Annotated in this window: 90 protein-coding genes and 1 riboswitch (1 of these 91 running past the window's edge); of the genes, 35 read left to right on the top strand and 55 right to left on the bottom strand. The window is 71.0% G+C overall.

All coding sequences use genetic code 11. The features are described from left to right. The 6 genes from K311_RS0109750 to K311_RS0109725 form a co-directional block, all read right to left on the bottom strand. On the bottom strand, positions 1-178 hold the start of the coding sequence (locus K311_RS0109750; RefSeq protein WP_043797236.1) for a hotdog fold thioesterase. 251 nt of this gene lie to the left of the window's left edge; the window shows 178 of its 429 coding nt (coding positions 1-178); the start codon lies at positions 176-178; its stop codon lies off the left edge, out of view. Between the two features lie 47 nt (positions 179-225). Then, on the bottom strand, positions 226-834 hold the full coding sequence (locus K311_RS16340; RefSeq protein WP_051239895.1) for a YkvA family protein: 609 nt from the start codon (positions 832-834) through the stop codon (positions 226-228). Between the two features lie 76 nt (positions 835-910). Then, positions 911-2,938, bottom strand: a complete 2,028-nt coding sequence (locus K311_RS0109740) for a phospholipase D family protein (RefSeq protein WP_026817155.1) — start codon at positions 2,936-2,938, stop codon at positions 911-913. Next, positions 2,935-3,540: a YceI family protein gene (locus tag K311_RS17730; protein ID WP_051239892.1), complete on the bottom strand. Its 606-nt coding sequence runs from the start codon at positions 3,538-3,540 to the stop codon at positions 2,935-2,937. Before K311_RS17730 ends, K311_RS0109740 begins: the two co-directional genes overlap by 4 nt. 48 nt (positions 3,541-3,588) lie before the next feature. Then, positions 3,589-4,065, bottom strand: coding sequence for a SixA phosphatase family protein (locus K311_RS0109730; RefSeq protein WP_026817154.1), 477 nt, complete (start codon positions 4,063-4,065; stop codon positions 3,589-3,591). Positions 4,066-4,104: 39 nt separating this feature from the next. Further along, entirely contained in the window at positions 4,105-4,737 is a 633-nt protein-coding gene (locus K311_RS0109725; RefSeq protein ID WP_026817153.1) for a ParA family protein, read from the bottom strand. Between the two features lie 150 nt (positions 4,738-4,887). Between K311_RS0109725 and gltB the strand changes: the two genes are divergently transcribed. From gltB to K311_RS0109710, 3 genes are all read left to right on the top strand, one after another. Beyond that, entirely contained in the window at positions 4,888-9,348 is a 4,461-nt protein-coding gene (gene gltB, locus K311_RS0109720) for a glutamate synthase large subunit (protein ID WP_026817152.1), read from the top strand. A gap of 19 nt (positions 9,349-9,367) precedes the next feature. Further along, on the top strand, positions 9,368-10,795 hold the full coding sequence (locus K311_RS0109715) for a glutamate synthase subunit beta (protein WP_026817151.1): 1,428 nt from the start codon (positions 9,368-9,370) through the stop codon (positions 10,793-10,795). Between the two features lie 73 nt (positions 10,796-10,868). Beyond that, positions 10,869-12,359 (top strand): AAA family ATPase, encoded by a 1,491-nt coding sequence (locus K311_RS0109710; protein ID WP_026817150.1) that lies wholly within the window; start codon positions 10,869-10,871, stop codon positions 12,357-12,359. 110 nt (positions 12,360-12,469) lie between these two features. On the opposite strand, the gene K311_RS0109705 is transcribed toward K311_RS0109710, so the two are convergent. Continuing rightward, complete coding sequence (locus K311_RS0109705) at positions 12,470-13,381, bottom strand: AEC family transporter (protein ID WP_043797239.1); 912 nt, start codon at positions 13,379-13,381, stop codon at positions 12,470-12,472. A gap of 34 nt (positions 13,382-13,415) precedes the next feature. Continuing rightward, positions 13,416-15,254, bottom strand: coding sequence for a DUF885 domain-containing protein (locus K311_RS0109700; RefSeq protein WP_026817148.1), 1,839 nt, complete (start codon positions 15,252-15,254; stop codon positions 13,416-13,418). Positions 15,255-15,315: 61 nt separating this feature from the next. Here K311_RS0109700 and ggt point away from each other — a divergent pair, with 61 nt between their 5' ends. Then, positions 15,316-17,061: a gamma-glutamyltransferase gene (gene ggt, locus K311_RS0109695; RefSeq protein ID WP_026817147.1), complete on the top strand. Its 1,746-nt coding sequence runs from the start codon at positions 15,316-15,318 to the stop codon at positions 17,059-17,061. Positions 17,062-17,093: 32 nt separating this feature from the next. Here ggt and K311_RS18410 read toward each other — a convergent pair whose 3' ends face one another. From K311_RS18410 to K311_RS0109680, 3 genes are all read right to left on the bottom strand, one after another. Further along, entirely contained in the window at positions 17,094-18,287 is a 1,194-nt protein-coding gene (locus tag K311_RS18410) for a hypothetical protein (RefSeq protein WP_026817146.1), read from the bottom strand. A 107-nt stretch (positions 18,288-18,394) separates the two neighbouring features. Beyond that, complete coding sequence (locus tag K311_RS17725; protein WP_051239890.1) at positions 18,395-21,247, bottom strand: ATP-binding protein; 2,853 nt, start codon at positions 21,245-21,247, stop codon at positions 18,395-18,397. A 10-nt stretch (positions 21,248-21,257) separates the two neighbouring features. Continuing rightward, a complete protein-coding gene (locus tag K311_RS0109680; protein WP_026817145.1) occupies positions 21,258-22,454 on the bottom strand; it encodes an EAL domain-containing response regulator in 1,197 nt (398 codons plus the stop codon). A gap of 144 nt (positions 22,455-22,598) precedes the next feature. Between K311_RS0109680 and K311_RS0109675 the strand changes: the two genes are divergently transcribed. After that, positions 22,599-26,147, top strand: a complete 3,549-nt coding sequence (locus K311_RS0109675) for an indolepyruvate ferredoxin oxidoreductase family protein (RefSeq protein ID WP_026817144.1) — start codon at positions 22,599-22,601, stop codon at positions 26,145-26,147. A 95-nt stretch (positions 26,148-26,242) separates the two neighbouring features. Beyond that, positions 26,243-31,831, top strand: coding sequence for an alpha-2-macroglobulin family protein (locus tag K311_RS0109670; protein WP_026817143.1), 5,589 nt, complete (start codon positions 26,243-26,245; stop codon positions 31,829-31,831). Between the two features lie 68 nt (positions 31,832-31,899). On the opposite strand, the gene K311_RS0109665 is transcribed toward K311_RS0109670, so the two are convergent. The 7 genes from K311_RS0109665 to K311_RS0109635 all read right to left on the bottom strand — a co-directional run bounded on the left by K311_RS0109665 (position 31,900) and on the right by K311_RS0109635 (position 39,496). Further along, positions 31,900-34,269 (bottom strand): M56 family metallopeptidase, encoded by a 2,370-nt coding sequence (locus K311_RS0109665; RefSeq protein ID WP_026817142.1) that lies wholly within the window; start codon positions 34,267-34,269, stop codon positions 31,900-31,902. Continuing rightward, complete coding sequence (locus tag K311_RS0109660; protein WP_026817141.1) at positions 34,266-34,667, bottom strand: BlaI/MecI/CopY family transcriptional regulator; 402 nt, start codon at positions 34,665-34,667, stop codon at positions 34,266-34,268. Before K311_RS0109660 ends, K311_RS0109665 begins: the two co-directional genes overlap by 4 nt. A gap of 78 nt (positions 34,668-34,745) precedes the next feature. Next, positions 34,746-35,342 carry a hypothetical protein gene (locus tag K311_RS0109655; protein WP_026817140.1) on the bottom strand — a complete coding sequence of 199 codons (597 nt, stop codon included), beginning with the start codon at positions 35,340-35,342 and terminating at the stop codon, positions 34,746-34,748. Between the two features lie 61 nt (positions 35,343-35,403). After that, a complete protein-coding gene (locus K311_RS18910; RefSeq protein WP_026817139.1) occupies positions 35,404-36,132 on the bottom strand; it encodes a YiaD family glycine zipper/OmpA-like lipoprotein in 729 nt (242 codons plus the stop codon). Between the two features lie 181 nt (positions 36,133-36,313). Continuing rightward, positions 36,314-36,898, bottom strand: coding sequence for a GTP cyclohydrolase I FolE (folE, locus tag K311_RS0109645; protein ID WP_026817138.1), 585 nt, complete (start codon positions 36,896-36,898; stop codon positions 36,314-36,316). Between the two features lie 35 nt (positions 36,899-36,933). Continuing rightward, complete coding sequence (locus tag K311_RS0109640) at positions 36,934-38,136, bottom strand: TCR/Tet family MFS transporter (protein WP_051239888.1); 1,203 nt, start codon at positions 38,134-38,136, stop codon at positions 36,934-36,936. 187 nt (positions 38,137-38,323) lie between these two features. After that, entirely contained in the window at positions 38,324-39,496 is a 1,173-nt protein-coding gene (locus K311_RS0109635; protein ID WP_026817136.1) for a class I SAM-dependent rRNA methyltransferase, read from the bottom strand. Between the two features lie 264 nt (positions 39,497-39,760). Between K311_RS0109635 and K311_RS0109630 the strand changes: the two genes are divergently transcribed. From K311_RS0109630 to K311_RS0109620, 3 genes are all read left to right on the top strand, one after another. Beyond that, a complete protein-coding gene (locus tag K311_RS0109630) occupies positions 39,761-40,744 on the top strand; it encodes a TerC family protein (RefSeq protein ID WP_026817135.1) in 984 nt (327 codons plus the stop codon). A 79-nt stretch (positions 40,745-40,823) separates the two neighbouring features. Then, positions 40,824-41,651 (top strand): rhomboid family intramembrane serine protease, encoded by an 828-nt coding sequence (locus tag K311_RS0109625; RefSeq protein ID WP_081683392.1) that lies wholly within the window; start codon positions 40,824-40,826, stop codon positions 41,649-41,651. Between the two features lie 83 nt (positions 41,652-41,734). Continuing rightward, positions 41,735-42,919 carry a GGDEF domain-containing protein gene (locus tag K311_RS0109620; protein ID WP_026817133.1) on the top strand — a complete coding sequence of 395 codons (1,185 nt, stop codon included), beginning with the start codon at positions 41,735-41,737 and terminating at the stop codon, positions 42,917-42,919. A gap of 114 nt (positions 42,920-43,033) precedes the next feature. On the opposite strand, the gene K311_RS0109615 is transcribed toward K311_RS0109620, so the two are convergent. Then, positions 43,034-43,663, bottom strand: a complete 630-nt coding sequence (locus tag K311_RS0109615) for a DUF2238 domain-containing protein (protein ID WP_051239886.1) — start codon at positions 43,661-43,663, stop codon at positions 43,034-43,036. 104 nt (positions 43,664-43,767) lie between these two features. Between K311_RS0109615 and phhA the strand changes: the two genes are divergently transcribed. Further along, complete coding sequence (gene phhA, locus K311_RS0109610) at positions 43,768-44,655, top strand: phenylalanine 4-monooxygenase (protein ID WP_026817131.1); 888 nt, start codon at positions 43,768-43,770, stop codon at positions 44,653-44,655. A gap of 9 nt (positions 44,656-44,664) precedes the next feature. On the opposite strand, the gene K311_RS0109605 is transcribed toward phhA, so the two are convergent. Continuing rightward, on the bottom strand, positions 44,665-45,345 hold the full coding sequence (locus K311_RS0109605; protein WP_026817130.1) for a hypothetical protein: 681 nt from the start codon (positions 45,343-45,345) through the stop codon (positions 44,665-44,667). A 143-nt stretch (positions 45,346-45,488) separates the two neighbouring features. Between K311_RS0109605 and K311_RS0109595 the strand changes: the two genes are divergently transcribed. Both K311_RS0109595 and K311_RS0109590 read left to right on the top strand, forming a co-directional pair. Beyond that, positions 45,489-46,637 (top strand): sensor histidine kinase, encoded by a 1,149-nt coding sequence (locus K311_RS0109595; RefSeq protein ID WP_026817129.1) that lies wholly within the window; start codon positions 45,489-45,491, stop codon positions 46,635-46,637. A gap of 12 nt (positions 46,638-46,649) precedes the next feature. Further along, entirely contained in the window at positions 46,650-47,309 is a 660-nt protein-coding gene (locus K311_RS0109590) for a response regulator (RefSeq protein ID WP_026817128.1), read from the top strand. 15 nt (positions 47,310-47,324) lie between these two features. On the opposite strand, the gene K311_RS0109585 is transcribed toward K311_RS0109590, so the two are convergent. Beyond that, positions 47,325-48,569 carry an MgtC/SapB family protein gene (locus K311_RS0109585; RefSeq protein WP_026817127.1) on the bottom strand — a complete coding sequence of 415 codons (1,245 nt, stop codon included), beginning with the start codon at positions 48,567-48,569 and terminating at the stop codon, positions 47,325-47,327. 93 nt (positions 48,570-48,662) lie between these two features. Between K311_RS0109585 and K311_RS0109580 the strand changes: the two genes are divergently transcribed. From K311_RS0109580 to K311_RS0109570, 3 genes are read left to right on the top strand one after another with little or no spacing between them, the layout of a single operon-like run. Next, positions 48,663-49,697, top strand: coding sequence for a class 1 fructose-bisphosphatase (locus K311_RS0109580; protein WP_026817126.1), 1,035 nt, complete (start codon positions 48,663-48,665; stop codon positions 49,695-49,697). Positions 49,698-49,699: 2 nt separating this feature from the next. Continuing rightward, on the top strand, positions 49,700-49,984 hold the full coding sequence (locus K311_RS0109575) for a hypothetical protein (RefSeq protein ID WP_026817125.1): 285 nt from the start codon (positions 49,700-49,702) through the stop codon (positions 49,982-49,984). Then, a complete protein-coding gene (locus K311_RS0109570; RefSeq protein ID WP_026817124.1) occupies positions 49,981-50,685 on the top strand; it encodes a 2OG-Fe(II) oxygenase in 705 nt (234 codons plus the stop codon). Before K311_RS0109575 ends, K311_RS0109570 begins: the two co-directional genes overlap by 4 nt. A gap of 85 nt (positions 50,686-50,770) precedes the next feature. Here K311_RS0109570 and eda read toward each other — a convergent pair whose 3' ends face one another. Continuing rightward, positions 50,771-51,433 (bottom strand): bifunctional 4-hydroxy-2-oxoglutarate aldolase/2-dehydro-3-deoxy-phosphogluconate aldolase, encoded by a 663-nt coding sequence (gene eda / locus K311_RS0109565; RefSeq protein ID WP_026817123.1) that lies wholly within the window; start codon positions 51,431-51,433, stop codon positions 50,771-50,773. 101 nt (positions 51,434-51,534) lie between these two features. Further along, complete coding sequence (locus tag K311_RS0109560) at positions 51,535-53,541, bottom strand: GGDEF domain-containing protein (RefSeq protein ID WP_154659517.1); 2,007 nt, start codon at positions 53,539-53,541, stop codon at positions 51,535-51,537. A gap of 104 nt (positions 53,542-53,645) precedes the next feature. On the opposite strand from K311_RS0109560, the gene K311_RS0109555 reads away from it, so the two are divergent. From K311_RS0109555 to K311_RS0109535, 5 genes are all read left to right on the top strand, one after another. After that, entirely contained in the window at positions 53,646-55,523 is a 1,878-nt protein-coding gene (locus tag K311_RS0109555; RefSeq protein WP_245570647.1) for an SLC13 family permease, read from the top strand. Between the two features lie 152 nt (positions 55,524-55,675). After that, entirely contained in the window at positions 55,676-56,761 is a 1,086-nt protein-coding gene (locus K311_RS0109550; RefSeq protein ID WP_026817120.1) for a PA0069 family radical SAM protein, read from the top strand. Positions 56,762-56,864: 103 nt separating this feature from the next. Next, on the top strand, positions 56,865-58,274 hold the full coding sequence (gene cls / locus K311_RS0109545) for a cardiolipin synthase (protein ID WP_026817119.1): 1,410 nt from the start codon (positions 56,865-56,867) through the stop codon (positions 58,272-58,274). A gap of 70 nt (positions 58,275-58,344) precedes the next feature. After that, on the top strand, positions 58,345-58,623 hold the full coding sequence (locus tag K311_RS0109540; RefSeq protein ID WP_026817118.1) for a hypothetical protein: 279 nt from the start codon (positions 58,345-58,347) through the stop codon (positions 58,621-58,623). A gap of 10 nt (positions 58,624-58,633) precedes the next feature. Beyond that, positions 58,634-58,885, top strand: a complete 252-nt coding sequence (locus K311_RS0109535; protein ID WP_026817117.1) for a GlsB/YeaQ/YmgE family stress response membrane protein — start codon at positions 58,634-58,636, stop codon at positions 58,883-58,885. A gap of 105 nt (positions 58,886-58,990) precedes the next feature. Here K311_RS0109535 and K311_RS0109530 read toward each other — a convergent pair whose 3' ends face one another. Next, entirely contained in the window at positions 58,991-61,891 is a 2,901-nt protein-coding gene (locus K311_RS0109530) for a ligand-binding sensor domain-containing diguanylate cyclase (protein ID WP_026817116.1), read from the bottom strand. Positions 61,892-61,970: 79 nt separating this feature from the next. Here K311_RS0109530 and K311_RS0109525 point away from each other — a divergent pair, with 79 nt between their 5' ends. Then, entirely contained in the window at positions 61,971-62,750 is a 780-nt protein-coding gene (locus K311_RS0109525) for a pyridoxine 5'-phosphate synthase (RefSeq protein WP_026817115.1), read from the top strand. Between the two features lie 15 nt (positions 62,751-62,765). Here K311_RS0109525 and K311_RS0109520 read toward each other — a convergent pair whose 3' ends face one another. From K311_RS0109520 to dnaA, 13 genes are all read right to left on the bottom strand, one after another. Continuing rightward, positions 62,766-63,161 (bottom strand): ExbD/TolR family protein, encoded by a 396-nt coding sequence (locus K311_RS0109520; protein ID WP_026817114.1) that lies wholly within the window; start codon positions 63,159-63,161, stop codon positions 62,766-62,768. A 155-nt stretch (positions 63,162-63,316) separates the two neighbouring features. Next, the gene (locus tag K311_RS0109515) at positions 63,317-63,733 is read right to left on the bottom strand and encodes an ExbD/TolR family protein (RefSeq protein ID WP_026817113.1); all 417 of its coding nucleotides are present in this window, start codon (positions 63,731-63,733) and stop codon (positions 63,317-63,319) included. A gap of 12 nt (positions 63,734-63,745) precedes the next feature. Then, positions 63,746-64,159 (bottom strand): ExbD/TolR family protein, encoded by a 414-nt coding sequence (locus K311_RS0109510; RefSeq protein ID WP_026817112.1) that lies wholly within the window; start codon positions 64,157-64,159, stop codon positions 63,746-63,748. Positions 64,160-64,185: 26 nt separating this feature from the next. Beyond that, positions 64,186-64,965, bottom strand: coding sequence for a MotA/TolQ/ExbB proton channel family protein (locus K311_RS0109505; protein WP_026817111.1), 780 nt, complete (start codon positions 64,963-64,965; stop codon positions 64,186-64,188). 47 nt (positions 64,966-65,012) lie between these two features. Then, positions 65,013-65,669, bottom strand: a complete 657-nt coding sequence (locus K311_RS0109500; RefSeq protein WP_026817110.1) for an energy transducer TonB — start codon at positions 65,667-65,669, stop codon at positions 65,013-65,015. Between the two features lie 105 nt (positions 65,670-65,774). Then, positions 65,775-67,073 (bottom strand): tetratricopeptide repeat protein, encoded by a 1,299-nt coding sequence (locus tag K311_RS16325; RefSeq protein WP_051239882.1) that lies wholly within the window; start codon positions 67,071-67,073, stop codon positions 65,775-65,777. 185 nt (positions 67,074-67,258) lie between these two features. Then, positions 67,259-68,230 (bottom strand): alpha-L-glutamate ligase-like protein, encoded by a 972-nt coding sequence (locus K311_RS0109490; RefSeq protein ID WP_026817109.1) that lies wholly within the window; start codon positions 68,228-68,230, stop codon positions 67,259-67,261. Position 68,231: 1 nt separating this feature from the next. Then, the gene (locus K311_RS16320) at positions 68,232-69,866 is read right to left on the bottom strand and encodes a UUP1 family membrane protein (RefSeq protein WP_051239881.1); all 1,635 of its coding nucleotides are present in this window, start codon (positions 69,864-69,866) and stop codon (positions 68,232-68,234) included. Between the two features lie 72 nt (positions 69,867-69,938). Next, complete coding sequence (locus K311_RS17720) at positions 69,939-70,733, bottom strand: CPBP family intramembrane glutamic endopeptidase (protein ID WP_081683391.1); 795 nt, start codon at positions 70,731-70,733, stop codon at positions 69,939-69,941. Beyond that, positions 70,726-73,164, bottom strand: coding sequence for a DNA topoisomerase (ATP-hydrolyzing) subunit B (gyrB, locus tag K311_RS0109475; RefSeq protein ID WP_026817107.1), 2,439 nt, complete (start codon positions 73,162-73,164; stop codon positions 70,726-70,728). The genes K311_RS17720 and gyrB overlap by 8 nt, the downstream gene beginning before the upstream one ends. A gap of 175 nt (positions 73,165-73,339) precedes the next feature. Beyond that, positions 73,340-74,419, bottom strand: a complete 1,080-nt coding sequence (gene recF, locus K311_RS0109470) for a DNA replication/repair protein RecF (protein WP_026817106.1) — start codon at positions 74,417-74,419, stop codon at positions 73,340-73,342. Between the two features lie 73 nt (positions 74,420-74,492). Continuing rightward, complete coding sequence (gene dnaN / locus K311_RS0109465; RefSeq protein WP_026817105.1) at positions 74,493-75,593, bottom strand: DNA polymerase III subunit beta; 1,101 nt, start codon at positions 75,591-75,593, stop codon at positions 74,493-74,495. Positions 75,594-75,806: 213 nt separating this feature from the next. After that, the gene (gene dnaA, locus K311_RS0109460) at positions 75,807-77,126 is read right to left on the bottom strand and encodes a chromosomal replication initiator protein DnaA (protein WP_026817104.1); all 1,320 of its coding nucleotides are present in this window, start codon (positions 77,124-77,126) and stop codon (positions 75,807-75,809) included. Positions 77,127-77,298: 172 nt separating this feature from the next. Between dnaA and rpmH the strand changes: the two genes are divergently transcribed. From rpmH to K311_RS0109435, 5 genes are all read left to right on the top strand, one after another. Continuing rightward, a complete protein-coding gene (gene rpmH, locus K311_RS0109455) occupies positions 77,299-77,439 on the top strand; it encodes a 50S ribosomal protein L34 (RefSeq protein ID WP_026817103.1) in 141 nt (46 codons plus the stop codon). A gap of 39 nt (positions 77,440-77,478) precedes the next feature. After that, positions 77,479-77,913, top strand: a complete 435-nt coding sequence (rnpA, locus tag K311_RS0109450) for a ribonuclease P protein component (protein WP_026817102.1) — start codon at positions 77,479-77,481, stop codon at positions 77,911-77,913. Between the two features lie 49 nt (positions 77,914-77,962). Then, positions 77,963-79,669: a membrane protein insertase YidC gene (yidC, locus tag K311_RS0109445; RefSeq protein WP_026817101.1), complete on the top strand. Its 1,707-nt coding sequence runs from the start codon at positions 77,963-77,965 to the stop codon at positions 79,667-79,669. Positions 79,670-79,685: 16 nt separating this feature from the next. Then, positions 79,686-81,026 (top strand): tRNA uridine-5-carboxymethylaminomethyl(34) synthesis GTPase MnmE, encoded by a 1,341-nt coding sequence (gene mnmE, locus K311_RS0109440; RefSeq protein ID WP_026817100.1) that lies wholly within the window; start codon positions 79,686-79,688, stop codon positions 81,024-81,026. A 96-nt stretch (positions 81,027-81,122) separates the two neighbouring features. Continuing rightward, the gene (locus K311_RS0109435; RefSeq protein ID WP_026817099.1) at positions 81,123-82,139 is read left to right on the top strand and encodes an energy transducer TonB; all 1,017 of its coding nucleotides are present in this window, start codon (positions 81,123-81,125) and stop codon (positions 82,137-82,139) included. A gap of 203 nt (positions 82,140-82,342) precedes the next feature. Here the strand turns inward: K311_RS0109435 and K311_RS0109430 are convergent, their stop codons facing one another. The 4 genes from K311_RS0109430 to K311_RS0109415 all read right to left on the bottom strand — a co-directional run bounded on the left by K311_RS0109430 (position 82,343) and on the right by K311_RS0109415 (position 86,547). Next, on the bottom strand, positions 82,343-83,518 hold the full coding sequence (locus tag K311_RS0109430; RefSeq protein WP_026817098.1) for an ABC transporter permease: 1,176 nt from the start codon (positions 83,516-83,518) through the stop codon (positions 82,343-82,345). After that, positions 83,515-84,249, bottom strand: coding sequence for an ABC transporter ATP-binding protein (locus K311_RS0109425; RefSeq protein WP_026817097.1), 735 nt, complete (start codon positions 84,247-84,249; stop codon positions 83,515-83,517). The genes K311_RS0109430 and K311_RS0109425 overlap by 4 nt, the downstream gene beginning before the upstream one ends. Continuing rightward, entirely contained in the window at positions 84,246-85,703 is a 1,458-nt protein-coding gene (locus K311_RS0109420) for an alpha/beta hydrolase (protein ID WP_026817096.1), read from the bottom strand. Before K311_RS0109420 ends, K311_RS0109425 begins: the two co-directional genes overlap by 4 nt. Before the next feature lie 79 nt (positions 85,704-85,782). After that, positions 85,783-86,547 (bottom strand): ferredoxin--NADP reductase, encoded by a 765-nt coding sequence (locus tag K311_RS0109415; protein ID WP_281168217.1) that lies wholly within the window; start codon positions 86,545-86,547, stop codon positions 85,783-85,785. Between the two features lie 150 nt (positions 86,548-86,697). Between K311_RS0109415 and K311_RS0109410 the strand changes: the two genes are divergently transcribed. Further along, on the top strand, positions 86,698-87,651 hold the full coding sequence (locus tag K311_RS0109410) for an ABC transporter ATP-binding protein (protein ID WP_026817094.1): 954 nt from the start codon (positions 86,698-86,700) through the stop codon (positions 87,649-87,651). After that, entirely contained in the window at positions 87,648-88,421 is a 774-nt protein-coding gene (locus K311_RS0109405; protein WP_026817093.1) for an ABC transporter permease, read from the top strand. The genes K311_RS0109410 and K311_RS0109405 overlap by 4 nt, the downstream gene beginning before the upstream one ends. Before the next feature lie 127 nt (positions 88,422-88,548). Here K311_RS0109405 and K311_RS0109400 read toward each other — a convergent pair whose 3' ends face one another. After that, positions 88,549-89,370 (bottom strand): TatD family hydrolase, encoded by an 822-nt coding sequence (locus tag K311_RS0109400; protein WP_026817092.1) that lies wholly within the window; start codon positions 89,368-89,370, stop codon positions 88,549-88,551. 95 nt (positions 89,371-89,465) lie between these two features. Between K311_RS0109400 and hrpB the strand changes: the two genes are divergently transcribed. Next, positions 89,466-91,973 carry an ATP-dependent helicase HrpB gene (gene hrpB, locus K311_RS0109395; RefSeq protein ID WP_026817091.1) on the top strand — a complete coding sequence of 836 codons (2,508 nt, stop codon included), beginning with the start codon at positions 89,466-89,468 and terminating at the stop codon, positions 91,971-91,973. 110 nt (positions 91,974-92,083) lie between these two features. After that, positions 92,084-92,494, top strand: a complete 411-nt coding sequence (locus K311_RS16310; RefSeq protein ID WP_051239879.1) for a hypothetical protein — start codon at positions 92,084-92,086, stop codon at positions 92,492-92,494. 84 nt (positions 92,495-92,578) lie between these two features. Here the strand turns inward: K311_RS16310 and K311_RS0109385 are convergent, their stop codons facing one another. After that, positions 92,579-93,322 carry a class I SAM-dependent methyltransferase gene (locus K311_RS0109385; protein WP_026817090.1) on the bottom strand — a complete coding sequence of 248 codons (744 nt, stop codon included), beginning with the start codon at positions 93,320-93,322 and terminating at the stop codon, positions 92,579-92,581. A 16-nt stretch (positions 93,323-93,338) separates the two neighbouring features. Beyond that, complete coding sequence (locus K311_RS0109380; RefSeq protein WP_026817089.1) at positions 93,339-93,884, bottom strand: pseudouridine synthase; 546 nt, start codon at positions 93,882-93,884, stop codon at positions 93,339-93,341. A gap of 97 nt (positions 93,885-93,981) precedes the next feature. Here K311_RS0109380 and K311_RS0109375 point away from each other — a divergent pair, with 97 nt between their 5' ends. Further along, a complete protein-coding gene (locus K311_RS0109375) occupies positions 93,982-95,769 on the top strand; it encodes an ABC transporter ATP-binding protein (RefSeq protein ID WP_026817088.1) in 1,788 nt (595 codons plus the stop codon). Between the two features lie 20 nt (positions 95,770-95,789). Here K311_RS0109375 and K311_RS16305 read toward each other — a convergent pair whose 3' ends face one another. Both K311_RS16305 and K311_RS0109365 read right to left on the bottom strand, forming a co-directional pair. Then, on the bottom strand, positions 95,790-96,179 hold the full coding sequence (locus K311_RS16305; protein ID WP_043797246.1) for a hypothetical protein: 390 nt from the start codon (positions 96,177-96,179) through the stop codon (positions 95,790-95,792). Positions 96,180-96,310: 131 nt separating this feature from the next. Beyond that, positions 96,311-97,249, bottom strand: coding sequence for a class I SAM-dependent methyltransferase (locus K311_RS0109365; RefSeq protein WP_211223651.1), 939 nt, complete (start codon positions 97,247-97,249; stop codon positions 96,311-96,313). A gap of 221 nt (positions 97,250-97,470) precedes the next feature. Between K311_RS0109365 and katG the strand changes: the two genes are divergently transcribed. Further along, positions 97,471-99,681: a catalase/peroxidase HPI gene (gene katG, locus K311_RS0109360; RefSeq protein WP_026817086.1), complete on the top strand. Its 2,211-nt coding sequence runs from the start codon at positions 97,471-97,473 to the stop codon at positions 99,679-99,681. Between the two features lie 24 nt (positions 99,682-99,705). On the opposite strand, the gene K311_RS0109355 is transcribed toward katG, so the two are convergent. After that, positions 99,706-101,469 carry an acyl-CoA dehydrogenase family protein gene (locus K311_RS0109355; RefSeq protein WP_026817085.1) on the bottom strand — a complete coding sequence of 588 codons (1,764 nt, stop codon included), beginning with the start codon at positions 101,467-101,469 and terminating at the stop codon, positions 99,706-99,708. A 141-nt stretch (positions 101,470-101,610) separates the two neighbouring features. On the opposite strand from K311_RS0109355, the gene K311_RS0109350 reads away from it, so the two are divergent. Together K311_RS0109350 and K311_RS0109345 are read left to right on the top strand one after the other, a co-directional pair. Beyond that, positions 101,611-103,110 carry a DUF7125 family protein gene (locus tag K311_RS0109350; RefSeq protein WP_026817084.1) on the top strand — a complete coding sequence of 500 codons (1,500 nt, stop codon included), beginning with the start codon at positions 101,611-101,613 and terminating at the stop codon, positions 103,108-103,110. A 28-nt stretch (positions 103,111-103,138) separates the two neighbouring features. Then, positions 103,139-104,698 (top strand): ATP-binding response regulator, encoded by a 1,560-nt coding sequence (locus K311_RS0109345; protein ID WP_026817083.1) that lies wholly within the window; start codon positions 103,139-103,141, stop codon positions 104,696-104,698. Positions 104,699-104,772: 74 nt separating this feature from the next. On the opposite strand, the gene K311_RS0109340 is transcribed toward K311_RS0109345, so the two are convergent. The 7 genes from K311_RS0109340 to K311_RS0109310 all read right to left on the bottom strand — a co-directional run bounded on the left by K311_RS0109340 (position 104,773) and on the right by K311_RS0109310 (position 113,388). Then, complete coding sequence (locus K311_RS0109340) at positions 104,773-106,998, bottom strand: NADP-dependent isocitrate dehydrogenase (protein WP_026817082.1); 2,226 nt, start codon at positions 106,996-106,998, stop codon at positions 104,773-104,775. A 122-nt stretch (positions 106,999-107,120) separates the two neighbouring features. Continuing rightward, the gene (locus tag K311_RS0109335) at positions 107,121-107,483 is read right to left on the bottom strand and encodes a YkgJ family cysteine cluster protein (protein ID WP_026817081.1); all 363 of its coding nucleotides are present in this window, start codon (positions 107,481-107,483) and stop codon (positions 107,121-107,123) included. Positions 107,484-107,534: 51 nt separating this feature from the next. Beyond that, positions 107,535-108,041, bottom strand: a complete 507-nt coding sequence (locus tag K311_RS0109330; protein ID WP_026817080.1) for a hypothetical protein — start codon at positions 108,039-108,041, stop codon at positions 107,535-107,537. 123 nt (positions 108,042-108,164) lie between these two features. Continuing rightward, the gene (queF, locus tag K311_RS0109325; RefSeq protein ID WP_026817079.1) at positions 108,165-108,992 is read right to left on the bottom strand and encodes an NADPH-dependent 7-cyano-7-deazaguanine reductase QueF; all 828 of its coding nucleotides are present in this window, start codon (positions 108,990-108,992) and stop codon (positions 108,165-108,167) included. Between the two features lie 37 nt (positions 108,993-109,029). After that, positions 109,030-110,007: an aspartyl/asparaginyl beta-hydroxylase domain-containing protein gene (locus K311_RS0109320; RefSeq protein WP_026817078.1), complete on the bottom strand. Its 978-nt coding sequence runs from the start codon at positions 110,005-110,007 to the stop codon at positions 109,030-109,032. Positions 110,008-110,016: 9 nt separating this feature from the next. Then, complete coding sequence (locus tag K311_RS16300; protein ID WP_051239877.1) at positions 110,017-111,069, bottom strand: ribonucleotide-diphosphate reductase subunit beta; 1,053 nt, start codon at positions 111,067-111,069, stop codon at positions 110,017-110,019. A 15-nt stretch (positions 111,070-111,084) separates the two neighbouring features. Beyond that, positions 111,085-113,388, bottom strand: coding sequence for a ribonucleoside-diphosphate reductase subunit alpha (locus tag K311_RS0109310; RefSeq protein ID WP_026817077.1), 2,304 nt, complete (start codon positions 113,386-113,388; stop codon positions 111,085-111,087). A gap of 331 nt (positions 113,389-113,719) precedes the next feature. Then, positions 113,720-113,937: riboswitch (cobalamin riboswitch) on the bottom strand. A 700-nt stretch (positions 113,938-114,637) separates the two neighbouring features. On the opposite strand from K311_RS0109310, the gene K311_RS16295 reads away from it, so the two are divergent. Then, positions 114,638-115,054, top strand: coding sequence for a hypothetical protein (locus tag K311_RS16295; protein ID WP_154659516.1), 417 nt, complete (start codon positions 114,638-114,640; stop codon positions 115,052-115,054). 52 nt (positions 115,055-115,106) lie between these two features. Here the strand turns inward: K311_RS16295 and K311_RS18780 are convergent. After that, positions 115,107-115,343, bottom strand: a 237-nt coding sequence (locus tag K311_RS18780) for a hypothetical protein (protein WP_211223650.1), incomplete at its 5' end; no start/stop codon positions are given.

Genomic DNA, 115,343 nt, shown 5'->3' with positions numbered 1-115,343 from the left:
AAGCGCCGCCGTGCAGCAGGCCGAAGGGCTGCTTCGTGCGCTCGTCGACCGGCATCGTCGCGCGCAGGAAATCGGCGCCGTGCTCGGTGATCGTGATGCCGAGGCTGGCGCCGGCGGTGCCGGGCATGAAACGGTTCAGCACCTCGATGCCGGGGCGCTGGCGGAAGGGATCGCTCATCGTCGGGTCCGTACGGCCGCCGCGGGACGCGGCGGCGCTGGCGCGGCTCAGCGGACGCGCATCATGCCGGGGCGGAAGCCGGAGGTGTAGCTGCGGCGCTGGTAGCCGCTGCTGTCGCCGTAGCCGGAACCGGTCTCGCGGTTGCGGCGGCGGTGCATGCGGTCGATCAGCTCGTCGCGGCGGGCCTCCAGCCAGTCGGCGCGGCCGACGCCGGCCGGATCCATGCCGCGGCGGTCGGCCTCGTTCTGGCGGAACTCGCAGAACTCGTCGTAGGCGTCGAGCTCGTGCTTGAGGTCCTTGACGCACATCTCGATCGCGATCGCATCGTCCAGGTAGCCCAGCACCGGGATGTGGTCCGGGATCACGTCGCTCGGGTCGGCGAAGTAGGCCAGCGCCGACAGCACCCGGCTGCGGTCCTCTTCCGGCAGGTGCCAGCCGTCGTCGCGCACCATCGCGATCAGTGCGTCCAGGCGCTCGAGGCGCTGGGCGATGAAGTCCGGCACCTCGACCTTGTCGGCGCCGCCGAGCAGGCGCGCGGCCGCGGCGATGATGTCCTCGGCCGACTTCTGCCCGGCCGCCTGGCGTGCCGACTCGATGGCCTTCTGGAAGTGCTCCAGGTCGCGGTCGGAGAGTTCGAAGGTCAGCGTCAGGGACATGGCGGAATCCGGTGGCGGGTTCAGGGAGAACGGCAGACTAGGCGGGGCCGCCAACCCCGTCAATGCGACACGTGGCTCAGAGGATCGGAATCAGGCCGGCGCCGAAGGCAGTGAGGATGCGGGTGTAGACGGTCTTCAGCGGCAGGTCGACCTCGGGGAAGGCGCCGACGTTCTCGTAGCACTCGGCGAAGCGCGGGTCGTCGGGCGGCAGCGGCTCGCAGCCCGGGCGCAGCTCCCAGCTGGTCGCGTAGGGGAAGGGCCAGATGTCGAACACCGGCAACGCCTCCGACACCTTGCCGAGGCTGTAGACCAGGCCCGACAGCACCGGCGGCTTCTCGTCGCGGGCGATCAGCCAGGCGTTCTCCGGCGACATGTCGCGGACGATGCTGGCGCGCAGCGCGGTCGCGAAATCGGCGTCGTGCACGACGACCATGCTTTCGGTGTTGAGGTTGTCCGAGCGCGGGTCGAAGTTGTGGGTGCCGACGACGCCGATGCGGTCGTCGACCACCATCGACTTCGCGTGCAGGCCGACGCGCACGCCGGCACCGCGCAGCGGCACCGGTCCCGCCGAGCCGCGCGAGCCCGAGCCGAACAGCGGCTGCCGGGTGTCGGCGCGGGCGGCGCGTTCGGCTTCCGCCGCCGCGGCCGCCGCCAGCGCACGTTCGCGCGCGGCGATCGCTTCCTCGCGCGCCTTGATGCGCGGATCCACGCCACCCGACAGCGCCAGCCGCTCGGCGCGCGCGGCGGCGGCCGCCTCGCCGGCGGTCTTCGGCGCGCGCGGCACCAGATCGGCGCGCGGGATGCGCACGTCCGGCACCACCTCGAGCGCGCCGGTCGCGGCGAGGTCGATCGGCGAATCGGCCGGATAGGGCTTGTACTCGTGGATGCGGAAGCCGAGTTCGCGCAGGTACAGGCGCTTGTACTTGTGGCTCATCGCATAGACCGGGAAGGCGTCGGTGGCGGCGAGCGAATTCGTCGAGATCCACACCTGCGGCGGCGTGCCGCGCGCCTGCAGCTCGGTGAACAGGTCGCGCGCCTGCCGCGACAGCACCAGATAGGGCGTCTGCAGCACGATGTCGGATTCGGCGCCGGCGATCAGGTCGCGCATCTCGCGCGACGCGTCCTCGTGCGCCGGGGCCGCGTCGTCGTGCTTCTCGGGCAGGTCGGCGTGGAACTCGACCCGGCCGACCGGCAACGCGAACGGTTCCAGACGTTCCCACACCGCGGCGCCGTCGGCCGCCAGCGCCGCCATCGCCCGCACCCGCGCGGCCCGCACCGCGTCGTCGGCGAGCAGCGGATGCACCGGCACCGCGCCGGCGCCGAGCAGGCGCTCGCCGACGTCGCCCAGCCGCTCCGACGGCACCGAGCGCTCGTAATCCCAGAAAGCGTCGAAGTTCACGCCCATCGCCGCCGCGACCGGCCCGGCGACCAGCAGGTCGCGGTCGCGGTAGTTGTATTCCTTCGCCCAGTCGAAATAGCGGTCCTGGATGTTGCGCCCGCCGGTGATGCCGACGACATCGTCGAACAGCATCAGCTTGCTGTGCATGCGCTGGTTGAAGCGGCGGAAGCTGAAGAGCACGCCGGCGGCGTATTCGAGCTGCTGGGTCTTCGCCTCGTCGAAGGTCGGGTTGTACAGGCGCAGCTCGAAGTTCACGTGGGCGCCGGCCAGGGTCGCCTGCAGGTTCGGGTCGGCCAGGCCGTAGAGCTGGTCGAGCAGCACGCGCACCTTCACCCCGCGCCGCGCCGCCGCCAGCAGTTCGTCGAGCACCAGCTGGCCGCTGTCGTCGGCGTCGAAGATGAACATCTGCACGTCGATCGACTCGCGCGCGGCGCGGATCAGGTGCACGCGCGCCAGCAGCGAATCCTGGCCGCCGTCGAGCAGGACGACGTGGTGGCGCGGCGCCCCGGGCGCGGACGCGGCGACCGCGGCATGGCCGAGTGCCAGCAGCGGCGAGTCGATGTGGCAGCCCGACGGGCATTCGACCACCTGGCTGCGGCCTGCGATGGCGATCTCTTCGGCCCGGGCGCGCTGCTCCGGCGACAGCGTGGCGCAGCCGGCGAGCAGCAGCACCAGCAGGGCGATACCTAGGCGGAACGGGCTCATGGCGTAGGGGGAGTTCCGGCGGGGGCGTCGGGGGGTCGCAGTCGCACGTGGAATTCGAAGCCGACTGTATCGCGCAGCAGCAGTCGTTGCGCCGTCATCCCGAAGGCCCGGCGGTCGACGTCGCCGCGTACCCGGATCTCGCAGCCGTAGCCGGGCGTCGCGCAGGTTGCCGGGGCGAGCATGAAGCTCACCTCACGGCGGACGCCGCGCAGGACGAGTTCGCCGGCCAGCGCGCCGCCCACGTGCAGCAGTTCGCGTGCGAACGGCCGCGAGCTGAACGCGATGCGCGGGTAGGCGTCGACGGCGAGGAAGCGCGGCGAGCGGGTCGTGCGCTCCATCCATTGCGGGCCGTCGAGCCGCAGCGCGCGGGCGTCGACCGTCACCTCCACCCGCCACAGGCCCTCGCGGGTGGCCACCAGTTCGCCGTCGATCGCGCCGAAACTGCCCGGCACGGTGCCGGCCATGCGCAGCTCGACACTGAATTCGGCGCGCGCGCCGGCCGGGTCGAAGGCCTCGGGCGGCGGTGTGGCCGACGTCGCGAGCAGGGCGAGGCAGGTCGTGGTCCGTACGAGGGACGAGGTCGCGGAGGCTCGAGGTCGCACCGTCGTCGAATTCCCCGTCCCCCGTACGCCCTGCGAACTAGGAAGTCATCACGGCCACCAGAAGTTGGCCAGCTTGGCCGCCCCCGGCTCCAGCCCCACGCCTTCGTCGAACTGCAGCACCGCGACGCCGCCGGCCGGCATGCCGCGGAACTCGCCGGAGCGGCCTGCACTGAGCAGGGCCACGAGCTGTTCGAAGCCGGGGTTGTGGCCGACCAGCAGCAGCGGCGAGATCTCGCGGTGGTCGTCGAGCACCTGCAGCAGGCGGCCCGGCGTGGCGTCGTAGATGCGCGCGTCCTCGCGCACCTCGACGTAGCCGAGCGCGGCCAGCGCCTGCTCGACGGTCTCGCGGGCGCGCCGCGCACTGGAAACGACGACCCGCGCCGGCAGGTGGCCGTGTTCGCGCAGCCAGCGGCCGGCGGCCTCGGCTTCGGCCTGGCCCTGCAGCGACAGCGGGCGGTCGTGGTCGTCCTGGCCGGGCAATGCGTTCTCGGCGTGGGCGTGGCGGAGCAGGATCAGTTCGCGCATGGCAGTCCCTTGCGTGGCGGTTGCGGACGGGTGCCGGCCTCAGCCGGCCTTCTTCAGCCAGCGCAGCAGCGGCGCCCAGTCCTGCTGGTGGCTGCGCAGTTGTTCGGAGTGGTAGTCGAAGACCGACTTGCCGAGGGCGCACATCAGCACGTAGGCCTGGGTGTCGCGCAGTTCGGCGACCAGCGGATAGGGCCACGCCTTCAGCTGGGCGAGGGTCTGCTGGCTGTTGCTGGTCCACGGCTTGAGGCGGTTGCCGACCAGGCCGACCGGCAGCTTGCCCTTCTTCACCCGCGGATTGGCCGCGAGCGAGTTCAGGAACGGCACCGTCGCCTCGAGGTCGATCATCGACGGCAGCACCGGCACGACCACGGCGTCGGCCAGGGCGACGTAGGCCTCCAGGTCGTCGCCCATCGCCCCGGCCGCGGCGTCGATCACCAGCACGTCGATGCCGGCGGGCAGCTTGTCGCGCCAGCCGCGGCGGGTGCCGTCGAGCGGCAGCACCGCGGTCGGCAGTTCGGCGCGCTTCTCGCACCAGCGGGTGGCCGACTGCTGGCGGTCGGCGTCGAGGATCGCGGTGGCCTTGCCCTGTACCGCGTGGTGCGCGGCCAGGTTGGTCGTCAGCGTGGTCTTGCCGGCGCCACCCTTCGAGCTGGCCACCAGGATCGTGTGCATGCCGGGATCCTCCGCGAGCGGGTTGGGGCACTCTAACCCGCATGTCGCGGGGCCGGAAGCGCGCTGGCTGCGGGCCGCCGCCACCGGCCGAGCAGATGCTCTATGCGGCCGTGGGACGGTCGGGTGGTCCCCGGTTGCCACGGAGGTGGCATGAGCGCTGGCCGGCCGCCTGGCCTGTATTCCCCGGATTTCGAGCACGACAGCTGCGGCTTCGGCCTGGTGGCGCGCATCGACGACCAGCCTTCGCGGGCCCTGGTCGACAGCGCCCTGCAGGCGCTCGCACGGCTGTCGCATCGTGGCGCCGTCGCCGCCGACGGCCGCAGCGGCGACGGCTGCGGGCTGCTGCTGCGCCGCCCGTCCGCCTTCCTCGCGGCGATCGCTGCCGGGGCCGGCATCGGCTTCGCCGAAGGTGACGCGGTAGGCATGGTCTTCCTGCGCGATGACGATGCCGCCGATGCCCGCGCGCGCGCCCGGCTCGCGGCGGCGCTGCAAGCGCAGGGGCTGGCGGTCAGCGGTTGGCGCGAGGTGCCGGTGCGGCACGCGGCCTGTGGCCAGATCGCCCGCCGCGGGCTGCCGCGCATCGCCCAGGTTTTCGTCGCGCGGCCCGACGAGCTCGACGCCGGAAGCTTCGAGCGCCGGCTCTTCCTCGCCCGCCGCCAGGCCGAGCAGGCGCTGGGCAATGATGCCGCCTTCCACATCGTGACCCTCTCGGCGGTGTCGATCGGCTACAAGGCGATGGTGCTGGCCGATGCGCTGCCGGATTTCTATCCGGACCTGGCGCGGCCGGAGCTGGCGTCATCGGTCGCGGTCTTCCACCAGCGCTTCTCGACCAATACCGCGCCGGCCTGGAAGCTGGCCCAGCCCTTCCGCCTGCTGGCCCACAACGGCGAGATCAACACCATCGAGGGCAACCGGCACTGGGCACGGGCACGCGCCGCCCACTGGCGCACGCCGGCCTTCGATCTGGCGGCGCTGCAGCCGCTGGTCGCCGAACATGGCTCGGATTCGCAGAGCCTGGACAACATGCTCGAGCTGCTGCTCGCCGGCGGCATGGACCTGCTGCAGGCGATCCGCATCCTGGTGCCGCCGGCGACCGCCTCGCTGGAATACAAGGACCCGGACCTCGCCGCCTTCTACGAGTATTACGGGCTTTCGATCGATCCCTGGGACGGGCCGGCCGGGATCGTGCTCTGCGATGCGCGTTATGCCGCCTGCACGCTCGACCGCAACGGCCTGCGTCCGGCGCGCTGGCTGCGCACCGCCGACGGCCTGCTGGTGGTGGCCTCGGAAACCGGCGTCGTCGATGTCGACGATGCCGAGGTCGTCGCCCGCGGCAAGCTCGGTCCGGGCGAGATGCTGGCGGTCGACCTGCAGCGCGGCGAACTGCTCGACAGCGAGGCGATCGACGCCATCAACAAGGCGCGCGCGCCCTTCAAGCAGTGGCTGAAGCAGGGCGTGAGCTATCTGAGCACCAGCCTGATCGATCCTTCGCTGGCCGCCGAACCGCTGGAACCGGCGGCACTGCGCCGCTTCCAGACCCTGTTCCAGCTCAGCCGCGAGGAACGCGAGTACGAACTGCGCGTGCTCGCCGAGACCGAGCAGGAAGCCACCGGCTCGATGGGCGACGACACTCCGCTGGCGGTGCTCTCGCGCCAGTTGCGCCCGGTCTCCGACTACTTCCGCCAGGCCTTCGCCCAGGTCACCAATCCGCCGATCGACCCGCTGCGCGAGGCGATCGTGATGTCGCTGCTGACCCAGCTCGGGCCCGAGGGCAATGTGTTCGAGCTCACCGCCGACAACGCCGCCCAGGTGATGCTGAACTCGCCGGTGCTCAACCAGCGCAAGCTGCGCCAGCTGCTGGCGCTGCCGCGGTTCGCGGACGCGCATGTGCGCATCGATCTGGGTTTCGCCGCCGGCGAATCGCTGCCGCAGGCGCTGCGCCGGCTGCAGCGCGAAGCCGCCGAGGCGGTGCGTGGCGGCGCGGTGATCCTGCTGCTGTCGGACCGCTGGCCACGCGAGGACGAGGCGGTCGTGCCGTCCCTGCTCGCCACCGGCGCCATCCACCACCATCTGGTCGCCGAAGGCCTGCGCTGCCGCTGCAACCTGATCGTCGAGACCGGCGCCGCCCGCGACGCGCACCAGATGGCCTGCCTGATCGGCGTCGGCGCCACCGCGGTCTATCCCTGGCTGGCCTACCAGACCCTGTACGCGCTCGGCCGCGCCGGGGTCATCCGCCACCGCGCCGGCGAGATCCTCGAGATCGGCCGCAGCTACCGCCGCGGCCTCAAGAAGGGCCTGCTGAAGATCCTGTCCAAGCTCGGCATCAGCACGATCGCCAGCTATCGCGGCGCGCAGCTGTTCGAAGTGATCGGGCTGAAGCGCGAGGTGACCGAGCTGTGCTTTCCCGGGGTCGTCAGCCGCATCGAAGGTGCCGGTTTCGCCGAACTCGAGGCCGATGCCCGCGAACTCGCGGCGCGCGCCCGCGCCGACGCCGGGCTGACGCCGGCCGGCCGGCACAAGTTCGTGCACGGCGGCGAGTACCACATGTACAACCCGGCGGTGATCGCGGCGCTGCAGCAGGCGGTGCGCAGCGGCGACTTCGCCGATTTCCGCCATTACGCCGACATCGTCGACGGCCGCCCGCCTTCGACCCTGCGCGACCTGCTGGCGCTGCGCACCGATGCGCAGCCGATCGACATCGCCGATGTCGAGCCGGCGCAGGCCATCCTCGCCCGCTTCGACAGTGCCGGCATGTCGCTCGGCGCGCTGTCGCCGGAAGCGCACGAGGCGCTGGCGATCGCGATGAACGCGCTCGGCGGCCGCTCCAACTCGGGCGAAGGCGGCGAAGACCCCGCCCGCAACGGCAGCGAGCGCCGCAGCAAGATCAAGCAGGTCGCCTCCGGCCGTTTCGGCGTGACGCCCGAGTACCTGGTCAATGCCGAGGTGCTGCAGATCAAGATCGCCCAGGGCGCCAAGCCCGGCGAGGGTGGGCAGCTGCCCGGGCACAAGGTCGACGCGACCATCGCCCGCCTGCGCCATGCCCGCCCCGGCATCGGCCTGATCTCGCCGCCGCCGCATCACGACATCTATTCGATCGAGGACCTGGCGCAGCTGATCTTCGACCTGAAGGAAGTGAATCCGGAGGCGCTGGTGTCGGTGAAGCTGGTCGCGCATGCCGGCGTCGGCACCATCGCCGCCGGCGTCGCCAAGGCCTATGCCGACCTGATCACCATCTCCGGCTACGACGGCGGCACCGGCGCCTCGCCGCTGTCCTCGATCCACCACGCCGGCGGACCCTGGGAGCTCGGAATCGCCGAGGCGCAGCAGACCCTGCGTGGCAACGACCTGCGCGGGCATGTGCGCCTGCAGGTCGACGGCGGCCTGAAGACCGGACTCGACGTGGTGAAGGCGGCGATCCTCGGCGCCGAAAGCTTCGGCTTCGGCACCGCACCGATGGTCGCGCTCGGCTGCCGCTACCTGCGCATCTGCCACCTCAACAACTGCGCCACCGGTGTCGCCACCCAGGACGCGCGCCTGCGCGCGAACCATTTCACCGGCCTGCCGGAAATGGCGGCGAACTTCTTCCGCCTGGTCGCCGAGGACGTGCGCCACTGGCTGGCGCGGCTCGGCGTTACCCGGCTCGAGGACCTGATCGGCCGCACCGACCTGCTGCGCGTGCTCGAAGGCGAGACCGCGCGCCAGCGCGGGCTGGACCTGCAGCCATTGCTGGATGCCGCCGACGGCCGCGGCCCGGCCGCGCGCTACTGCGTGATCCCGCGCAACCTGCCGCGCGACACCGGCACCCTGGCCACACGCATGCTCGCCGACTGCGCGCAGGCGATCCGCGAGCGCAGCGGCGGCGAGTTCGCCTACGCGGTGAACAACCGCGACCGCAGCATCGGCGCCCGCCTGTCCGGCGCGATCGCCCGCGCTCACGGCGACCAGGGCATGGCCGATGCGCCGATCCTGCTGCGCCTGCGCGGCCATGCCGGGCAGAGCCTCGGCGCCTGGAATGCCGGCGGCCTGCACCTGCATCTGGAAGGCGATGCCAATGACTATGTCGGCAAGGGCATGGCCGGGGGCCGCATCGTGCTGCGGCCGCCGCCGACTGCGCCCTTCGTCGCGCGCGAGGCGGCGATCATGGGCAACACCTGCCTTTACGGCGCCACCGGCGGCGAGCTGTACGCCGCCGGCCGTGCCGGCGAGCGCTTCGCGGTGCGCAATTCCGGCGCGGTGGCGGTGGTCGAGGGCGTTGGCGACCACGGCTGCGAATACATGACCGGCGGCTGCGTCGCCGTGCTCGGCCGCACCGGCCTGAACTTCGCGGCCGGCTTCACCGGCGGCCTCGCCTATGTGCTCGACCTCGAGCGCGATTTCGTCGACCGCTACAACCACGAACTGGTCGACGTGCTGCGCATCACCCCGGAAGGCATGGAACACCACCGCCAGCACCTGCGCACGCTGCTGCTGGCGCATGTCGAACACAGCGGCAGCGCCTGGGGCGCGCAGCTGCTCGAGGATTTCCGCGACGTCGCCGGCCGCTTCTGGCTGGTGAAGGCGAAGGCGGCCTCGCTCGAGCAGCTCGCCGAAGAACTGCGGCGGGCGGCATGAGGGGCAGGCGGCAATCGCGATGAAACGACAGCCCTTCCAGTTCCTCGAAGTTCCACGGCGGCTGCCGCGGCCACTGCCGGTGCCGGTGCGCCTGCTCGGCTGGGGCGAGAGCCATCCCGGCTTCGCGCCGGCGGACGCCGCCGAACAATCGGCCCGCTGTCTCGACTGCGGCAATCCCTACTGTTCCTGGAAATGCCCGCTGCACAACCCGATCCCCGACTGGCTGGCGCTGGTGCGCGAGGGCCGGCTGTTCGAGGCCGCGGAGCTGGCGCACGAGAGCAACCCGCTGCCGGAAATCTGCGGCCGCGTCTGTCCACAGGACCGGCTCTGCGAAGGCGACTGCACGCTCGAGACCGGCTTCGATGCGGTGACGATCGGCGCGGTGGAGAAATACATCGTCGACGAGGCCTTCCGGCAGGGCTGGCGGCCGGACCTGTCGGCGGTGCGGGCGAGTGGCAGGCGGGTCGCGGTGATCGGTGCCGGTCCGGCCGGTCTGGCCTGCGCCGACCGCCTCGCGCGGGCCGGCATCGAGGCGCATGTCTTCGACCGCCACGGCGAGATCGGCGGTTTGCTCAGCTTCGGCATCCCGGCCTTCAAGCTGGAGAAGGCGGTGGTGCGGACGCGGCGCGCGGTGCTGGAGGCGATGGGTGTGCGCTTCCACCTGCACACCGAGGTCGATGCCGCGCTCGGCGGCGAACTGCTGCGCGGTTTCGACGCCGTTTTCCTCGGCACCGGCGCGACCACGCCGGTCGACGGCGGCCTGGCCGGGCGCGAGCTGCCGGGCGTGCTGCAGGCCCTGCCCTTCCTGGTGGCCAATGCGCGGCGGCAGTTCGCTGCCGAGGCCGGCGACGCGATCGCGGCGGATGCGGACCTGCCGGACTTCCGCGGCCGTCGCGTGCTGGTGCTCGGCGGCGGCGATACCGCGATGGACTGCGTGCGCTCGGCGCGGCGCCTCGGCGCCGGCGAGGTGAGCTGCGTCTACCGTCGCGGCGAGGCCGACATGCCCGGCTCGCGGCGCGAAGTCGCCCATGCGCGCGAGGAGGGCGTGTCCTTCGTCTTCCACTGCCAGCCGCTGGCGCTGGAAGCGGGCGCCGACGGCGCGCATGTCGCCGGCGTGCGTGTCGTCGACACCGTCGCCGGTGCCGGCCGCAGCGGCGGCATCGCCACCGTCGCCGGCAGCGAGCGCGTGCTGCCGGCCGACCTCGTCATCCTCGCCTTCGGTTTCCGGCCGAGCCCGGCGCCATGGTGGCGCGAACACGGCATCGGCCTGCACGCCGACGGCCGCGTACGCGTCCTTGGTGCCGACGGCGCCACCGGGCACCCGAAGGTCTTCGCCGGCGGCGACAACGTGCGCGGCGCCGATCTCGTCGTCACCGCCGTGCACGACGGCCGCCAGGCCGCCCACGCCATCACCCGCCACCTCCTCGGCACCCCCCACCCCCCGTAGGAGCGCCTTCAGGCGCGATGCCCTTCCCGCACCACCCCAGCGCTATCATCCGCCCCTGCTTCCGGGGATGCGCATGAGCGAACTGCAGGACCTCACCAGCCTCGTCCGCGCCAACACGGCGCTGATCGTCATCGAGACGCCGGACGAGGGCCGGGTCGTCGACCTGTTCCGGCACCTGCTGATGAACGTCTGGCGGCCGCTGTTCCGCTGGTCGATCACCGAAGGGCTGCGCCGCGTCGACCTGGACGGCGAGGACCCGCCGCTGGCGCCGCCGGATGCACCCACCACGCTGCGGGTGATCCGCGACATGGACCAGCGCGGCCTGCACCTGCTGCTCGATTTCCACCCCTACCTCGGCTACGCGACCACCCAGCGCATGGTGCGCGAGCTGATCGACCGCCGCGGCTGCAAGGAACACACCCTGGTGCTGGTCGGCGCGAAGATCGAGCTGCCGCCCGACCTCGAGGCGCTGGCGGTGCGCTTCCCGCTGAAGCTGCCGGACGAGCGCCATCTGCTGAAGATGGTCCAGGACGAGGCGAAGCTCTACCAGCGCGAACACGACGGCCGCCGCGTCGACATCGACCCGGAAGCGCTGAAGGCGATGGTGCGCAACCTGCGCGGCCTGTCGATGATCGATGCGCGGCGGATCGCCCGGCACCTGATCTTCCGCGACGGCGCGATCGGCGACCACGACCTGCCGGAGCTGACCAAGCTGAAGTTCGAGCTGCTCAACAAGAGCGGCCACCTGCATTTCGAATACGACACCGCGCGCTTCACCGACGTCGCCGGGCTCACCCGGCTCAAGCAGTGGGTGAACACCCGCCGCAGCGCCTTCGTCGACGACGCGGCGCTGCCGCCGGGCCTGGACCCGCCGAAGGGCATCCTGCTGCTCGGCGTGCAGGGCTGCGGCAAGTCGCTGGCGGCGAAGGCGGTGGCCGGCGGCTTCCGGGTGCCGCTGGTGCGGCTGGATTTCGGCACGCTCTACAACAAGTACCACGGCGAGACCGAGAAGAACCTGCGCGATGCGCTCGCTTCGGCCGAACAGGTGGCGCCCTGCGTGCTGTGGATCGACGAGCTCGAGAAGGGCCTGGCCAGCAGCGGCGGCAGCGACGACGGCGGGGTGTCGCGGCGCGTGCTCGGCTACTTCCTGACCTGGATGGCCGAGCGCAAGTCGAAGGTGTTCCTGGTCGCGACCGCGAACGCGGTGAAGGAACTGCCGCCGGAACTGCTGCGCAAGGGCCGCTTCGACGAGATCTTCTTCGTCGACCTGCCGGATGCGTCGGCGCGCGCCGAGATCTTCCGCATCCACCTGCACAAGCGCGAGGTCGACTGGGAGGGCTTCTCGCTGAACGCCCTCGCCGACGCCGCCGCCGGTTTCTCCGGCGCCGAGATCGAGCAGGCCGTGGTCAGCGCGCTGTATTCGGCGCATGCCGACGGTGTGCCGGTCGACGAGGACCGCCTGATCGCCGAAATCCGCGCGACCCGGCCGCTGAGCGTGCTCATGGCCGAGCAGGTGGAAGCGATCCGCGCCTGGGCCCGCGAACGCACCGTCCCCGCCGACTGACCCTCCCCCTCTTCTGTAGGAGCGCCTTCAGGCGCGATGCTGTTGCTGTAAAGAAAAGCATCGCGCCTGAAGGCGCTCCTACAGAAGGGGCATCGCGCCTGAAGGCGCTCCTACAGGGGGAGGTGCTGGAGGAGCCAGGTCCAGGCGGGCAGCGTCGCCAGCGAGAGCAGGATGCCGTAGCCGACCATCGCGGCGGCGAGGCCGGGGGCGAGGCGGTGCGAGATCGCCAGCGCCGCGGCGGTGACCATCGGCGGCATCGCCGATTCGAGCACAGTGGCGTCGGCGGCGGTGCCGGCGAGGCCGAGCAGCGGCACGACGGCCAGCGCCAGCGCCGGCATCACGATCAGCTTCAGTCCGAGGCCGGCGGCGAGCGGTTTCAGTTCGTCCCGCGGCAGCTTCAGCTGCAGGCTCAGGCCGATCGCCAGCACGACCAGCGGCAACAGGGCGTCGGCGAGGCGCTGCAGGCCGTCGGCGATCCACGCCGGCGGGGTCGCCGGCATCAGCGTCAGCCCGAACAGCAGCGCGAGGAAGGGCGGGAAGGTGACGACGCGCTTCGCCATCGCGCGCGCGGTCGGCGGGGTGTCGCCGCCGTAGCGCGCGAGCACGTAGAGACCGAAGGTCGAGAGGATCAGGAAGGCGCCGAACTGGTCGTAGATCACCGCGTAGGGCAGCGCCGCCTCGCCGAGCAGGGCGCGGCACAGCGGATAGCCGAGGAAGCTGGTGTTGCCGAGCGCGACGCAGAGCAGCAGCACCGCGTGTTCGTCTCGGCGCAGGCGCAGCCACTTCGAAACCGCGCTGACTGCAGCGATCGTCGCGAGCAGCAGCAGCCAGGGCACCGCCGCGACCGCCAGCACATGCATGCCGAACTGCAGCCGCGGCGCGTAGAGCAGCACCGAGGCCGGCAGGCAGACGTAGAGCACGACCAGGTTCAGGGTTTCCGGCGCGGATTCCGGGAACAGCCGCAGCCTGCGGAAGAGCAGGCCGAGGGCGAGCATGGCGAGGATGAGGGCGTAGGAGGCCATGGGGAGGATCGCGCCTGAAGGCGCTCCTACGGGGTCAATCCGGGCGGGATTTTTCGGTGGCGATCCAGGCGCGGATCTTGCTGGCGAGCACGTCCATCGGCAGGGCGCCGTCGATCAGCACCTGGCGGTGGAAGGCCTTGACGTCGAAGCGGTCGCCGAGTTCGCGCTCGGCTTCCTCGCGCAGCGAACGGATCTCGCGCTGGCCGACCTTGTAGGCGAGGGCCTGGCCGGGCATCGCGATGTAGCGCTCGACCTCGGCGACGATGTCGCTCTCGGCCATCGACGAGTTCGCCTTCATGTAGTCGATCGCCTGTTCGCGCGTCCAGCCGTAGTAGTGGAGGCCGGTGTCGACGACCAGGCGCATCGCCCGCAGCTGCTCGTCGCTGAGCCGCCCGTACCACTGGTAGGGATCCTCGAACAGGCCCATCTCCTTGCCCAGCGATTCGGCGTACAGCGCCCAGCCCTCGGCGAAGGCGGTATAGCCGCCGAAGCGGCGGAAGGCCGGCAGGTCCTCGATCTCCTGCTGGATCGCGATCTGGAAGTGGTGCCCCGGCGAGGCCTCGTGGATCGACAGCGTCTCGACCAGGAACTTCGGCTGCGCCTTCAGGTTGAAGGTGTTGAGGTAGAAGATGCCCGGCCGCGAACCGTCCGGCGCCGGCGCCATGTAGGACGCGCCCGCCTCCGATTCGGCACGGAAGGCCTCGACCGCGCGCACTTCGTAATCGGCCTTCGGGAAGACATCGAACAGCTGCGGGATGCGCGCATTGATCTTCTGCTGGATGTCGCGATACGCCTGCAGCGCCTCTTCCTCGCTGCCGAAGTAGAACTGCGGATCCTCCTGCAGGTGCTGGAAGAAGGCCGGCAGGTCGCCGGCGAAACCGACCTGCTCGCGCACCGCGTTCATCTCGCCGAGGATGCGCGCGACCTCGTCGAGGCCGAACCGGTGGATCTCTTCCGGCGTCAGCCCGGTGGTGGTCTGCTGGCGCACCATGTACGCGTACCAGGCCCGGCCGTCGGGCAGCGCCGACAGACCGACGCTGGCGCGCGCGGCCGGCAGGTATTCGTCGCGCAGGAAGTCGCGCATCTTCGCGTAGGCCGGCACCAGCTGCGCGGCGATCGCCTCGCGGTAAGCGGCGGTCAGGCGCTCGCGCTCGGCCGCCGGCACCGCGTCCGGGAACGCCGCGACCGGACCCCAGAACACGCTGTCCTCGGCGCGCTCGACCACGTGCGCCGCGAACTGCGGAATCAGCTTCTCGACCACCGGCTTCGGCAGCACCACGCCGGCTTCGATGCCGGCGCGCAGGCTGGCGATCGCGCTGTCGTTGAGCACCGGGAAGCGGGCGATGCGAGCGAGGAAGTCGTCGTAGTGCTTCGTCTCGCGGAACGGCTGCAGGCTCTGGCCGCTGCCGAGCTGGGCGAAGAAGCTGCCGTAGTTGCCCATCTGGTGCAGCGGCATCATCCAGGCCGGGAAGGCCTCGCCGGCGATGCTCTCCTCGCGGTCGCGCACGAAGATCTCCCAGCTCAGCAGGTCCTGGCCGTCGAGCTTCGCCGGGTCGATGCTGCGGGCACGGGCGAGGTATTCGCGCGTGTCGGCCATGGCCTGCTCGCGCACCTCGGCGGAGAACATGTCGGGCAGCTGGTCGTTGTAGCGCAGGTCGCCGACGGCGGTGGCGAGGATCGGATTGCGCTGCAGCTGCAGTTCCCACCAGTCGTCGAGCATCGCTTTCAGTTCGACCGGGCCCCCGGTCGGTGCGACCGCGGCGGCGTCGGCGGCGGCCGGCGAGGACGCTGCGGTCGGGGCACCGGCACCCGGGTCACCCCCACAGGCGGCGAGGATCGCGGCGGACAGGATCAGCAGGACGGGGGTGCGCATCGGAACTCCGGACTCGGGGGACGCGCTATCTTCGCCGAGATCGTCCTGCGGAGAACCTGCCATGCGTCCCGTCGCCACCCTGCTCGCCCTGGCCCTGGCCGTGACCGCCGGCGTCGTCGCGCCGGTCGGCTCCGCCGCGGCCGCCGACCGCATCACCGGCCGCGGATTCGCCACCCGCTCGGAAGTGCTGGCGCCGCATGCGATGGCGGCGACCTCGCACCCGCTGGCGACCCAGGTCGCGCTCGACACGATGAAAGCCGGTGGCAGCGCGGTCGACGCGGCCATCGCCGCGAATGCCGCACTCGGGCTGATGGAGCCCACCGGCAACGGCATCGGCGGCGACCTGTTCGCGATCGTCTGGGACCCGAAGACGAAGCAGCTCCACGGCTACAACGGCAGCGGCCGCTCGCCGCGCGCGCTGACGCTGCGCGAATTCCGCCGCCGCGGCCTCGACCGGGTGCCGCAGCGCGGCCCGCTGCCGGTCACGGTGCCGGGCACGGTCGACGCCTGGTTCGCGCTGCACGAACGCTTCGGCCGCCGCACGATGGCGGAGAACCTCGCGCCGGCGATCGCCTATGCCCGCGACGGCCACCCGGTGCACGAGACCATCGCCTACTACTGGGCGCTGAGCGTGCCGCGGCTGTCGGAATGGCCGGGCTTCCGCGAGCAGTTCACGATCGACGGCCGCGCCCCGCGCAAGGGCGAGCTGTGGCGCAACCCGAACCTCGCCGACACCCTCGAGACCATCGCCCGCGACGGCCGCGCCGCGTTCTACGAAGGCGAACTCGCGCGCCGCATCGACGCCTATTTCCGCGCCAACGGCGGCTTCCTGCGCTACGAGGACCTGGCCGCGCACCACGGCGAATGGGTCGAGCCGGTGAGCACGAACTACCGCGGCGTCGATGTCTGGGAGCTGCCGCCGAACGGCCAGGGCATCGCCGCGCTGCAGATGCTGGAGATCCTCGAGGGTTACGACTTCTCGCACATCGCCTTCGGTTCGGCCGAGCACGTGCACCTGTTCACCGAGGCCAAGAAGCTGGCCTTCGCCGACCGCGCCCGCTGGTATGCCGATCCGGCCTTCCACGACACCGCCCGGGACGGCGACCACGCGGCCCTGGTCGCGCGGCTGATCTCGCCGGAATACGCCGCCGAGCGGCGCGCGCTGATCGATCCGGAGCGCGCCGCACGCGCGGTCGATGCCGGCCCCGGCCTGCAGCAGGGCGACACGATCTACCTGACCGTCGCCGATGCCGACGGGATGATGGTGTCGCTGATCCAGTCGAACTACCGCGGCATGGGCAGCGGCATGACCGCGCCGGGCACCGGCTTCATCTTCCAGAACCGCGGCGAGCAGTTCGTGCTGCGCGAGGGCCACCCGAACTCGTTCGCGCCCGGCAAACGGCCGTTCCACACGATCATCCCGGCCTTCCTGAGCCGCGACGGCCAGCCCTGGGTGAGCTTCGGGGTGATGGGCGGCGGCATGCAGCCGCAGGGCCACGTGCAGATCGTGATGAACCTGGTCGACTTCGGCATGAACCTGCAGGAAGCCGGCGACGCCCCGCGCATCCATCACGACGGCAGCACCGAACCCGAGGGCCAGCTCAGCGAGATGCAGGACGGCGGCGTGCTCAACCTCGAGACCGGCTTCGCCTACGAGACCGTGCGCGCGCTGATGCGCCGCGGCCACGTCGTGCAGTTCGCCGACGGCCCCTACGGCGGTTACCAGGCGATCGCCCGCGATCCCGAAACCGGCGTCTACACGGGGGCTTCGGAATCGCGGAAGGATGGGCAGGCGGCCGGCTACTAGCGGGGAGCGCAGTTCGTGCGAACGGGCTACCGCTATCTCCGGCACATGCCCGACGTCAGCACCAACCGCACCTCTGGCGGAAGCGACGCCGGATCGGCGCGGCACACCAGACGGCGGCCGAGTTCGACGCCGACGGCTTCGAAGCTGTCGCTGCCCAGGGCGGTGCCGATGCGGGTGAGCGCGGCTTCGCCGACCGCGCTTTCCATCTCCGTCAGCAGTTCCGGCGGCAGGTCGGCGACCAGCGCGGCCAGGTTGCTCGCATTCAGACCGCGCAGCGCCTCGCCGAGCCGGCGCCCCCCGGCGGTCTGCGCGTAATCGGCGAGCCGCTGCAGGTCCTCGGGCGCGGCCAGGCGGTCGAGTTCGGCGCCGGCCAGCTGCAACAGCTCCTCGTCGTCCATCAGCGCCAGCATCACCTCGAGCACGCGCCGCTGCGAGGGATCCGCCGCGGCGGCGATGCCGCGGCTGAACTCGTGGCGGGTGACCGCGGGAAGATCGAACAGGCGCAGCACCGCGATCGCGGCGTCGCTCGACGGCGCATCGCTGAGGCCGGAGTCGTCGCTCAGTGAGGTCGCGAGCGCGCAGTACTGGTCGGCGACGTCGTCGTAGCGGGCGGGGTCGCGGCTGCGGGCGATGCGGCAGCCGACGTTCGCCAGCTGGCCGACGAAGGCGCCGATCGCTTCCGGGCGCTGCAGCGCGTTGGCGAGGCGGTCGAGCAGGCCACGTTCGACCAGCGCCTCGAAGGCACGGCGGTCGCGGCGGCGCAGGCTGGCGCCGTGTTCGCCGATGGGGCGGCTCGGATCGGCCGCTATCGCGGCGGCGAGGCGGTCACCGGCGCCGCGGGCGGCGAATTCGCTGAACGCCGCGACGTCCTCGCGGCGCAGCCAGGGCGCCAGCACGGTGGCGAAATCGACGGTGAGGCCTTCGATGAACCCGGGGTCGGCGATCACCGCCTCGATCACCTCGCGCTCCTCCGCCGTGTCCGCTGTGGCCGTCTCGTTGCGGATGCCCTGCGCGAAGAAGTAGGCGACGCCGAGCTGGCGGATCATCGCCTCCACCTCCGGACCCGGCACGGCCGCATCCTCGGGTGCCAGGACCTCCGGCGCCGGCCGCGCCGACGCGCTGGACTTCGTGGTTTCCAGCGGCTTCACCGTGCGCATCGGCGCAGCGGCGAACAGCGGCGACGCGACGAGCAGCGCCGCGAGAAGGGCGAGGCGGGGAAAGTGCATGCGTTGAGTCCAGGAGGAGGAGCACGCGCATTGTCCCACACCGGTGGTCCCGCGCAGTTCGAAGGGAGTGCGGGGCCCGGCCCTGCCTGCCTCCTACCTCGTAGGAACTACGAACTGCTGTTGATGAAGCGCGACAGGCGCTCGAACGCCGTCGCCACGTCCGACGCGCGCGGCAGCAGCTCGGCGCGGTCCTCGGCCTTGGCGGCGTGTTCGACCGCCTGCGAGGCTTCCGCCAGTGGCGCCGCGCCGACCAGGCGGGCGGCGCCCTTGAGCTTGTGCGCCTGGCGGGCGACCGCGGCGAGGTCGCCGCGCGTCATCGCCGCCTGCAGTTCGCGCAGGTCGGCCTCGGTGGTCTTCAGGTAGTCGTCGAGCAGTTCGCGGGTCAGGCCAGGATCGCCGCCGGTGATCGCCTCCAGCGCGGCGCTGTCGATCGGTGCGGGCGCGCTGCTGACCTGCGGCAGCGGCGCCGCCGGGCGCGCCTCGGCGATCGCCGGGCGGGTATGCGGCAGCCAGCGCTGCAGCGCCGCGACCAGTTCCGGGATGCTGACCGGCTTCGGCAGGTACTGGTCCATGCCGGCGGCGAGGCAGCGCTCGGCCTCGCCCTTCAGTGCCGCCGCGGTCAGCGCGATCACAGGCGTGCGGCTGCGGCCGCTGGCGGCTTCCTCGGCGCGGATCGCGCGCGCCATCTCGTAGCCGTCCATTTCCGGCATGTGCACGTCGGAGAGGATCAGCGCGTAGCGGCCGCTGCGCCAGGCGGCGAGGCCCTGGCGGCCGTCGGCGGCGGCCTCGCTGGCATAGCCGGCGAGTGCGAGCTGGCGGGCGATCACCAGGCGGTTGGTCGGGTGGTCGTCGACGATCAGCACCAGGCTGCGTTCGCCCAGCGCCTCCTCGACGGTCGGCAATGGCCGCGCGAGGAAGCCGCGCGACGGGTCGGCGGGGGCGTCCTTCTCGAGATCGGCCTCGGCTCCGCGCGGCAAGGCCACTTCCAGCCGCAGCGTGGTGCCGGCACCGGGCGTGCTCTCCATCGTCACGCGCCCGCCCATCAGCTCGGCGAGGCGGCGGGCGATCACCAGGCCGAGGCCGGTGCCGCCGAAGCGCCGTGTCGTGCTGCCCTCGGCCTGCTGGAAGGGCTGGAACAGCCGCGCCTGCTGCTCCGGGGTGACGCCGATGCCGGTGTCGGTAACGCGGAAACACAGGCGGTCGCCGTCGCCTTCGCGGCCGCGCCATTCCAGTGCGATCTCGACCATGCCCTTCTCGGTGAACTTGATCGCGTTCGACAGGAAGTTCGCGAGGATCTGCCGCAGGCGCAGGCCGTCGGCGACGTGCGCCGGGCCGACGCGGTCGTCGATCGCACAGGTCAGCACCAGGCCCTTGCTCGAGGCCGAACCGGTGAAGTTGGCGACCGTCGACTGCACCAGCCGCGGCAGCGACACCGTGGTCGGCGCCAGGTCCATGCGCCCGGCCTCGACCTTGGAGAAGTCGAGGATGTCGCCGATGATCTGCAGCAGCGACCGTGCCGACTCGCGGATCACCTCGACGGTACGCCGCTGGTCCTCGTCGAGCCGGCTGTGCTGCAGCACCTCGAGCATGCCGGTGACGCCGATCATCGGCGTGCGGATCTCGTGGCTCATCGCCGCGACGAAGCTCGACTTGGCCTCGCTGGCCTCGCGCGCCTGCGCCTCGCTGGCGCGCAGCTGCTGCTCGAGCTCCTTGATGCGGGTGAGGTCGGTGGCGACCGCGAGGTAGCCGACGGTCTTGCCGCTGCCGTCGCGCATCAGCGAGGTCGCCATCAGCACCGGCACCCGGCTGCCGTCGCGGCGCACGAACTGCCATTCCAGCGGCGGCGAGCCCTGTTCGATCAGCAGCGGGATCAGGCCGGCGTCGGCGGCGACCTCGCGGTCGAGCGCGCGGGTGAGGTCGGCGGCGACGCGGGTGGCGTCGTCCGGTGCCAGCAGGCGGTCGAGGCCGGCGGCGCCGACCATCTGCTCGGCGCGCCAGCCGGTCAGGCGCTCGGCGTAGGGGTTGAAGCTGGTGATGCGGCCGTCGAGGTCGATCGACATGATCGCCACCCGCGCCGCCGCGAACAGCGAGCGCTGGAACACCTCGCGCTCCTGCAGCGCGGCGCGCACCTGCTCGGTGCGCAGGAGCTGGCTGTTGAGCTGCTCCTCGAAGCTGCGCACGTCGTCGCGCATGCCGAGCAGGGCATCCATCACTTCCGCCAGCTCGCCGCTCGGGCGGTAGCGCGGCACCGCCTGGTAGTCGTGGCGGCTGATCTGGCGGGCGACCGCGGTCAGGCTCTCGACGCCCTTGTAGATGTTGCGCAGGAGCTTCTGGCCGACCAGCGCGACGGTGGCCAGCGTCAGCAGGCTGAGGAGCGTGCGCAGCCAGGCGGCGCGCTGGCTGCCGGTTTCCTGGGCGCGCACCAGCCGCTCGGCCTCGATCATCTCCATGTCGCCCAGGTGCTTCATGCGGCTGGTGACCGGGTCGATCGACGGGTACAGCGCGGTGTCGGCGAAGCGCCCGAGGGCGACGATGTCGCGCGCCTCCAGGAGGCCGCGCAGGGTGTGCGCCGCGGTGTCGGCGCGGACGCGGGCGCGTTCGATCTGCGAGAACAGCGCCTGCTGCTCCGGCGTGCGCTGCGCCTTCTCGAGTTCCTGCCAGTGGCGGTCGATGCGCAGGCGGGCGTGGTCGACGGCGATGACGCCCTCTTCCCAGCCGATCAGGTCGTTGCGCACGCGGAAGGTGGTGTCGACGATGTCCAGGCCATAGGCGTCCGACACCGCCTTGATCCGGCGCAGGTTGGCCAGCGACTCGTCCTTCAGGCGCAGCAGCGATTCGCGGGTGGCCCGGCGCTCCAGCTCGTCGATCGTCAGGACCGCGGCGCCGGTCAGCAGCAACAGGCCGAACAGGCCCAGCAGCTGGACGCGGATGCGGAACCTGCGACCACGCGCCTCCTGCATGGGGCGCGGCCTAGTGGTGGGTCTGCCGCCAGCGCTGGATCGCGTCGGGCAGCTGTTCGCCCGGCACCGGCGGCGAGATCAGGTAGCCCTGGGCGAAGTCGCAGCCGAGCGAGGCGAGCAGCTGCCATTCGTCGACGGTCTCGACGCCCTCCGCGACGACCTTCAGCTCCAGCTTGCGCGCCAGGTCGAGGCTGGTCTCGATCATCGCCCGCTTGCGCGGCTGCGTCGGCGCCCCGGAGACGAAGCCGCGGTCGATCTTCAGTTCGGTGAACGGGATCTGCGACAGCTGCGCCAGCGACGAATAGCCGGTGCCGAAGTCGTCGATGCTCAGGCCGAAACCCTTCAGGCGCAGCCGCGCCAGCATGCCCAGGCCGCGGGCGGTGTCGCTCATCACCGAACTCTCGGTGATCTCCAGGATCACCTGTTCCGGCGCCAGCCCGTGCTCGCGCAGCACCAGTTCGTAGCGGTCGGCGACCTGCGGGCCGGTGAGGTTGTTCGCCGACACGTTCACCGACAGCTTCAGCGGCGTTCCCGCCGCCTGCCAGCGGGTGAGCCAGGCACAGGACTGCACGAGCATCAGGCTGGTCAGCTCGTCGACGAGGCCGGCCTCCTCGATCAGTGGAACGAACACCGCCGGCGGCACCATGCGGCCGTCGGCCAGGCGCCAGCGCGCGAGCGCCTCGACGCCGATCACCTTGCCGTTGCCGAACTCGGCCTGCGGCTGGAACCAGGGGCCGATCTCGCCGCGGGCGAGGGCGTCGCGTGCCTGTTCGGCGCTGACCTCGACCGCCACCGTCGGGCCGGCGCGCGCCGACTCGGATTCGTAGAGCGCGAGGGTGGCGCTGAGCTTGCCCGGCGTCAGCGGCTTCTCGACGCAGCCGAGCACGCGCAGGCCGGACGCCTTGGCCATCACCTGCACGGTGTGCAGCAGCGCCGGCTCCATCGCGCTCACCACCGCGATCGAGCGCGCGAGCTTCTCCTGCGCGACGATGCCGATGAACTCGACACCGTCCATGCCGGGCATGTCGAGGTCGACGAGCACGACGTCCGGCGGCTCCGCGAGATTGCGCAACAGGTCGAGCGCCTGGAAGCCGTCGGCCGCCTCGTGCAGGTCGCCGATGCCGAGATCCGCGAGCAGGCGCAGTCCCAGCCGGCGCTGGAAACCGTGATCCTCGACCAGCAGAACGCGCAGCTTCGCCAGGCTCATGGACGCTCTCTCCGGGAGACGTCACGACTTTACCCGCATGCAGCAGGGAGGAGGTAGGAGGTAAGAGGCAGTCCTCCCTCCTGTCTCCTGCCCCATCTTCGGGGGGCCTATAATCCGCGCCCTTCGCCCGCCGGACCGCCATCAATGACGCCGCCCTCGCCCGCCAGCCTCGCCGAGCGCCCGCTCGATCGCGACTACGACCTCGAATCGAAGTACACCCGCGAGCAGGGGCGCATCTACCTGTCCGGTGTGCAGGCGCTGGTGCGGCTGCCGCTGATGCAGCAGATGCGCGACCGCCGCGCCGGGGTGAACACCGCCGGCTTCATCTCGGGATACCGCGGCTCACCGCTGGGCGGCTTCGACCTCGAGCTGTGGCGCGCGCGCAAGCACCTGAAGGCCAGCGCGATCGAGTTCACTCCGGGCCTGAACGAGGACCTCGGCGCGACCATGGTCTGGGGCACCCAGCAGACCAACCTGTTCCCCGGCGCGAAGTACGACGGCGTGTTCGCGATGTGGTACGGCAAGGGCCCCGGCGTCGACCGCTGCGGCGACGTGTTCAAGCACGGCAATGCCGCCGGCACCTCGCCCTGGGGCGGCGTGCTGGCGCTGGCCGCCGACGACCACGCCTGCCGCAGCTCGACCCTGCCGCACGGCAGCGAGGGCGAGTTCGAGAGCGCGATGATGCCGGTGCTGAATCCGGCCGGCGTGCAGGACATCCTCGACATGGGCCTGCTCGGCTGGGCGATGAGCCGCTGGACCGGGCGCTGGATCGGCTTCAAGACGATCGCCGAGACGGTGGAGTCCTCGGCCTCGGTGAACGTCGACCCGCACCAGCTCGACATCCTGCTGCCGACCGATTTCGAGCTGCCCGAGGGCGGCCTCGGCATCCGCTGGCCGGATCCGCCGCTGAACCAGGAAATGCGCCTGCACCGTTACGCGGTCGCGGCGGCGCAGGCCTTCGCGCGGGTCAACCACATCGACAAGGTGGTGATCGATTCGCCGCGCGCGCGCTTCGGCATCGTCACCACCGGCAAGAGCTACCTCGACGTGCTGCAGGCGCTGGAATACCTGGGCATCGACCGCCGCTTCGCCGAGGACGTCGGCATCCGCGTGTTCAAGATCGGCATGACCTGGCCGCTGGAGCCGGTCGGCATCCGCGAGTTCGCGCGCGGGCTGCAGGACATCGTCGTGGTCGAGGAGAAGCGCTCCTTCATCGAGCGGCAGATGAAGGAGTACATGTACAACTGGCCCGCGTCTTCCGGGAGCGGCGGCGCGCGCCCCAGCATCATCGGCAAGTACGACGAGGCCGGTAACTGGGTGCTGCCGAGCACCAACGAGCTGACCCCGGCGACGATCGCGCAGGTGATCGGCGCCCGCATCCTGAAGCTGGGCCTGGTCGAGGGCAGCGCCGCCGACCGCATTCGCGACGTGCTGGCCTGGATGCAGGCCAAGGAAAGCGAGCTGGCGCTGCCGCGCGCGAACTTCCCGCGCGTGCCGCACTACTGCAGCGGCTGCCCGCACAACACCTCGACGGTGGTGCCGGAAGGCTCGCGCGCGCTCGGTGGCATCGGCTGCCACTACATGGTCACGTGGATGGACCGCAGCACCGATACCTTCACCCACATGGGCGGCGAAGGCGTGACCTGGGCCGGGCAGGCGCCGTTCACCGAGGAGAAGCACGTCTTCCAGAACCTCGGCGACGGCACCTATTTCCACTCCGGTTCGCTGGCGATCCGGCAGTCGATCGCCGCGAAGGTCAACATCACCTACAAGATCCTCTACAACGACGCCGTCGCGATGACCGGCGGCCAGCCGGTCGACGGCACCCTGAGCGTGCCCGACATCGCCTGGCAGGTGCGTAGCGAAGGCGTGCAGACGATCGTCGTGCTGTCGGACGACATCGCGAAGTGGTCCGACCGCTCGATCTTCCCGGCCGGCGTAGAGTTCTTCGACCGCAGCGAGCTGGACGCGCAGCAGAAGCGCCTGCGCGAGGTGCCCGGTACCACCGTCATCATCTACGACCAGACCTGCGCCGCCGAGAAGCGCCGCCGCCGCAAGCGCGGCAAGCTGCCGGACCCGGCCAAGCGCGTGGTCATCAACTCGCTGGTCTGCGAAGGCTGCGGCGACTGCGGCGTGAAGTCGAACTGCGTCTCCGTGCTGCCGCTGGAAACCGAATACGGCCGCAAGCGCGAGATCGACCAGAGCAACTGCAACAAGGACTTCAGCTGCGTGCAGGGCTTCTGCCCGAGCTTCGTCACCGTCAAGGGTGGCGGCCTGCGGAAGAAGAAGAAGGCCAGCGCCGCCGAGCGGCTGGCGAACCTGCCGGAGCCGGAAGTCCGCAGCGACCTCGACCAGCCCTGGAACATCCTGATCACCGGCGTCGGCGGCACCGGCGTGGTGACCATCGGTGCCCTGCTCGGCATGGCCGCGCATCTGGAGCACAAGGGCGCCTCGGTGCTCGACCAGACCGGTCTGGCGCAGAAGGGCGGCGCGGTGACCACGCATGTGCGCATCGCGAAGTCGCCGGCCGACATCCACGCCGTGCGCATCGCCGCCGGCGAGGCCGACCTGGTGCTCGGCTGCGACATGGTCGTGGTCAACGATTACTGGGCGCTGTCGAAGATCCGCGCCGACCGCACCGAGGTCGTGCTCAACGACTACCAGGCGATGCCGGGCCCGTTCACCCGCCTGCCGGACATGCGGTTCCCGGCGCAGGGCATCGTCGATGCGATCCGCACCGCGCTCGGCGGCCGCGAGCCGCTGCAGGTCGCCGCGACCGAGATCGCCACCGCGCTGATGGGCGACGCGATCGCGACGAACCTGTTCATGCTCGGCGTCGCCTGGCAGCGCGGCCTGGTGCCGGTGTCGCTGGACGCGCTGATGCGCGCGGTCGAGCTCAACGGCGCCGCGGTCGAGATGAACCGGACCGCCTTCGCCTGGGGCCGCCTCGCCGCGATCGACCCGCAGGCCGTCGCCGAAGCTTCGGCTTCTGCAGGAGCGTCTGTAGGAGCGGCTTCAGCCGCGATCAATCCCCTCTCCGACCTCGCCCTCTCCGAAACCCTCGACCAGCAGATCGACCGCCGCGCCGCCTTCCTCACCGACTACCAGAACCGCGCCTACGCCGGCCGCTACCTCGCCCTCGTCGACAAGGTCCGCGCCGAGGAAGCGCGCAAGGTCCCCGGCTCGACCGCGCTGACCGAAGCCGTCGCCAGGTACTACTTCAAGCTGATGGCCTACAAGGACGAGTACGAGGTCGCCCGCCTGTACACCTCGAGCGACTTCCGCGAGCGCCTCGCGAAGCAGTTCGACGGCGACTACACGCTGCACTTCAACCTCGCGCCGCCGCTGCTGGCGAAGAAGGACGCCGAGGGCCGGCTGCTGAAGAAGGAATACGGGCCGTGGATGTTCACCGCGTTCCGGCTGCTGGCGAAGCTGAAGTTCCTGCGCGGCGGCGCCCTCGATCCGTTCGGCCGCAGCGGCGAACGGCGCACCGAGCGCCAGCTGATCGCCGACTACGCGCGGACCGTCGAGCACGTGCTGCTGCCGAAGCTCGACGCCGGCAATGTCGCGCTCGCGGTCGAGATCGCCGGCGTGCCCGAGGGCATCCGCGGCTATGGCCACGTCAAGGAAGCGCACCTGGCGAAGGCGAAGGCGCACGAGGCCGAGTTGCTGGCGCGCTGGAACGGGGCCTGAGCCCGGCGGCGCGGCGGCATCGACGCCGCCGCGCTTGACACCCGGGCGGCGCCCGGAGTCTGTTGCGGCAACCCTGCCGCCGACGGACCTGCCGAATGCGCCTTCCGACCCGATCGCTGTCGCCGCTGCTGTTCGCCCTCGCCCTGCTCGCCGCACCGGCGGCCGCGCAGGAAGAGGGCAAGGCGGTCACCGGCCCCGGCCTCGCCGCCATCGAACTCGAACACGAGGCGATCGAACTGCGCTTTGCCGCGCCGATGGTCACCTGGGCGGGCCGCGATGCCGAGGTGCCGATCCGGATCACGCCGGCGCTGGACTGCCGCTGGTGGTGGGCCGATGACGTCCGCCTGCGCTGCACCCCCGACAGCCCCGGCGGCAGTCCGCTGAAGGCGGCGACGCGGTATCGGATCGAGATCGGCGCCGGCCTGTGGCTGCAGAGCGGCGAGGCTTTCGCACCCAGTCATGCCGAGGCGGACCACGCGCTGCCGCGGCTGTCGGCCGGCCTGGAATGGCCCGAGGACGGCGGCCGGCCGCAGCTCTGGGTCGACGGTGGCGAGGGCGTCGATGCCGCGGCGGTGGCGGCGGTGCTCGAGCTCGACTTCGACGGCCGGCCGCTGCGCTTCCGCCTCGAGCCGGCGAAGCAGCGCTGGTCACCGCATCGCCTGCGGGTGATCCCGGACGCCTGGCCGACCGCGCCGGGCGAATTGCGGCTGTCGGTGCGCCCCGGCCTGCGTTCCAGCGCCGGTCCGCTGCGCGGCACTGGCCAGCCGGCCTTGCTGGTCCGCCGGATCAACGAGCCCTTCGCCTTCATCGACTGGCGCTGCCAGGGCGCCTGGTGGGACGACACGCCGACCGCCTGCGCCGCCGAACGGCCGATCGTGCTGCGCTTCAACCGCGCCCTCTCCGACGCCGCGGTGGCGGCGATCGCCGAGGCGCTGCCGGCCGGTGCGCGCATCGCCGACGAGCCGACGCCGCCCTGTTACGTCTGCTACCGCGAGGGCCTGGCGCCGCTGCGCACGCTGGCGATCGTGTCGGATCCGCGCGAGGAGCCGTTGCGGTTCGTGCTGCCCGCCGGGCTCACCGCGGTCGATGGGGCCGCGCTGGCGACGGCGGTGACGGTCGAGATCGGCATCCTCGACCCGGAGCCGGCGTATCGGGTCGAGCCGCCGCTGAGCGTCGACGCAACGGTGGTGAAACCTTCGCGGGTCGAGGGCCGCAACCTGGTGCACGCCGATGAATGGATCGAACTCGCGATCGGCGAGCGCATCGAACTGCGCCGGGCCCGGCTGACGCCGCCGGCGCAGCGCAATGTCTGGGCCGAACTCGGGGTGCCGGCGCCGCTGGCCTGGCTGTCGCGCGGCGGTCTGTCTTTCGGTGGGCCGCGCGAACGCTCCGACGTCGCCCGCGCGACCGCGGTGGCGCCCTTCCAGCTGCTGACCTGGCGCAGCGGCGAGGAACTGCTGGTCTGGACCAGCGAATGGACCGATGCGAAGGCGGTCGCCGGTGCCGGCATCGAGCTGCTGCGCGTCGACGACCAGGGCGGCCATGAGGTGCTGGCGCAGGGGCGCAGCGGCGCCGACGGCCTCACCCGCCTGCGCGCGCCGGCGGAGAAGCTGCGCGGCTGGGAGGCGGACGCGATGCTGCTGGTGCGTGCACGCGCCGGCCGCCGCACGGTGGTCGTACCGGCGATCGAGAACCGGGTGCCGCTGCCGGGCAGCGGATGGCGGCCGCAGGCGGCGAACCAGGTCGCCTTCGGCAGCTCGGACCGGCTGCTGTATCGCCCCGGCGAAACCGTGAAGTTCCGGCTGTGGCTGCGCAACCGGGTCGACAATCACCTGCGGGCGCCGGCGGCGGGGACGCCGCTGACGCTGAGCCTGCGCGCCGGCTGGAACCCGCCGCTGCAGCGCTGGAACAGCGGCACCGACGATTTCGGCGGCGTCGCCGGCGAGCTCGAACTGCCGGCCTCGACGCCGGACGGCCAGTGGTGCATCGGTCCCGAGCATTCGATGAACGAGGGCGCCTGCTTCCTCGTGACCCGCTTCCAGGCGCAGTCGATGTGGGCGGCGCTGAGCGCGGAACCGCAGCGGGTGCGGCCGGGCGAGGAAATCGTGCTCGGCGTCGAGGGCGGATTCTATTCCGGCGGCAGCGCCGCCCATGCCGGCCTGCGCCTGACCGGCTTCGCGAGCGCGGAATCCTTCGCGCAGAGCCATCCGGAGTACCGCGAATTCACCTTCGCCGGCGGCGCCGGTGAGCCGGAAACGGAGCTGTTCGCCGGACTGGCGCTGCCCGCGCGGCTGGATGGCGAAGGCCGGGCCGTGCTCGCGGTGCGCGCCCCGGCGCGGATCGAGGTGCGCGGCAGCGACGAGGAGGCGCCGGCGCAGGCGCTGCCCTTCGCCCGCCTGCGCTTCAACGCCTATCTCGCGATGGCGGGCGAGGCGGAGATCGCGGCGCCGACCGCGGTCGTCGATTACGCCGCGTTCCCGGCCTATGTCGGCCTGCGCAGCGAAGGCTGGTGGCTGTCGCAGGATGCGGATCCGGTGCTGGAAGCGGTGGTGGTCGCGGCCGATGGCACATCGCGTGGCGTCGTGCCGGTGCAGGTGCGCATCGAGCGCGATGTCGCGAACGCCGACGACGAGGATGCCGCGCCGGAAATCGTCGGCCGCTGCACCCTGGTCGCCGGCACCGCCGCGCCCTGCGCCTTCCGCGCTCCGGACGCCGGTCTGTATCGCTTCATCGCCGAAGCCGGCGATGCCGCGCCGACGACGCTGATGCGCTGGATCGGCCGCAGCCCGCCGCCGGACCAGGACACGCCGGCGCTGCAGCTGCGCGTCGAGCGTCCGGCCGGCCTCGACGGCAGTCCGGCGCAGCTGCGCCTGAGCCAGCCGCACGGCCGCGCCACCGCGCTGATGACGCTCGAATACGGCGGCCTGCGCCGCGCCTGGATCGAGCAGGTCGACGGCGACGGCCTGGTCGCGATCGCGCTGCCGCGTGAGTGGGCGCCGGCGGCGACCCTGCGCGTGGTGCTGCGTCCGCATACCGCCGATGTCGATGCCGCGCTGGCGCAGCCGACCCTGCAGGCGAGCATCGATCTCGACATCCCGGCGCCGCCGGCGCGGCCGCCGCAGCTGCGGCTGGCCGAACCGACGCTGGCCCCGGGCGCGACCCAGCGCGTAACGGTGCGCAATGACGCGGCGGTCGCGCGCCAGTTCGTGATCGCGGTGGTCGACGATTCCCTGCACCAGCAGGCCGCCGCCCTGCATCCGCGCCTCGATCCCGGCCACGAGGGCTTCCTCGGCAGCCTGCGCCGCTGGCAGATCGGCGAGCTGCACGAGCTGCGTGGCTGGAGCCCGCGCAACCTGTTCTTCGACCCGGACGCCGAGCAGCGCAGCCGCGGCGAGAGCGAACGCGCACGCGACGGCTTCCCGCCCGCGCCCGCGGTGGCAGCACCGGCACCGCCGCCGCCGCCATCGGCCGGGCTGGACACCATCGAAGTCAGCGGCAGCCGGCTCAAGCGCAGTGAGATCGAACCCGACCAGGCCGGTGGCGAACCGCTCAGCGGCGGCAGCCGCGACGGCGCCGCCGACCCGCGCGTACGCCACCGCTTCGCCGATGCCGCGTACTGGAACGACGGCCTGCTGCTCGGCCCGGGCGAGTCGCGCGAGATCGCCCTGCCGCTGCCGGACAACCTGACCCGCTGGCGGGTGCTGGTCTGGGCCGCCGATGTCGGCGACGAGATCGCGTTCGCCGAAACCACCTTCACCGCCTCGCTGCCGGTCGAACTGCGCCTCGGCCTGCCCTCGCGGCTGTTCGCCGACGACGCGGGCGAGGCGACGGTGAATGTACGTGCGGTCGGTGCGCCGGCCCTGCTCAGGCTGCACGCCGAAGCCAGTGGCGCCGGTGCCGATGCGCGCCTCGACGAACAGGTGCGGGCGGCGGCGGATGCGGTGGTCGCGCGCGTGCTCGGCCTGCAGCCGGACCGCGCCGGTGAGATCGCCCTGTACGCGCGCGCCGATGCCGACCGCGGCAGCGATGCGATCGCCGGCCGGGTGCGCGTGCAGTCGCCCTGGGGCCCGCGTTCGCGGGTGCAGGCCGGCTGGATGCAGCCGACGCTGTCGCTGCCGGTGCCGGCGCTGCCGGAGGGCGCGCGTGAGGGCGAGCTGTCGGTGGCGGTGTCGCTCGGCGGCGCCAGCTGGCGCGCGCTCTGGCTCGACGGGCTGCGCGCCTATCCGCACCGCTGCTGGGAGCAGCAGCTCAGCCGCGCCATCGGTGCCGCGCTGGCACTGCAGGACGAGGCCGGCCTGCGCGCCTGGCCGGACGCCGCCGCCGAGCTCGAAGCGGTGCTGACCCAGGCGCCGCGCTTCCGCGACGACAACGGCTGGTACCACTACTTCGCCGAGAACGTCGGCCAGGGCAGCGGCCCGGGTTCGCTGCTGCTGAGCGTGCACACGCTGCGCGGCTACGGCCGCCTGCGCGCGCTCGGCGCCGAGGTGCCGGACACGCTGGTGACGCCGCTGCGTGATCTGGTGTCGCGCGGCCTGGTCGCGCGCCAGGACAACGTCCTCGCACCCTATCGCGGCTATGCCGGCGAAACCCTGGCGGTGGCGGTGGCGGCGTTGACCGCCACCGGCGGCGGCGTGCCGCAGCCGGTGCTCGACCGCCTGTGGCGCGACTGGGACGAGCTCGGCTGGCATGCGCGCAGCGAACTGGTGCGCGCGCTCGCCGCGACCGGCGACAGCCGTGCCACCGAGGGCCTCGGCCGCCTGCGCGAGGCCGGTGTCGATCACGGCCTGCGCCGCGTGCTCGCCGATCCGCGCAGCTTCGGCTGGGCCATGGGCTCGCCGCTGCGTGACCAGTGCGCGGTGACCGCGACCCTGTTCGAACTCGACCGCGACCCGGCGCATCTGCGCCGCCGCCAGGCCTTCCTGCGCGGCACCGCCGATCTCTATGCCGGCGAAGCGCGGCGCAGCGTCGATACCCAGGCGGCGCTGCATTGCCTGCTGGCCCTGCAGGCGGCGGATGCGGCGATGCCGGCGGACACCGCGCCCGTGGTCGAGGTGCGCGCCGGCGATGGCGCCGCCCAGCTGGCGGTGACGCCGACGGCGCCGCGGGCGGAATGGCGGGCACCGGCAGTCGCCGGTCCGCTGCAGATGCGCAGCGCCGAGGATGCCGACGCGACCCTGTCCTACGTCGCCCGCCTCGACTGGCAGCAGGACCTGCGCAGCGCGCAGCCCGAGGCCGTGGGCATGCAGCTCGAGCGCCGTTACGCGGTGCTGCGCGACGGCCGCTGGACGCCGCTGTCGGCCGCGGCGCCGGAAGTGCGCGTCGGCGACTGGGTGCGGGTGAGCCTGCAGCTGCAGGTGCCGGCGGTGCGCCACTTCGTGGCGATCACCGATGTGGTGCCGGGCGGCTGGATCAGCCGCGACCTGGCGCTCGCCGGCACCGCCGGCGACGACCTGCGCCGGCTCGCCGGCGGCGGCAGCTGGTGGTTCGACAGCCGCCAGACCGGCGCCGACGAAGTGCGGCTGTATGCGCAGTGGCTGCCGCCGGGTCGGCACGAGGTGCACTACTTCGTGCAGGCCACGCATGCCGGCCGCTACTTCGCGGCGCCGGCCGTCGCCGAGCTGATGTACGGCGAGGCCAGCCAGGCGAGCACGGCGGGGGCGCAGGTGCGCATCCGCCAGCCCTAGGTTCGCGGGCGCGGGAGCGCCAGCTCAGGGCGAGTCCAGGGAACGCATGCTCCCCGGCGCCTTCCTGCTCAGAGCGCGGCGAAGCGGTCGAGCGCGCGTTCGGCGCGGCCGCGCTCGAAGTCGTCGAGCCGGCGCGCGGCTGCCCGGTAGCGCTCGACCAGGCCGGCGTCGTAGGGCATGCGCCCGGCCAGTTCGGTCAGGACCACGGCCGCTTCGAAGTCCGAGCGCACGCCGGCGAGCGCCACGAGCACGCCGTCGGCGACGTCGATATCGACATGGTCGACATCGATCAGCGCGGTCAACGCGCTGCGGCGTTCGAAATCGGAACCGAGTCCGCCGGCACGCTGCAGCCACCGCGCGCGGAGCGCGGCGTCGGTGCGCGCCGCCGGAGCGGCGGTCTCGAGCAGCTGACGCAGTTCGAAGTCGCTGCTGAAGCGTTCGGCGGCCTCGAGCGCGGCGAGCACGACGCGCCGATCGCCGCGCGCATGTTCCAGACTCGCATCCAGCACCCGGCGCAGTTCGAAATCGCTGTCCAGCGCGGCGACGGCGCGCTGCCAGGCCCCGAGCTCAGCGGCGACCGGCGGCTGCTTCGCGGCTTCGATCAGCAGTTCGGCGAGTTCGAAATCGGAGGCGATCCCGGCGGCGGCGTCGAACACACCGGCCCGGCGCGCCGGCGTCGTCGCCTGCGCCAGCGCCGCGTGCAGGCACAGCCGGCGTTCGAAGTCCGAACCGATGCCGGTCACCCGGTCCATCGCCTGCGCCCACTGCGCGGCGTCGAGCGGCGCGTTCGCGAACAGGACCTCGAGGTAGGCGCGGCGCACGTGGTCCACCCGCAGGCCGGCGATTTCGGCGAGCAGGGCCGGGGTGCCGCCCTCGGCGAGCAGGCGGACGCCACGCTGGAGGGCATTGAGACCCGTCTCGCGCAGCAGCGCCGGCAGCTCGGCGGCCAGCCAGGCGCGGCCTTCGCTGTCGAAGGGACGGGATTCGCCGTCCACCTCGAATTCCTGCACCAGGGCGTCGCCACTGCGGCGCAGCACCACGGCGTGTTCGACGCCGTCACGGCGGCGGCTGTATTCGAAGAAGGCGCCGTCACCCAGGCCTTCGATCCTGCGGTCATCGGCGCTGACGCGGACCTCGCCGCGCACGCGCAGCAGCATGCGGCCGTCGGCGTCGGCGCGCCGCCAGGTGCTGATGCCGTCGCGGCTCGTGGTGACCTGTTCGCCGATCAGCAGGCCGCTTTCCAGCGCGGACGCGACGGCGTCGGTGCCGACGAGGGTGATCGCCAGGCCCGGCAGGGCCAGGGCGACGGCGACGGCGGCGACCAGGGCGCCGCGGCGCAGGGCCGGGCTCGGGGTGCGGGTATTCATCGGGGTTTTCTCCAGCAGGTTGGCGACGCGGCGGACGACCGCGCCGGCGTCATCGGCCATCGCGACGGCGAGCCGTGGCGAGCACGTGGACCGGTGGCCGGCGGCATGCTCCAGGCAGACCGCCAGGCATTCGGCGAGCGGGCGCCCATCGCCCTGCAACCGGGCGGCGCAGGCATCGCAGGCGTGTTCGGCCAGAGCTTCGAGGCGCGCCAGCGCATGCCGGGCCAGCGGGTGCCAGGCCAGCGGCAGCAGGGCGATACGGGTCGCCAGCCGCCAGGCCGGATCGCGGCGGGCGAGGTGGGCGAACTCGTGCGCCAGCAGGGCGCGGCGCTGGCGCGGGGCCAGATCGCCGGTCCAGGCCGGCAGCAGCAGGAGGGTCGGGCCGCGCAGCGTCGGCAGCAGCATCGGGCTGGCGAGGCCTTCGAGCAGATGCAGGCGGGGCCGGCGAATACCGAATTCCGCCGCCAACGTGTCGGCATCGGCGCGCAATGCGGCGGGAATCGCGAACTCAGTCACGGACTCGAGACCGCGTTGCAGGCGCCGGACATCGCCCAGCTGGCGGGCGAGACCGCGGCCCGCGCGCAGGCTCGCCGCCGCCCAGAGCAGCACCAGGGCCAAGGCGAGGAGCTCGGGAACCGGCAGGACCAGACCGGGCGGGGCGGCCGTCGTAGCTGGCGACGCCGCCGGGGCCGCAGACGTCGCGTCGTTCCGGTTCGCCCGCAACCGACCGGGCACATGGAAGGCCGCCGGCGGCACCGCCGGCACAGCGGCGGCGGCGCCCGGCGTGGGCACGGGATCCCCGAGGCCGACCGGCGCCGGGGCCGGCGCCCCGGAACGCGCCAGGACCGCGGGCGTGCCGGTGGATCCGTCGCCGCCACCGCTGAGCAGGCCGCAGCCATGCAGCCCGGTCGCCAGCAGGCCGGCGAACAGCGCCGCCCGCCAGGCCAGCTCAGCGTGGCCGGGGTCGCGCAGCAGGCGCAGCCGTTCGGCGATCCAGACCAGGCCGAGCAGCAGGCTGGCCTGGAGAACCAGGGTCAGCAGCAGGCTGCTGGCCAGCGCCAGGGCACTCACAGCTTGCGCCCCGTACCGGCGAGCAGGGCGCGCACGCGTTCGAGGTCGCCGGGACCGACCGCGGATTCGTCGACCAGATGCGCCAGCAGCGCGCGGGCATCGCCCCGGAACAGGGTCTGCACGAGGTCACCGACCATGCTGCGGCGGACCTGGGCCTCGTCGATGCAGGGCCGGTAGACCAGCTGGCGGCCGTCGCGGCGGGCCTCGACGATGCCGCGCTTGGCCAGCCGGGTGAGCACGGTGGCGACGGTGGTGTGGGCCAGCCCGCGGCTGCGCGCCATCTCGGTGGCCATGTCGGCGACGCTGGCCTCGCCGTCGCGCCAGAGCAGGCGCATCAACGCCAGCTGCAGTTCGCTGAGGGCGACGCCTTCGTCGGTGCTGCGGTCGGGTTCGGACATCGGTGAGCTCTACTACAGTCGTCGTACGACAGTTGTAGAACACCGGGAGCCGGAAAATATGCCCCGAAAGTCACGGGATCAGTCGTCGGCGTGATTCTTCAGCAGCAGGCTGGCCAGCCAGGGCTCGCCCTGGGCCATCAGTTCGACAGGGGTCTGCGCCCAGCCGGTCAGCACCATGGCCTCGGCGACCGAGAATTCGAGCTGCGGTTTGGTGAACCGGCGTTCGCCGGCGGCGACCAGCTCGAGCACCATCCGGCTCGGCATCGGCGCATCGAGTTCGGCGTCGACGGCGGCCATCGCGGCATCGGGGTCGTTGCCGCCGTGGCTGGACAACCACTGGATGCGCTTGAGCGCGTCGGCCTGCGCGTCCTTGCTCGCCGCCACCGCCGGCGCCGCGGCGGCCAGGGCCTTGTGCAGCGTGCCGAGCTGGCCGGCGACCTTCATCCGCTGCAGATTGGCGGCGTCGCGCGCGTGTTCGGCGTCCTCGACGTCCTGGCGCAGGCGGGTGACTTCGGCGGGATTGAGGGCACCGTCCGCGATCCGGGCCGCCTCGGCCGCCGTCAGCGATTCGCTGATGGCGTCGATACGCGCCAGCCAGTCCGCCTTGTCCGGCAGGGCCGGAGCGGCGGCGATCAGGAATCGCAGGGCTGTCAGCTGGGCGCGGGGGTCGCTCACCCCCGCGAGTATAGGAGCCCGCCCCCGGCGGGGCCACGCCGGGGAGCGGGGCTGGACGCGATCAGTCGGCGCGCAGCGGCACCAGGGTGATCTCGACGCGGCGGTTCTCGGCGCGGCCGGCTTCGGTCTCGTTGCTCGCGACCGGCCGCAGTTCGCCGGCGCCGGTGATGATCAGGCGCTCGCGATTGACGCCGCGCGCCACCAGGTAGTCGCCGACGGCCTGGGCGCGGCGGACCGAGAGCGCCTGGTTGTAGGCCTCGGTGCCGACGTTGTCGGTGTGGCCGGCGACCTCGATGATCGTCTGGTCGTACTGGCCCAGCGTCTGCGCGAGGCGGTCGAGCACGCCGCGGAAGGCCGGCAGCACTTCGCTGCTGTCGAAGCCGAAGGTGATGCCGCTGGGGATGTCCAGCGTGATGTGGTCGCCCTGGCGGACGACGTCGACGCCGGTGTCGCGCATGCGCTCGCGCAGCTCGCGCTCCTGGTTGTCCTGGTAACGGCCGATGGCGCCACCGGCGAGGCCGCCCACGCCGGCACCGATCAGCGCGCGCTGCCGGCGCTCGGTGGCATCGCTGCCGCTGAGCAGGCCGATCACCGCGCCGGCGACGGCGCCGGTGATCGCGCCGCGGCGGGTGCGGTTGACGTCCTCGGGCTCCTGGTAACGGTCGTCGTGGCGATCGCCGTAGCGGTCACCGGAGTCGTAGGGGCCACTGGCCTGGTAGGGGGCGCTGGCGCAGCCGGCGAGGAAGCTCGAGGCGAGGGCGGCGGCGAGCAGGGAACGGGGGAAGGACATGGCGGGGCTCCGGGGGCTGGATGTGCACGAGCATCCACGGGACGCGTCAAGGTGGAGTAACGAGTGGAGAGTAACGAGTAACGAGTAGAGCCCGCGCTTCGTGCGAGGAGAAGGTGAACGGCCAGATCGCGGCTGAAGCCGCTCTTACGCGTTACTCGTTACTCTCCACTCGTTACTCGCTTCACCGCCCCGGCCCCACATCGATGAACTGCAGGAACTCGGACCGCGTGCGGGCGTCGTCGCGGAAGGTGCCGAGCATCTTCGACGTGATCATGCTGACGCCGCGCTTGTGGATGCCGCGGGTGGTCATGCATTCGTGCGCGCCTTCGACGACCACGCCGACGCCGCGCGGCTGCAGCACGTCCTGGATGCAGCGGGCGATCTGCGCGGTCATCTTCTCCTGCACCTGGAAGCGACGCGCGTAGGCCTCGACGACGCGCGCGAGCTTGCTGATGCCGACGACCTTGCCGTCGGGCAGGTAGCCGATGTGCACCTTGCCGATGATCGGCGCCATGTGGTGCTCGCAATGCGATTCGTACTCGATGTCGCGCAGCACGATCATCTCGTCGTAGCCGGCGACTTCCTCGAAGGTGCGTGCGAGGTATTCGGTCGGGTCGATGCCGTAGCCGCTGAACCAGTCGCGATAGGCCTTGGCGACACGCTTCGGGGTGTCGACCAGACCCTCGCGCGCGGGATCCTCGCCGGCCCAGCGCAGCAGCACGCGCACGGCGTCCTCGGCCTGTTCGCGGGTGACGGGCTCGTTCATCGCGGTCTCCGTGACGTTTCGTGGGTTGCGACAGTCTAGACCGCCGGCACCACCGCCGGCCGTGTCGCGCGGTGCGAGACCCAGAACGCCAGCGCGACGATCACCGCGGCGAGCAGGAACGGCGCACCCGGGTAGTACAGCGGCGCGTTCGGCACGATCGCGTGCGCGAACACCGACGCGTACATCAGCGGCGCGAACACGCCGCAGAGGCTGGCCAGGCTCATGAAGGCGCCCTGCAGTCGACCCTGCTCGTCGGCGCCGACCGCGCGCGTGGCCAGCGCCTGCACCGACGGATTCGCGAGGCCCCAGAAGGCCATCACCGGAATGCCGAGCAGGAACAGCCAGCCCTCGCCGGCGAAGGCGTACAGCAGGAAACCGGCGAGGCCGGCGCTCTGGCCGATCAGCAGCGCGCGACGCTCGCCGACCGCCTTGACGATCCGGCCGATCAGGCCCGCCTGCACGATCGCCGTGCACAGGCCGACGCCGGCGAGCACGTAGCCGACCTGCTTGATGCCCCAGTCGAAGCGCACGTCGGCGAACAGCACGAAGACGCTCGGGAACACGTAATGCGCGAGGCTGTCGAGGAAGATCACCGCGGCCAGCCCGAATACCTGCGGATAGCGGCGCAGCAGCACCAGCGCGCCGACCGGATTCGCATGCGCCCAGTCGAAGCGCGGCGTGCGCTTCTCCACGGGCAGCGATTCCGGCAGCACGAACAGACCGTAGAGGAAGTTCGCCAGCGCCAGCGCCGCCGCGGCCCAGAACGGCGCGCGCACGTCGATGTCGCCGAGCACGCCACCGACGACCGGCCCGATGATGAAGCCGAGGCCGAACGCGGCGCCGAGCATGCCGTAGGACTTCGCGCGCTGCTCCGGCGCGGTGGTGTCGGCGATGTAGGCATTGGCGATCGAGAAGCTGGCCGCGGTCATCGCCGACAGCACGCGGCCGACGAACAGCCAGGCCAGGTTCGGCGCCAGCGCCATCAGCACGAAATCCAGGCCCAGGCCGAGGCAGGACAGCAGGATCACCGGGCGCCGGCCGAAGCGGTCGGACAGCGCGCCCTGGATCGGCGTGCAGACGAACTGGATCGCCGCGAAGGTCGTGCCGAACACCCCGACCCACCAGGCGGCGGTCGCGGTGTCACCGCCGACGAAGCCTTCCACGAGGTGCGGCAGCACCGGAATGATCAGCCCGAACGCGAGGATGTCGATGAGGACCGTGATGAAGATGAAGATCATCGCGGCGCGGCGGGGAGCGGGGGTGGGGGCGCTGGTCACTGCTCTTCTTCTTCGAAAGGCAAGTAGTGGATAACAAATAGGAAGTAGCGAGCCGGCACGCTGCGGCTTGCTACTTCTTATTTGTTATCCACTACTTGCCTTGTTCGCTTCACCGAGAAAGGAAGTAAGTGGCTGAGAGAACCGTCGTTCAAAGAACCCGGCAAAACACCGCCTTCAAATACCGCGACTCCTTCACATGCGCCATCACCGGATGGTCCGCGCCGGCGCCGGCGACCTTCAGGATCTGCACGGTGCGGCCGCTGTAGAAGGCGGCGCGGCGGATCATGTCGAGGAACTCGTCCTCGCTGACCAGGCCGGTGCAGGAGCAGGTCAGCAGGATGCCGCCCGGCTTCACGACCTGCATCGCCAGCTTGTTCATGTCGTTGTACTTCTTCAGCGCCGGGATGACCTGGTCGCGGTCGCGCGTGAGCTTGGCCGGGTCGAGCACGACGACGTCCCACTGCTCGCCGCGCGCGTGCGCGTCGCGCAGGTAGGGGAACAGGTCGGCCTGCACGAACTTCACCTTCGCGTCGTTCAGGCGGGCGTTCTTCTGCGCGACCTCGAGGATCTCCTCGTCGAGGTCGATGCCGGTGACTTCCGCCGCACCGCCGCGCGCCTTCGCGTAGATCGCGAAACCGCCGGAGTTGCAGCAGATGTCGAGCACGCGGGCGTCCTTCGTGAAGCGCGCCAGGTACTCGCGGTTGTCGCGCTGGTCGGCGAAGAAGCCGGTCTTGTGGCCGCTGCCCGGGGTCGCGCGGAACTTCAGGCCATGCTCGCTGACGATGCTCGGCTCCGGCGCCGGCGGCGCGCGGAAGTCGAAGCTCTCCTGCTTCTGCACATGTTCCTCGGCGAAGCTGTAGAAGCGGCAGCCGGGGAACTGTTCGCGCAGTGCCGCGAAGATCCATTCGCGATGGCGGAACGCGCCCGCGGAGAAGAACTCGACCACGACGAGGTCGCCATAGCGGTCGACGACCAGGCCGGACAGGCCGTCGCCTTCGGCGTGCACGACGCGCCAGGCATCGGTGGTCGCGTCGAGCTTCAGCAGGTCGCGGCGCAGGCCGGCGGCGGCCGCGATCCGGCGGGCGAAGAAAGCCTCGTCGACCTGCTCCTCCGGATCCTCGGTCAGCACCCGCAGGGCGATGCGCGAATGGCCGTTGTAGAAGCCGCGGCCGACCCAGACCCCGGTGTTGTCGACGATGTCGACGATGGCACCGGGCCTGGGCTTGGCGGCCGGCTTCTCGACCATCTTCTGGAAGATCCAGGGGTGGTTGGAGCGGCGCTCGATCTTGAGCCGGATCACCGGCAGGGCAGTCGCGTTCATCGGTGAATTGTACCCGCCGGCCGGTCCGGGGACCGGCCGTCTTGCCTTCTTCACGCAAGCCTGTGGCAAACTCCGCGGCACAGAAGGGGAGTAGCTCCCGCTGCCGAGATCGTCATCACGGGTCCGCAATGACCCCGGTCCGGCAGGCAGGTCCAGATCACCGGGCCTGCGAGCGAGACCTTCGCCCGCGCGCAGGCGAAGGTCGTTCCGTCCCGGAACGTCGCGCCGGTTCGCGGTCGCGAGGCCTCGTTACCGGAGACGACATTGGAAACCATCGCCACCCCCATGATGTGGGCCGTTTTCGCGGCCTTCGTGCTCGCCGCCCTCGCCGTCGACCTGCTGGTGCTGCGCCAGAACGGCCCGCACAAGGTCTCGACCCGCGAAGCGCTGACCTGGTCCGCCGCGTGGATCGCCCTCGCCCTGGTCTTCAACGCCGGCCTGTGGTGGTACCTGCAGGGCCGCCTGCCGGACGGCGAGGCGGACCGGATCGCGATGGAGTTCCTGACCGGCTACGTGGTCGAGAAGGCGTTGGCGGTCGACAACATCTTCGTCTTCCTGATGCTGTTCACCTATTTCGGGGTGCCGGCGCAGAGCCAGCAGCGGGTGCTGATCCTCGGCGTGCTCGGCGCGATCGTTCTGCGCGCGGTCATGATCTTCATCGGCGCGGCGCTGATCGCCCGTTTCCACTGGATCCTGTACGTGTTCGGCGCCTTTCTGCTGTTCACCGGCATCAAGATGGTCGTGGTGGCCGGCAAGGAACCCGACATGGACAGCAACCCGCTGCTGCGCTGGCTCACCGCGCATGTGCCGCTGATCCGCCGCTATCGCGGCGAGGCGCTGTGGATCGGCCAGGGGTCGCGGCGCAAGTTCACGCCGCTGTTCGTGGTGCTGGTGATGATCGCGATCACCGATGTGATCTTCGCGGTCGACTCGATCCCGGCGATCTTCGCGATCACCCTCGATCCCTTCGTGGTGCTGACCTCGAACGTGTTCGCGGTGCTCGGCCTGCGCGCGCTGTACTTCCTGCTCGCCGACCTCGCCGACCGTTTCCACCTGCTGGCCTACGGGCTGGCGGCGGTGCTGGTCTTCATCGGCGCCAAGATGCTGCTGATCGACGTGGTGAAGATTCCGATCGGCATCTCCCTGGGCTTCGTAGCGCTGGCGCTGCTGAGCGCGATGCTGGCCAGCCTGTGGATCCGGCCGCGGCCGCAGTCCGGGCCCGTCGCGGGCATCGAGCCGCCGCGCTGAGCCGCCGCAGCGGCGCGGGACGGTCTTTCCCGCGCCGGCGCGGCTTGCGGTCCGCCGGCGGCGGCCCAAACTCGGGGCGATGGACGACATCAACCGCGAATCGCCCGCGACCGGCGCCGACGACATCGAGACCGCCATCGCGCGGCATGCGGAGGCGGTCCGCACGCGCTTCGGCCGCTCGCTGCTGGCGGCGATGGCCTTCGTCGCCGCGCTCGGGGCGCTGTTCTTCGCCTCGCCGCTGCTCGGCGACCTGCGGCCCTGGACCCTGACCCCTGGTGAGCTCGGCGGCCTGGTCGGCGTGCTGACCTCGCCGCTGCTGCACGGCTCGGCCGGGCACTGGCTGGCCAACGGCGTCGCGCTGCTGATCCTCGGGCCGCTGGCGGCGACCGTGTTCCCGCGCGCGACCTGGCGGGCGCTGCCGGTGATCTGGCTGGGCTCGGGCCTGATCGCCTGGGCGCTGGGCGAGCCCGGCAGCCACCATCTCGGCGCCAGCGGCCTGACCCATGGCCTGATGTTCCTGGTGTTCGCCCTCGGCGTGCTGCGCCGCGACCGCGCGGCGATCGCCGCGGCGCTGATCGCCTTCTTCTTCTACGGCGGCATGCTGCTGACGGTGCTGCCGCGCGAGGCCGGGGTGTCCTGGGAGTCGCATCTTGGCGGCGCCGTCGCCGGCCTGGTCGCAGCCGTGCTCTGGCGCCGGCTGGACCCGCCACCGCCGCGCCGGCCCTGGTCCTGGGAAGAAGAGGCCGGGATCCGCAGCGAGGCCGCGCTCGAGGCCGAAGCCGAGTTCGAACCTCCCCGCCCGGAGGCGGTGCCGGTGCTCTGGCAACGCGCCGAGACCCCGAGCGGTGGGGTCGTGCTCCCCTTTCCTTCGCGTCCGGCGCCCCGGGACGACCGTCCGGCGGACTGAAGCCTCCGTCGGCTTGCGCCGGACGGCGGCGCATGGAAGGCTAGCGGGCTTGGTTCGGCGACCGTGGGGGACGGCGCAAACCGATGGCCTGGTCGTTCGACATCCGCTCCGCGCTGCTGGTCGGCGCACTGCTGACCACCGTGGTCGGCGTGCTGCTGCTCCTGGTCACGCGCGGCTTGCCGCCTTCCTACCGCCGGAGCATGTACTGGTGGGTGGCCGGCACGCTGATGCTGCCCGCCAGCTTCGTGACGATGGCGCTGCGCGACTTCGTGCCGGTATGGACCAGCGTGGTCGTGTCGAACCTGCTGATCGCCGGCGGCATCGCCGCGTATGCGATCGCGCTGGAGATCTTCCACGGCCTGCCGCGCCGGCGCCTGCGCCTGTGGCTGCTGGCCGCGGCCTCGGTGCTCAGCTCGGTGTGGCTGGCGCAGGTGATCGAGAACGTCGCCGTGCGGCTGTCGGTGGTCGTGCTGCTGATGGCGATGCTGTGCAGCTGCGTGTTCGCGAACCTCTACCGCTCGCCGCGTTCGCGCGGTCGCACCCGGCACATCCTCGGCACCGTCGTGGTGATCGCGATCGCGATCCTGGTCTCGCGGGCGGTGGCGATGTTCGTCGCGCCAGAGCAGGTCGAGGGCGTGTTCGCGCTCAGCCAGGTGCAGCTGGCCAGCTACGCGGTCGGCAGCGTGCTGCCGGTGGTCGCGAGCTTCGGCTTCCTGCTGATGTGCACCGAGCGCAGCCAGCGTGATCTCGAGCGCGCCGCCCGCGTCGACTTCCTGACCGACTGCTTCAACCGCCGCGCGATCGAGGAACTGGGCGCGCGCGCGATCGCCGCCGCACGCCGGCACGGCACGCCGCTGGCGGTGCTGGTGATCGACATCGATCACTTCAAGAAGATCAACGACGAACTCGGCCACGCTGCCGGCGACGACGCGCTGACCGCCGCGGTCGCGCGCATCCGCACCGAGCTGCGCGCCGAGGACATGCTCGGGCGCATGGGCGGCGAGGAGTTCATCGTGCTGATGCCCAATACCGACAGCGCCGCCGCGGTCGTCGCCGGCGAACGCATCCGGCAGTCGTTCTCCGGGACGCCGCTCGACCTCGACGGCGTGCTGCGCCGCGTGACGATCTCGGTCGGCGCCGCCGTGCTCGCACCCGCCGACCGCCAGTTCTCGCAGCTGCTGCTGCGCGCCGACCGGGCGATGTATGCGGCCAAGAATGCCGGCCGCGACCTCGTGATCTCGGACCCCATGTCCGGCTGGGATGCCTGACCCGCACCCGTAGGAGCGCCTTCAGGCGCGATGCTTTCGGCTTCCGCGAAACCAAAAGCATCGCGCCTGAAGGCGCTCCTACGGAAGCGGAAAGCATCGCGCCTGAAGGCGCTCCTACAGGAGGCCGAGCTGGCGGTCGTGCAGGCGCGACAGCAGGAGCTGCGCGAGGATCGCGCCGGTCATCGCCCAGAACATGTCCCATTGCGTGTCCCAGACGTCGCCCTGGGTCGCCAGGTAGGCGTCGGCGGCGCCGCCACCGATCAGCGCCGTCCACCACTCGAGCATTTCGAAGAAGGCGCTGAAACTCAGGCAGGCGGCGACCACCAGGTAGAACAGCCAGCCGCCGCGCTGCAGCGGGGTGTGCCGCAGCAGCAGCTCGCGGGCGAGGATCGCCGGAACGAAGCCCTGCAGGAAATGGCCGAGGCGGTCGTAGTGGTTCCGCTGGAGTTCGAAGGCCTGCCGGAACCAGTCGCCGAGCGGGGTTTCGGCATAGGTGTACTTGCCGCCGTAGACCAGCACCACCGCGTGCAGCACCAGCAGCCAGCAGAGCAGCCGGGTCAGCGGGAACCGCTGCCAGCACAGCCAGACCAGCGGCAGGCCGACCGCGACCCAGCAGATTTCCAGCAGCCAGGTCAGGCGGTCGTTCGGCGCGATGCCGGACCAGACCAGGGCCGCCAGCACGATCGCCACCAGCAGCGCGCGCTCGCCGCGGCCGGGGCCCATGATTTCGCCGGTGCCTGCCATCGCCCCCTCCGTGTTCGCCGGCGCCAGTGTCGTCGGTCGTGCGCGGGATCGGCAAGGCGCTCACGCGGGCGGCGTAGAATGGGTCGCGTTGCCGGAGGACCGCGATGAACGAGCCCAGACGCGTCGAACACCAGATGACCGACAAGGGCTATGTGCCCGTCTACACGACGGCCGTCGTCGAACAGCCCTGGTCGCGCTATTCGGCAACCGATCACGAGGTCTGGGCGACGCTGTTCCGCCGCCAGCGCGACGTGCTGGTGGGCCGCGCCAGCGACGAATTCCTCGCCTCGCAGGAAGCGATGGGCATGTCGCCCGACCGCATCCCGAAGTTCGACGACATCAACCGCCTGCTGCGTGCGCGCACCGGCTGGGAGCTGGTCGGCGTCGAGGGCCTGCTGCCGGAGCTGACCTTCTTCGACCACCTCGCGAACCGCCGCTTCCCGGTCACCTGGTGGATCCGCACGCCGGAGCAGCTCGACTACCTGGCCGAACCCGACCTGTTCCACGACCTGTTCGGGCACGTGCCGCTGCTGATGAACCCCGTGTTCGCCGACTACATGCAGGCCTACGGCCGCGGCGGCGTCAAGGCGCATTCGATCGGCCAGGACGCGCTGGTGAACCTGACGCGGCTGTACTGGTACACGGTCGAGTTCGGCCTGATCCGCCAGGCCGACGGCCTGCGCATCTACGGCAGCGGCATCGTCAGCTCGAAGGGCGAGTCGATCCACTGCCTGGAATCGCCGGCGCCGAACCGCATCGGCTTCGACCTCGAGCGGATCATGCGCACGCGCTACCGCATCGACACCTACCAGAAGACGTATTTCGTGATCGACAGCTACGAGCAGCTGATCGATGCGACGCGCCCGGACTTCACCCCGATCTACGCGCGGCTGGCCGAGCTCGAATCGTTCCCGGCCGGGTCCGTGCAACCCGGCGACAGCGTCTACCACCGCGGCACCGGCGAAGGCTGGCTCGACGGCGGCGACGTCTGAGCGCCCGCCTCAGCGGCCGCGCGCCGCCGCGGCCCGACCATAGCGGCGACCGATCCACAGGCCGGCGACCGCGGCCACCGCCAGCGGCGCGAACCAGGCGAACAGCGTCAGCACCTGCGGATCCACGCCGGGCAGTAGCCGGCGCAGACCGATGCCGAAGAAGGCGATGTGCACGGCGACGCCGTTGCCGATCATCGCGCCGTAGTGTTCGCGCAGCCACCAGACCGGGTCGCGGTCGGCCCGGCGGCGCGCCTGCATCGCGCCCCAGCCGACCAGCCCGCCGACGCCGCCGAAGACCGCGAGGACCGGCTGCCCGACGCGCAGGCCGAGCACCACCATCGCCGCGCCGGCCAGCACGATCGCGCCGGTCAGCGCCCGGAACACCGGCCCGAAGTAGCGCGGCGGCGACCGCCGGTCGCGGATCGCCCGCCAGCCGCTCCAGCTGCCCTGGGCGACCAGCAGCAGCAGGTAGGCGAGGAAGGCGGCGGTGACCGGGTGCCCGAGCGACAGCGCCCGCGCGACCATCGGCACGCCGGTCACGACGATCGCCAGCATCGCCAGCAGGAAGACCCGCCCGGCCAGCCGGTGCCGCGGCGAGCCTTTCGCCAGCAGCGCCGCCGACCAGTAGGCGGCGAGGGCGACGGCGCCGGTGGCGACGTGCAGGGTGACGATCACGGACATCGGGGTCATGGCGGCCTCCTCTCGGACGTCGCCACTTTCCGGCCCCGCCCGGCGCCGATCAGGTGCCGCGGGTCACCCGCTCGACCTGCCGGAAGTAACTTTCCGCGCCGCCCGTCTTGAGCGCGCGCGCCGCCGCGGCCAAGCTGCGCGCCATGTCGCCGCGCCTGCAACGCCTGTGTTCGCCGCTGAACTTCGCCGGTTACCTGGCGTGGGCGGCGATCAGCTACGAGCTGATCTTCCACCGCTCGCCGGTGCCCGGCCTGCTCGCGACCGGCGCCGCGCCGGTGCCGCTGCTGGTGCTGCTGGACCTCGTCTTCCTCGCCGCGTTCGTCACGATCACCACCTGCCCGGACCGCGCGGCGCCGCTGTGGTGGGAGCGGGCGCTGGTGCTGCTGCAGCTGGTGGTCGCCTTCGCGCTGATGCTCAACGCCCGCGCCGGTTCGCTGCCGGTACTGCTGATCCTGTGCATGATCCAGGTGGTGCACGTGTGGCGGCCTGGCGGCGCGCTGGCGATCATGACGGCCGCGAACATCGGCATGTATCTCGTGTACCGCGACGTCTGGCAAACCGGAGCGCCGCTGGTCGGGACGCTGATGAACCTGAGTTTCCAGGCCTTCGCGGCGTTGACGTCGTGGTTCGCGATCACCGCCCAGCGCACCCGCGACCAGCTCGCCGCCGCCAATGCCGACCTGCTCGCCACCCGCAGCCTGCTCGCGGAGACCGCCCGCGACGGCGAGCGGCTGCGGCTGGCACGCGAACTGCACGACGTCGCCGGCCACAAGCTCACCGCGCTGAAGCTCAACCTGTCGGCGCTCGCCCGCGACCGGCGATCCCGCGACGACGGGCAGGTGCTGCTGTGCGCGCGCCTGGCCGACGAGCTGCTGGCCGACATCCGCGGCGTCGTCGCGCAGATGCGCAGCAACGACGGGCTCGACCTCGGCGACGCGCTGGCGGTGCTGGCGACGCCGTTCCCGCGCCCACGCATGCACTTGGACATCGCCGACGGCGCCCGCGTGCGATCGATCGCCCAGGCCGAGGCGCTGCTGCGCGCCGTGCAGGAAGGCCTGACCAACGCGGTGCGGCACTCGCAGGCGCAGAACCTGTGGGTGGTGCTGCGCCGGGACCGCGATGCGCTGCGGCTGGACATCCGTGACGACGGCCGCGGCGGCGGCGAGCTGCAGGCGGGCAATGGCCTGACCGGGATGCGCGAGCGGCTGGAAGCCGTCGGCGGCGGCCTCGCCGTCGACCGCACCGACACCGGCGGCGTGCACCTGCGCGCCTGGCTGCCCGTCGCCGCCTGACCACGGAAGGACATGGACCCGATCGACGCCCCGCTGCGCCTCGCCCTCGCCGACGACCAGGCGCTCGTCCGCAGCGGCCTGCGCGCGCTGCTGGGTGGCTTCCCGCGGCTGCAGGTCGTGGTCGAAGCCGGCGACGGCGGCAGCCTGTTGCAGGCGCTCGATGCCCTGGCCGCCGACGCCCCGGTCGACGTGATCCTGTCCGACATCCGCATGCCCGGCATGGACGGCTTCGGGCTCGTCCGTGCGCTGCGCGCGCGCGGCATCGCGACGCCCGTCGTGCTGCTCACGACCTTCGACGACGACGCGCTGCCTCTGCAGGCGGCCGAGGCCGGCGCCCAGGGGTTCCTGCTCAAGGACGCCTCGCCGGAGGACCTGCACGAGGCGATCCTGCGCGTCGCCGCCGGCGCCACCCTGCTGGCGCCGGTGCCGACCGATCCGGTGCGCGCACGCTACGCCTACCGCGACCAGGCCGCGCCGACCGACACCTTCAACGAGCGCGAGGTGTCGATCCTGCGCCTGCTGGCAGGCGGCTACTCGAACAAGGAGATCGCCCGCGCCGTCTTCCTGTCCGAGGGCACGGTGAAGAACTACGTCAGCGAAATCCTCGACAAGCTCGGCACCCGCGACCGCACGCGGGCGGTGCTCAAGGCCATCACGCTCAGAATCATCTGAAGCAGGAACGAGCCGTCAAAGGGCCCAAACCCCGGCCGCCGCCGCGACCGCCAGCCCCAGCCCCAGCCCGACCCGCGACCCGAACCGCGCGCCGCCGGTGCTGAAGGCGACGACGGTCTTGGCGAGGCTGCTGGCGGCGAGCAGGCCGAGCAGGGCCCAGCGGGCCTGGTCGAGGTCGATTGCCTCGCGGGCGGCCAGGTTGCCGAGCGTGGCGACCGCCGCGTGCAGTTCGGCGGCGGCGGCGAGGATCGCGGCGGTGATCGCGCCGCGCGGGCCCAGCCATTCGCCGAGCGCGGCGGCGATGAACACGACGCCGGTGATCACCGCCGCGAACAGCAGCGCGGCGCGGAAACTGAACATGCGCGACTGCGCGGTCGGTGCCGGGACGTCGTCGTCCTCGCCGCGGTGGATGCCGAACGCGCCGCCGGCGGCGAGGACCACGCACGCCGCGCCGATCTCGAGCCAGAGCGCCGACAGCACATGCGGCGCGACCGCGAGCAGGATCGGCACGATCAGCGAGACCGAGGCCAGGTTCGCGAGCATCGTCGCCCCGACCGCCGAAGACAGCAGGCCCGGCGTCTCCCTCACCCGCTGGCCGAAGCCGGCGGTGGCCGCGGTCGACGACACGTAGCCGGCGAAGAAGCCGGCGATGGCCAGCCCCCAGCGGTTGCCGGTCGCGCGCAGCGCGACATGGCCGAGCGCGCTGATCGCCATCACCAGCACGACCAGCTTCCACAGCGTGCGCGGGTTGAACGCATCGAACGGGCCGATCGTGCGGTCGGGGATCAGCGGCAGGATCACCATCGCCGAGGCCAGCAGCAGCAGGCCGTCGCGCAGTTCCTTCTCGCTGATCAGCTCGCGGCTGAGCCGGTGCAGCGGCACCTTCGCGTACAGCAGCCCGGCGACGACGACACCCAGCGCGCTGGCGAGCGACGGCGCCGGCAGCGCCAGCCCGCCGAGCAGGACGGTGACGACCAGGCCGACCTCGCCGGTCAGTCCCGGATCGTCCTCGCGGCTGCGCTGGTAGCTCAGCGCCACCATCACCGCCACCGCGACCAGCAGCGCGACGAACGCGGCCGGCGCGATCCACAGCGCGACGACGCCGCCCAGCGCCGCCAGCGCATGCGTGCGCAATCCGGCGACCACCGCCACCTCCGGAAGCCTGCGCTCGCGGACGACGCCGATCAGCAGCCCCAGCCCGAGCGCGGACGCGACCGAGAGCAGCGAATCGGGGTCGAAGCCGGGCAGGGTCGGGGGCATGGGGGGATTCTGGCTGAAAGCCTGAGAAACGAGAAACCCGCGCGAATGGGCGACAATACCGCTCGTCCCCCGCCTGCCCCGGAGCGCCGCGCCATGACGAAACCGATCTCGCTCACCCGATACCTCATCGAGGAGCAGCACGCCGGCCGCATCAATGCCGACCTGCGCCTGCTGATCGAGGTGGTGGCGCGGGCCTGCAAGACGATCTCGCATGCGGTCGGCAAGGGCGCGCTCGGCGGCGTGCTCGGCGACGCCGGCACCCCCGGCGCCGCCAGCATCAACGTGCAGGGCGAGGCGCAGAAGAAGCTCGACGTGATCGCCAACGACGTGCTGATGGAGGCCAATGCCTGGGGCGGCCACCTCGCCGGCTTGGCCTCGGAGGAGATGGACCACAGCCAGCCGATCCCCGACGCCGCGCGGCGCGGCAACTACCTGCTGCTGTTCGATCCGCTCGACGGCAGCTCGAACATCGACGTCAACGTCTCGGTCGGCACGATCTTCTCGGTGCTGCGCTGCCCCGACGGCGTCACCTCGCCCGGCGACGAGCACTACCTGCAGCCGGGCACCGCCCAGGTCTGCGCCGGCTACACGGTGTACGGGCCGAGCACGATGCTGGTGCTGACGGTCGGCAACGGCACCCATGCCTTCACCCTCGACCGCGAGATCGGCAGCTTCGTGATGACCACGCGCGGCATGCGCATTCCGGAGGACACGAAGGAGTTCGCGATCAACGCCTCCAACCAGCGCCACTGGGAAGCGCCGGTGCAGGCCTGGGTCGCGGACATGCTGGCCGGCAAGGACGGCCCGCGCGGCAAGGACTTCAACATGCGCTGGGTCGCGTCGATGGTCGCCGACGTGCACCGCATCCTGACCCGCGGCGGTGTCTTCAGCTATCCGCTCGACGCCAAGTGCCGCGACAAGGGCGGCAAGCTGCGGCTGATGTACGAAGCCAATCCGATGGCCTTCCTCGTCGAACAGGCCGGCGGCGCCGCCAGCACCGGCCGCCAGCGCATGCTCGAAGTGCAGCCGACGGCGCTGCACCAGCGCGTGCCGGTGTTCCTCGGTTCGCGCAACGAGGTCGCGACGGCGATCGACTACCACCGCCGCCACGACGGCGCCGGCGGCTGACGATGCCGCCGCTGTTCGAATCGAACTGGCGGATCGTCACCGGCGGGCTCGGCGGGCTCGCCGGCATGGTCGGGATCACCGGGATGGTGTTCCGGCACATCGCCCGCAAGGCGGCGAACGGGCCCTGCGCCGACGACGGCATGGTCGGCATGGAGGCGAACTGCGCGCTCGCCGCCGGGCTGGGCGACATCGCGGCGGTGCTGCTGCCGCTGGCGATCGCCTTCGCCGGCGCCGCGTTCCTGGCGGCCTTCCTCGGCTGGCGCAGCGAACAGGGACGCAAGCCGTGAGCGCGACGCCGGCCGACTTCATCGAGGTCTACGAGAACACGCTGTCGCCGGACGTCTGCCGGGCGCTGGTGCAGGCCTTCGAGGCCAGCGGCGCCGCGGTCCCCGGCCGGGTCGGCGGCGGCGTGCTGCCGGAACTCAAGGACAGCCGCGACATCCAGATCACCGGCAAGCCGGAGTGGCGCGAGGCCGAGGTCGCGCTGAACACCGCCGTCTACGCCTGCCTGCTGCGCTACCTGCGCACCTACCGCTACGCGCTGATCGCGCCGGTGATGCTGCAGACGCCGGGCGCCGACGGCGCGCTGCGGCGGATCACCGCCGGGGATTTCGACACCCTCGACGACCGCGCGCTCGGTGAGCTGGTACGCGCGGTGCTGCGCCCCGGCGCGATCAACCTGCAGCGCTACACCGCCGGCCAGGGCGGCTATCCGTACTGGCATTGCGAGCTGTATCCGCGCTCGCCCGATGCCGAGACCCTGCACCGGCACGTGCTGTGGACGCTCTACCTCAACGACGGCTTCGCCGCCGGCGAGACCGAATTCCTCTACCAGCAGCGCCGGATCGTGCCGAAAACCGGCAGCCTGCTGATCGCTCCGGCCGCCTTCACCCACACCCACCGCGGCAACCGGCCCGAGGGCGGCGACAAGTACATCGCGACGAGCTGGATCCTGTTCCAGCGGGCGGAGCAGATCTTCCAGAGCTAGAAACGAGGAGAAACCAGGAACGAGGAACGAGTGTAGGAGCGGCTTCAGCCGCGATCCGGCGTGCTTTAGCCGCGATCCCGCACTTTCACTCGTTTCCCGTTCCCCGTTTCTCGTTTCCCACCGCAGCCGCCTGCCGCGCCAGCCCCTCCACCCCCACCCAGTCGCCCGCCGCCAGCATCGCCCGCGGCGTGAGCCAGGAACCGCCGATGCACAGCACGTTGCCCAGCCGCAGGTAGCCGGGGGCGGTTTCCACGGTGATGCCGCCGGTAGGGCAGAAGCGGGCCTGCGGGAACGGCCCGGCGAAGGCGCGCAGCATCGCGGTGCCGCCGGCGGGTGCGGCGGGGAAGAACTTGAAGGTGTCGAGGCCGGCCTCGAGACCGGCCATCAGCTCGGACGCACTCTGCACCCCGGGCAGGAACGGCAGCGCATGCGCGGACGCGGCGGCCAGCAGGCGCGGCGTCAGCCCCGGCGACACCACGAAGCGGGCACCGGCGCGGGCGGCGGCATCGAAGTGCAGGCCGTCGAGCACGGTGCCGGCACCGATCACCGCGTCCGGTAGCGCCTTCACCATCGCCTCCAGCGCCGCCAGCGCGACCGGCGTGCGCAGCGTCACCTCGATCACCGGCAGGCCACCGCGGTGCAGCGCCGCCGCCACCTGCACCGCCTCGCCGACCGACTGCGGCGTGTAGACGGGGATGACCGGGGCCAGGGCGAGCAGCTGGCGCAGGGGAGACGGGATCGTGCTCATCGGATCTCCGGTTCGTGGTCCGTACGAGGCAGCAACCGCAGCGGTCGGAAGGACACTCTAGCGGCTTGCGGCCGATCCCTCGTATGCACCATGAACTGTTTTCACGCGTCGGCGGCGACCCGCACGCAGTCGCGGCCGTCGCGCTTGGCGACGTAGAGCGCGCGGTCGGCGCGCACGAGGGCATCGCGGACCGACGTCACCGAGGCCTCGGCGACCTCGAGCAGGCCGATGCTGATGCTGACCTGCACGACCGTGCCGCCGAGATCGATCCGCAGCAGGCGCACGCGCGCGCAGATCGCCTCGCCGAGTTCGCGGGCGAGGCCGCGCGGGAAATCGGGCACGATCGCCATGAATTCCTCGCCGCCGATGCGCGCCAGTTCGGCGCCTTCCGGCACCGTCTCGCGCAACGCCGACGACACCGCGATCAACACCTGGTCGCCCATCGGGTGCCCGTAGCGATCGTTGATCGCCTTGAAGTGATCGATGTCGAGGATCATCAGCGCCCAGTGCGGGTCGTCGCCGGCGAGGCGTTCGGCGAGGCGCTGCATGCCGTGGCTGCGGCTGGCCAGACCGGTCAGGGCGTCGATGCGGCTGCGCGCCAGCAATTCGTCGGAGAAGTTCGTCAACTCGCGGTTGGCGTCCGCCAGCAGCTGCCGCTGGGCTTCGAGTTCGGACGATTTTTCTTCCAGCAGCGCATTGAGCCGGCGCGTGCTCAGGTGCCGCCAGGCGAGCAGCAGCATCGCCAGCGCGATCGCCGCCGACTGCAGGATCGTGCGCGAGCGCATCTCGCGTTCGCTGCGCAGGGCCGCCTCGGCCAGCGCGTTCTCCTGGCGCAGACGTTCGCTGCGCAGGCGCTCCTCGTCGAGCTGGAAGTTGCCGAGCAGTTCGCCGAGCTTGCCGGTCGCGTTGGCTCCGAGCAGCTCGTTGCGCAGCCGGTAGTGTTCGCGGCCCGACTGCAGCGCCGCCAGCTTGTCGCCGCGCGCGGCATACAGGCGCTCCAGCACCGCGTGCACCTTGATCAGGCGGTGGCGGTTGCCCTGCTGCTCGTAGGCGCGCCTGGCTTCCTCGACCAGGGCGAGGGCGCCGGCGACGTCGCCGTCGGCGGCGAGCAGTTCGCCGCGGCGGAACTGCACGTGCGCGCGCAATGCCGCGGATGCCGCGGCGTCGGCTTCGGCGAGGGCCGCCAGCAGGCTCTGCGCCGCCGCGGTGCGGTCGCCGAGGTTCATCTGCGCGCGCCCGACCTGCAGCAGGCAGGAGCCGATCCGCGCGCGATTGCCGTGCCGGCGGACGATCTCCAGCGCGCGTTCGGCCATGCGCAGCGCCTCGCTGGCGTCGGCCGCACCGAAGTCGTTGAGAAAGCCGGCGTAGCCGTTGAGCACGTCGGCGACGCCCAGCGGCACACCCTCGAGCTCGGCCGCGAGCAGGGCTTCGTGGTAGTGCTGGCGTGCCTCGTCGAACAGTTCGAGCTGCTCGTACAGCACCGCCAGGTTGAGCAGCGACCGCGACAGCTCCGGCGGTGGGTCGAGCGAGCGCCGCAGCGCGAGGGCCGCCAGCTCCTGGCGCAGCGCCGGCAGGTAGTCGCCGCGGCGGCGGTCGAGCCGCGAGAGTTCCGAGTGGGCGGCGGCGATGCGGGCGGTGTCGCCGGTTTCCCCGAAGGCGGCGAGGGCTTCATGCAGGCGCTCGCGGGCGCGGTCGAACGCGCTGCGGGCGACGAGGGCCGCGCCCTGGCGCAGCGCGGCATCGCCGCGGTGGTCGGCCAGCCCGTGCTCGCGGGCGAAGGCGAGCCGGCGCTCCTCGAGCACGTAGCCGGTGTCGGCGTCGCCGGTGCTGCGGGCCGCTTCGGCCCAGGCGGCGAGCACCTCGGCCTCGGCGCGGGGATCGGCGGGGGCACAGGCGCGGGTCGCCGCGAGCACGGCCTCCCAGGATGCGCGCAGCCGCTCCGGGGCGACGTCCACGGCGATCCCGGGCGCATTCAGCGCCTCGGCGTCCTGGCGCAGGCGGGCGCGGGTGGCGCTGTCCGGACACGCGGCGGCGGCAGCCAGCGGCAGGGCCAGCAGTGCTCCGACGTACCACGGCAACCGCGCCCTCGCGGACCGGTGATCGCGCATCTGATCCGCCCCCTGTGGCGGCCGGCTTGCGGCGTCGGCGAAGGATGCGACTCCCGGCGCACGCGGGCAAGTCGCGGCCTTCACTCCCGCGAGCGGCGCAAGGCATGGACAATGCTGCCCTCGCCACCAGTCCGGCGCGACCCGCTACCGGACGGCGCCAGACCTGGACACGCATGGACCCGCAGCAGCTCATCTTTCTCGTCATCCTGGGCGGCGCGCTGCTGCTGTTCATCAGCGAGAAACTCCGGGTCGACCTGGTGGCGATGCTGGCGCTGATGGCGCTCGCCCTCACCGGCATCCTCGACGCGAAGGAGGCGCTGGCGGGCTTCGCCAGCGAACCGGCGATCATCGTCGCCGGGGTCTTCGTGCTGTCGGCCGGGCTGTCGTCGACCGGCGTCACCGACCGCATCGGCGCGATGATCGGGCGCGCCGCCGGCGGCAGCGAGTGGCGGGCGATCGCGGTGACGATCCCGACGGTGGCCCTGCTCGCGTCGGTGTCGCACCACCTGATGGTCACCGCGATGATGCTGCCGATCATGCTGCGACTGGCGCGCGACAAGAACCTGCCGGCCTCGCGGCTGCTGATGCCGATGTCGCTGGCGGCGTCGCTGGGCACGACGCTGACGCTGTTCAGCGCGCCGGCCTTCCTGCTCGCCTCCGACCTGCTCGAGCGCAACGGCGGCGAAGGCCTGCACATCTTCTCGATCACGCCGATCGGCGCGACCCTGGTGCTGGTCGGCATGGCCTGCATGCTGCTCGGTCGCTGGCTGCTGCCCAAGCGCACCGGCGGTGGCGGCGACAGCGACTACCTGCGCCTGGACCACTACTACACCGAGCTGCTGATCGAGGCCGACTCGCCGTGGATCGGCCGCAGCTACGCGGAATTCCAGAAGCGCTTCGCGCGCCGCCTGGACATCGTCGACTGGCTGCGCCACGGCGTGCGCCGGCGTGGCCGCGAGCCCGGGCAGCCGCTGCAGGCCGGCGACGTGCTGCTGGTGCGCACCTCGCCCGACGAGATCGCCTCGATCAAGGACGAGCCCGGCGTGGCCCTGCACAGCGTCGCGCGCTACGGCGAGGCGCGCCGCGATGGCCGCGAGAGCGAACTGCTCGGCGAGGAACAGATCGTGCAGGCCGTGGTCGCGTCCGATTCCGAGTTCGTCGGCCGCAGCGTCGGCGAGATCGACTTCGCGCGCACGCTCGGCGTGGTGCTGGTCGGGCTGTGGCGGCGGGACGGCTGGTTCCGCGGCGAGCTCGCGAACGTCGAGCTGCGCGAGGGCGACCTGCTGGTGCTGTGGGGACGGCAGCAGAATCTCGCGGCGCTCGCCGGCAACCGCGCCTTCCTGATGCTGGTGCCGTTCACCGGCGCGCCGCGGCTGCGCAGCAAGGCGGGCATGGCGATCGGGGTGATGCTGACGACGGTCTTCCTGGCGGCGACCGAACTGCTGCCGGCGCAGATCGCCTTCCTGCTCGGTGCGGTGGGCATGGTGCTGCTGCGCTGCGTCGACATCGAACGTGCCTACCGCGAGATCGACGTGCGCATCTTCGTGATGATCGCCGGCGTCATCCCGCTGGGCGCGGCGATGCAGAAGACCGGCACCGCGCAGCTGTTCGCCGACCAGGTGCTGCGGGTGGCCGCCGACTGGAGTCCGCTGGCGGTGCTGCTGGTGATGTTCTGGGCGGCGGCGCTGCTGACCCAGATCCTGTCGGACGCGGCGACGACGGTGCTGCTGGCACCGGTGGCGTTCGCGGTGGCCACCGCCCTCGGGTTGCCGCCGGCGCCGTTCGTCGTCTGCATCGCGCTCGGCGCCGTCGCCTCGTTCCTGACCCCGATCGGCCACCACGGCAACCTGCTGATCCTCGGCCCCGGCCAGTACACCTTCGGCGACTTCCTGAAGGTCGGCCTGCCGATGACGGTCGGCATCAGCCTGGCCAGTGCCTGGCTGGCGCGGTGGCTTTGGCTCGGGGGGCCGCTTTGGCCCTGAGCGAAGAACGAGAAACGAGGAACGAGTGAAAGCGTCGCGCAACCCACTCTTCACTCGCGCGTGAGCGCGCCGCCGCAGGCGCCACTCGTTTCTCGTTCCTCGTTTCTCGTTTCTCATCCATTGCGACGCGAGCGCGCAGAATCGACGCCACCATGGACGCATCGAAACCCACCCGACCGATGAAAGGCCGCGGCTCCTCGTCCCGGCCCGCCGGCCGTTTCGAAGTCACCACGCCGGTGGCCGAGGACGACGGCTGGGGCTCGGTGTACGCCGATGCCGGAGAAGCGCCGCGCCTGCGGACCACGGTCAGCGAGGAAACGGCGCGTTCGGTCATCAGCCGCAACCAGTCGCCCGACGTCGGCTTCTCGCAGTCGGTGAATCCGTACCGCGGCTGCGAGCACGGCTGCGTCTACTGTTTCGCGCGACCGAGCCATGCCTACCTGGGCCTTTCGCCCGGACTGGATTTCGAGTCGCGGCTGTTCGCGAAGGTGAACACCGCCGCGAAGCTGCGCGAGGAGCTGGCGAAGCCGGGTTACGTGCCGTCGCCGATCGCGCTCGGCATCAACACCGACGGCTGGCAGCCGCTGGAGCGCGAGCGCGGGATCAGCCGCGCCGCCCTCGAGGTGCTCGCGGAAACGAAGCACCCGGTACACATCGTCACCAAGAGCGCGCTGGTCGTGCGCGACATCGACCTGCTCGCAGCGATGGCGCGCGAGGATCTGGCGCAGGTGCACCTGTCGGTGACGACGCTCGACAATCAGCTGTCGGCCAAGCTCGAGCCGCGCGCGGCAGCGCCGCATTCGCGGCTGAAGACGATCCGCGCGCTGCGCGAGGCCGGCGTGCCTGTCGGCGTGCTGGTGGCTCCCGTCATTCCCGCGGTCACCGACGCCGAACTCGAGCGCATCCTCGAGGCCTGCCGCGACGCGGGCGCGCAGTCCGCCGCCTACGTGCTGCTGCGCCTCCCGCACGAACTGAAGGAGGTGTGGCGCGAGTGGCTGGAACTACACCTGCCGGAGCGCGCGGCGCATTCGCTGAGCCTGCTGCAGCAGATGCACGGGGGTCGCGACTACGACAGCCGTTTCGGTCACCGCATGCGTGGCGCCGGGCCGTTCGCCGACCTGCTGCGGCAGCGCTTCCGGATCGCGCACGCACGCCTCGGTTTCGGCGAACTGCCGCAGCTCGACACCACGCGCTTCGTGCCGCCGGCGAGGCGCGGCCCGCAGCTGGCGCTGTTCTGAGCGGCCCGGCACCCCCCGGCAGCGCCGCATTGCCGCCGCGACCACGGACGCTTCTGCGATCATTCCCCCGCCCGGCCCCGGTGGCCGGACCGGCGGACACGCGATGACGATCGGTTGGGACGAACTGAAGCCGTGGCTCTGGGGCCTGTGGGTGGCCTACCTGATCGTGCTCGCCTGCTGGATCGTGCTGCAGAAGCGCGAACCGATCGCGACCCTGAGCTGGCTGCTGTCGCTGGCGGCGCTGCCGGTGATCGGCCTGCTGGTCTACCACTTCCTCGGGCCGCAGCGGATCCGACGCCACCGCATGAGCCGCGCCCGCGCCCGTCAGAACCTCGGCCGCGCGCTGCCGCCGGAACTCACGCCCAGCGACGATGCGCGCACGGTCGCCCGACTGGCGCGGACGACGACCGGGTTCGCACCGTCGACCGCCCGCCGGGTCGACCTGCTGGTCGGTGGCGAGCAGTGTTATTCGCGCCTGCTCGAGGCGGTCGCCGCGGCGCGCCACCACCTGCACGTCGAGTACTACATCTTCGAGCCGGACCGCACCGGCACGGTGTTCCGCGACGCGCTCGCCGAGCGCGCGCGCGCCGGGGTGCGCGTGCGCCTGCTGCTCGACGCGATCGGTTCCGGCCGGCTGTCGCGCAGCTTCCTGGCGCCGCTGCGCGAGGCCGGCGTCGAGATCGGCTGGTTCCATCCGATGAAGCTCAAGCGCATCTGGCGGCCGCGGATGAACCTGCGCAATCACCGCAAGCTGGTGATCGTCGACGGCGAGATCGCCTTCACCGGCGGCATCAACATCTGCGACGACCAGGACGAGCGGGTGAACTCCGCCGCGTTCCGCGACATGCACCTGCGCCTGGAGGGCCAGGTCGTACGCTGGCTGCAGCTGGCCTTCCTCGAGGACTGGCATTACGCGACGAAAGTGGCGCTGCGCGACCAGCGGCTGTGGCCGGAGGCGGAAGCCGGCGGCATCCTCGCGCAGGTGATCCCGGCCGGTCCGGATTCGCCGTGGGAAGCCATCCACAAGGTGCAGGTCGAGGCGATCCACCAGGCCGACCGCCGGGTCTGGCTGGTGACGCCGTACTTCGTGCCCGGCGAGGCGGCACTGATGGCGCTGTGCTCGGCGGCGCAGCGCGGGCTGGATGTGCGGGTGATCGTGCCGAAGCGCAGCGACTCGGCGATCGTCACCCTCGCCGCGCGCTCGTATCACGACGCCCTGCTCGAGGCCGGCGTGCGGGTCTTCGAGTACCAGCCCGGCATGCTGCACAGCAAGGCGATCCTGTTCGACGACGACAGCGCGCTGATCGGCAGCGCGAACTTCGACCACCGCAGCTTCCGGCTGAACTTCGAGCTGGCGCTGCTGCTGCACGACGCCGGCTTCTGCCGGCGGCTCGAGGCGGAACTGCAGGCCAATCTGGATGCCAGCGTCGAGGTCCGCGCCGACCGCGCGCCGGCGCCGCTGCGGGAACGGCTGGCCGAGGCCTGGGCGCGGCTGCTGTCGCCGCTGCTCTGAGCGGCCGAGGGGACGCTGGCATGCGCCACGGGCGCGGGTAAACTGGCCGCCACCGACCCCGGGGTGTCCCATGCACTGGCTCTACCTGCTCGCCGCCTTCTGTTGTCTGGCCCTCGCGATGGTCAAGACGATGCCGAGTCCGCTGGTACTGCTGTTCGTGATCGGCGCCTTCGTCGGCGTCGTCGCGTGGATCGTCGGCTGGATGTCGGCACGCGTCTCCGGCGCCTCGCGCGACATCGGCCAGGTGATCAGCCCGGAGCTGCTGCGGCAGATGCGCGAGCAGGCCGAGGCGCGCAAGGCCGCGCAGACCCCGCCGACGGCGGCCGCCAACGACGACGAGCCGCGCTGAGGAGCTGCCGATGAGCGTGATCCAGATCGCCGTGTTCCTGCTGATCGGCGCCCTCGCCGGCTGGCTCGCCGGTGTCGTGATGAAGGGCCGCGGTTACGGCGTCGTCGTCAACATCGTCATCGGCGTGATCGGCGCCTTCTTCGGCGGCTGGCTGCTGCCGAAGTTCGGCCTGCGCTTCGGCGGCGAGATCGGCCTGTTCATCACCGCCTTCATCGGCGCGGTGATCCTGGTCGCGATCGCGCGCGTTCTCCGAAAAGCGTAACGCGAGGAACGAGTGGAGAGTAACGAGTAACGAGTGAGGGCCCGCGCCTGTGGCGCGACCGAGCGAAGCGCGAGCTCCTACTCGTTACTCGTTACTCTCCACTCGTTATTCGCCCTCGACCCGATTCCGCCCGCCCCGCTTCGCGGCGTACAGGGCGGCATCGGCGCGGCGCAGCAGGCTGTCCGGCTCGGCCTGGACGTCGGGGACGAAGCCGGCGACGCCGATGCTGACGGTCATGCCGATGGCGCTGTCGGCGACGGCCTGGCGGATCTGCTCGGCGCGGCGCAGTGCGTCGTCGGCGTGTACGCCGGGCAGCAGCAGGGCGAACTCCTCGCCGCCGTAGCGGGCGAGCAGTTCGCGCTGCGGGTCGTGCTGGGCGAACAGCTTCTGGGCGATGCCCTTGAGCTGCAGATCGCCTTCGAGGTGGCCATGGCTGTCGTTGTAGGCCTTGAAGTTGTCGACGTCGATCATCAGCACCGACAGCGGCCGGCGCTGGTCGAGGCAGCGCATCCACTCGCGGCGCAGGCCGTTCTCGAGCGCGCGGCGGTTGGCCACGCCGGTCAGGGCGTCCTCGGTCACCAGCTCGGCGAGCTGGCGATTGAGTTCCTCGAGTTCGCGCGTGCGTTCGGCGATCCGGCTCTCGAGGCGGCGGTTGGCCGCGATGTAGCGCTCGGTGCGCAGGCGCACGATCCACAGCGTCACCGCGGTCAGCGTGGCGAGCGCGGCGATCAGCAGCAGGACCCGCATCCACCACTGTTCGTGCCAGAAGTGCTCGACCTGGAAGTGGTAGTTCATGCTCGGCGCGCGGCGGCCGTTGCGGGTGCGCGCCTCGACCTCGAGCACGTAGTCGCCCGGCGGCAATGCGCGGATGAACAGGTCGCGGTCGGTCCAGCTGCTCCAGTCGGGGGTGACGCCGTGCAGCACGTAGCGGAACTCGGCGCCGCTTTCCATGCTGACCATGCCGAAGCGCAGGTTGAGGCTGTGTCCGGCCGGGACCCGTACCGGGATCGGTTCGCTGCTGGAGGGCAGCCGCAGGGTCTCGCCATCGGGGCCGCGGGCGATCACCCGCTCCATCGTCAGCCGCAGCGGCTGTGACGGCACCGCCCGCTCCTCCGGGTCGAACTGCAGCAGGCCGTTCCACGTGGCGAGCCGCAGCACGCCGTCGCGGCCGGTCCGCAGCCAGGTGTAGCCGACCGCGCCCTGGGCGCCGGGGAACAGGCGCTGCCAGTCGCCGCCATCGGCCGGGCGGTGCCACAGCTCACGGCTGGTGTAGGCGTAGTCGCCGAGGGCGGTCTCCTCGACCTGCAATTCCCACGGGCGGTCGACCAGGGTCAGCGGCGGCGCGACGTCGGCGACGAAGCGTTCGCCGTCGAGCACGAAGCCGCGCTCGCTGCTGATCGCGTGCACCCGCTCGTCGAGACGGAATACCGACGTGCCGTTGCCCGGCACGAGCGCCAGGCCGTCGGCGTCGGCGAAGGTCCGGCGGTCGAGGAGCGCGCCGGCGGCCAGGTCCAGTCGCCAGCGCTGCACCGGCCCGCGGGTGTCGCCGAACCACAACTCGCCGGCACCGGCTTCGACCATGCCGTTGATGTTCAGGCCATCCAGCGGCAGGGCCGCGCGCAGCGTCCAGCGGCCGGCGTCTTCGTGCAGCAGCAGCAGGCGCTCGCTGCTCAGGCCGTAGACCCAGGCCGGGTCGTGCCGCGAAGCGACCAGCCAGTAGACGCTGTCGAAACCGCTGTCGAACAACTGCCGCGGCCGGCTCGCGCCGCGGTCCAGCACGAGCAGGCCCTCGCGCACACCGATCAGCAGGCCGGCATCGCTGGCGTGCAGGGCGGTGGCCTCCATGCTCGTCCACGGCAGGGTTTCGGGTACCGGTGTCGCATCGGTGCGCGGTTGCAGCCGCGACAGGCCGTTGCTCGACGCGAGCCAGAGCGCGCCGTCGTACCACTCGAAGTCCGACGGCGTGCCGGTCAGGCCCTGCACCGGGCCCAGCCACGACCAGGGCGAGGGCATCGCCAGCCGCACCAGGTCGCCCTCGGTCGCCGCCCACAGGCCGCCCTCCCGGTCGACGCTCATGTCGCGCACCGCGAAAGCGCCGAGGTCGACGCGTTCGCGCAGGCGCAGGTCGGCATCGACGCGCAGGAGTTCGCCGTCGAGGGTACCGGCGACGAAGCTGCCGTCGTCCAGCGCATGCACGCTGTAGCTGCGGACGCCGGCGATCGCGTCGCTGGCGGGTCCGTCGAGCCGGTGGATGCCCTCGGCGTCGGCGCGGTAGAGGCCCTCGCGCCCGACGAGCAGCAACCAGTCGCCGCGGTCGACCACACCGGCCAGCAGCTGGCGGGAGAAGACCTCGGCGCCGGGTTCCGGCCGGAAGCGGCCGTTGTCGAAGACGGTGAAACCGACGCCCTCGACGCGGGCGTAGAGCCGGTCGTCGGCGGTGTGGAAACCGCGTACCTCGTCGCCGAGCGGCCAGGACTGCGCCGGGCCTTCGCCGTAGGGCACGAAGAACAGGCTCTTCTCGGCGCGGAAGTAGACGCCGGTCCGGGTCGGCAGCGTGTTCCAGACGATGCCGACATGACGGCGGGCGCCGCGCAGGTTGGCCCGGGTCAGCAGTTCTTCGTACATCAGTTCGCCGTCGCGGCTGCGGGCGAGTCGTCCGAAGGTGTCGACGCCGCCGACGTAGGCCAGGCCGTCGTCACCGATCGCAATCGAGCGTGCCCGCGACCGCCCCGGCAGTCCGCTCAGCTCCCAGTCGACGCCGTCGTAGCGCAGGACGCCCTCGGCGCTGGCGACCAGCAGGGCGCCGTCGCGGTCGATGGCGACGCCGTGATGGCCGGGCGCGGATTTGGTCTGGTCGACGCCGTAGTGCTGCAACAGCGGCGAGGCCGGCAGCGGTTCGGCGGCAGCGGGGCCGACCAGGGAGGCCAGGACGAGCAGGCCGATGGCGAGGCCACGGCGAAGGCGGCCGGCAGCGATCGGTCCGGAGAGGTTCGGGCGAGGGGACATGCCGGGATTATCACGCAAACTTCACGGTAGAACCGGCGCAGGGGATGCCCCGGAACCCGGCCGCGGGTAGGCTTCGCGGATGACCGTGCTCAGCGTCAACGTGAACAAGGTCGCCGTGTTGCGGAATTCCCGCGGCGGCGACGAACCCTCGGTGGTCGGCGCCGCGGAAGCGGCCATCGCAGCCGGCGCCGGGGGCATCACCGTGCACCCGCGGCCGGATCAGCGCCACATCCGGCCCGACGATGTCTTCGCCCTGGCGGACGTGGTTTCCGGCCGGGTCGAGTACAACCTCGAGGGCAATCCGTTCGCGCCGCCGCGGGCGGGCTATCCCGGCTTCATCGCGCTGGTCGAGGCGGTGCGGCCGCAGCAGGCGACCCTGGTCCCCGACGGCGACGGCCAGCTGACTTCCGACCACGGCTTCGACCTGCGCCGCGATGCCGGGCGGCTGCGGCCGCTGGTCACACGCCTGAAGGAGCTCGGCGCGCGGGTGTCGCTGTTCATGGACGCCGGGGCCGACGCCCTGGAACTTGCCTGCGAGATCGGCGCCGATCGCATCGAGATCTATACCGGGCCCTATGCCTCGGCCTTCGCCGCCGGGGACCCCGGGGCGGCGCTCGAGCGCTGCGCCGCGACCGCCCGCGAGGCCGTCGCACTGGGCCTCGGGGTCAATGCCGGGCACGACCTGAGCCAGGCGAATCTGGGTCGTTTCCTGGGCGAGGTGCCGGGCGTGCTCGAGGTGTCGATCGGGCACGCCCTGATCGGCGAGGCGCTGCACGCCGGTCTGGCACCGACGGTGCAGGCCTATCTGCGGGTCATCGCGCAGGCCGGGGCCGCGGCCGGGTCGGCCGCCACCGGTTGATCCATGCGGCCGGGCTCAGAGCCCGGCGAGGCTGATGTGTTCGACGCCGGCCCGTTCGGCCGCGGCCATCGCCCGGGCTGTCGACTGGTAGTCGGCGTCATCGGCGACCACGAGCCTGAGGATCCCGTCGGGCGTGGCCTGGCGCCAGTCGCGCAGGGCGAGCTCGAGCTGGGCCGGCGCCAGCGCGACGCCGTCGAGCCGGAAGATCTCGCCGGCCTCGACCTGCAGCTCGCGCGGTTCGACCTTCGGGGTGTCGCTGATGTGCGTGGCGGGCAGGGTCAGCAGCTGGCGGTTGTCGAGCAGCGGCGCGGTGACCATGAAGATCACCAGGAGTACCAGCATCACGTCGACCAGCGGGGTGATGTTGATGTCGGCCATCGAAGCGGATGCGGCACGGGCGGAAAAGGCCATGGCGTACTCCTCGGCGGGGTGGCGCCTCCGGTTTTACGCCCGCACCCGGGCGAGGACAAGCGGGGCGACGCGCCTCGCGCCGTCGCCCGGGGCTGCCGCGCGGGCAAAAAAAACGCCGCCCGGAGGCGGCGTTGCTGCAGGTGCGGGAAGCGGCGTCAGGCGCCGGGCTCCACGAATGCGATCTTTTCCATGCCGGCATTCTTGGCCCGGGCCAGCACGCGGGCCAGGGTTTCGTAGGCGGCATCGTTCTCGGTTTCGATTTCCAGGGTCGGCTGCGGCTGCAGCGCGGCCTGTTCGGCCAGCAGGCCGCGCAGGTCGTTCAGCGACACCGGCGAGCCGTTCCAGGTGACCGTGTCGCCGGCCTGCACCTCGATGCGGATCGGCTTCGGCGGGTCACGCGGCGGCGGCGGCGGCGGGGTATTCGTACGCTGCGGCAGGTCGACCTGGATCTGATACGACAGGGCCGGGGCGGTCACCATGAAGATGATCAGCAGCACCAGCATCACGTCCACGAGGGGCGTGACGTTGATGTCGGCCATCGGGCCACCGCCGGAGTTGGAGGAAAACGCCATCGTCCTGTCTCCTCAGCGCTCGGGGGTGGACACGAAGCCCACCTTGCGGATGCCGGCGACGCGGGCGCTGCGCACCACGTCGGCGATGATCTGGTAACGGGTCGAGTTGTCCGCGCGGATGTCGAGCTGGCGCTGGGGCACTTCCTGCGCCATCACCGCGAGACGGGCCTCGAGCAGGTCCTTGTTGACCTTCTCGTCGTTCCAGAAGATCTCGCCGTTCGACTTCACGGCCACCGTCACCGGCGGAACCAGGATTTCCGGCTTGCTGTCCAGCGTCGCCTGGGGCAGTTCGACCTTGACCTTGTGCGACATCAGGGGCGCCGTGATCATGAAGATGATCAGCAGCACCAGCATCACGTCCACGAGGGGCGTGACGTTGATGTCGGCCATCGGGCCGCCGCCCGAGGAGTTGCTGGAGAAAGCCATGACTTCGGCTCCTTAGGTCCGACGGATCAGCGCTTGGCCGGGACTTCGCCGACGCGCGAACCGGTGGCGAAGAAGTCGTGCAGGTCGTGCGCGAACGTGTCGAACTTGGCGTAGGTGTTGCGGTTCGCGCGGACGAAGGCGTTGTACGCCAGCACCGCCGGAATCGCGACGAACAGGCCGAGCGCGGTCATGATCAGCGCCTCACCGACCGGGCCGGCGACCGCGTCGATCGACGCCTGGCCGGTGGCACCGATGCGGATCAGGGCGCCGTAGATGCCCCACACGGTACCGAGCAGACCGACGAACGGGGCGGTCGCACCGACGGTGGCGAGCCAGGTCAGGCCGTTCTCGAGCCGGGCGCTCTCGCGGGTCACGGCCTGGCGCAGGGCGCGGTCGATGAACTCGGAGCGGTTCAGGGCGTCGACCAGACGGCTGCCCTCATGGCGCTGGTGGTGGGCAGCGGCCTGGGCGCAGTCGAGGGCGATCTTCGAGAACGGCTCGTTGGCCGGCTGCTCTTCCATGAAGCGGATCGCGTCCTGCGCGTTCGGGGTTTCCCAGAAGGTGCGCACGACGGTGTCGGCACGGGCGGCGACGACGGTGTTCTTGATCGCGTTGACGATCGTGAACCACCAGGAGCCGACCGACATGACGACCAGCATGATCAGCACGGCCCACGAGACGAGGAACTCGACCGGGTCCGCGATCATCTCGTGCATCAGGTTGGAGAAGCCCATTTCCGTCAGGGCCTGGGCGTTGCCGGCAGCGCCACCGGCGGAGCTGGCGATGAGGAGGATGTCCTGCAGCATAAGTGTGCCTTTCTTTGTAGTTGACCGTTACGGGAGAAGAGCGGGCATTACGGAGGGGTGAACTTGACCGGCACCAGCACGATGCCGCCGACCGGCTGGCCATTCCGCATACCGGCGTTGAACTTCCAACGCCGCGCCGCTTCCATGGCTGAACGGTCGAGGTTGCGGTTGCGGCTCGAACGCTCGACGGCCACATCGAGCACATTGCCCTGGGCATCGATGGTGACGCGGAGCACCACGGTACCGCCGACGCCCTGCTGGGCCTCGCGCGGCGGATAACGCGGCGGATTCAGGCGCTGGCCGCTCGGATCCACGGCCGGCTCGTAGTCGGCGGGCGGGGCCGGCGGGGCCGGCGGAGCCGGCGGCGGCGCGGGGATGTCGATGGGGCTCGGATCGTCGAAGACGACCGGCGGCGGCTCTTCCGGCGGCGGGACCGGAGTCGGCCGCGGCTGCTCGATGATGCGCTGGACCACGCGCGGCGGTTCCGGCGGCGGCGGCGGCGGCGGAGGCGGCGGCGGCGGCGGTTCGATGAAGGTCACCAGGGTGGCTTCTTCCTCGACCTTCTCCAGGTCCGGCGGATTGACCGGCGCCATCATCAGCATGAAAGCCACGGCATGCAGGGCGATCGCGAACGAGTTGCCAGCGATCCGCGCCCAGCTGATGCCCGTCGGGGTTTCGTCGTACTTGTAGGTTCTGTCCGTCATGCGGGTGGCGGCTCGAGCTCGTGTTCGGTCGGCAGGACGCCGATGCCCGCCGAGGACCGGCGGGAATTAGTTAGCTTAACCCCAAGGGGAATCGATTACCAACGCTCAGCGGTTGAGTTTGGCGAGTTCCGCCTGGGCCTGTGACCGGGTGCTCGGATCCTTCGCGGCCTCCTGGAAAGCAGCCCGCGCGCCGGCGACGTTGTCGCTGTAGTACTCGGCCCGGGCGATCACCATCCAGGCCTCACCGGGCTTCTGCAGACCCTTGGCCAGAGCCTCGCGGGCGGCCGCGATCGACTCGGCGTTGCGGTCCTCCTGATTCAGCACCTGGGCCAGGAACAGGGCCAGCTGGCCGTCCTGCGCGTGCGGCAGCCCGGCCTGGGCCGCGGCGATCGCGCCGGGGATGTTCTCGCTGAAGTAATGCGCCTGGGCGAGATACGTATAGGTGGCGCCATCCTTGGGCAGGATGTTCTTGTCCAGACCTTCCTGGATCACTGCGGCCGCATCGGCCTCGCGCTGCAGGTTGAAATAGGTGCCGAAGAGCCGGCGATAGTCGTCGGCGGTCGTGATCATGCCCTTGGCACGCGCCTGGTCCAGCAGCGCGACCGCCTTGTCGGTCATGTCGGCATTGGTGTACAGGCTGACCAGGTTCAGCAGCGCCCGCTTGTCGTCCGGGTTCTTCTGATACATCGCCTCGGCCATCGCCAGGGCTTCGCCGCCGCGGTCGGTCTCCTCGTAGGCCGACATCAGCATCGACATGGCCTGGGTGTTGCGGCCGGCGGTGTCGAGCTCGATCGCCTTCTGCAGCGGCGCGATCGCCTGCTCGTACTGCTCCTGGTGGTAGTAGGCGGCACCGAGCAGCAGGTAGGTCGTGGAATCGGTGGTGCCGGACTCAGCGATCAGCTTCGTCAGGGTCTCGACGGCCTGCGGGTACTGCTCCTCGTTGAAGTGCACCTGGCCGAGGATCAGCATCGCGTTGAAGTGGTTGTTGTTCGGAAGCGCGTTGCCGGCGATCGCGCCTTCGAGGTAACGGACGGCGCCGTCGTAGTCCTCGAGGTTCATCGCCGCGCTGCCGGCCATCAGGCCCGCGATGCCCTTCTCGTACGGGGTCGCGCGCTCGTTGGCGAGGATCTCGTCGGCGGTCGTCAGGACGTCGCGCTCCTTGCCCTCGGCGTCGTACGAATCCTGCAGGCGCTTCATCAGCCGCTGCGTGCGCTGGTTCGACGACGGCTTCGGCGACTCGCGGGTCGCGTTCGGGAAGTCCTCGGCCGGCGCGGCGGCCTGCTCCGAGCGGCCACGGCGGTCGTCGCGGTCGCGACCGGCCAACTGGGCCCAGGCATCGTTGGCGACGACGGACGTCCCGAGCAGCAGGGCGATCGCGACGGTCAGCGGGTGGCTTGCTTTCATGAGAATTCCTCGGGCGCCGCTCGAAGCGGGACTGGGCCGACAAGACTAACGGGGAACTGAGTGATTGCTCAACCCTGCATGGCCGCGAATTCCTTCCGCCACCGTTCCGGATTCCCCTTCGGGGTGCAGCTTGAGGCCTCGGCGCATCGCTGCCGTAAAAACGCCGTTAAGCGCCCCGGGCGAATTCAGCCCGTGGTCGGAAAGTTCGCCATCGCGAAGGCCACGCGTTCGTCCGCGTCGGTCGACAGGGTCCCGGCAGCCTTCAGCGCCTCGACCTTGCGCAGGCGATGCTCGAGGCCGTTGCCGTTGGCGATCTGGATCGCGAGGCCGGGGCGGGCATTGAGTTCGAGGATCAGCGGGCCCTTGTCGCGGTCGAGCACGAAGTCGACGCCGACGTAGCCGAGCCCCGACAGTTCGTAACAGCGCGAGGCCATCGCCAGCAGGTCCTGCCAGTGCGGGATCTGCAAGCCGACGATGCTGTGCTCGGTGTCCGGGTGTTCGCGGATGATCTCGGTACCCCAGACGCCGCGCTTGGTCTTGCCGGTCGGGATGTCGATGCCGACGCCGATCGCGCCCTGGTGCAGGTTCGCCTTGCCGTCGGACATGCGCGTCGGCAGGCGGATCATCGCCATCACCGGATAGCCGAGGAAGACGATGATGCGGATGTCGGGCACGCCCTTGTAGCTGACGTTGTCGAAGATCGGATCGAACTGCACGCAGTACTCGACGATCAGGTGGTCGGGCTGGCCGCCGAGCGAGAACAGGCCGGACAGGCCGTTCGACAGATGGTGCTCGAACTCGTCGCGCGACATCAGGCTGCCGCTGGCGCGCCGGTACTTGTCGCCGCGGCGGCCGGTGATCACGAGGATGCCGTCGCCGCCGGAACCGTGCGCCGGTTTCACGACGAACGCCTCGCGCCGCTCGAGCACCTTGTGCAGCTCGGCGATCTCGTGTTCCTCGCGCACCACCGCGTACAGGTCCGGCACCGGCAGGCCGGCCTGCAGCGCCAGCTTCTTGGTCAGCAGCTTGTCGTCGACGCGCGGATAGAACTTGCGCGGGTTGTACAGCAGCACGTAGTCGGCGTTGCGCTGGCCGATGCCGACCAGGCCGATCTGGCGCAGCCGCTTCGCGACCCGGAAGGGATTGAAGAGGGCCATCTCAGCCGCGCACACCCGGCGTGCCGGCATCCGTCCCGGGCGGCGGTGCATCGACGGCGGCGGTGTCCGGCGCCGGCGGCGGCGGCGTGATCGGGTCCGGCTCGCGGGCCAGCGCGCGGAAACGCAGCAGCTCGTTGAGGCGATAGCCGGAGTAGCGGCCGAGCAGCAGCGCCAGCGCGAACAGCACCAGCAGCGTTTCCGGGAACACGAACACCAGATGCTCCAGCGGCGGCCAGCTCATCACCACGTAGGCGAGCGCGGCGACGATCAGGGTGCCGATTCCCTCGCGGATCGCGGTGCCGGCGCCGCGTTCGTCCCAGGCCACGGACATGCGCTCGATCGTCATCGCCATGATCACCATCGGGAACAGCGCTACCGACAGGCCGACCTCGATACCGAGCCGGTTGGAGAACACGCTGACGCCGCACATCAGCAGCACGACCAGGATCAGGATCGCGGTCAATCGCGGCACCAGCAGCAGGCGCAGCCGTTCCAGGTAGAAGCGGACCAGCAGGCCGAAGCCGACCACCAGCACGAACAGCACGACGCCGGCGACCAGCGCCGTCTCGCGGAACGCCAGCGCGATCAGCACCGGCATGAAGGTGCCGTAGGTCTTCACCCCGACCAGGTTGCGCAGGATCAGCATGATGAAGGCGCCGATCGGCACCATCAGCAGGATGCGGTAGGTCTGCTGCGCCTGCAGCGGCAGGCTCAGCAGCGAATAGCGCACGAGGTTGGCGTCGTGCACCTCGAGCCGGCGCTCGGCGGTCGCCATCGCGTCGGCGAGGTTGACGCTGACGTTGAACGCCAGCGTCGCCGGCGGCCCGCCTTCGATGTCGAGCAGCGGCTTGGCGCTCGCGCTCCACAGGAACAGGTCGGAAGGCATGCCTTCGGCGCCGGTGCGCGGGTCGAGCATGTACCAGGCCTGGCCGTCGTTGACGATGATCCAGGCCTGCATGCGGGCCTCGCTGGCGGTCGCGGCGTCGCCGAGGCGGATGCCGTGCACGACGCGCGCGGGGATGTTGCGGATCGCCAGCAGGCGCACGATGAATTCGGCGCGGGCGACCTCGTCCTTGCCGTATTTCTCCGCGAGCAGCGCGACCTCGTCGCTGTCGCCGTCACCGCCGTTGAGGCGGATCACCAGCTGGCGCGCGAAGGTGACGATGTTCGACGAGCGCGCGCGCACCGCCTCGAGCAGGGTGTGCGCGGCGGTGAGGTAGGGCTCCTCCAGCGAGGGCAGTTCGGCGAGCACCGGTTCGAAGTCGAGACCGACCTGCTCGTAGGCGTCGGCGCGCACGATCGTCGCGCGGTAGTACAGGTCCTGCTCGCCGAGCGCGCGCCGGATCGCCCACTGCACCTCGCGGCCTTCGGAGGATTTCTCCTCGAGCTTGGAGTAGTCGCGGGCGATGTAGCGCTCGTCGAGCACGGTGAAGCCGGGCGTCGTCGCCGGCAGCTGCAGCGTCACGGTGTTCGGACCGCGCTTCGGGTGGTATTCGACGTGCGCCTGCACCGTCCAGACCTGCACCTGCTCGTCGGCGTGCAGCGGGAACTTCAGCTTGTCCCACTTGTAGTACATCGCCGACAGGGCGACCGCGATGATCGCGACGGCCAGCAGGTAGAGGTGGCGTTTGCTCATGGCGATCCCGGTAGTGGCGCCCGGCTCCCCGTCCGGCCGCGCCTTAGGCGACGCACCAGTGTAAGCCCGGGCTCAGGAGGGCGAGAAGGTCAGCAGCAGCATCGCCGCCAGGTTGCAGGTGGCGTGCGCGACGAACGCGGCACCGAAGCGGCGGGTGTAGACGTACACGCCACCGAAGCCGGCGCCCATCAGCAGGTAGACCGACAGCGTCATCAGCCAGGTCGCGATGCCGGCCTCGCCGGGCGCGTATTCGTGCAGCAGGCCGAACAGCATCGAGGTCAGGCCGATCCCGAGCAGACCGCGGCCGGCCACCGCGAAGCGGCGCAGCAGCACATGCCGGAACAGCAGTTCCTCCGACAGCGGGGCGACCAGCACCACCGCCGCCCAGGCCAGCACGGGCCATGCCTGCACGACCGCCATCACCGGCTCGATGTTGCTCGGTTCGACCGGGACCTGCAGCACCTCGGCCAGCCAGCTCAGGCCATGGCCGCCGGCCTGGATCGCCAGCCCGACGAACACCGCCAGGCCGTAGGCGACGCCGGCCCCCACAGGAGCCTGCGGGTCGGCCAACCGGCGCCCGCGCAGCAGCCACATCGCCAGTGCGGTCATCGTCATCGCGAGGATCGAACTGGCGACCACCGCCGGCATCGCCGCCTCCAGCACCGTCGCCTGGTCCGGCGCGGCGCCGCCGGGCGGCGTCAGCGTCAGCGTGTAGATCACGATCACCGGGATCGCCAGCGCGATCGACAGCACCATCAGCACGACGCCGGCGATCACGACGTCGAGCGCGAAGGGCCCGAACAGTCGCGGCGTCGCCGCGGGGACGACGGCAGGCGCCGCCGGCGACGCGACCACCGGCTCAGACATCGAGGTTGGCGACCTTCAGCGCATTGTCCTCGATGAACTCGCGGCGCGGTTCCACCACGTCGCCCATCAGCGTCGAGAAGATCTGGTCCGCGGCGACCGCGTCCTCGATGCGCACACGCAGCATGCGCCGCGTTTCCGGATTCACCGTGGTCTCCCACAGCTGCTCCGGATTCATTTCGCCGAGGCCCTTGAAGCGCTGGATCGTGCGGCCCTTCTTCGCTTCCTCGAGCAGCCATTCCTGCACCTGCAGGAAGCGCGTCACCGCCTGGCTGCGGCCACCGCGGGCGATCGTCGCGCCCGGCTGCAGTAGGCCGTCGAGCGCCGCGGCGACGTCGTTGACCTGACGCAGTTCGCCGGTGAGCAGCTGGACCGCCGGCAGCAGCTGCGTCGACGCGAGACCGTGGTGCTGCTTGTGCACGAGCAGGATGCCCGGGCCCTCCTCGTTCGCCGCCTGCACTTCGAAGCTGTAGCGCGGGCGGCCGAGGCCGCTGGCGTTGAGGCGCGACTCCAGCTCGCGCATCCACGGCGCCAGCGTCGTCGCGTCGGCGAAGTCGGCCGCCGTCAGCGCCGGCATTTCCAGCATCGCCTCGAGCACCGCGATGTCGATGCGGTGGGCGAAGCGCTCGATCGTCTCGCGCGCGGCGATGAAGTCGATCAGCAGCTTCTCGAGCGCGGCGCCGTTCACCGCCGGTGCGCCCTCGCCCGGATGCAGCGCGGCGCCGTCGACGGCGCTGTTGGCGAGATAGGCGTTCAGCGCCGCGTCGTCCTTCAGGTACATCTCGTTCTTGCCCTGCTTGAGCTTGTACAGCGGCGGCAGGCCGATGTAGACGTGGCCGCGCTCGATCAGCTCCGGCATCTGCCGGTAGAAGAACGTCAGCAGCAGCGTGCGGATGTGGGCGCCGTCGACGTCGGCGTCGGTCATGATGATGATGCTGTGGTAGCGCAGCTTGTCCGGGTTGTATTCGTCGCGGCCGATGCCGGTGCCGAGCGCGGTGATCAGCGTGCCGACCTGGTCCGACGACAGCATGCGGTCGAAGCGCGCACGCTCGACGTTGAGGATCTTGCCGCGCAGCGGCAGCACCGCCTGGTTCTTGCGGTTGCGCCCCTGCTTCGCGGAGCCGCCGGCCGAGTCGCCCTCGACGATGAACAGTTCGCTGAGCGCCGGATCCTTCTCCTGGCAGTCGGCGAGCTTGCCGGGCAGGCCGGCGATGTCGAGCGCGCCCTTGCGGCGCGTGAGGTCACGGGCCTTGCGCGCCGCCTCGCGCGCCCGCGCGGCGTCGACGATCTTGCCGGCGATGGCCTTGGCCTCGTTCGGGCGCTCCTGCAGGAACTCCTCGAGCTTCTGGCCGATCACCGCCTCGACCGCCGGCCGCACCTCGGAGCTGACCAGCTTCTCCTTGGTCTGCGACGAGAAGCTCGGGTCGGGCACCTTCACCGACAGCACCGCGATCATGCCTTCGCGCATGTCGTCGCCGCTCAGCGCCACCTTGGCCTGTTTGGCGATGCCGTTCTGCTCGATGTAATTGGTCAGCGTGCGGGTCAGCGCGGCGCGGAAACCCTGCAGGTGGGTGCCGCCGTCCTTCTGCGGGATGTTGTTGGTGAAGCAGAACATCGTTTCCTGGTAGGCATCGGTCCACTGCACCGCGATCTCGACGGCGATCCCGTCCTTTTCCCCGCTGGCGGAGATAACCGATTGATGCAGCGGGGTTTTCAGGGCCGCGAGGTGTTCCACGAAGCTGCGGATGCCGCCTTCGTACTGGAATACGTCGCGCTTGCCCTCGCCGCGTTCGTCGATCAGTTCGATCTTGACGCCGGAGTTCAGGAAGCTCAGCTCGCGCAGGCGCTTGGCCAGGATGTCGTAGTGGAATTCGACGTCGGTGAAGATCTCGGCCGCCGGCAGGAAGCGCAGTTCGGTGCCGCGCTTGTTCGACGGGCCGACCGCGCGCAGCGGGTAGACGGGCTCGCCGAGGGCGTATTCCTGCTGCCAGTGCTGGCCGTCGCGCCAGATGTTCAGCCACAGCTTCGACGAGAGGGCGTTGACGACCGAGACGCCGACGCCGTGCAGGCCGCCGGAGACCTTGTAGCTGTTGTCGTCGAACTTGCCGCCGGCGTGCAGCACCGTGAGGATCACCTCGGCCGCCGAGCGCCCCTCTTCCTTGTGGATGTCGACCGGGATGCCGCGGCCGTTGTCGGACACCGAGCAGGAGCCGTCGCCGTGCAGGGTCACGACGACGTGGTCGCAATGCCCGGCGAGGGCCTCGTCGATCGCGTTGTCGACGACCTCGAAGACCATGTGGTGCAGGCCGGTGCCGTCGTGCACGTCGCCGATGTACATGCCGGGACGCTTGCGCACGGCTTCCAGGCCGCGCAGCACGGTGATCTTGCTGGAGTCGTAATTGCTGTTCGGAGTCGACGGGGTCTGCTCGGTCATTCGGTCTCTCGCGGCGGGGCCGGGGCGCAGCGCGCCTATAAATAAGGTATGGGGGAAGTATAGCGGGTTGGGGTTTTCCCGGGCCCGGCAGCGCGGGTCGTGGTCGCAGGCCGTACGGGACCCGGACTAGTGGTGGCGCGGAGCGGGGAGGTGCCGGCCAGGCCGGCGACGCCGGTCAGACTTCGCGGAGGACACCACGTTCCACGTGGAACCGGCGTTCGGGCTGCAGTGCCGGCGGAAGGGTACCGGCGTCGGTTGCAGTCAGGAGCACCTGGGCGCCGGAGGCCAGGATCGCGGTCAGCGCCTGCTCCTGGTGCGGGCGGTCGAGCTCGGAAGCCAGATCGTCCAGGCACACCAGCGGCCATTCGCCCCGGTCGTCGGCGAAGGCGCGTGCCTGGGCGAGCACGCAGGCGAGGGCGGTCAGCTTCTCCTGGCCACGTGACAGGGCCTCGCGCCCCGGCAGGGCCAGATAGTCGACCTGCCAGTCGGCGCGATGCGGCCCGACCGCGGTATGGCCGCTGGCGAGGTCGCGCTCGCGGGCCAGCAGCAGTGCGTCGGCCAGGCGCTGCTCCTCGCGGCGCCAGCCGGGCAGGAAACGCAAGCCGGCGGCACCGAGTTCAGGCAGGAACTCCGCGGCTGTCGCGACGAGCACGGGTTCGAGCCGGCGCAGGTAGCCGTCGCGCATCCGGGTCAGGGCCTCACCGGCTTCGGCCAGTTCGCGGTCCCAGGGATCGAGCGCCGACGGCGCCGGCTGGCGCTTCAGCAGCGCGTTCCGCTGTTTGAGTGCGCGGGCGTAGCGCCGCCACACCGGCAGAAACTCCGGTTCCACGTGGAACAAGGCCCAGTCGAGGAAGCGACGGCGGTTCTCGGCGCCGCCACCGATCAGCTCGTGGCTGCCGGGCTCGAAGGTCACGACGGCGATCTCGGCGCACAGCTCGGTCAGGCTGGGCGCGGGGGCTCCATCGATGCGCGCCTCCCAGCCCCCGCCGGTATGCCGCAGGCCGGCGCGGCGGGCGCGGGCACAGACGTCCTGCCATTCGGCGTACAGCTCCAGATGCGGCTGGCCACTGCGGATCAGGCCGTCGCGGACGCGGCCACGGAAGGAGCGGCCGTAGCCGAGCAGGTGCACGGCCTCGATCAGGCTGGTCTTGCCGGCGCCATTGCCGCCGGTCACCAGATTCAGGCCGGGAGCGGGGCAGAAGCGGACCTGTTCGAGGATCCGCAGGTGGGCGATGTCGAGACGGGTCAGCTGCATCGCGGCGAGCTTCGCCCAAAACGACGCCGCCCGGCGTGAACCGGGCGGCGGGGAAACGCGGAAACCGTTGCGGTCACAGGCGCAGCGGCATCACCACGTGGCGGCTGCGTTCATGGCTGCCCTCGCGGACCAGGGCCGACGAATTGGCGTCGCGGAGGTTGATGATCACCATGTCCTCGCGCAAGGCGCCGAGCGCGTCGAGCAGGTAGGTCACGTTGAAGCCGATGCCGAGGCCGTCGACGCGGGTTTCCGCCTCGACCTCTTCCTGGGCCTCTTCCTGTTCCGGGTTGTGGGCGACGATCTTCAGCTGGCCCGGGCTGATCTCCAGCTTCACGCCGCGGTATTTCTCGTTCGACAGGATCGCGGCGCGCTGCAGGGCGGCCCGCAGGGCCTCGCGGTCGACCTTCACTTCCTTGTCGGCGCCGATCGGAATCACCGCGTCGTAGTCGGGGAAGCGGCCGTCGATCAGCTTCGAGGTGAAGGTGACGTCCTCGCGGCGCATCCGCACGTGGTTGCGCCCGATCTCGAGCTCGATCTCGCGGTCGCCACCCTCGAGCAGGCGCTGCAGCTCGAGCACGCCCTTGCGCGGGACGATGATCTGCTTGCGGGTCTGGGCGCCGGCCGGCAGCGGCGCCTCGCAGAGCGCCAGGCGATGCCCATCGGTGGCGACGCAGCGCAGCGAGTCCTCGCGCAGGTCCAGCAGCAGGCCGTTGAGATAGTAGCGGACGTCCTGCTGCGCCATCGCGAACGCGGTGCGCTCGATCAGCTCCTTCAGGGCCCCTTCCTGCACCCGGATGCGCTCGACCGGTTCCACGTCCTCGACGGCCGGGAAGTCGTTGGCGGGCAGGGTGGCCAGGGTGAAGCGGCTGCGGCCGGCCTGGACGGTGACCTTCTCGCCGGACTGGCTGAGAGTGACCTTCGAGCCGTCGGGCAGGGCGCGGACGATTTCGAACAGCTTGCGCGCCGGAATCGTGGTTTCGCCGGGCTGGGCGTCGTCGACGTCGGCGCGGGCGACCATTTCGACTTCGAGGTCGGTGCCGGTCATCGACAGGCGGTTGCCGTCGACATTGACCAGCAGGTTCGCCAGCACCGGCAGCGTCTGCCGCCGCTCGACCACATTGACGACCTGCTGCAGCGGTTTGAGCAGTACTTCTCGCGTCAGGCTGAAACGCATGCGGGTCCCCAAGCTCCAGAAAGTGGATAGATCAAAAACTGGTGGCGGTAGAGTCCGGAATTTCCCGGGACAACTGGTCCAACCACTTGATTCGAAAGCAAAAAATCGACTCGTCCAAGCTGTGGGTGAAGCCCCCGTGACGGTGGGACAAGCTGTGGACAAATCCGGGCACCGGATTCGCTCCCCAACTTGTCCACAGCCCGCCCCCAGGAATCACTCGCTGAGCTTGCGCAGCAGCTTGTCCCAGTCCTCGCGCAGCCGGCCGTCGGTCTCGCGCAGTTCGCGCATGACCTTGCAGGCGTGCATCACGGTGGTGTGGTCGCGGCCACCGAAGGCATCGCCGATTTCGGGCAGGCTGTGCTCGGTCAGTTCCTTGCTGAGCGCCATCGCCATCTGCCGCGGCCGCGCCAGAGAACGCGTCCGCCGCTTCGACAACAGGTCCTGGATTCGCAGCTGATAGTAGTCTGCCACGGTCTTCTGGATGTTGCTGATCGACACCGCCTGCTGCTGGGCGCGCAGCAGGTCGCGCAGGGTCTCCTGCGCGAACTCGACGGTGATCGGCCTGGCCATGAAGTTCGAGCGCGCGGCCAGCGTGTTCAGCGCGCCCTCGAGGTCGCGCACGTTCGAGCGCATCCGCTTGGCCATCAGGTAGGCGACGTCGTCCGGCAGCGCGATGCCGCGCTCGATCGCCTTGGCGGCGATGATCGCGGCGCGGGTCTCGAAGTCCGGCGGCTCGATCGCCACGCTCAGGCCCCAGGTCAGCCGCGTCTTCAGCCGCGTCTCCAGGTTCTCGACCTCGCGCGGGTAGCGGTCGCAGGTCAGGATGATCTGCTGCTTGCCGTCGAACAGCGCATTGAAGGTGTGGAAGAACTCCTCCTGCGTGGTGTTCTTGCCGGCGAAGAACTGGATGTCGTCGATCAGCAGCGCGTCGACCTGCTGGAACTGCCGCTTGAACTGGTCCATCGAGCGTTCCTGCAGCGACTTCATCATCGCGCTGAAGAACTGCTCCGAGCGCAGGTAGAGCACGCGCATGCCGGGGTTGTTCTTCCGCATCAGGTTGCCGGCGGCGTACATCAGGTGGGTCTTGCCCAGGCCCGAGCCGCCGTATAGCAGCAGCGGGTTGTAGGCCTTGCCGGGGTTCTGCGCGACCTGCAGCGCGGCGGCGCGGCCGAGCTGGTTGCTGCGGCCCTCGACGAAGTTCTCGAAGGTGTAGTGCGGGTCCAGGTTGCCCGCGAACTCGACCACCGGCCGCGCCGCGGCAGTGGCCGGGCTCGCGACGGGCGCGTCCGGGCGGCGGATCGAGCCCACCGCGACCGCGACCGCCGCCGGGCCGCCGGCGAAATGCGCCACCAGCTCGCGGATCCGCGCCAGGTAGTGCTCGCGGACCCGGTCGACGACGAATTCGTTCGGGGCGTAGAGGGTCAGACCGTCGGCCAGGGCCTCGGCCTGCAGCGGTCGCAGCCAGGTGTGGACCTCGTCCGCCGGCAGTTCGGATTCGAGGCGTTCCAGGCAGCGCGGCCAGGCAGCATCCATGTTCAAAGTGGCATTCCAGCCCGCAGCGCTCGCGGACGGGCGCTGTGGATAAGTTTCGGGGACGGGCAGTCTAGCGCCGCCGCCCCGGGCCTGCCACGCGAATCCGGCTTGACCGCCCGCCGCCGCGACGGCTATAGTCGCCGGTCTTTCCGCCCAAGAATCCCTTGCCGCCATGGCCACCAAGCGCACCTACCAGCCCAGCAACCTCAAGCGCAAGCGCGACCACGGTTTCCGCGCCCGCATGAAGACCGCCGACGGCCGCAAGATCCTGGCGCGCCGCCGCGCCAAGGGTCGTGCCCGCCTCGCCGTCTGATTTCCCGGCGCCGGTTCGCCGGCGCCGACCGCGCGGGACGTGACCACGCCGCCGCCCGCCCCGGACCGCTCGTTCCCGCCCGCTGCGCGCCTGCGCAGCGCCGCCGAGTTCAAGGCGGTTTTCGACGGCGGCCGACGCTTCAACAGTCCGCAGCTCCGCCTGTTCGCCCTGCCCCGGGCCGAGGCTCCGCCCCGGCTCGGCGTCGCCGTGTCCAGAAAGGTCGACAAGCGCGCCGTCGGCCGCAACCGCATCAAGCGCGTGCTGCGCGACGCCTTCCGCCACGAACGCGCCGGCCTGCCGGGCGGCGACTACGTACTGATCGCCCAGCCGGGCAGCCGTACCCTGGAAAATGCCGAGCTGCGGGCCCAGTTCCTGCAATTGCTGGCACGGGTGCGGTCGTTGAAGGCCGTACCCCCGCCCGGCACAATGCCGGCCTCCCCGGAAGGCGTCGCCCCTCCGGCTCCCGAATCCTGACCGAGATCTCGCGCCGCCCGGCGTTTCGCCGCTGCCGCGCCGCCTGCCCATGAACCAGACCCGTACCTTCCTGTTGTTCGCGTGGATCGCCGTCGCCGTGCTGCTGTTCATGCGCTGGAACGAGCCGACCGCCGTCGTGCCCGCCGCCGACCCGACCGCCGCCGCGATCCCCGCGGATGCGCCGCCGGTCCTCGCCGACGACGGCTCCGCGCCGCCGACCGCGCCGAGCACCGGCCCGCTGCCGGAAGCCGCGCCGGCCCCGGTCGTGGTCGAGACGAACGCGCGGACGATCAGCGTCGCCTCCGACGTGCTCGACCTGCGCATCGACACCCGCGGCGGCACCCTGGTCGGCGCCGAGCTGCTGCAGTACCCGGTGAAGAAGGAAACCCCGGACGTCCGCGTGCAGCTGCTGAGCGGCCAGCCGCGTACCTGGTCGGTCGCGCACAGCGGCCTGGCCGCGGTCGGCGGCGGCGCTGCCCCGACCCACGAGGCGCTGTTCCAGGTCGAAGGCGGCCAGACCGCGTTCCGTCTCGCCGACGGTGCCGACAGCCTCGAGGTGCCGCTGCTGTGGACCGACCCGGCCACCGGCCTGAGCGTGCGCAAGGTGTTCGTGCTGAGCCGCGGCTCCTACGCGGTCACCGTCCGCCACGAGATCGCCAACCGCGGCGCCGCGCCGTGGCGCGGCTTCGGCTACACCCAGCTGCAGCGGGCCATCCAGGGCTCGGGCGGCTACAGCTTCACCAATCCCGAGACCTACAGCTTCGTCGGCGCCGCCTGGTACGACCCGATCGAGAAGTTCGAGAAGGTCAAGACCGAGGACCTGATCGACGACGGCGCGCTGAGCCGCGACGCCACCGGCGGCTGGATCGGCATGCTGCAGCACCACTTCGCGGTGGCCTGGATCCCGGCGACCGACGAGCCGCAGAAGTTCACGATGCAGGCGCTCGCCGGCAACCAGCGCTACCAGGTGCGCGGCATCGGCGCCGCGTTCGAGGTCGCGCCGGGTTCCGAGCTCACCCGCGAGGTGCGGATCTGGGTCGGCCCGAAACTGCAGGAGCAGATGCAGCAGATCGCCCCGGGCCTGAACAAGACGCTGGACTACGGCATCTTCACCTTCATCGCCCAGCCGATGTTCGACTACGTGCTGTCGCCGCTGCACAAGCTGACCGGCAACTGGGGCTGGGCGATCATCCTGACCGTGGTGATCATCAAGCTGGCGCTGCTGTGGGTCAGCGCCAAGCAGTACAAGAGCGCGGCGCGCATGCGCGCGATCCAGCCGCGGCTCGAGGCGCTGAAGGAACGTTACGGCGACGACCGCAACAAGTACGCGCAGGCGCAGATGGAGCTGTTCCGCAAGGAGAAGATCAATCCGCTCGGCGGCTGCGTGCCGATCCTGGTGACCTTCCCGATCTTCATCGCGCTCTATTACATGCTGCTCGAGAGCGTCGAGATGCGGCAGGCGCCGTGGATCGGCTGGATCCAGAACCTGACCGCGCCCGACCCGTACTACGTGCTGCCGGCGCTGAACCTCGCGGTGATGTACCTCACCCAGAAGATGACGCCGATGCCGGGCATGGACCCGATGCAGAAGAAGATGATGACCTTCATGCCGCTGGCGTTCGGCGTCGTGATGGCTTTCTTCCCGGCCGGCCTGGTGCTGTACTGGTGCACCAACGGCCTGCTCGGCCTGCTGCAGCAGTGGATCATGACGCGGCGCTACGGCGGCGCCACGCCGGCGAAGGCCGCCGCGAAGTAAGCCGCGACCGCCGGCGATGTCGGACCGCGACACCATCGCCGCGATCGCCACCGCCGCCGGCGCCGCCGGCGTCGGCATCGTCCGCCTCAGCGGCCCGGCCTGCCCGGGCATCGCCGCCGTCCTGCTGGGGCGGCCGCCGCGGCCGCGGCATGCGCACTGGGCGCGCTTTCGCGACGGCGACGGCGAGGTCATCGACGACGGCTTGCTGCTGTTCTTCCCGGCGCCGCATTCGTATACCGGCGAGGACGTGCTCGAACTGCAGGGCCACGGCAGCCCGGTGCTGCTTGCGCAGCTGCTGCGCCGCTGCCTGCAGCTCGGTGCGCGGCCGGCGCGGCCGGGCGAATTCACCGAACGCGCCTTCCTCGAGGGCCGGCTGGACCTGGCCCAGGCCGAGGCGGTCGCCGACCTGATTGCCGCCGGCAGCGAGGCCGCGGCACGCGCCGCCCGCCGCTCGCTCGACGGCGTGTTCTCGCGCCGGGTCGAGGCCCTCGTCGAGGCGCTGACCGCGCTGCGCGTCTGGATCGAGGCGGCGCTGGATTTCCCCGAAGAGGAAGTCGACTTCCTCGCCGCCCCGGAACTGCGCGAGCGGCTCGCCACCCTGCGCGCCGAACTCGCCGCGCTGCATGCCGGGGCCGAACGCGGCAAGCGCCTGGTCGACGGCCTCCACGTGGTGATCGCCGGCGCCCCGAATGCCGGCAAGTCCTCGCTGCTCAACGCGCTGGCCGGGGAGGACCGCGCGATCGTCACCGCAGTGGCCGGCACGACGCGCGACCTGCTGCGCGAGCGCATCGCCGTCGACGGCATCGAACTGACCCTGGTCGACACCGCCGGCCTGCGTGACACCCCCGAGGAGGTCGAGGCCGAGGGCATCCGCCGCGCCCGCGCCGAGCTGCAGCGCGCCGACCTGGTGCTGGCGGTGCTCGACGACAGCCTGGCCGCACCGGTCGCCGACGGCGACCTCGCGCTACCGACCGGCTTGCCGGTGCTGTGGCTGCACAACAAGTGCGATCTCAGCGGCGTCGCACCGCACGCGGAACCCCGCGACGACGGCGAGCACCTGTGGCTGTCGGCGCGCGCCGGCGCCGGCCTGGACCTTTTGCGGGCGCGCCTGCGCCAGGCCGCCGGCCTGGGCGAGGGCAGTGACGGCAGCTTCAGTGCCCGCGCCCGCCATCTCGACGCGCTGGCCCGTACCGGCGCGCGTCTGGCCGCCGCCGCCGGCCACCTCGCGGCAGGTTCCGGCGAGCTGGCGGCGGAGGAACTGCGGCTGGCCCAGGACACCCTCGGCGAGATCACCGGCAGGGTCGATGCCGACGCCCTGCTGGGCCGCATCTTCGCCAGCTTCTGCATCGGCAAGTAAGTGTGTCGGACGTCGCAGCCGAGACGGCATCTGCTTGACAATACGGCCAAGTCCTAGTGTGCTGAAGGTCATGCATCGTTTACCCAGGGGAAAACCATGAATGCGTCGCTCGCTGCACCGAAACGGGTCCTCGGCTGGGCCATCGTCCTGGGCCTGGGACTGGGCCTGACTGCCTGCGGTGGCGGCGACGAGCCGGCTGCCGACGGCGATAGTGCGCCCGCGGCCGCCGCCCCGGCGGGTCCGAGCGCCGAGGAAATCGCTGCCCGTGAAGCGGCCGCCGCAGCCGCCGCCGCCCTCGACGCGCTGAGCCCGGAAGAGCTGCGCGAGCGCGGCAACCAGGCCCTGCGCGAGCAGCGTCTGTACGCCCCGGCCGGCGACAACGCGATGGAGTACTTCCTGAAGCTGCGGTCGCGCAGCGCGACCCCGGACGCCTCGGCCGAGAGCGCCCTGATCGACCTGATGCCCTACGCGATCATCGCCGCCGAACAGGCGATCAACCGCGAGGACTTCATCGAGGCCGAGCGTCTGCGCACCCTGATCGAGAACACCGACCCGCAGGCGCCGGCGCTGCCGCGCATCAAGGACTCGATCGCCAAGGGTCAGGCCGCCGCCGCCGACCGCGTCGCCCAGGAAGCCGCCCGCGAGGAGCAGCGCCGCCGCGACGCCGAAGCCGCCGCCGCCCGCGCCGCTGCCGAAGCCGCCGCTGCGGCCGCCGCCCCCGCCACCCCGGCGCCGGCGCCCACTCCGGAACCGACCCCGGCCCCGACGCCCGAGCCGACCCCGGCGCCGGTGACGCCGCCGCCGGCGACCGTCGCTACCCCGACGCCGCCGCCGGCTCCGGCCGCGACCCCGGCCCCGCGCCGCACGACCCCGGTCGGCGTGCGCACCCCGCAGCCGGAGTACCCGCGTTCGGCGATCCGCGCGGGCATCACCGGCGAGGTCACCGTCGAAATCAGCATCGCCGCCAACGGCAGCGTCACCGACGTCCGCGTGATCCGCGCGCAGCCGCGCGGCGAGTTCGAGCGCGGCGTCATCAACACCGTCAAGGGCTGGCAGTTCGAGCCGATGGACGCGCCGGCGACGATGCAGCGCACTTTCACTTTCCGGCCGTAAGGCGAGGAACGAGAAACGAGGAACGAGGAACGAGTGGTTCGCCGCGAACCTGTGGCTCCACCACTTTCTCCCCCTCTGAAAGCAAAGAGCCCGGCCTAGGCCGGGCTCTTTGTTTTTCGCGCGAAGCGCGGGCCCTCACTCGTTCCTCGTTCCTCGTTTCTCGAAAGAGGAGGAACGAGTGAGTGGGCCGCCGCGCCGCCTCCTCAAGCGGAGACGGCGAGCTGCTCCCGGTGATAAATGCGCACCGCGAGCATCACCAGCAGCACCGCCAGCGCCAGGGTCGAGCCGAAACTGAGGGCGAAGCGCAGCAGCTCGACGGTCTCGCCGCGGGCGATCTCCATCACCAGCACGTTCTGCGACAGCAGCGGCACCGCCGACATCCACAGTTCGCCGCGCATCGGGTTCATCATCAGCACCAGCGACGGCAGCATCGGCAGCAGCATCAGCAGTGACAGGTAGGTCTGCGCCTCGCGGTAGCTCTTCGCGTAGGCGGCGACGATCGTCTGCAGCGCCGCGAAGCACATCACCAGCGGCACCATCAGCAGGGCCGCGCGCAGGATCAGGCCCGGCCCGAAGTCGACGTTCATGCCGAGCCTGTCGAGCGGGATGAACGGGAACGCGAGCGCGAACGCGACCAGGCTCAGCAACATGCTCGTCATCGCGAAACCGAAGGTCGCGCCGAGCTTGCCGAGCACGATCTGCGCGCGCGTCGCCGGGCTCGCCAGCAGCGGCTCCAGCGACTGCCGCTCGCGTTCGCCGGCGGTGGTGTCGATCGCCAGGTACATGCCGCCGAGGAAGGCGCCGATCACCAGCAGGTAGGGCAGGAAGCTCAGCAGCTGGCCGGCGCGCTGCTGGCGGCTGGCGATGTCGCGGTCGGCGACGACGAGCGGCCGCAGCAGCGCCGGATGCAGGCCACGCGCGGCGATGCGCAGCGCGGTGGTCTGCCTCCCGTAGGCCTCGAGCAGTCCGTCGATCCGTGCGACCGGCGCCCGCGCCTTCTGGTCGGAGCTGTCGAACAGCAGCTCGAGCTGCGCGGTCTCGCCGCGGCGCCAGTGCGTCGCGAAATCCGCCGGGATCAGCAGCACCATCATCGCGTCGCCGCCGCGCACGGCGGCCTCGGCGTCGGACGGTGGATCCTTCACGCTGACGCCCTGGCCGCGCAGCCAGTCGACCAGGTTCGGCGCGTGCTCCGCACCGATCACCGGCAGCTCGAGCGGCTTCTCGGCGCTGGTGATCTGCAGGCTGATCATGAACTTCATCATCATGATGAAGACGACCGGGCCCAGCAGCGGGCCGAGCACCAGCGCGTTGAACACCGTCTTGCGGTCGCGCAGGTTCTCGATCACTTCCTTCCAGAAAACGGTGCGTGCGGCGCTCATGCCATCAGTCCTTCTTCGGTGCCGATCGCCTTGACGAAGGCGTCCTCGAGATTCGCCTCGCCGGTCATCGCGCGCAGTTCGTCGGCACTGCCCTCGGCGACGACGCGGCCGCGGGCGATGATGACGATGTGGTCACAGAGCGCGGCGACCTCCTGCATGATGTGGCTCGAGAACAGCACGCAGCGGCCCTCGTCGCGCAGCTGGTGCAGGAAGCGGCGCATCGCCCGCGTCGCCATCACGTCCAGGCCATTGGTCGGCTCGTCCAGGATCACGTTGCGCGGGTCGTGCACCAGTGCGCGCGCGATCGCCGTCTTGACGCGCTGGCCCTGCGAGAAACCCTCGGTGCGGCGGTCGATGATGTCGTCCATCTCCAGCGCCTTCGCCAGCACCGCGATGCGCGCGTCGATCGTCGCCTCGTCGAGCCCGTGCAGGCGGCCGAAGTAGCGGATGTTCTCGCGGCCGGTCAGGCGCTTGTACAGGCCGCGGGCGTCGGGCAGCACGCCGAGGCGGCGACGCACGCCGGTCGGGTCGACCGCGGCATCGATACCGTCGACGAGCACCTGCCCGCGATCCGGCCGCATCAGCGTGTAGAGCATGCGCAGCGTCGTCGTCTTGCCGGCGCCGTTCGGGCCGAGCAGGCCGGTGATGCGGCCGTCGGCGGCGCGGAAGCCGACGTCGTCGACGGCGGTGACCTTGCCGAAGGCCTTGTGCAGGTCGCGGACTACGATCATGGCGCGGCTCCGTTGTAGTCGAGGAAGAACGGCAGCGGTCGCAGCGCGTCCAGGCAGGCGGTTTCCAGCGCCGCCGGATCCAGGCCCTCGACGAACTCCGCCGCCAGGCGCGGCGTGCAGCCGCGGTTGAGCAGGATGTGGCCCTGGCCCGGACCGACCAGGTGGCGCGCCTTGCCGAGATGCGCGAGCACCTGCTCGCCGTAACGCGGCGGCGTCACCGGGTCGAACTCGCCCGACAGCAGCAGCACCGGAATGTCGGTGCGCAGCGGCGCGTTGAAGTCCGGTGACACCGGCCCCTTCGGCCAGACCGCACACTGGTTGGCGGTGACGCCGACGATCGAATTGCCGAGGATCAGCGCGGCATCGTCGGCGCGGTCACCGAGCCGGTGTGCGTCTTCGGCGCAGATCACCGACAGCTGCATGCCGTGGTTGATCTGCCCGGCCAGCGAGTCGAAGACCAGCGAGGCCTGCGCGACCAGCGACTCCGGCCGCCCCTTCGCGGCCTCGTCGAGCAGAAGCGGCAGCAGGGCCGCCGTCTCGGGCGCATAGGCGAACAGGCGCGCGATCGTCACCACCGCCGCCTCGTCCAGGCGCAGGTCGCGCGGGCGATGGCTGAGCGGATCGCGCACACTCACCGGCAGCGGCTGGGCGCGCGCGCGGTCGCGCAGCGTGTACAGGGTCGCGTAGGGATCGCCGAAGGCCTCGGTGCAGCCGGTCTGCTGCGCGCAGCGGGCGAGGATCCCCTTCAGCGCGGCCTCCAGGTTCACCGCGTGCTCGCTGCCGAGCGCGAGCTCGGCCGGCACCACGCCGTCGAGGATGATGCTGCGCACCGCCTGCGGAAAACGGCGCGCGTATTCCTGGGCGACGCGGGTGCCGTAGGAACCGCCGTAGAGATTGAGCTGCGGCGCGCCGATCGCCTGCCGCACCGCTTCGATGTCGCGCACCGCGACCGACGTGGTGTACATCGCGACGTCCGTGTCGGCGAAACCGGCGAGGCAGTCGCGCGCCATCCGAACCTGCACGTCCGCGACCTCGCTGTCGGCTGCGAAGTCTTCGGGCATCGCGCAGGCGAGCCGGTTCGAGCCGCCGGTGCCGCGCTGGTCGACGAAGATGACGTGCCGCTTCTCGAGAATGCGCGCGAAACCCGCGGCGATGTTCGCCCAGCTCTCGGTCGCCGCCTGGCCGGGGCCGCCGGCGAAGAAGATCACCGGGTCCGGCCGCGGCTCGGCCGCACGGGAGGCGGCCATCGCGATCTTCAGGGTGATGCGGCGGCCATCGGGCTGGTCCGGATTCTCCGGCACCTCGAGCGTCGCGCACTCGGCGCGCACGGTGGCGCCGCTCCCGGCCTGCGCGAGCTCGCATTCGCTGAATTCCAGGCTGCCCCAGGTGCGGGCCTGCGCCGGCACGGCGGCCAGCGCGAGCCCGAGGGCGAGCGGCAACAACAACGGCTTCATGTCGGACTCCCATCGCCGAAAGCGGCGCACAGGATGACAGACGGGACCGCCGCCGCGAATGTGACGAACGCGAAGCCTTCTACTTGCTCGAGACGTATTTCTCGCGGCGGATGTGCGGCACCGCCAGGCCGGCGCCCTTCAGGGACTCGAACACCGCGTCGACCATGTTCGGGTTGCCGCAGAGGTAGGCGATGTCGGTGGCGGCGTCCGGCGCGAACTCGACCAGTGCGTCCTGGACGTAGCCGCGGCGCATGTCGGCGTGGAAGGCCGGGTGGCCGGGTGCCGGCAGTTCGCGGCTGAAGCAGGGCACGAAGCGGAAGCCCGGGTGGGCCGCGGCGAAGGCGCGGAAATCGTCGCCGTAGAGCAGTTCGGCCGGGGTGCGGCAGCCGAACAGCAGCACGACCTCGACGCCGCGGCCGGCCATCATCTCCGCGAGCTGCGGCAGCATCGCCCGGTACGGGGTCACGCCGGTGCCGGTGCCGACCAGCAGGTAGCGGCGGTTGGCGTCGGCCGGCATCAGGCAGAAGCGGCCGTAGGGGCCGCTGGCCATGATCTGCTGGCCCTCGTCGAGCGCCGCGAACAGCGCCGTCGCGGCGCCGCCGGGCACGTAGCTGACGGCGATCTCGATGGTTTCCCCGGGGCCGAGGGCGTGGTCGTGCATCGTCGCCAGCGAATAGCTGCGCTTGGTCGGGGTGCCGTCGGCGTAGTTGAAGTGCACCTGGATGAACTGGCCGGGGACGAAATCCAGCGGCTTGCCGTCGTCGCGGCTGAACTCGAGGTGGCGCACCGTCGGCGCGAGCATGCGGCTGCCCTGCAGCTTCAGCGGGAAATGGACGATGGCCAAGGCGGCTCCGGGTCGGGAAACACTGTCCCGTCGGACCGGCCGGGCCGGCGACGGAAGGGCCGCTATGATACGGCCCGTCGTCGCAGCGCGCAGGTTCGCCGACCGGGCCGAACCGCCATCACGCGCCGCGCCAGGTTTTCCAGGAGTTCCATGACCACCGTTCCCGCGCTGGAGATCCGCGATCTCCGCAAGACCTACGCGACCGGCGTCGAGGCCCTGAAGGGCATCTCGCTGAGCGTCGCCCCCGGCGATTTCTACGCCCTGCTCGGCCCCAACGGCGCCGGCAAGTCGACCCTGATCGGCATCGTCAGCTCGCTGGCCAACAAGAGCGCCGGCGAGGTGAAGGTGTTCGGCGTCGACCTGCACGCCCAGCGCTCGCAGGCGATGCGCCTGATCGGCCTGGTGCCGCAGGAAATCAACTTCAACATGTTCGAGACGCCGTTCGACATCCTGGTGAACTACGCCGGGTTCTACGGCATCCCGCGTGCCGAGGCCGTCGTGCGCGCGAACCAGGAACTGGCGCGGGCGCAGCTTTCGGAGAAGGCGAAGACGATGTCGCGAACGCTGTCGGGTGGCATGAAGCGCCGGCTGATGATCGCCCGCGCGATGATGACCCGGCCGAAGCTGCTGATCCTCGACGAGCCCACCGCCGGCGTCGACATCGAGATCCGCCGCGGCATGTGGAAGACGCTGAAGGAAGTGAACGCCGCCGGCACCACGGTGATCCTCACCACGCATTACCTCGAGGAAGCCGAGAGCCTGTGCCGCAACCTGGCGATCATCGACCGCGGCCGCATCATCGAGCAGGGGCCGATGAAGGCGCTGCTCGCCAAGCTCGACGTCGAGGGCTTCCTGTTCGACGTCGACGGCGCCCTGCCGGCGACGCTGCCGGACATCCCCGGCGCCACCCTCGTCGCCACCGACGACCACACGCTCGACCTGGAGATGCCGCGCGAGATGGACCTCAACCGCGTGTTCGCGGCACTCGCCGGCGCCGGCATCCGCGTGCGCTCGATGAGGACGAAGTCGAACCGGCTCGAGGAGCTGTTCGTGCGCCTGACCGGCCAGCCGGAAGCCGCCGCGGCGTCGGAGAAGCGGGCATGAGCGCGCATCCGAACCTGGTCGCGATCCGCACGATCGCCCGCCGCGAGGTCTCGCGCATCCTGCGCATCTGGGCGCAGACGCTGGTGCCGCCGGCGATCACGATGACGCTGTACTTCCTGATCTTCGGCACGCTCATCGGCAGCCGCATCGGGCCGATGGACGGCATCTCCTACATGGAGTTCATCGTCCCGGGCCTGGTGATGATGGCGGTGATCCAGAACGCGTACGGCAACATCTCGTCGTCGTTCTTCGGCGCGAAGTTCGGCCGCCACGTCGAGGAGCTGCTGGTCAGCCCGATGCCGAACTGGGTGATCCTCGGCGGCTACGTCGCCGGCGGCGTGTTGCGCGGGGTGATGGTCGGCGCGATCGTGCTGTGCATCGCGACCCTGTTCGTGCGCGTCGCGATCCCGCATCCGCTGGTCACGTTCACGACCGTGCTGCTCGGCGCGACGATCTTCTCGCTGGCCGGCTTCGTGAATGCGGTCTATGCGAAGAAGTTCGACGATATCGCCTTGGTGCCGACCTTCATCCTGACCCCGCTCACGTATCTGGGCGGCGTGTTCTATTCGGTGACGCTGCTGCCGGGCTGGGCCGAATCGGCGACGCGCCTGAACCCGATCTTCTACATGGTCAACGCCTTCCGCTACGGCCTGCTCGGCACCAGCGACGTGCCGGTCGGGACCGCGTATGCGCTGATGCTGGCCTTCGTGATCGTGCTGGGCGGCGTCGGCCTGTACCTGCTCAAGCGCGGCGTCGGCCTCCGCAGCTGACCCCCTCCCCCCTGTAGGAGCGCCTTCAGGCGCGATGCCCTTCTTCCTACGCACCGCGCAGGAAAGCATCGCGCCTGAAGGCGCTCCTACGGTGGCGCGGTGAGGGGCATCGCGCCTGAAGGCGCTCCTACGGTTCCGACGGTTCCGACCGTTGCGTCGGCAGCGGCAGGCGGAAGAAGCTGCGCGCGGTCGCGGTGGTGGCGGCGGCCGTGACCTCGACCGCCTCGCCGCGGTCCTTCGCGAGCTCCTCGACGATATGCGGCAGGAAGGCCGGCTCGTTGCGGCGGTCCTTCGGCATCGGCCGCAGCGTGCGCGGCAGCAGGTAGGGCGCGTCGGTCTCGACCATCAGCCGGTGCGCCGGGATGTCCTTCACGAACTCGCGCAGATGCTGGCCGCGGCGCTCGTCGCAGAGCCAGCCGGTGATGCCGATGTGCCAGTCGTGGTCCAGGCACTCGAAGCACTCGGCCTTCGTTCCGGTGAAGCAGTGCACGACGGCGGGGCCGATGCGGCCCTCGAACTGGCGCAGGATCGCGACGAAATCCGCGTGCGCGTCGCGCTGGTGCAGGAACAGCGGTTTGCCGCATTCGACCGCGAGTTCGAGCTGGCGTTCGAAGGCGCGGCGCTGCGCCGGCCGCGGCGAGAAGTCGCGGAAGTAGTCGAGGCCGCATTCGCCCACCGCCACCACCTCGGGTTCGCGCAGCAGCGCGCGCAGCTCGTTCTCGCCCTCGGCGGTGACCTCGGTGGCGTGGTGCGGGTGCACGCCGGCGGTCGCGAACAGCAGGCCGGGATGCGCGCGGGCGAGTTCCAGCGCCTTCGGCGAGCCCTCGCGGCTGGCACCGGTGGCGACCATCTGCACGACCCCGGCGGTGCGGGCACGCGCCAGCATCGCGTCGAAATCGTGGGCGAAGGATTCGTGGCCCAGGTTGGCGCCGATATCGATGAGTTCCATCCCCCCATTGTAGGAGCGCCTTCAGGCGCGATGCCCTGCTTCCTGCGCGCAGCGCAGGAAAGCATCGCGCCTGAAGGCGCTCCTACAATGGGGGGATGACGCAGTTCCCGATCGCCGCCCTGCTGCCGAAGGTGCTCGACAGCCTGGCGACGCATTCGCGCCTCGTGCTCGAAGCGCCGCCCGGCGCCGGCAAGACCACCCAGGTACCGCTGGCCCTGCTCGATGCGGCCTGGCGCGGCGACGGCCGCATCCTGATGCTGGAGCCGCGCCGGGTCGCGGCGCGCGCGGCGGCCGGCTTCATGGCGCGCCAGCTCGGCGAGCCGGTCGGCGAGACCGTCGGCTACCGCATCCGCTTCGAGGCGAAGGTGTCGGCGCGCACGCGGGTCGAGGTGGTCACCGAAGGCATCCTGAGCCGGATGATCCAGGACGACCCGCTGCTCGACGGTGTCGCCGCGGTGATCTTCGACGAGTTCCACGAACGCCATCTCTCCGGCGACCTCGGGCTGGCGCTGGCGCTGGACGTGCAGGCGCAACTGCGCGAGGACCTGCGCCTCGTGGTGATGTCGGCGACCCTGGACGGGGAACGCCTCGCGAGCTTCCTCGATGCAGCGCGGCTGAGCAGCGCCGGGCGCAGTTTCCCGGTCGAGATCGCGCATTTCGCGGGGCGCCGCGACGAAGCCGCCACCGTGCAGCTGCGCCGCTGCATCGAACACGCGCTGTCCTCGCATCCCGGCGACCTGCTGGCGTTCCTGCCCGGCCAGCGCGAGATCGCCGAGGCGAGTGCGCAGCTGCAGGAACGCCTGCAGTCCTCGGCGGGCGAGGGCGGGCAGCCGGCAGACGTCGTCGTCCTGCCGCTGCACGGCGAACTGCCGGTCGAGGCGCAGCAGGCGGCGCTGCAGCCGGATCCGCAGGGTCGCCGCCGCATCGTGCTGGCGACCAATGTCGCCGAATCCTCGGTGACCCTGCCCGGCGTGCGCGTGGTGATCGACAGCGGCCTGGCGCGCGAACCGCGCTACGACCCGAATTCGGGTTTCTCGCGGCTGGAGACGGTCGCCATCTCACAGGCCTCGGCCGACCAGCGCGCCGGCCGCGCCGGTCGTGTCGCCGAGGGCTGGGCGTATCGGCTGTGGCCGGCCTCGCTGCGGCTGGAGCCGAACCGCACGCCGGAAATCGCCCAGGTCGAACTCGCGGGGCTGGCGCTGGAACTGGCGGCCTGGGGCAGTCGCGACCTGCGCTTCCCGGATCCGCCGCCGGCGGGGGCACTCGCGGCCGCCGACGAACTGCTGCGCCGGCTCGGCGCGCTCGACCGCGACGGCCGCATCACCGCGTTCGGCCGCCGCCTGCTCGCGCTGGGTACGCATCCGCGGCTGGCGGCGATGCTCTGCGCGCCGAGGGCGCCAGCCGATGTCGCCCTCGCCGGCGACCTCGCCGCCCTGCTGGAAGCGCGCGATCCCCTGCGCGAACGCAGCGACGGCCTCGCCGCCCGCTGGCAGGCGCTGGCCGCCTTCCGCGCCGGACGCGCGCCCGGCCATGCCCACCGCGGCGCGCTCGCGGCGATCGACCAGGCCGCGAAGCAGTGGCGCCGCCGCCTGCGCTGCGACGCCGCGCCACCGGTCGACGTGCCGGCGCACCGGCTCGGCGACCTGCTCGCGCACGCCTTCCCCGACCGCATCGCCCGCCAGCATCCCGGCGACCCGCGCCGCTACCAGCTCGCCAACGGCCGCATGGCGCGCATCCACGACGACAGCGCGGTATTCGGCGAACCCTGGATCGTCGCGGTCGAGCTGCGCTTCGAGGCGAAGGATTCGCTGGTGATGCGTGCGGCGCCGGTCGACGAGGCGGTGCTCGAGCGCGACTTCGCCGCCGGCTGGTTCGAGGGCGACGTGGTGCGCTGGGATCCGCAGGCCCGCGGGCTGGTCGCGCGGCGCGAACGCCGCTTCGAACGCATCGTCGTCGACAGCCGCCCGGCTGGTCGGCCGGATCCGGCGGCGGCCGCGCAGGCGCTCACCGATGCGGTCGGCGAACTCGGGCTGGCGTCGCTGCCGTGGACGGAAGCCCTGCAGCAGTGGCGCGAACGCGTGCGCTGCCTGCGCGACTGGATGCCGGAGCTGGGCCTGCCCGACTTCTCGGACGACGCCCTGCTCGCCGCCCGCGACACCTGGCTGAAGCCGGCCTTCGCCGGCAAGACGCGGCTGGACGCCCTTTCCGAAGAGGAGTTCGGAGACGCGCTGCGCTCGCTGCTGGACTGGTCCCTGCGCCAGCAGCTCGACCGCCTGGCGCCGCGGCGGATCGCGGTGCCGTCAGGCCTCGAGCGCGGCATCGACTACCGGCACGGCGCCGCGCCGGTGCTGGCGGTGAAGCTGCAGGAACTGTTCGGCCTCGCCGATACCCCGCGCATCGCCGACGGCCGGGTGCCGCTGACCCTGCACCTGCTGTCGCCGGGCGGTAAACCGCTGCAGGTCACCGCCGACCTGCGCAGCTTCTGGAGCAACACCTATCCGGAAGTGCGCCGGGAGATGAAGGGACGGTACCCGCGGCATCCGTGGCCGGAGGATCCCTGGACGGCGGTGGCGACGCACCGGGCGAAGCCGCGGGGGACGTAGAAACCGGGGTCGGAGTACTTTCCGCACCAGCGACCCCGGTTTCACGGATTGCAGTAGGCTGGTGTCGCAGTCTGCTGTCCCCGATTGGACCACGCCCCGGAGAATCCGCGATGAGCAAGACGAAGGAACTGGTGTCGACCGCGCTGACCAAGTTGAACGAAGGCGGCGAGATCGCGAAGAAGGCCTGGAAGAATTCCGACCTGGCGAGCAAGGCCAGCGCCGTCGTCGGTGCCGGGGCGGCCGTCGCCGCGGTGAAGAAGGGCGGCACCGCCGCCGTGCGCACCGTCCGCAAGCACCCGGTCGGCGCCGCGGTCACCGCCGCCGCGCTCGCCGCGGTCGGTGGCGCCGTCTATCTGGTCAACAAGCGCAAGAAGGACGGCGGTGCCGCGCCGGCGAAGAAGACCTCGCGCAACGTCGTCGCGAAGAAGGCCACCGCCACGGCGAAGTCGACCGGCGCCGCCGCGAAGAAGTCGCCGGCGAAGAAGACCACGCGCAAGGCCGCGAGCAAGACCAGTTCGTAGTTCGTACGAGGTAGGAGGTAGTCGCGGTGAGCGGCTACCTCCTCGCGCGAAGCGCGCGCTTTCCTACCTCGTACCTCGTACGAACTACGAACTACCAACGCGCAGACCGAGCGGCCAGCGCACCTCGCGCCCCATCTCAGGCGCGCCCCAGGCGGCCGCGAAGTCCGCTTCCATCGCGCTCACCGCGTCGACGCCCGTCGCCGCCAGGTGGCGCTGGCTCGCCGACCAGCTGCGCAGGTAGGCCAGGTATTGCGGTAGCGTCCAGCGCTGCACCATCGCGAACGCCGGTGTGGTGACTTCCGCGAACGGGAAGGGCAGTTCGCGATAGCCGTTCTCGACATGCCGCCGCTCCGGCGGCCAGTACGGCCCGAGCGGGCCGTCGTACAGGCGGTCGAACACCGCATCCACCGCCGCATCGACCCGCGAGATGCCGTAAGTCCACAGCGCCACCACCCCGCCGGGGCGCAGCACCCGGCGGAATTCGGCGATCGCGCGCGGATGATCGAACCAGTGCCAGGCCTGCGCGACGGTGACGAGGTCGGCGCTGGCGTCCGCCAGCGAACTCGTTTCGCCCGGCTCCACCGCCCAGTGGATGCGCGGATGCGCCGGTGCCGCGGCGATCTGCGCCGCACTCGCGTCGGTGGCATGCACGTGGTCGAAGCGGTCGGCCAGTGCCAGGCTCGCCTGGCCATTGCCGCAGCCGGCATCCCAGGCCAGGGTCCGCGACGGGCATTGCGCCGCCAGCCAGTCGAACAGTTCATCGGGATAGGTCGGCCGCGCTGCCGCGTAGATCGCCGCGTGGCCGGAGAAATGATCCTTGAAGCCCATCGCCGGCCGGCCCCGCCTACTGCACCAGTTCGCGCCAGTGGCCGGGGGCGAGGCCTTCGAGCCGGTGCGGCCCGACCGCGATCCGCACCAGGCGCAGCGTCGGCAGTCCGACCGCCGCGGTCATCCGCCGCACCTGGCGGTTGCGGCCCTCGGTGATCGTCATCTCGATCCAGCTCTCGGGCACCGACTTGCGGAAACGCACCGGCGGATCCCGCGGCCACAGCCAGTCGGGCTGGCCGATCAGGCGCTGAACCTTCGCCGGCCGCGTCGGCCCGTCCGCGAGGGTGACGCCGGCGCGCAATGCCGCCAGCTGTTCCTCGTCCGCATCGCCCTCGACCTGGACCAGATAGGTTTTCGGCCAGTGGAACTTCGGCGAGCTGATGCGGGCGATCAGCGGGCCGTCGTCGCTGAGCAGCAGCAGGCCTTCGGAATCCTGGTCCAGGCGGCCGGCCGCATAGACGCCCGGCGGCAGCTCGAAACCGGCGAGCGTCGGCCGCGGCGGCACCGTCTTGTCGGTGAACTGGCACAACACGCCGAAGGGCTTGTTGAAGGCGATCAGCATGGGTCGAGTGTACGCCCGTGGGAAACTGGCTGCCGTCGTTTCGATTCCAGCCACCGCCCGCCGCCCGCCACGGCGCGGCGCCCGCCCAGGACGTCCCATGTCGCCCGATCATCCGCTGCGCCGCCTCGCCGGCTTCGCCCGTCCGCACCGCCGCACGGTCGCGAGCGCCTCGCTCTATTCCGTGCTCAACAAGGTGTTCGACGTCCTGCCGGAACTGCTGATCGGCGTCGCGGTCGACGTCGTCGTCAACCAGCGCGACTCCTTCCTCGCCCGCGCCGGCTTTCCCGAACCGCTGCACCAGCTCTACGTGCTGGTGGCGCTGACGATCATCGTGTGGGTGCTCGAATCGCTGTTCGAATACCTGTACGCGCTGCGCTGGCGCGGCCTCGCGCAGGAACTGCAGCACGGGCTGCGCCAGGCCGCCTACGGGCATCTGCAGCAGCTGCCACCGGCGGTGATCGAACGCGAGCGCAGCGGCCGGCTGATGGCCCTGCTGAACGAGGACGTCAACCAGATCGAACGTTTCCTCAACACCGGCGCCAACGACCTGATCCAGGTCGCGGTGTCGTCGCTGCTGGTCGGCGCGGTGTTCTTCTTCCTGACCGCGAAGCTGGCCTTCCTCGCCTTCCTGCCGATCCCACTGATCCTGGTCGGCGCGTTCTGGTTCCAGAAGCGGCTGGCGCCGCGCTATGCCGCCGCGCGCGAGGCGGCGGCGACGGTGTCGGCGCGGCTGAACAACAACCTCGGCGGCATGGCGACGATCCAGGCCTATACCGCCGAAGCCTTCGAGGCCGAACACCTGCGCCAGGCCAGCGACGGTTTCCGCGCCCGCAATGCCGAGGCGATCCGCTTCTCGGCGGCGATCACACCGGTGATCCGCATGGCGATCCTCTGCGGCTTCGTCGCGACCCTGCTCTACGGCGGCGTGCTGACCCTGCGCGGCGAGCTCGGTGTCGGTTCGTATTCGGCGCTGGTCTATCTGACGCAGCGCCTGTTGTGGCCGCTGACCCGGCTCGCCGACATGGTCGACCTCTACCAGCGCGCGATGGCCTCGGTGAACCGGGTGATGGACCTGCTCGACACGCCGGTACCGGTGCGCGGCGAGGGCCAGCTGCCGAAACGTCCGCGCGGCGAGCTGAGCTTCGCCGGCGTCGCGTTCGACTACGACGGAAGGCAGGCCCTGCAGGCGGTGACGTTCGCGGTGCCGGCCGGCGCCACCGTCGCCCTGGTCGGCGGTACCGGCGCCGGCAAGAGCACGCTGCTGAAGCTGCTGCTGCGTTTCCTCGACCCCAAGCGCGGCACGATCCGCGTCGACGGCACCGACATCACCACGCTCGACCCGGCGGCACTGCGCGGCTGGCTCGGTTATGTGGCGCAGGAACCCTTCCTGACCGACGGCAGCGTCGCCGACAACATCGCCTACGGCGACATCGGCCACGACCGTGCGCGTATCGAGGCGGCGGCGCGCGCGGCGGAGGCCCACGACTTCATCGCCGCGCTGCCCGGCGGCTACGACGCCCCGGTCGGCGAGCGCGGCGGCAACCTCAGCGGCGGCCAGCGCCAGCGCATCGCCCTGGCGCGCGCGCTCTACCGCGACCCGGCGATCCTGCTGCTCGACGAGGCGACCAGCGCGGTCGACAACGAGACCGAGGCGGCGATCCAGCATTCGCTGGCGCGCGCCGGCCGCGAGCGCACGACCCTCGTCGTCGCGCATCGCCTCAGCACCGTCCGCCACGCCGACGCCATCCACGTGATGGAGGCCGGGCGCATCGTCGAATCCGGCACGCACGACGAACTCGTCGCCCGCGGCGGGGCGTATGCGGCGCTGTGGCGGCTGCAGACCGGGAGAGCGAGTAACGAGTGGAGAGTAACGAGTAACGAGTAACGGCTGGGCCGCCTGGCGGGTCAGGGGGCCACGAGGGTCTGCGGATCGGTGCCGGTCCAGGCGAGGGCGACGAGGGCGAAACCGGCGATCGCCAGCACGGCGTGCGCGGCCAGCAGGTTGCGCGGGATCAGCCGCTGCTTCTGGTCGTGGCCCAGGTTCATCACCACGCCGCCGAGGGCGGCGATCGCCAGGGCGCCGGCGCCCCAGCCGGCGCTGCGCGGCAACGCCAGCACGAACAGCCCGTAGACCAGCAGGGTGAAGCCGGCGCCGGCCATCAGGCCGTGCGCCATCGACATCCACGGCGGCGGGTTGCGCTTGCCGGCGAGGCGGATGAGACCCATCGCGATGCCGCCGAGCGCCGACAGCGCCAGCAGCACGAGCACAGTACCGAGCAGGGTGTGGGGATTCATCGCGCGGGCTCCTGGGTGGGAGCCCGAGCGTGCGGCCAGCGCCGCGAAAGGCGAGTAAAGAGTGGAGAGCGAAGAGTGGAGAGGATCGCGGCTGAAGCCGCTCCTACTCGTTACTCGTTCCTCTCCCCTCGTTACTCGTCTTTCGGCTTGCGGAAGCGCAGGGTCATGCGGTCGCTCTCGCCGATCGCGGCGTACTTCGCGGCGTCGGCGGCGTCGTGGTTGTTGCCGGGCGGAAGGGTCCAGACGCCGTTGGGATGATCCTTGGTGTCGGCCGGGTTGGCGTTGATCTCGCTCTTCTCCTCGAGCACGAAACCGGCGTCGGTGGCGAGCTGGATCACGTAATCCTCCGGCAGGTAGCCGCTCTCCTTCACTTCCTCGAGCGTGCGCCCGGCGGCCGCGCGGTGTTCGACGACGCCGAGCACGCCGCCCGGAGCGAGCACGTCGAAGAAGGCCTGGAACATCTGCCGCTCGTAACCGTCCATGACCCAGTTGTGCACGTTGCGGAAGGTCAGCACGACGTCGGCCGAGCTCGGCTCGCCGAGCACCGGCGCCTGCGGATCGATCTCGACCAGGCGGGCGTTTCCGAACACGTCGGCGCGCGCGGCGAGCTTGTCGCGCAGCGCGGTGTTGTTGCGGGTGTAGTAGTTGCGCGTGCGCTCGTCGGCGAACGCCGCCGGATCGTTGATCACGCCGGTGTAGCTGCCCTTGCCCTGCGCCAGCGGCGCCAGGATCTCGGTGTACCAGCCGCCACCCGGGCTGATCTCGATGATGCGCTGGCTGGCGCCGACCTCGAAGAAGGCCAGCGTCTCGCGCGGATGCCGCCAGGTGTCGCGGGCGGTGTTCTTCGGGTCGCGCCAGTCGCCGGCGAGGATCGCGTCGAGCGGATCGGTCTCGCGGTCGCGCAGCGCGGCTTCCTCGGCGGCGGCGGCCTCGGCAGGCGTCGCCGCCGCGGCGAGCGCGTCGGCCGGCGCATCGTTGATGGTCGCGTCGGGCGCGTTCGACGAGCCGCAGGCGGCGAGCAGCAGGGCGGTGGCGAGGGCGGCGGCGAGCGGGGCGATCGACGGGCGCATCGGCGGACTCCGGAAGGCGGCAGGGGCCCCGAGGCTACCACCGGCCGCCGCGGCCGGAAAACGCGGGCACGCGCCAGCTTCCGCGCCTGCGTGGCCACGCGGCAGGCGATGACCGATAGCCCGAGGCTATCGGAAGCATCCGAACAATCGACTTCTCCCGGCCGCCGGACAGGCCTAGGGTGATGGCATCCCCGGCAGCTGCCGGCAACCAGGAGCGTCCCATGTCCAACGAAGCCCAGTGTCCCTTCCACGGCGGCGCCCGCAACCAGGCGATCACCGGGGCGTGGACGAATGCCGACTGGTGGCCCAACCAGCTCAACCTCGCCATCCTCCACCAGCATTCGCCGAAGGCGAACCCGTACAACGAGGACTTCGACTACCGCGCGGAGTTCCGCACCCTCGACCTCGACGCGGTGATCGCCGACCTGCGCGCGCTGATGACCGACTCGCAGCCCTGGTGGCCGGCGGACTACGGCCACTACGGCCCGTTCTTCATCCGCATGGCCTGGCATGCCGCCGGCACCTACCGCATCCACGACGGCCGCGGCGGCGCCGGCACCGGCGACCAGCGCTTCGCCCCGCTCAACAGCTGGCCCGACAACGGCAACCTCGACAAGGCGCGCCGCCTGCTGTGGCCGATCAAGCGCAAGTACGGCCGCAAGCTGTCGTGGGCCGACTTGTTCGTCCTCACCGGCAACGTCGCGATCGAGTCGATGGGCGGCCCGGTGTTCGGCTTCGGCGGCGGCCGCGCCGACATCTGGGAACCGAACGCCGAGGTCTACTGGGGTCCCGAGCAGGAATGGCTGGCGACCAGCGACAAGCCCAACAGCCGCTATTCCGGCGACCGCGAGCTCGCGAACCCGCTCGCCGCGGTGCAGATGGGGCTGATCTACGTGAACCCGGAAGGCCCCGACGGCAATCCGGACCCGGTCGCCTCCGCGCGCGACATCCGCGAAACCTTCGCGCGCATGGCGATGAACGACGAGGAGACCGTCGCGCTGATCGCCGGCGGCCACACGTTCGGCAAGGCGCACGGCGCCGGCCCGGCCTCGCACGTCGGCGTCGCCCCGGAAGGCGGCGACATCGCCGACATGGGCCTCGGCTGGCTGAGCGGCTACGAGACCGGCATGGCCGGCTACACGATCACCAGCGGCATCGAGGGCGCCTGGAAGAAGACGCCGACGACCTGGGACATGGGCTTCCTGGAGACCCTGTTCGGCTTCGAGTGGGAACTGACGAAGAGCCCCGCCGGTGCCCACCAGTGGCGGCCGAAGGACGGCGCCGGCCGCGAGGTGCCGGACGCGCACGACCCGACGAAGAAGCACCAGCCGATGATGACCACCGCCGACCTGGCGCTGCGCTTCGACCCGGCCTACGAGAAGATCGCCCGCGACTACCTGGCCAACCCGGAAAAGTTCGCCGATGCGTTCGCGCGCGCCTGGTTCAAGCTGACCCATCGCGACATGGGCCCGCGCGTGCGCTACCTCGGCAAGTACGTGCCGGAGGAAGTGCTGATCTGGCAGGACCCGGTGCCGGCCGTCGACCATCCGCTGGTCACGCCGGAGGACGTCGAGCGGCTGAAGAAGAGCGTGCTCGCCTCCGGCCTGTCGACCCGCGAGCTGGTCGCCACCGCCTGGGCCTCGGCCTCGACGTTCCGCGGCAGCGACAAGCGCGGCGGCGCCAACGGCGCCCGCATCCGCCTGGCGCCGCAGAAGGACTGGGAGGCGAACGAGCCGGCGCAGCTGGCGAAGGTGCTCGGCGTGCTCGAGCGCATCCGGCAGGACTTCGACGCTTCCGCCGGCGGCGGCAGGAAGGTGTCGCTGGCCGACCTGATCGTGATCGCCGGCAACGCGGCGGTCGAGGCGGCGGCGAAGAAGGGCGGTTTCGACATCACCGTGCCGTTCGCGCCCGGCCGCACCGACGCCACCGACGCGATGACCGATGCCGCCTCGTTCGCGCCGCTCGAGCCGAAGGTCGACGGTTTCCGCAACTACGTCGCAAGCGGCTTCGAGGGTTCGGAGGCGGAGATGCTCGTCGACCGCGCCAACCTGCTCACCCTCAGCGCCCCGGAGATGACCGTGCTGGTCGGCGGCCTGCGCGCGCTCGACGCCAACCACGGCGGCTCGAAGCACGGCGTGTTCACCGACCGGCCGGGCACGCTGAGCAACGACGTGTTCGTGAACCTGCTCGACATGCGCACCAAGTGGACCCGCAGCGAGGCCGACAACAACGTGCTCGAGGGCCGCGACCGCGCCACCGGCGAACTGCGCTGGACCGGCACGGTGTCCGACCTGGTGTTCGGCTCGAACGCGCAGCTGCGCGCGCTGGCCGAGGCCTATGCGTCCGACGACGCCAACGGCGAGTTCGTGAAGGACTTCGTCGCGGCGTGGACCAAGGTCATGAACCTGGACCGCTTCGACCTGCGCTCCTGAGGCCGCGAAGGCGGACGTGCCCGCTCAGAGCACGTCCCAGGGATAGGCGCCGCGTTCGAGGATCGCCCCGGCGATCGCCTCGACCGCGGCGTCCTCGTTGTGTTCGAAGCCGCGCACGTTGCGCGCCATCCGCCGCCGCGCCTGGCGAGTGAACGTGCGGGCGACGTCGATCACCAGCGGCGCCTGCGCCGGGTCGGCTTCCACCAGCGACTGCGCGCGCGACAGCACGCACAGGCCGACGAACAGGTCGATCACCAGGTCGGCGATGCGCTTCTGCACGTGTTGCCTGTCGGCGATCTGCTTGCCGTGCCGGCGCAGCGCCGCGTCGGCGACCCGCGCCAGCTCGACCGCGTACTTCTCGTAGACCCGCGCCAGCGGCGCCAGCTCCGGCGCCAGCGCGTGGCCGATGCGGTCGCCGAACAGACCGGTCGCCTGCGCGAACCGGCGCTCGGCATAGCCTCCGAGCACGCCGAAGCCCTTGATCGGGTCGTTGAAGATCGAACCGAGCGCCGACTGCAGCTCCCCCAGCGACGCGCCGACGCCCTTGAGCACCGACAGCGCCACGTAGAGGCGCAGGATCTCGTTGGTGCCCTCGAAGATCGGCAGGATCCGCGCGTCGCGCACGAAGCGCTCGTACGGGAATTCCTTCATGTAGCCGTTGCCGCCGGCGATCTGCAGCGCTTCGTAGGCGGCGCGCTGCATTGCCTCGCTGGCGTAGACCTTGCTGATCGCCGCCTCCACCGAATAGTCGGCATGGCCGCTGTCGATGTAGTGCGCGACCATCCACACCGTCGCCTCGGCGGCGAAGCACTCGACGGTCATCTGCGCGATCTTCTCCCGCACCAGGCCGAACTCGGCGATCGGGGTGTCGAACTGGCGGCGTTCCTGCGCCTGCGCGCAGGCCTTGCGGATCAGCGCCTTCATGCCGCCGACCGCGCCGCCGCCGAGGCCGGTGCGGCCGTTGTTGAGGATGCCCATCGCGACCTTGAAGCCCTTGCCGACGTCGCCGAGCACGTTCTCCGCCGGCACGCGCACGCCGGAGAACGACACCGTGGTGGTCGACGAGGCGCGGATCCCGAGCTTGTCCTCGTGCGGACCGCGGCTCACGCCGTTCCAGGCCGCCTCGACCAGGAACGCGGTGATCTTCCCCTCCGGACCGTCGGTGCGCGCGAACACCGTGTAGAAATCGGCGATGCCGCCGTTGGTGATCCAGAGCTTCCCGCCGTCGAGCGTCCACGAGCCGTCGTCGTTCCGGACCGCCTTCGTGCGGATCGCCGCGGCGTCGGAACCGGCGCCCGGTTCGGTCAGGCAGAACGCGGCGATCATCTCGCCGCTCGCCAGGCGGGGCAGGTAGCGCTGCTTCTGTTCGTCGGTACCGAACAGCAGCAGGCCCTTCATGCCGATCGAGCTGTGCGCGCCGATGGTCAGCGACACCGAGCTGTCGTGGGCGCTGGTCTGCGCGAGCACGCGCGCATACGCGGCGTTGCTCAGTTCCAGTCCGCCGAACTCCTCCGGGATGATCAGCCCGAACAGGCCCAGCTCGCGCAACGCCTGGATGAATTCCGGCGGCTGCTCCGCGGCCGCGTCCCAGGCCGCGAAATCGTCGGCGTGGCCGGCCAGGAAACGGTCGATCGCGTCCACCATCATCCCCAGCATCTCGCGGTCGCGTTCGCGGACCGCCGGGTACGGGAACAGGTTCTGTTCGAGGATCTCGCCCAGCGCCAGGCTCTTCGCCACGCTCGACGTCGCCTGGAATCCGCGCGGGGTGGACGGGGCGGGACGGTTCATGGCGGGTACCTTGCGGGCGGAAAGGTCCGATTCTAGGCTTGCCCGGCCGCCACGACCCGGCTTCACGCGTCCGCGATGCGGCGCTGGCTACCCTGGTTCCACGCACGCTGCGGGGAGTGCGTGACCCTCTCGGAGCGATCCATGAAACAAACCGGCCCGGACGCGCCCTCGTCGCGACCGCTGATCAGCACCGGCGTCCCCGGGCTCGACGATGTCCTGGGTGGCGGCCTGGCCCCCTCGCGCCTCTACCTGATCGAGGGCACGCCCGGCTCGGGCAAGACCACCCTGGCGCTGCAGTTCCTGATCGAAGGCGTGCGCAACGGCGAGTCGGTGCTGTACGTGACGCTCTCGGAGAGCGAGGTCGAACTGCAGGGCGTCGCCGCGTCGCACGGCTGGGACCTGACCGGCGTGCAGATGCGCGAGCTGCTCCCGTCGGCCGACAGCCTGCAGCCCGACGAGCAGTACACGATGTTCCACCCCTCCGAGGTCGAGCTGGGCGCGACCAGCCAGCGCATCATCGCCGACGTCGAGACGCTCAAGCCCACGCGCGTGGTGTTCGATTCGCTGTCGGAACTGCGCCTGCTGGCCGGCAACTCGCTGCGCTACCGGCGGCAGATCCTGGCGCTGAAGCAGTTCTTCGCCGGCCGCGACTGCACCGTGCTGCTGCTCGACGACATGACCGCGATGGAGCACGACCTGCACGTGCAGTCGATCGCGCATGCGGTGATCCGCCTCGAGCAGAACGTGTCCGATTACGGTGCCGCACGGCGCCGGCTGATCGTCGTGAAGTTCCGCGGCCAGGGTTTCCGCGGCGGCTTCCACGATTACCGCATCCTGCACGGCGGCCTGAAGGTCTACCCGCGCCTGATCGCCGCCGAACACCGCCCCGAGACGGCGCGCACCCGCCTCAAGAGCGGCATCGCCGCCCTCGACGACCTGCTCGGCGGTGGCCTGGAGTCGGGCACGAGCACGCTGGTCGTCGGCGCGCCCGGCACCGGCAAGTCCACGGTCGCGATGCAGTACGCGGTGGCGGCCGCGCGCCGCGGGGAGGTCGCGGCGGTGTACCTGTTCGACGAAAGCGAGGAAACCCTGCGCACCCGCTGCGACGGGATGACCATGGGTCTCGAGGATCACATCGAGGCCGGGCGCATCCGCGTCCGCCAGATCGATCCGGCGGAACTCACGCCGGGTGAGCTGGCGCACGACATCCGCGCGATGGTCGAGCAGGGCGGCGCGAAAGTGGTCGTCCTCGACAGCCTCAACGGCTTCCTCAACGCGATGCCGGACGAGCGCTTCCTGATCGTGCACCTGCACGAACTGCTGACCTTCCTCGGCCAGTCCGGCGTCGCGACGATCCTCATCGGCGCCCAGCACGGGCTGATCGGCGTGAACATGTCGACGCCCGTCGACGCGAGCTATCTCGCCGACGCGGTCGTGATGCTGCGCTACTTCGAATCGGAAGGCGAAGTGCACCAGGCGATCTCGGTGCTGAAGAAACGCGGTGGCGCGCACGAGCGCACGATCCGGGGCTTCTCCATGCGCGACGACGGTCTGCATGTCGGGCCGCCGCTGCGGCAATTCCGCGGCATCCTCACCGGGGTGCCGAGCCGCACCGACGAAGATCCCCGCGAGTTGCGATGACGCCCCGCCCCGAACCGGCGACGTACGCATGAGCGATCCGGCCCCGGATCCCGCGGAGTCGCGGGTCCTGCTGCGCACCGCGACCGCGCGCGACGCGACGCTGGCGCTGCGCGTGCTCGAGCAGGCCGGCATCCCGGCGCTCGCGTGCCCGGACGTGGCGTGCATCGACGTCGAGATGCGGGCCGGTGCCGGCACGCTGCTGCTCGCCGAAGAGGTTCTCGGCGAACCGGCGATGCTCGACGTGATGGAACAGCTGCGCCGCCAGGAGCCGTGGTCGGACCTGCCGGTGCTGGTGCTCGCACGGCCGGGTGCCGACTCCGGCGCGATCCGCGAGGCGATGGAGCGCATCGCCAACGTCACCGTCATCGAACGGCCGCTGCGCATCTCCGCCCTCGTCAGCACCGTGCGCAGCGCGCTGCGTGCGCGGCAGCGCCAGTACGAGATGCGGCGGCTGCTCGCCGGCCTGCGCGAGGACGACCAGCGCAAGACCGAATTCCTGGCCACGCTCGCGCATGAACTGCGCAACCCGCTCGCCCCGCTCGGCACCGCGCTCGCGCTGCTGCGCCACGCCGACCTCCCGCCGGACGCGGCGCAGCGTCACTTCGAAATGATGGACCGGCAGGTCGAGCACATGGTGCGGCTGATCGACGACCTGATGGAGGTCTCGCGCATCACCCGCGGCCGCATCGCGCTGCGGCCCGAGCCGCTGTCGCTGCGCACCGTGCTGGAGGAAGCGGTCGAACTGAGCCGGCCGAAGATGGAAGGGCACGAGTTCAGCCTCGAGATCGCGCCGGGCGACTGGATGCTGACGGGCGACGGCGTGCGCCTCACGCAGGTGTTCGCGAACCTGCTGAACAACGCCGCGAAATACACGCCGCGTGGCGGCCGGATCCAGGTCCGCGTCGAGCGCGTGCCCGCCGAGAGCGGCCCGGGTTCGGTGCGCGTGCGCGTGCGCGACGACGGCGTCGGCATCCCCGCGACGATGCTGCCGCGCGTGTTCGACATGTTCGTGCAGGTCAGCAGCACCTCGCGCGCCGGACAGGGCGGGCTGGGCATCGGCCTGACGCTGGTGCGCAGCCTCGTGGAGATGCACGGCGGCCGCGTGCAGGCGTTCAGCGCCGGCGACGGGCTCGGCACCGAGATGGTGGTCGAACTGCCGCTCGCCGAGGCGGCCGCGCTCGCGAGCACGGCCCGTGGCGACGGCCTTCCCGCGGCGCCCGACGCGCCGCTGCGCGGGCCGATCCTGATCGTCGACGACAACCAGGACGCGGCGAACACGCTGGCGATGTATCTGGACGTGCTCGGTGCCGACACCGAAGTCGCCTACGACGGCGTGCAGGCGCTCGCGCTCGCCGGCCGGCGCCGCCCGGCGGCGGCGATCCTCGACATCGGCATGCCCGGCATGGACGGCTGCGAACTCGCCCGCCGCCTGCGCGCCGATCCCGCCAACGACGGCCTGCTGCTGATCGCCCTCAGCGGCTGGGGCCAGCCCGACGACCGCGAGCGCGTCGCCGCGGCCGGCTTCGACGCGCACCTGCTGAAGCCGGCGGACATCGGGCGGTTGACGGCGTTGCTGCAGAAACCCTAGTTCGTACCTCGTATGAACTACGAACCAGGGAACATCGGAGCGCCGGAGCGCTCCGATGTTCGAGCAGGAGGGAGTCAGAGCCCCGCGAGCGCGGCGTTGAAGGTGGGGCTCGGGCGCATCGCCGCGGCGGCCTTCGCCGGGTCGGGGCGGTAGTAGCCGCCGATGTCGACGGGCCTGCCCTGCACCGCGGTGAGTTCGGCGAGGATCGTCGCCTCGTCGTCCGCGAGAGCCTTCGCGAGCGGCGCGAAGCGCGCCTTCAGGGCGGCGTCCTCGTCCTGCTCCGCCAGCGCCTGCGCCCAGTACAGCGCCAGGTAGAAGTGGCTGCCGCGGTTGTCGAGCTCGCCGACCTTGCGCGCCGGCGAGCGGTTCTCGTCGAGGATGCGGCCGTTGGCGGCGTCGAGCGCCTTCGCGAGCACCGGTGCCGGCGTGTTGAGCCAGCGTTCGGCGACGTGGTCGAACGACGCGGCGAGCGCGAGGAACTCGCCGAGCGAATCCCAGCGCAGGTAGTTCTCCTCGACGAACTGCTGCACGTGCTTGGGCGCGGACCCGCCGGCGCCGGTCTCGAACAGGCCGCCGCCGGCCATCAGCGGCACGATCGACAGCATCTTCGCGCTGGTGCCGAGCTCGAGGATCGGGAACAGGTCGGTCAGGTAGTCGCGCAGCACGTTGCCGGTCACCGAGATCGTGTCCTGGCCGGCGCGGATGCGCTGCAGCGAAACGCGCATCGCCTCGACCGGCGCCAGGATGCGGAGGTCGAGGCCGGTGGTGTCGAAGTCCTTCAGGTAGCGCTCGACCTTGGCGATCAGCTGGGCGTCGTGGGCGCGCGCGGCGTCGAGCCAGAAGATCGCTGGGGTGCCGCTCAGGCGCGAGCGGTCGACCGCCAGCTTCACCCAGTCGCGGATCGGCGCGTCCTTCGTCTGGCACATGCGCCAGATGTCGCCGGCCTCGACCGCGTGTTCGAACAGCACGCGGCCGTCGCCGGCGATCACGCGCACGCGGCCGTCGGCCTTCGCCTGGAAGGTCTTGTCGTGCGAGCCGTATTCCTCGGCCTTCTGCGCCATCAGGCCGACGTTCGGCACGCTGCCCATCGTCGCCGGGTCGAAGGCGCCGTGGGCACGGCAGTCGTCGATCACGACCTGGTAGATGCCGGCGTAGCAGCGGTCCGGGATCACCGCCTTGGTGTCCTGCAGCTCGCCGGCGGCGTTCCACATGCGGCCGCTGTCGCGCAGCATCGCCGGCATCGACGCATCGACGATCACGTCGCTGGGCACGTGCAGGTTGGTGATGCCCTTGTCGGAGTTGACCATCGCCACGCCCGGGCGCGCGGCATAGACCGCGTCGATGTCGGCGCGGATCGCCGCCTGGGTTGCTTCCGGCAACTGCGGCAGCCGCGCGTACAGGTCGCCGATGCCGTTGTTGGGGTCGAAGCCGACCTCCGCCAGCGCATCGGCGTGCTTCGCCAGCGCGGCGGCGTAAAACTGCTCGACGACGACGCCGAACATGATCGGGTCGCTGACCTTCATCATCGTCGCCTTCAGGTGCAGCGAGAACAGCACGCCGCGGGCCTTCGCGTCCTCGATCTGCGCGGCGACGAAGGCCGCGAGCCGGCGGCGCGACAGGGTGGCGGCGTCGACGATCTCGCCGGCCTTCACCTTCAGCGCCTGCTTCAGCACGGTGACGCTGCCGTCGGCGGCGACGTGCTCGATGCGCAGCACGTCGTCGGCGGCCAGGGTCGCGGAGCGTTCGCTGCCGTAGAAGTCACCGTCGTCCATGTGCGCGACATGGGTCTTCGAGGCGGCGTCCCACTTGCCCATGCGGTGCGGGTGCCTGCGCGCGTATTCCTTCACCGGGCGCGGCGCGCGGCGGTCGGAATTGCCCTCGCGCAGCACCGGGTTCACGGCGCTGCCCTTGACCCGGTCGTAGCGCGCCCTGGCGTCGCGCTCGGCGTCGTTCGCCGGCTCTTCCGGATAGTCCGGCAGGTCGTAGCCATGGGCCTGCAGTTCGGCGATCGCCGCCTTCAGCTGCGGCAGCGAGGCGCTGATGTTCGGCAGCTTGATGATGTTGGCTTCCGGCGTCGTGGCCAGCACGCCGAGTTCGGCGAGGTCGTCGCCGATGCGCTGTTCCGGGCGCAGGCGCTCCGGGAACTGCGCGAGGATGCGTCCCGACAGCGAGATGTCGCGCGTCTCGACGGCGATGCCGGCGGCGCCGGCGAAGGCGCGCACGATCGGCAACAGCGACTGCGTCGCGAGGAAGGGCGCCTCGTCGGTGAGGGTGTAGATCAGCTTCGGTGCATCGGACATGGCTTGACGGCTCGCGGCTACGGGCGCGCGGGACGCGCGCGGAACCGCAATTGTCGCGCGGGCGGGGCGACCGCCGCAAAGCAGCAAAACCGTACGCGGGCGTACTCGCGCCGCGTCGCGACTCAGGTGACCGCGTCGGCGGACGCCCAATCCCCCGGTGTCAGCGGCGTCAACCCGTGCCGCTCACGCGCGCGATCGCACTGCACGCTGGGTTCGCCGCCCTCCCAGGCCGGAAGCAGTTCACGGCAGGGCGTGGGCCGCTGCGCATAGATCGAACAGTGCGCGTCGACGCCGATGTCGCCGGCGAGCGCGACGCAGCGCATCGGCGCCAGTTCGGTGCCGCGCATCTGCAGTTCGTGCCGGCGCAGCGGCGACGTCATCGCTTCCGGCACCCCGTCGGGCTTCGCCGGTTGCGCCTCGGTCCAGTGGAAGGCGACGCGGAAGGCAGCGCAGCAGGCGCCGCAGCGCAGGCAGGGATGGGACATGACGCAGGAGCGCTCGGGGGTTGCGGATCGGATGCGCCGGTGGTGCGGGCTTCAGCGGACCTCGAATTCGCGGGTTTCGACGACCCGCTGGTTGATCGCGACTTCCAGCCGGTACTCGCCGACCGGCCACGGCTGCGGCTGGCTGATCGCGAAGGTCACGACGGTCGGCTTGTCCGGCACCAGCGACTGCCCGGCATTGGCGATTTCGGCGCCGTCGGGGCCGAACCAGCGCGCCGACAGCGTCAGGCCCTGGCTGCCGCCGACGCCGACCACGGAGGCATGGATGCGGTCGCCACGCCGGAACGCCAGGGTCGGCGTGACCGCGCGGCCTTCGGCATCGATCGCGTCGTCGAGCTCGACCGCGACGATGCGGAAGTCGCCGGACGGCATCGGCGGTGGCGCCGGCTCGCCGGTCACCGGATCGGCGGGCGCCGGTACCGACCCGAGCTCGGCGCCCGGTGCCGGCGGGGCCGCGGCATCGGGCGCGGCGGGTTCGGGCGACCCGCCGCAGGCGGCCAGCAGGGCGGTGGCGAGCAGGGTCGGCAGCAGTCGGCGCATCGGCGGATTCTGCCGTATCACCCCCCCGCATTTGTAGGAGCGCCTTCAGGCGCGATGCCACCTGTCCGGAAAGGCACGGATCGCGCCTGAAGGCGCTCCTACAAATGCGGGGGGAGGGGGGGCTTACTGGCGGGCCGTGCGCGGATTGCCCGGCAGCGGCAGCCCCGGCGTGGCGCGGAACGGGTTGATGTCCAGGCCGCCGCGGCGGGTGTAGCGGGCGTACACCGCCAGCCGGCTCGGCGTGCAGTGCTGCATCAGGTCCATGAAGATGCGCTCGACGCACTGCTCGTGGAAATCGGCGTGCATGCGGTAGCTGACCAGGTAGCGCAGCAGGCCGTCGCGCAGGATGCGCGGGCCGGCGTAGCGGATCTGCAGGCTGGCCCAGTCCGGCTGGCCGGTGACCGGGCAGTTGGAGCGGAACAGGTGCGAGACCAGCACCTCGTCGACCTTCTTCTCGTCGTCGACCTGCAGGAAATCCGGGCGCGGCGGCCCGTAATGCGTGATCTCGACCGGCAGGTCGTCGATCACCTCGCCCTCGAGGTTCTCGATGATCGCGGCGTTGTTCGACGCCACCGGCGTCAGCACCACGGTCACCGGCGCGCCGCAGGCCTCGCCGAGGTCGCGCACGAGCTGCGCGCGCAGGCTGTCCGTGTCGCCGAACTGCTGCTGCGCGTAGCTGCCCAGGTACAGCTTCAGGCTCTTTGACTCGATCAGGTTCGGCGAGGCCGCCGGCACCCGCAGTTCGGCCATCGCGACGCGCGGCTTGCCGCGCGAATCGAGCCAGCTCAGTTCGTACGCGTTCCAGAAATCGACGCCGGTGAACGGGAGTTCGGCGTCCAGCCCGAGCGCGGCGCGCTGCTGCGCGCGCGGGATCGGGAACAGCAGGGAGGGGTCGTAGTCGGCGCCGTAGCCGACCGGTTTGCCCAGCGGGCTCAGTTCGGGGGAAGTCATGGCGCGCATTCTCGCACGGCGACCTTCGAGCCACCGCTCAACCGGTCACGAATCGCAGCCCCCACCATGCGGCGGCGAGCACACCGGCGACGAGCAGCGCGTTCACCGTCCACTTGACGACCGCGTAGGCGACCGGCGCCCGCGCATGGAGGCGCCGGCCGGCCGCGATGGCTGGCGCAACCGCCGCGAAGACCGCGCTGGCCGCGCCGCGACCGTCGCGGGCGTCATTCGGGGCCAGCAGCAGCCGGCTCAGCCAGCGGTACGGCACGTTCAGCCAGCGGCCCGGCCACGCCATCGGCCGGCGCACGTCGGCCATCAGGATCAAGCGCGGCTCGGCGGTGTCGTTGCGGGCGTGGTGCAGGAAGGTCTGGTCGAAGACGAACTCCTCGCCGTCGCGCCAGCTCCGCCGCTCGCCGTCGATCGCGATGAAACAGGCGTCGTCGCCCGGCGTCGCGAGGCCGAGATGCCAGCGCAGCGAACACGCCATCGGATCGGCGTGCAGCGTGAGCTGGCCGCCCGGCGGCAGGATCGAGAACATCGCCGCTTGCACGCCCGGCGTCCGCGCCAGCAGTTCGAGCGTGCGTGGGCATTCGGCGCGCGCGGAGGGATGCGTGTAGCCGTACCAGTGCAGGTAGAAGCGGCTCCAGCCGCGCTTGTAGAACGTGCGGAAGCCGACGTCGAAGGACGCCGGGGCGCCGCGTACCGGCGCCTCGAGGCGGCCGCGCGCGTGCAGCGCGAGCGCCTCGTCGCGGATCACCGTCCAGTTCCCGCGCAGCAGCGCGAGCCCCTGCCGCAGGTCGGCGTCGAGCGCCTCGGGCGCGACGACCGGGGTCCGCGCGCCGCGCCGCGTGCACGCGTACAGCAGGCAGTTCAGCGGCGCGAACAGCGGCCAGTTCTTGCGCAGGTACTGCTGCGGGCCCGTGTAGCGCGTCGCGCCCCGCAGGTGGTAGACGTAGGCGGCGCTCGCCGCCCACGTCAGTACCAGGACGATCAGTACGCCGGTGGCCAGGGTCATGCGGACATTCTAGAACGCCGCGTCGAAGGCCACCTCGCCTTCCACCGCGACCTGGTAGGCCGAAACCCGCCGCTCGAAGAAGTTCGTGAGCTCCTGCACGTCCTGCAGGTCCATGAACGGGAACGGGTTGCGGGCACCGAAGTGCCTGGGCATGCCGAGTCGGACCAGTCGCTGGTCGGCGCAGTAGCGCAGGTACTCGCGCATGTCGCGCGGGGACATTCCGGCGACGCCGCCGCTGAGCACGTCCTCGCTGAACGCGAACTCGCACTCCACCGCTTCCTCCAGCATCTCCACCACCTGCGCGCGCAGGGCGTCGTCGAACAGGTCCGGCTCCTCGCCGCGGACCACGTCGATGACCTCGAACGCGAACGCCATGTGCATGCTCTCGTCGCGGAACACCCAGTTCGTGCCGCCGGCCAGGCCGTGCAGCAGGCCGCGCGAGCGCAGGTAGTAGACGTAGGCGAACGCGCCGAAGAAGAACAGCCCCTCGATGCAGGCGGCGAAGCAGATCAGGTTGAGCAGGAACGCGCGCCGGTCGTCGCGGTTCTCCAGCCGGCGCAGCGCATGCACGCTGTCGATCCAGCGGAAGCAGAACGCGGCCTTGCGCCGGATCGACGGGATGTTCTCGACGGCCGCGAAGGCCCTGGCCCGCGCTTCCGGTTCGGGCAGGTAGGTGTCGAGCAGCGTCAGGTAGAACTGCACGTGCAGCGCTTCCTCGTACAGCTGCCGCGACAGGTACATGCGCGCCTCGGGCGCGTTGATGTGCTGGTACAGGTTCAGCACCAGGTTGTTCGACACGATCGAGTCCCCGGTGGCGAAGAACGCCACCAGCCGCTCGATCAGGTGCCGCTCGGCCGGACCCACCTTGTTCTTCAGGTCGTTGGTGTCCAGCGAGAAGTCCACCTCTTCCACCGTCCACGTGTTGCGGATGGCGTTGCGGTACATCTCGTAGAACTGCGGATAGCGCATCGGGCGGAGCGTGAGTTCGAAGCCGGGATCGAGGAGCTTCGACTCCCGGGAAAGGGAACCGGGGACGGGGGTGCGGACTTCGGGCGGATTCATCGGGTCTCTCCCTGCCTACTGGCACGCCTCGCAGCTCTCGGGGTTCTCGAGCGAGCACATCACCGCCGCCTGGTCGCCGCCGGCGACGGTGGTCTTGGCGATGCGGGTGGCCGCGCGCGAGCGCAGGTAGTACGTGGTCTTGATGCCCTTCTTCCACGCGTACATGTACATCGACGACAGCGCGCCGATGTTCGGCGACTCCATGAAGAGGTTCAGCGACTGGCTCTGGTCGATGAACGCGCCGCGGTCGGCGGCCATGTCGATCAGGCTGCGCATCGGCAGCTCCCAGACCGTGCGGTAGATCGCGCGCAGCTCGGCCGGCAGCTCGGCGATGCCCTGCACCGAGCCTTCGGCGAGCTTGATGCGGTCGCGCATCTCGGGCGTCCACTGGCCGAGCTGCTTGAGTTCGGCGACGAGGTGGCGGTTGACCTGCAGGAAGTCACCCGACAGCGTCTCGCGCTTGAACAGGTTGCTCACCTGCGGCTCGATGCACTCGTAGCAGCCGGCGATCGACGCGATCGTCGCGGTCGGCGCGATCGCGACCAGCAGCGAGTTGCGCAGGCCGTGTTCGCGGATGCGCGCGCGCAGCGCGTCCCAGCGCGCGGCGTCGCGGGGCTGCACCCCCCAGGCGTCGAACTGCAGCTCGCCGCGGGCGGCGCGGGTCTCGTCGAAGTTGGGATGCCGGCCGAATTCCTGCGCCAGCTCGCAGGACGTCTCCAGCGCGGCGAAATAGATCTCCTCGGCGATGCGCGCCGACAGTTCGCGCGCCTCCGGCGCGTCGAAAGGCAGGCGCAGCCGGAAGAACACGTCCTGCAGCCCCATCATCCCCAACCCGACTGGCCGCCAGCGCAGGTTGCCGCGGCGGGCGGCCTCGACGGGGTAGAAGTTCAGGTCGATCACGCGGTCGAGCTGGCGGACCGCCAGCGCCACCGTCTCGGCCAGGCGCGCGAAATCGAAGCGGTCGTCGTCGAAATGGTTGCCGAGGTTGATCGACCCGAGGTTGCAGACCGCGGTCTCGTCGCCGGACGTCACCTCGAGGATCTCGGTGCACAGGTTCGACAGGTGGATGACGTTGCCGGCCTTCGCGGTCTGGTTGCTGGCGCGGTTGCACTTGTCCTTGAAGGTCATCCAGCCGTTGCCGGTCTGCGCGAGCGTGCGCATCATCTTCGCGTACAGGTCGCGCGCCTTCAGCGTGCGCACCGCCAAGCCGCGCGCCTCGGCCTGTTCGTAGGCGGCGTCGAACGCCTCGCCGTACAGGTCGACGAGCTCGGGCAGCGCGTGCGGATCGAACAGCGACCAGTCGCCGCCGGCCTCGACCCGGCGCATGAACAGGTCCGGGATCCAGTTGGCGAGGTTGAGATTGTGCGTGCGCCGCGCGTCGTCGCCGGTGTTGTCGCGCAGTTCCAGGAATTCCTCGACGTCGGCATGCCACGGCTCCAGGTACACGCAGGCCGCGCCCTTGCGCTTGCCGCCCTGGTTCACCGCGGCGACCGAAGAATCCAGCGTCTTCAGCCACGGCACGATGCCGTTGCTGTGGCCGTTCGTGCTGCGGATCAGCGCGCCGCGCGAGCGCACGCGCGTCCAGCTGACGCCGATGCCGCCGCTGAACTTCGACAGCTGCGCGATCTCGCCGTACTTGCGGTAGATCGACTCCAGCGAATCCTCCGGCGAATCGAGCAGGAAGCAGCTCGACAGCTGCTCGTGCGTGGTGCCGGCGTTGAACAGCGTCGGCGAGCTCGGCAGGTAGTCGAGGTTGCCCATGCGCCGGTACAGCGCCAGCGCCTCGGCGACGTCGCGGCTCAGCGCGCAGGCGATGCGCAGGAAGAACTGCTGCGGCGTCTCGATCACCGTGCGCTTCGTCGGGTGGCGCAGCAGGTAGCGGTCGTAGAGCGTGCGCAGGCCGAAGTAGTCGAAGCGCCGGTCGAGCGCGGGGTCGAGCGCGTCGTTGAGCTTGCGCGCGTTCTGCTGCACGAACCCGAGCAGGCGGTCGTTGATCAGGCCCGTCTCGTGGCCGCGGGCGATCGACTGCGAGAACGCGTGGATCTCCTGCCCCGACACCTCCTTCGCGATGAATTCGGCCAGCAGGCGCGCGCCGAGGCGGCCGTACTCCGGCTCCTCGGCGGTCAGCAGCGCCGCGGTGCGGATCGACAACTCGTCGAGTTCGCGCGTGGTCGCGCCGTCGTACAGGCCGCTGATGGTGCGGGTGGCGACGCGCATCGGGTCGACCGCATACAGACCGTCCGCGGCGCGCTGCACCGCGCGCACGATCTTGTTGAGGTCGACCGGCTCGCGCCGGCCGTTGCGCTTGGTGACGGTCATCGACAGCGCGGTCGCGGGCGGTGTCAGTTCGAACTGCGGCGGCGACGGAGGCGCGGCGGCGGCGGGCGTGGACGAGGGAGCGGCGACGGTGTCGACGACGGGCGGGGTCATGGCGTTCTCCGGTGCGTGGTGCACTGCGCCGTCCCTCCCTCGCGGGGCGGCGTGCGGAGGACCGGCCACGAACGCACGGATGCATTCGCGGCCTCGCCCCCGCGGGCGTGCGAAGTTCCGTTCGGAGAATGGGATCCGGGTGTCGCGCGGAACGAGACCGCGCGACACCGGCGCCGCCTCCCCCCGGAGACTCCTGGGCCGGTGACCGCGCGGCGTGCTTGGAACCGCGCGGCTGTCGGCAGGTCTTCGGGCTCGTGGACATGGTGGGAACATGCGTTCCCATTCCGCCTACTGGCCGTCGCTTCCCGGGAGCGCGCTCCCAGTGCGTGTGACGGCGTTCGTTTCCACATACCGCTGCGGGGCAGCGCCGGAATCGCACCGGCTTCCCTATTAACCCAAGCGGTTGTGGCGCCCGGGACCGACGGCCCCAAGATAGTGGGGGCGGACGTGAAGGGTCAACCGCCGCGACGTGACGAGCGCCAGCGCGTCCCCGGGGGCCACGACGCGGGCATCGCCGGCCTCCGCGCTATTCCTCGCCTGCGCGGCGAAGTCGGGAATATTCCTCGCTTGCGTGGAATAACACCCTGCGGCACGACGGGGGTCGAAGCGCCCCGCGTGTGCAACGCGTTGAATCGACTGGGATGACGATTGACCTGGCTGCGCGGCGGGGCGGACCATACGGTCATACGCCTCGCTTAGGAGGCCTACTTGGCGTTAGGCCATCTATGCGGGCTGCACTCCTTCTGGTCTTAGCTATCTTTGGCCTCGCTGGCTGTAACAGCTCGACTCCGCTTTCTGTGGAGAACCGATCAGGAGTTTTGCTTCAGGCTGTTGTTGTATCTGGCGATGGGTTCAGCGCGGACCTTGGAGATATCCAGCCAGGTGCCACCGCTCATGCACACGTTCGGCCGCACGGCGAGTCCGGCTTGTCGATCGCCTTCACCGCAATGGGTAAACGAGTCGTGCCAGCGCTGGACACGTACCTTGAGGGTGGTGGTCGCTATTCTGTTGCACTCGCGGTCTCGCCAAGCTTGGAAGCATCTGTAAATGTGCAGCTGCGGCCTTACTAGGCGATGGCCTAACTAATCATTCAAGCCGACGCCTTCGGCGCGGCTTAACTCAGGCGTTAGGCGCTGCAATGAGTAACGCGGATGTTTGGAAGTATCTTCACGATGGCCGGATCACTGACGTATCGGGCGCTGTTCCTGGCAGCGTTCGCGTTGCAGTCTCTATCCGCTATCTGCGGCAGCGCTTTCCCGGCAGTGGGACTGGGTTTGTGCTAAGCCTCGCCGAATGCACTTCGTTCCGGTACGAGCCTTACGAGGGCGCTGCGAGCAGCACTCTGGAGGACATCGCCCGGCGCGAGATCGAGATCCTCTCGCTGGAAAGCTCGCACCCCATCATCGTCAACTGCGTCATGGGCACGCTCTTTCTGGAATACACTTCCGTATCGTTGGCGCTCGATTCCGGAGAGCCCGTTTCGGTCCAAGAGCTCTTACAGGCAAGTGCAGCCTACTGGGACGATTGGTCAGAACGCAGCCGCGGCAGCGCCTAACTAATCATTCAAGCCGACGCCTTCGGCGCGGCTTAACTCGGGCGTTAGGCCGCTAAGAGCAGACCACTTGGGCGTTCGTTGCGATCTGCGGCTTCGTCGCTTCGCCAGGCGTTCGAGCTTCGGGTGAGTTCACAAGCGCGCTGCAGCTTTTCGCTCGGCAGGCATCGAGTCTTCGGTGAAACGCTTCGGACGGTGTTCGTTCGCGCTGGCCGCTGACCAGCTTAGGCCAGCGCTCTGGGCTCGGCTGGTTCTCTTCGGCAGGTTCGCTCGCATCGTCGGGCGCGCCCGG

Origin of the sequence: Arenimonas composti TR7-09 = DSM 18010, from assembly GCF_000426365.1 — a bacterium.
Lineage (GTDB): Bacteria > Pseudomonadota > Gammaproteobacteria > Xanthomonadales > Xanthomonadaceae > Arenimonas > Arenimonas composti.
This window is presented reverse-complemented; position numbering and strand designations above follow the sequence as displayed.

Excerpts from the sequence above, each read along its gene's own strand:
- K311_RS16340 (WP_051239895.1), bottom strand. The coding sequence starts at position 834 with ATGTCCCTGACGCTGACCTTCGAACTCTCCGACCGCGACCTGGAGCAC.
- K311_RS0109740 (WP_026817155.1), bottom strand. The coding sequence starts at position 2,938 with ATGAGCCCGTTCCGCCTAGGTATCGCCCTGCTGGTGCTGCTGCTCGCC.
- K311_RS0109730 (WP_026817154.1), bottom strand. The coding sequence starts at position 4,065 with ATGCGCGAACTGATCCTGCTCCGCCACGCCCACGCCGAGAACGCATTG.
- K311_RS0109725 (WP_026817153.1), bottom strand. The coding sequence starts at position 4,737 with ATGCACACGATCCTGGTGGCCAGCTCGAAGGGTGGCGCCGGCAAGACC.
- gltB (WP_026817152.1), top strand. The coding sequence starts at position 4,888 with ATGAGCGCTGGCCGGCCGCCTGGCCTGTATTCCCCGGATTTCGAGCAC.
- K311_RS0109715 (WP_026817151.1), top strand. The coding sequence starts at position 9,368 with ATGAAACGACAGCCCTTCCAGTTCCTCGAAGTTCCACGGCGGCTGCCG.
- K311_RS0109710 (WP_026817150.1), top strand. The coding sequence starts at position 10,869 with ATGAGCGAACTGCAGGACCTCACCAGCCTCGTCCGCGCCAACACGGCG.
- K311_RS0109705 (WP_043797239.1), bottom strand. The coding sequence starts at position 13,381 with ATGGCCTCCTACGCCCTCATCCTCGCCATGCTCGCCCTCGGCCTGCTC.
- K311_RS0109700 (WP_026817148.1), bottom strand. The coding sequence starts at position 15,254 with ATGCGCACCCCCGTCCTGCTGATCCTGTCCGCCGCGATCCTCGCCGCC.
- ggt (WP_026817147.1), top strand. The coding sequence starts at position 15,316 with ATGCGTCCCGTCGCCACCCTGCTCGCCCTGGCCCTGGCCGTGACCGCC.
- K311_RS18410 (WP_026817146.1), bottom strand. The coding sequence starts at position 18,287 with ATGCACTTTCCCCGCCTCGCCCTTCTCGCGGCGCTGCTCGTCGCGTCG.
- K311_RS17725 (WP_051239890.1), bottom strand. The coding sequence starts at position 21,247 with ATGCAGGAGGCGCGTGGTCGCAGGTTCCGCATCCGCGTCCAGCTGCTG.
- K311_RS0109680 (WP_026817145.1), bottom strand. The coding sequence starts at position 22,454 with ATGAGCCTGGCGAAGCTGCGCGTTCTGCTGGTCGAGGATCACGGTTTC.
- K311_RS0109675 (WP_026817144.1), top strand. The coding sequence starts at position 22,599 with ATGACGCCGCCCTCGCCCGCCAGCCTCGCCGAGCGCCCGCTCGATCGC.
- K311_RS0109670 (WP_026817143.1), top strand. The coding sequence starts at position 26,243 with ATGCGCCTTCCGACCCGATCGCTGTCGCCGCTGCTGTTCGCCCTCGCC.
- K311_RS0109660 (WP_026817141.1), bottom strand. The coding sequence starts at position 34,667 with ATGTCCGAACCCGACCGCAGCACCGACGAAGGCGTCGCCCTCAGCGAA.
- K311_RS18910 (WP_026817139.1), bottom strand. The coding sequence starts at position 36,132 with ATGTCCTTCCCCCGTTCCCTGCTCGCCGCCGCCCTCGCCTCGAGCTTC.
- folE (WP_026817138.1), bottom strand. The coding sequence starts at position 36,898 with ATGAACGAGCCCGTCACCCGCGAACAGGCCGAGGACGCCGTGCGCGTG.
- K311_RS0109640 (WP_051239888.1), bottom strand. The coding sequence starts at position 38,136 with ATGATCTTCATCTTCATCACGGTCCTCATCGACATCCTCGCGTTCGGG.
- K311_RS0109635 (WP_026817136.1), bottom strand. The coding sequence starts at position 39,496 with ATGAACGCGACTGCCCTGCCGGTGATCCGGCTCAAGATCGAGCGCCGC.
- K311_RS0109625 (WP_081683392.1), top strand. The coding sequence starts at position 40,824 with ATGGACGACATCAACCGCGAATCGCCCGCGACCGGCGCCGACGACATC.
- K311_RS0109620 (WP_026817133.1), top strand. The coding sequence starts at position 41,735 with ATGGCCTGGTCGTTCGACATCCGCTCCGCGCTGCTGGTCGGCGCACTG.
- K311_RS0109615 (WP_051239886.1), bottom strand. The coding sequence starts at position 43,663 with ATGGCAGGCACCGGCGAAATCATGGGCCCCGGCCGCGGCGAGCGCGCG.
- phhA (WP_026817131.1), top strand. The coding sequence starts at position 43,768 with ATGAACGAGCCCAGACGCGTCGAACACCAGATGACCGACAAGGGCTAT.
- K311_RS0109605 (WP_026817130.1), bottom strand. The coding sequence starts at position 45,345 with ATGACCCCGATGTCCGTGATCGTCACCCTGCACGTCGCCACCGGCGCC.
- K311_RS0109595 (WP_026817129.1), top strand. The coding sequence starts at position 45,489 with ATGTCGCCGCGCCTGCAACGCCTGTGTTCGCCGCTGAACTTCGCCGGT.
- K311_RS0109590 (WP_026817128.1), top strand. The coding sequence starts at position 46,650 with ATGGACCCGATCGACGCCCCGCTGCGCCTCGCCCTCGCCGACGACCAG.
- K311_RS0109585 (WP_026817127.1), bottom strand. The coding sequence starts at position 48,569 with ATGCCCCCGACCCTGCCCGGCTTCGACCCCGATTCGCTGCTCTCGGTC.
- K311_RS0109580 (WP_026817126.1), top strand. The coding sequence starts at position 48,663 with ATGACGAAACCGATCTCGCTCACCCGATACCTCATCGAGGAGCAGCAC.
- K311_RS0109575 (WP_026817125.1), top strand. The coding sequence starts at position 49,700 with ATGCCGCCGCTGTTCGAATCGAACTGGCGGATCGTCACCGGCGGGCTC.
- eda (WP_026817123.1), bottom strand. The coding sequence starts at position 51,433 with ATGAGCACGATCCCGTCTCCCCTGCGCCAGCTGCTCGCCCTGGCCCCG.
- K311_RS0109560 (WP_154659517.1), bottom strand. The coding sequence starts at position 53,541 with ATGCGCGATCACCGGTCCGCGAGGGCGCGGTTGCCGTGGTACGTCGGA.
- K311_RS0109555 (WP_245570647.1), top strand. The coding sequence starts at position 53,646 with ATGGACAATGCTGCCCTCGCCACCAGTCCGGCGCGACCCGCTACCGGA.
- K311_RS0109550 (WP_026817120.1), top strand. The coding sequence starts at position 55,676 with ATGGACGCATCGAAACCCACCCGACCGATGAAAGGCCGCGGCTCCTCG.
- cls (WP_026817119.1), top strand. The coding sequence starts at position 56,865 with ATGACGATCGGTTGGGACGAACTGAAGCCGTGGCTCTGGGGCCTGTGG.
- K311_RS0109540 (WP_026817118.1), top strand. The coding sequence starts at position 58,345 with ATGCACTGGCTCTACCTGCTCGCCGCCTTCTGTTGTCTGGCCCTCGCG.
- K311_RS0109535 (WP_026817117.1), top strand. The coding sequence starts at position 58,634 with ATGAGCGTGATCCAGATCGCCGTGTTCCTGCTGATCGGCGCCCTCGCC.
- K311_RS0109530 (WP_026817116.1), bottom strand. The coding sequence starts at position 61,891 with ATGTCCCCTCGCCCGAACCTCTCCGGACCGATCGCTGCCGGCCGCCTT.
- K311_RS0109525 (WP_026817115.1), top strand. The coding sequence starts at position 61,971 with ATGACCGTGCTCAGCGTCAACGTGAACAAGGTCGCCGTGTTGCGGAAT.
- K311_RS0109520 (WP_026817114.1), bottom strand. The coding sequence starts at position 63,161 with ATGGCCTTTTCCGCCCGTGCCGCATCCGCTTCGATGGCCGACATCAAC.
- K311_RS0109515 (WP_026817113.1), bottom strand. The coding sequence starts at position 63,733 with ATGGCGTTTTCCTCCAACTCCGGCGGTGGCCCGATGGCCGACATCAAC.
- K311_RS0109510 (WP_026817112.1), bottom strand. The coding sequence starts at position 64,159 with ATGGCTTTCTCCAGCAACTCCTCGGGCGGCGGCCCGATGGCCGACATC.
- K311_RS0109505 (WP_026817111.1), bottom strand. The coding sequence starts at position 64,965 with ATGCTGCAGGACATCCTCCTCATCGCCAGCTCCGCCGGTGGCGCTGCC.
- K311_RS0109500 (WP_026817110.1), bottom strand. The coding sequence starts at position 65,669 with ATGACGGACAGAACCTACAAGTACGACGAAACCCCGACGGGCATCAGC.
- K311_RS16325 (WP_051239882.1), bottom strand. The coding sequence starts at position 67,073 with ATGAAAGCAAGCCACCCGCTGACCGTCGCGATCGCCCTGCTGCTCGGG.
- K311_RS0109490 (WP_026817109.1), bottom strand. The coding sequence starts at position 68,230 with ATGGCCCTCTTCAATCCCTTCCGGGTCGCGAAGCGGCTGCGCCAGATC.
- K311_RS16320 (WP_051239881.1), bottom strand. The coding sequence starts at position 69,866 with ATGAGCAAACGCCACCTCTACCTGCTGGCCGTCGCGATCATCGCGGTC.
- K311_RS17720 (WP_081683391.1), bottom strand. The coding sequence starts at position 70,733 with ATGTCTGAGCCGGTGGTCGCGTCGCCGGCGGCGCCTGCCGTCGTCCCC.
- gyrB (WP_026817107.1), bottom strand. The coding sequence starts at position 73,164 with ATGACCGAGCAGACCCCGTCGACTCCGAACAGCAATTACGACTCCAGC.
- recF (WP_026817106.1), bottom strand. The coding sequence starts at position 74,419 with ATGCAGCTGACCCGTCTCGACATCGCCCACCTGCGGATCCTCGAACAG.
- dnaN (WP_026817105.1), bottom strand. The coding sequence starts at position 75,593 with ATGCGTTTCAGCCTGACGCGAGAAGTACTGCTCAAACCGCTGCAGCAG.
- dnaA (WP_026817104.1), bottom strand. The coding sequence starts at position 77,126 with ATGGATGCTGCCTGGCCGCGCTGCCTGGAACGCCTCGAATCCGAACTG.
- rpmH (WP_026817103.1), top strand. The coding sequence starts at position 77,299 with ATGGCCACCAAGCGCACCTACCAGCCCAGCAACCTCAAGCGCAAGCGC.
- yidC (WP_026817101.1), top strand. The coding sequence starts at position 77,963 with ATGAACCAGACCCGTACCTTCCTGTTGTTCGCGTGGATCGCCGTCGCC.
- mnmE (WP_026817100.1), top strand. The coding sequence starts at position 79,686 with ATGTCGGACCGCGACACCATCGCCGCGATCGCCACCGCCGCCGGCGCC.
- K311_RS0109435 (WP_026817099.1), top strand. The coding sequence starts at position 81,123 with ATGAATGCGTCGCTCGCTGCACCGAAACGGGTCCTCGGCTGGGCCATC.
- K311_RS0109430 (WP_026817098.1), bottom strand. The coding sequence starts at position 83,518 with ATGAGCGCCGCACGCACCGTTTTCTGGAAGGAAGTGATCGAGAACCTG.
- K311_RS0109425 (WP_026817097.1), bottom strand. The coding sequence starts at position 84,249 with ATGATCGTAGTCCGCGACCTGCACAAGGCCTTCGGCAAGGTCACCGCC.
- K311_RS0109420 (WP_026817096.1), bottom strand. The coding sequence starts at position 85,703 with ATGAAGCCGTTGTTGTTGCCGCTCGCCCTCGGGCTCGCGCTGGCCGCC.
- K311_RS0109410 (WP_026817094.1), top strand. The coding sequence starts at position 86,698 with ATGACCACCGTTCCCGCGCTGGAGATCCGCGATCTCCGCAAGACCTAC.
- K311_RS0109405 (WP_026817093.1), top strand. The coding sequence starts at position 87,648 with ATGAGCGCGCATCCGAACCTGGTCGCGATCCGCACGATCGCCCGCCGC.
- K311_RS0109400 (WP_026817092.1), bottom strand. The coding sequence starts at position 89,370 with ATGGAACTCATCGATATCGGCGCCAACCTGGGCCACGAATCCTTCGCC.
- hrpB (WP_026817091.1), top strand. The coding sequence starts at position 89,466 with ATGACGCAGTTCCCGATCGCCGCCCTGCTGCCGAAGGTGCTCGACAGC.
- K311_RS16310 (WP_051239879.1), top strand. The coding sequence starts at position 92,084 with ATGAGCAAGACGAAGGAACTGGTGTCGACCGCGCTGACCAAGTTGAAC.
- K311_RS0109385 (WP_026817090.1), bottom strand. The coding sequence starts at position 93,322 with ATGGGCTTCAAGGATCATTTCTCCGGCCACGCGGCGATCTACGCGGCA.
- K311_RS0109380 (WP_026817089.1), bottom strand. The coding sequence starts at position 93,884 with ATGCTGATCGCCTTCAACAAGCCCTTCGGCGTGTTGTGCCAGTTCACC.
- K311_RS0109375 (WP_026817088.1), top strand. The coding sequence starts at position 93,982 with ATGTCGCCCGATCATCCGCTGCGCCGCCTCGCCGGCTTCGCCCGTCCG.
- K311_RS16305 (WP_043797246.1), bottom strand. The coding sequence starts at position 96,179 with ATGAATCCCCACACCCTGCTCGGTACTGTGCTCGTGCTGCTGGCGCTG.
- K311_RS0109365 (WP_211223651.1), bottom strand. The coding sequence starts at position 97,249 with ATGCGCCCGTCGATCGCCCCGCTCGCCGCCGCCCTCGCCACCGCCCTG.
- katG (WP_026817086.1), top strand. The coding sequence starts at position 97,471 with ATGTCCAACGAAGCCCAGTGTCCCTTCCACGGCGGCGCCCGCAACCAG.
- K311_RS0109355 (WP_026817085.1), bottom strand. The coding sequence starts at position 101,469 with ATGAACCGTCCCGCCCCGTCCACCCCGCGCGGATTCCAGGCGACGTCG.
- K311_RS0109350 (WP_026817084.1), top strand. The coding sequence starts at position 101,611 with ATGAAACAAACCGGCCCGGACGCGCCCTCGTCGCGACCGCTGATCAGC.
- K311_RS0109345 (WP_026817083.1), top strand. The coding sequence starts at position 103,139 with ATGAGCGATCCGGCCCCGGATCCCGCGGAGTCGCGGGTCCTGCTGCGC.
- K311_RS0109340 (WP_026817082.1), bottom strand. The coding sequence starts at position 106,998 with ATGTCCGATGCACCGAAGCTGATCTACACCCTCACCGACGAGGCGCCC.
- K311_RS0109335 (WP_026817081.1), bottom strand. The coding sequence starts at position 107,483 with ATGTCCCATCCCTGCCTGCGCTGCGGCGCCTGCTGCGCTGCCTTCCGC.
- K311_RS0109330 (WP_026817080.1), bottom strand. The coding sequence starts at position 108,041 with ATGCGCCGACTGCTGCCGACCCTGCTCGCCACCGCCCTGCTGGCCGCC.
- queF (WP_026817079.1), bottom strand. The coding sequence starts at position 108,992 with ATGACTTCCCCCGAACTGAGCCCGCTGGGCAAACCGGTCGGCTACGGC.
- K311_RS0109320 (WP_026817078.1), bottom strand. The coding sequence starts at position 110,007 with ATGACCCTGGCCACCGGCGTACTGATCGTCCTGGTACTGACGTGGGCG.
- K311_RS16300 (WP_051239877.1), bottom strand. The coding sequence starts at position 111,069 with ATGAATCCGCCCGAAGTCCGCACCCCCGTCCCCGGTTCCCTTTCCCGG.
- K311_RS0109310 (WP_026817077.1), bottom strand. The coding sequence starts at position 113,388 with ATGACCGTCACCAAGCGCAACGGCCGGCGCGAGCCGGTCGACCTCAAC.
- K311_RS16295 (WP_154659516.1), top strand. The coding sequence starts at position 114,638 with ATGAGTAACGCGGATGTTTGGAAGTATCTTCACGATGGCCGGATCACT.